The sequence below is a fragment of the Gluconacetobacter azotocaptans genome (assembly GCF_014174355.1).
Taxonomy (GTDB): Bacteria; Pseudomonadota; Alphaproteobacteria; order Acetobacterales; family Acetobacteraceae; genus Gluconacetobacter; species Gluconacetobacter azotocaptans.
The window spans coordinates 1-93,305 of record NZ_JABEQF010000012.1 but is presented as its reverse complement, the minus strand read 5'-3'; the positions used below and the strand labels follow the sequence as shown (position 1 = coordinate 93,305).

Genomic DNA, 93,305 nt, shown 5'->3' with positions numbered 1-93,305 from the left:
CCCCGCCCCGCCGGCACGGCCGGACGGGCGCGAGGGCCTGCGCCCGGCCCCGGTGGCGCGGCCGCAGGGCTATCGCGGCGTGCGCCGGCCCGGCGCGCCGATGGTCCGGCCCGACACGATGGAGGAACCGGGGGTGACCACCGTCCTGCTGGTGTCGGTGGCGTTGCACCTGATCCTGCTGGCGGTGATGCTGCAAAGCGCACGGCACCATGCCGGCACGCCGTCGTCGCCCGAAAACCCGTCGGTCGAGATGATGTTCGCCCCGCCGGCCTCGAGCGGCCTGCAAGGCCGCAATTCGCCCGACCAGGCGGGCGGCTCCAGCGCGCGGCCCAGCAAGCCTACGCCGGATGTCCCGCAGCCCGACCAGCCCCAGCCCAGCGATTCGGCACCCTCGCCGACGGTGCCGACGCCCCAGACGCCGGCCGCGCCGCCGCTGCCGCGCACGCCCTCGGACCAGACGCTGCCCGACCAGCCCTCGACCGCGCCGCCCAACGCGGCGCCGCAGAGCCCCGGCCAGGCGAGCCAGGCCTCGCCCCGCCCGACGCCCCACACCACGCACCCGGCGCGGCCGCACGCGCCCCGGCACCAGCCGTCGCCCTTCGATTCGCCGATGGACCTGTCCTTCGCCCCGTCTCCCGGCCCGCAGCGGCAGCGGCGCGGCCGGGCCGGCGGGTCCGGCAGCCCGATCGACCTGTCGGTCGGCCCGACGGTGCGCAACGGGCAGTTGAACGTCCCCTATTCGACCCAGACCCAGATCAAGGGCGTCAGCGAGGATTACGGCGAGGAGATCGACCGCTGGATCCGCAGCCACATGTACTACCCCGAGGAGGCCGCCCGCGCCGGCGAAGACGGTGCATCGTCCGTCCATGTCGTGCTGGACCGCAGCGGGCGGGTGAAAGCGGTGCGCCTGACCGGGCAGTCCGGATCGTACTATCTGGACGCCGCCACGACGGGCATGTTCCACGGGGCGGAGCTTCCGCCGGTTCCGCCGGACATGGTCGGCAACCATTTCGATATCGACCTGACGATCAACTACATCCTGCTCCATCGTTGAAGGATCGGGGCCGGAGGGAGAAGACAGGCATGGCCGAGGACATGACGGCGATCCGCGATCGCGTCGGCACGGATTTCACGGCCTTCACCGACGCCGGCGACGCCGTGCGCCGGATTGCGGAGATCTATGAGTCCGGGGTGCGCGAACTGCGCGCGGCCTTCGCCGACCGGCGGCATGCCGGTGCCGGCACCGCGCCGACCTATCCCTACCTGGCCTTCCCGGTGGACCGTTCCCCCCCGCCCGAGGAAGCCCGCCCGCCGTTCGACGTGGTGCTGGAACCCGGCTTCTACGGCACGACGCTGACCCGGCCCGAACTGTTCCACGATTACTGGCACGAACAGATCGACATCCTGCTGCGCCATTACCGCCAGCCCGTCCTGGTGGGCCGGTCGCGGCGGCCGATTCCGCTGCCCTACGTGATGGAGGAAGCCGTCACCGCGATCACCGAGGACGATCTGCGGACATTGCAGCAGCATTTCGCGCTGCCCGACCTGCGCGCCACCGACGATTCCATCGCCAACTGCGCCTTCGTGCCCCAGCCGGACGCGCCCCGGCCCCTGGCCCTGTTCACGGCGGAACGGACCGATTATTCGCTGGCCCGGCTGCATCACTACACCGGCACGTCCCCCCGCCATGTCCAGCGCTTCATCCTGCTGACCAACTACCAGCGCTATGTCGACGCCTTCCGCGAATACGGCCGGGCGCAGGTTGACCTGGGCGGCGAGTACGACCGGTTCGTCGAACCGGGGGACCAGGTGCACCGCCGGCACGACCCGCCGGCGCCCCCCCATGCCGGCAGCCTGCCGCAGATGCCGGCCTACCATCTGTGCCGGCCGGACGGCGACGGCATCACGCTGGTCAATATCGGCGTCGGCCCGGCCAACGCCAAGACGATCACCGACCATCTGGCGGTGCTGCGCCCGCATTGCTGGCTGATGGTCGGGCATTGCGCCGGGCTGCGCCGGACGCAGCGGCTGGGCGACTACGTGCTGGCCCACGGCTATGTCCGCGACGACCATGTGCTGGACGACGACCTGCCCCCCTGGGTGCCGGTGCCGCCCATCGCCGAGGTGCAGGTGGCGTTGCAGGAGGTGACGGCCCGCGTGACCGGCCTGCGCGATTCGGAACTGAAGACCCGCCTGCGCACCGGCACCGTCATGACGACGGACAACCGGAACTGGGAATTGCGGCTGAACGAACTGTTCACCCAGATCAACATGTCGCGATCCATTGCCGTGGACATGGAATCCGCGACGATCGCCGCCAACGGTTTCCGCTTCCGGGTGCCGTACGGCACGCTGCTGTGCGTGTCCGACAAACCCTTGCATGGCGAACTGAAACTGCGCGGCATGGCGAACGCCTTCTACCGCGAACGCATCGCGCAGCACCTGACCGTCGGGGTCGAGACCATGCGCCTGCTGCGCGCGCAGGGGGTGGACCGGCTGCATTCGCGCAAGCTACGCGGGTTTGACGAACCGGCTTTCCGCTGATCCACCGCATCGGCCCGCCCAGGCCTTTCCGCCCTGCAAGGAATTTTTCGCGTGACAGCCACCCCGACGGCCCTGGCCACCCCCCCGGAAACGCCCGCCGCGACCCGCCCGACGATCCCGCCCACGATCCGCGTGGTGGCGATGCCCGCCGACGCCAATGCGGCGGGGGACATCTTCGGCGGCTGGCTGATGTCGCAGATGGATCTGGCGGCCGGCACGGCGGCGGCGCTGCGCGCGCGCGGGCGCTGCGTGACGGTGGCCATCGACAAGGTGGTCCTGCACCAGCCGGTGCTGATCGGCGACGAGGTCAGCCTTTATACCACCATCGTCCGCACCGGCCGGACGTCGATGTCGATCCGTGTGGAGACCTGGCGCCGCGCCCGGCATTCGCACGACACCACCAAGGTGACCGAAGGCGTCTTCACCTTCGTCGCGATCGACGACGACCGCCGCCCCCGCGCCCTGCCGCCGGAATCCGACCCCGTCTGACGGCGCGCCTTCAGGGGTCCCCGGCCACCCCGGGGCGCGGGACCAGGCGTGACCGCTCGTTTTCGGTCATCATGTCCGCCAGCGTGTAACGGTCCAGCACGGTCATGAAAGACCCCAGCGCCTCGGCCAGTACGCCCCGCAGCCGGCAGGCGTCGGCCAGCACGCATGTCCGGCCGGCAGACGTCTCGTCCGCCTGCATGCAGGCGACCAGCCCCATGTCTTCTTCCGTATAGCGGACCACATCCCCGATACGGATTTCGGCCGCCGGACGCGCCAGCCGCAGCCCCCCGTTCCGCCCACGCAGCGTTTCGATAAAGCCGCCAAGGCCAAGGCGGTGAATGATCTTGACCAGATGGTTTTCCGAGATCCCGTAAACCTGCGCGATCTCGCGGATCGAAGCCAGGCGATCGGTGTGAAGGCCCAGGTAGATCAGTGTCCTCAGGGCATAGTCGGTATGCAAGGTCAGCCGCATGTCAAAAAGATATGTGGAATTGACATCTTTTTCCAGCGGGATAAAAGATGTGCATAATTTACACCTTATAGGTTAACGATGGCTTCTCCTCTGGACGACAAGACCCGCTCCATCCTCAAGGCCTGCGTGCCCGCGCTGGAAGCGCACGGATTGGCCATCACGGCCGAAATGTACCGGCGTCTTCTGGTCAACCCGGAGATCCGCGACCTGTTCAACATGTCGCACCAGGCCGACGGCGCACAGCCAAAGGCCCTGGCGCTGGCCGTACTGGCCTATGCGCGCAACATCGATAACCTCGGCGCGTTAGGCGGCATGGTCGAGCGGATTGCCGAAAAGCATGTCGGCCTGAATATTCTGCCGGAACATTATCCGCATGTGGCGGACGCCCTGCTGGGGGCCATCGCACATGTCCTTGGAGAGGCCGCCACGCCCGAGATCATGGACGCATGGGGAAAGGCCTACTGGTTTCTGGCCGACATCCTGATCGGGCGGGAAGGGCAGATTTATGCCGCCCACGCCACGGCACCCGGCGGTTGGACAGGATGGCGCGCCTTTACCGTGCGGGGACGCACGCGGGAAAGCGAAACCGTCACGTCCTTTGAACTGATCCCGGCCGACGGCAAGCCGATCATGCGCCACCAGCCGGGCCAGTATCTGAGCTTCCGGCTGGATATACCTGGCCACGGCCCCCAGCGCCGCAATTACAGCATTTCCTCGGCTCCGGGGGCGGACGCCTACCGCATCAGTGTCCGGCGCGTCCGCGGCGGAGTCGTATCGGAATGGCTGCATGACAGCATGCAGGACGGCACCAGCCTGCTGGTGTCCGCCCCGGCAGGCGATTTTACGCTGGCCGACCCCACGCCGACCTCCGTCGTGCTGCTGAGCGCGGGGGTTGGGCTGACGCCCATGATCTCCATGCTGGGCGCCCTGACCACGGCAGAGCAGCCGACCCCCATCCGCTATATCCATGGCACCCGCTCCGCGCGGACCGAAGCCTTTGGCGCCTATATCCGCACCCTGTCGGCGCCGGGGCGGGTTCGCGGCGATGTCTTTTACAGCCGGCAGGCGCCCGCCGAGGACGAGCCGGCGGCAGCCCTGACCTGCCATGCCGGACGGATTACGCCCGCATGGCTGAAAACCCAGATCGACGGGAATGCCACCTATTACATCTGCGGTCCGGACGATTTCATGCGCGACATGGTGGCCGTGCTGAAGGAGGCCGGTCTGGCGAAAGAGCAGGTCCGTTATGAATTCTTTGGTTCGGCGGACAAGGAGATTCTGGTGACATGACGCGGCCCCTCACCATACGGGTCAGGCGCATCTATGACCCGCCTGAGGCCGGCGACGGCGCGCGCGTCCTGGTCGACCGCCTGTGGCCGCGCGGCGTCGGCAAGGACCGTGCGCATCTGACGCTGTGGCTGAAAGATGTCGCGCCATCCGGCGAATTACGCAAATGGTTTGGTCACGACCCGGCAAAATGGAACGACTTCCAGCAACGCTACCGTGCCGAACTGGATGCCAATGCATCGGCGGTGGGCCAGGTCATGACGCTCGCCAGGCAGGGGCCTGTTACCCTGCTCTATGCGGCGCGGGACACACAGCATAACGAGGCCGTTGTTCTGGCGGCCTACCTGCGCGGGCTGTAGGGCGCGCATGGCATGAGCGGATCATGAAGCGTGTTCAGGGATGTTCGGGGCCATTCGGGTCGTGGAAGGCGTCACGCAGGCGCCAGTGCGCGGGCAGCGTCTCCAGCAGGGCGGCCACACCTGCCAGGCGGGTCACGTAATCGCAGAGCGCCGCGCAATCGCCCGGTTTCCCCCAGCCCATGACCAGGAACAGAAGGGTGAGCGCATGCCGCCCGGCGGAGAACAGAACGGTCCCGGCGGATGCTTCGAACTTGTACATTGTCCGATCTTCCAGCTTTGGTTGAATGGCCCGCCGGGCAGGGCACCCCGATCCGCCATGCCGGGGCATGTCGCGACGGATCGGGGTGCCTGCCGCCGCCGGTTCACGCGGCGGCGTCGACGAGGACGATTTCAGCGTCTTCCAGGGCGGTGACGCGCAGCGTTTCGGTGCCGGTGACGGCCGCGCCATCGCGGGTGTTCACCCGCACGCCTTCGATCTCGACCACGCCGGTGGACGGCACGAGGTAGGCGTGGCGTTCGGTGCCCAGTGCATATTCCGCCGTCTGCCCGGCCTTCAGCGTCGCCCCCAGGACGCGCGCGTCGGTGCGGATGGGCAGCGCGTCGGCGTCGCTTTCATAGCCGGACGCCAGCGTGACGAAATGTCCGGCCCGGTTTTCCTTGGGGAACGGACGCGCGCCCCAGCTTGGCCCGCGGCCACGCTCGGTCGGGATGATCCAGATCTGGAAGATCTCGGTCGCACCGGGTTCGCGGTTGTATTCGCTGTGCGTGATGCCGCTGCCCGCGGACATGACCTGCACGTCGCCCGCTTCCGTACGGCCCTTGTTGCCCAGGTTGTCCTGATGCGTGATCGCGCCCTTCCGGACATAGGTGATGATTTCCATGTCGCGGTGCGGATGCGGGGGAAAGCCGGTGTTCGGCGCGATGGTGTCGTCGTTCCACACCCGCAGGGCGCCCCAGTGGACCCGCTCGGGATCGTGATAATCCGCGAACGAGAAATGATGTTTCGCCTTCAGCCAGCCGTGATCGGCCCCGCCCAGGCTTGCAAAGGATCTGACGTCTATCATGTGATGCCTCCCGGCCACTCTTGGCCTTTTCCGAAACAAGAGATAGAACGCTGCTAAGCGTCTTAAAATGGAAATGACGGAAACACATCAGTTCTGGGAATGACATGGCGAGACTGCCTGACCTCGAAGCCTGGGCGATCTTCGCCAAGGTGGTGGAAGTACGCTCCTTCGCGGGGGCCGCGGAGGCGCTTCAGCTCTCCAAGCCCACGGTGTCCAAGGCCATCACGCGCCTGGAACAGCGGATGGGCACGTCGCTGCTCAGCCGCACTTCGCGCCAGCTTGGCCTGACGGAAGCGGGGCGGGCGGCGATCGACCGCGCGAACCGCATCCTCGCCGAAGGGGAGATGGTGGAGGCCGAAGCGCAGGACGGGACGGTGCGGCCGCGCGGGCTGGTGCGGATTGCGGCGCCGATGTCCTTCGGCGTCATGCATCTGGCGCCGGTCCTGCCGGAATTTCTGGCGCGTTATCCCGAAGTCGAGGTGGCGATCGATTTCAGCGACGAGGTGATCGACCTGGTGGGCGGGGGCTATGACGTGGCGCTGCGGATCGCGTCGCTGACCGATTCATCGCTGCGCGCGCGCAGGCTGTGCGCAGTACGGCGCCCGCTTGTGGCGGCCCCGTCCTATCTGGAGGCGCACGGGCGCCCCCTGCATCCGCGCGACCTGGAACATCATCCGGGCTTTATCTACACGAATGTCGCCGTGCCGGGGCAATTGCGCCTGCATCACGCGACGGACGGCACCTATGTGGTGACGCCGCCCGCGCGCCTGCGGGCCAACAATTCCGAGGCCTTCGTGCCCGCCCTGCTGGCCGGGCTGGGCCTGTCGGTGTTTCCCGAATTCATGATCTGGCGCGAACTCGCGGCCGGGCGGCTGGAGGAAGTGCTGCCGGAGTGGAGCATTTCCCCGATCGCCCTGCATCTGGTGACGCCGCCCGGGCAATTGCGGCCCGCGCGCGTGTCCGTCCTGCTTGATTATCTGGCCGGATGTTTCGCGACGGCGCCCTGGGCCCGCGCCCAGCCAGGGGATGCCGCCGACGTCGGCATCCCGCAGGTGTGAAGGGGGCTGTTACGGCGCCGCATGCGCGGTGATGTCGATATCGACGCCCGCTTCAAGCGCCACCCACTGGCCGCTGGCCCATGGCCCCTGCCCTACGCCGAAACTGGAGCGGATCAGGTCGAGATGCCCCTTGGCATGGGCGACATTGCCCGTGATGTCGAGCGTGAAGGGCAGTGTTTCCGGATGACTGATGCCCCGGATCGTCAGCATCCCGTGGGCTTCGTAGGTGTTGCCGCCCCTGGGCTGGAACCCGTTGGCCTCGAAGGTCGCTTTCGGGAATTTTGCGGCATCGAACCAGTCGGCGCCGGGCATGGCCTCGTCGCGCTGCGCGTCGCCGGTGGCGGCGCTGGCGATGTCGATCGCAACCAGCGCGTGGCCGGCGTCCGGATGGGCGGGATCGAAGCGGATGGTGCCGCCGAAATTCTTGAAATGACCGGTGAATTTCGCACCGGTCTGCGTGCCGCTGAAGCCGAGCGTGCTGTGGGCCGGATCGATCGTCCAGTCGGCGGCCAGGGCCGGAACGCTGGGGCCGAGCAGGGCCGCGCCCAGCAGGGCGGCCTTCAGATATGTGGGAGTGGACATTGGAAAAACCCTGTCAGGCTATGGGGCGGCGGCCGGGCAGCATCTGGCGCAGCACGCCGTCCTTCAGGATGAAATGATGGCGCAGGGCTGCGGCGACATGCAGCGCGATGACCGCCGTCAGCACCCATGCGCTCCAGTGATGCAGCGTTTTCAGGATAGCTTCGACCGGCGCCTTGTCGTGCAGGGTGGCCAGGACCGGCAGATGCGGCCACGGCAGGATGCCGTAGAGAACGGTCGGGATATTGAACACCGACGCCGAAACCAGCGCCCAGCCGCTGAGCGGCAACAGGATCTGCAAGCCGTACAGCAGCCCATGCGTGCCGTGCGCGGCCTGGCGTTCGATTTCGGGCATCGCGGCAGGCAGGGCGGGCGCCTTGTGGAACAGCCGCCAGCCGATGCGCAGCACGACGGCCAGCATCACGGTGATGCCGATCGATTTATGCAGCTGGTAAAGCTGGAACAGCCGCATCGGCGGCAGGGACAGATGGTCCATGACCAGGCCCATGCCGATCAGGGTCAGGATTCCGGCGGCGATCACCCAATGCAGGGTGATCGCGACCGGATCGTAGCGGCCGGTCGTGCCGGCCTTGTCGGGATTGGCCGGCATGACGCACTCAGTCCTGACGCTCGAAGGCGCCCGCGATGCGCAGCTCGACCGCGTCGCCGACATACGGGACATACATCTTCACGCCGAAATCGCTGCGTTTGATGGTGCCGGTCGCCTCGAAGCCCACGGTGTATTTCTTGTCCAGCGGGTTCACGCCCGCGCCGATGAAGCGCACCTGCAGCGTCTCGGGCCGGGTGACGCCGTGCAGCGACAGGGTGCCGGACACGGTGGCGCGGCCCTTGCCGGTGACCGTCACCTTGGTCGAGGTGAAGGTCGCATTGGCGAACTGCGCGGCATCGAACCACTGCGCGCCCTTGAGTTCCTCATCCAGCTTCGCGCTGGTGGTCTGCACCGAGGCGATGGGGATGATGACGTTCAGCGTCGACGCCGAGGGGGTCTTCGGGTCCAGCGTCAGCGTGCCGGACACGTTGGAGAACACGCCCGAATAGTTGGTGAAGCCGAAATGCAGCAGCGAGAAGCCGACCTGCGTGTGGCCAGGTTCGACCTGATAGGTGCCGCCCTGCACGTCGGCGGGCGCGGCGGTGGTCTGCGCCGACGCCGGCTGGCCGGCGATGGCGACGAGAATGGCGGCCACGGTGGCGGTGGTCGCAAGGGTGCGTGTCATGTTCGGTAATCCTTGTGGAATATCTTGAGGAATTCAGTCGGACAGCTTGGACGCGATCTGCGCCACGTGCTGGCCGAGAAAGCGCGCGCCATCCAGTTCGTTGGTGCTGACTGCGCGCGATCCGTCGCCGGCCGCGATCGTCGTGGCGCCGTAGGGCGCGCCGCCGGTGATTTCGTCGAGGCGCATCTGGCCCTGGAAGCTGTAGGGCAGGCCGCTGATGACCAGGCCGTGATGCAGCAGGTTGGTGATGACCGAGAACAGGGTCGTTTCCTGCCCGCCATGCTGCACCGCCGTCGAGGTGAAGGCCGCCCCCACCTTGCCGACCAGCGCGCCCTTGAACCACAGCCCGCCCGTCTGGTCCCAGAAGCTGGCCATCTGCGACGCCATGCGGCCGAAGCGGGTCGGCGTACCGACGATGATCGCGTCATAGGCTTCGAGGTCGGCCGGGGTCGCGACCGGTGCGCTCTGGTCCAGCTTGAAATGATTCGCCCGGGCGACGTCTTCCGGCACCGTCTCGGGCACGCGCTTGACGTCGGCCTGCGCGCCGGCGGCGCGGGCGCCTTCCGCCACGGCTTCGGCCATCGTCTCGATATGGCCGTAGGTGGAGTAATAAAGAACCAGAACCTTGGTCATTTCTCTATCCTGTTCTGCAACAGCGGCGGGCGACGTGCGCCAGCTGCTGACAGAACAAGTGGTAGCCGAGCACCGAAGGCCCGAAAACGACAATGAAAGAAACAAACCGTTGCCAAATTTTTACCCCGAGCGGGCTCTGGCAATTTTGGGGGCATTCGGGACTTTGCCCCGACGACCGGGTTTCCAAAGGGCGATGCCCTTTGGGGCGGTTCAGGGCAGTGCCCTGAAACGGCGCTTCCCGTCCGGCCTCGCCGTCACGGGAAGCGCCGCGGATGACGCGCGTTACGACGCGTCGTCCTCATCTTCCTCGTCGTCTTCGAAAACCGGCTCGACCGTTATCGTGGCGGTGTCTCCGGCCCGAAGATCCCGGGCGGCCTGCTCCGCCTCGTCCTCGGTCTCATACAGCTTGCCTTCGTCCGGATCGTCGCTCCACTCGTTTTCCGGATCCCAGAACTCGACCTCATCGTCGCCGCATTCCCGCACCACGAGATAGCCGACGATCGCCTCGCCTTCGTCACACATAGCGTCCCCCTTGCTTATGGACCGTGGACGTATGGAGCATGGCCGCAAAAAAGAAAGAGGCCGCGACGAAAATAGTGGCCCCGGCGTTTCAGCCTGCGGCGTTCCGGGGCACCGCGAAGACGCACAGCCGTCCGAACCGGGCGGCCGATGCCGGGTGCGGATCGGGCTGGGCGCAGCCGTCGACGACATAGCCGATGCCCTGTCCGGCGGCATAGCGCAGGCGTTCAGGCAGCGTCTTCAGGGCCTTCACCTCGGTCAACCGGGTTCGCCACGTCGCGTAATACGCGGGGGCCCACATCACCGCCGCCCCATAAGGCGAGAACACCCATGCCTGCCGATGCGAAAAATAGGCGAAGACCGAGCCCCCTTCGGCAAGCGCGTTCTGCACGCCGTCGTTCGGGGCAAACAGCACCGTCCCCCGCGTCGTGCCGGCCGGGACGAGGAACACGCTCTGCACCGGGGTGTGGGTCCGGGCCCACGATCCCAGGGCCTGCCAGTCGCCTCGCCACTCGGCGACGGTCCGGCTCCATTTCGCGGCATGGTAGATGCGCGCCCCATTGAACAGAGCCACCATCAACAGAAGAGCCGGGCCTGCATAGGCCAGCCACGGCGCGGCATTGCACCATCGCGCGGTCGTGGCCGGCCACAGCCGCCGCGACAGCAGCAGCAACAGGGCCAGGGGCATCGCGATACTGAACGTGCAGGACAGCATGATCAGGGACGGCGCCCACACGGAACGATCGGACCCATTGCGGGAAAAACACCAGCGGGTCGCCAGGGCCGCGATCGCGATCGCGGCCAGCAGGTGGATCGTGCTGCCCGAACGCAGCAGGTGCAGGTCCAGCAGCACGCGGGCGTGCGTGATATAAGGCAGCACGACACCCGCGACCCAGACCACGGCCGCGCCGCCGAGCGCCGGCGCCAGAAACGCGTCGGGCGCCCGCAACATCTGCACGGCCAGCATCCCGCAGCAGAAAACGACCGCGAGCAGCCCGATTTCCCGCAAAGGGTCGCTCCATATCAGAAAATGATACGGAAAGAACGACTCTAGAAACGCGACATAATCGAATCCGGGCGCGACCTTGGTATACGGATCGGCTTCGACATCGCGCACCACAGGCTCGGCCAGAATCGCAAAAATGGCCAGGCCCGCGAGCGCCCGTACCAGCAACCCACGCCACGTCCACCTGCCCTGCCACCACTGCGCCAGGATGATCAGGCCCAGTGGGACCGCCGTCCAGACGGCGACGAAGGCGTTGAGGAAGAACGTCACGCCGTTCATGGCGAAGGCGGTGGTCACCCTGCCACGCGCGGCCCAGGCAAGCGCCAGCAGGGTGGTCCCGTTCGCGACCTCGGAATGCGTGAAGCTGGTGATCAGCAGGCCGCCGACGCCCGCGTTCGAAAATCCGTTGAGGGTGGACGACAGCGCGACAAGCGCGATGAACGCCAGTCGCTCCCTGTCGCTCTCGATCCCCAGCAGGCTGGCCCATGACAGCATGCCGGCAAACAGGATCATCCGCGACAGAAGCTGGAACACGAACAGGAGCACGTAGATTTCGGGACCATCCATCCGGCCGGACAGAAGCTGCCAGAAGCCGGACGCATAGAACCGCAGGCTCTGGATGAACGGATCGTTGGAAAATTGCGGCTCGTGATAAAGACCGCCGAGGATCGGCAACTGATAGAAATTATTCTCCTCGCCGGCGGAATAGCCGGACAGGATCAGGGAAAACAGCGCACCGAACGAGACAAGCGCGAAACCCGTGCGCCAGTTCGCAACATGGTGCGTACGCGCCATGCCCATACGCGGCATCCGCAGGGACTCGGTCATGTCAGTTTCGCGATCCAAAGAGTGGATTCGGGACTCGGGGGACAGGCTTTCACAACGCTCGTTTCCCTGCGCATGGCTGCCCTCGTCTGGATGACCGGGGAACGAACATGTCGCGATGAAAAAAGTTTCATGTGCGCCGACAAAACGCCTGCGGGGCGCCCCGCAGGAGGATGAAACGAGTCGTTTCGCCGTAATATCTTGCGCGATTGGAAACCGGTGGGGCTTATCGGCATTGACACCCATTATATGTCCGATAGCGGCCTGATGCGCCGCGCGAGGGTGCATTCTGCTGATCGGATCATGGCGTGGTATGACCCCCCTGCCCTGTGATGCGGCAGGATAGGAATGCCACGGACGGGGATGGACCGTTTCACGGGAAACATCCGACCCCGATGAACGTGGTTTCAGGAGGCCAGTCGAGGCAATCGTGGACGCAGGATATCGCGATCCGTCAGAAATATTCCACGGCACTGTAAATATTAACGTTTCATATTTCATATCTACATACGAAAAATTATCGAACGCGGCGCAAAAAAAAGATCACAAACAAAATACATGTATCCTTTCCAAAAGGAGGTGTGACATGCAAATAATTATTGCGCTTTCATTTTTGGCAATTTTATCCATATTTATTAATATATGGGTTCCGCTGTATACAGTAAAACCCATTCTGTTTTTGGCCGATTTCCGCGATTGTTACTACGCTGCGGTCGATGCCGTGCTGCACCGGGGGAAAGACGCGTTAATTCCGTTCATGATGAACAGGAAGTTCGTCAATCTTCCAATAGATGTCTATCTGTTTGCGCCTTTTCCATATCTTGGCCCCGTGGGGGCCGAAATTGCGTTTTGCACGCTGGGCATGCTGGCGATCGTCGCATCCTTTCTGATCCTGTCGAAGGGCTGCGACGCAAGGACCAGGACAATTCTGGCCCTGGCCTTCGTATGCAACGGGCCGTTGTGGTACAGCCTGCTCGACATGGGCAATACGACGCATTTCATACTTCTGCTGCTTATTGTCAGCCTTGGCCTGCTGCAACGGAAGAAGATGTATTCCACCGGTCTTCTGATCGGGTTTTGCGCCACCATCAAGCCGATGATTTCGATATTCCTCGTCTATTTCCTCTGGAGACGGAACTGGCGCGCAGCCGCCTCGTGCGCCGCGGTCGCCGCGGTCACGGTCGTATCGTCCCTGGCCGTGTTCGGTTGGCATATGACATACGGGTGGTACGAATGGTGCATTGTCCAATACTCGCGGCAGACGATCGGCGCGTTCAATAACCAGTCCATCAATGCGTTCCTGCTGCGGATGGCGACGGGGTCGAAATATATCTATGACTGGTACCTGCACGACCAGCCCTTCCCCACGGCCATCGTATCCAAGATCATGTCGATATCCCTGCTGGCGCTCGTCGTGTTCTCAAGCTTCAGGTGGCGGGCCAGAAACGCCGGATACGCGGACGGCAGGTCCGATATGTCGGATGCATTCGATTTTTCCCTGCTGATCGCGTTCTGTATCCTCACCAGCCCGGTCTCGTGGACGCATTACTACCTGCTTCTGCTGCTGCCCTGGAGCCTCTACATCACCGGGCGGCTGCCGCTTCCAGGCGGCCCGCTTACGGACAGGATGGTGGTGTGCGGCATGGTCCTCTGTTCGCTGCCCGCCGCTTATCCCACCGTCCTGGCCGGTCGCGTCGGCTTCATCTGCACGCGTACCCTTGCCTCGGCGTGGCTGATCGGTGCGTTCGTGTTCCTGCTGGCGCTGTTTCGCAGCAGCCTGCTTGTGCCGTCCAAATGGCGCGTGCCCAACGGCATCGGCACCAGGAAGACCGAAGATGCGCTGGGTGCCACGGCCCGGATGTGAAAGGCCCGTCGCGGCACAGGCGATGTGCCGCGATCGTGACAGCGGGGGGCGCTGCGCCGGGCGGATGCCGGCACCACATCTGTTCGCGGAACAAGGAGGGTGCCATGTCATCCAAAGGCCATACCCACAAGCACACGCCAGGCCGGCACAAACCCCCACATTATGGCGCGGCCCATTACGCCAAGGCGTCGGGCCGGTCCGGTACCGAGCGGATGCTGGATCTGCACGAGCCGCCGGCGACGGGCCAGACCGTGAAGCCGGGCACCACGAAGGCCAAATAGGCAGGGGGCAAGGCCGGCCCGCGTGGCCGGTCGGCCCCGATCCGGCCGATGGGCCGGGACAGGGTTGGATCGCACTCCGCCCGGGTCCCGATGCCGAATGCGCACGCGAATTTCGGGGACAGGCTGGCCGTCAGCCTGGTCCGGGCGACTTTGTTCTGGTCCTCAGGGTGCGTAGCGTGCCCGACAGGCCCTGGATGATCTGCACCACAAGGTGCAGGCGTCTGTGCGCCTCTTCGGGCGGATGCCTGTCCAGGCGGGCGCAGAGGCCCTCGACCCGTCTTTCCAATGCTGAAAGACGCGCGTCCATGCCGGCCGAGTCGCTTCGATCATGTTGCACCGGTCCCCTCCATGATTTTCCATGATCCGGCCCGGCCAGGGGACGGGATCGAAAAGCAACGACGGGCATCCGGTCGGTTTTGGCAACCGCTGCCGTTCTACCTACAGTAGAATCGGTCAAGCTTGCAATATTATTACGCGATCTGGCGGGCGGTTGCCCGCCGGGCAGCTTTGTCAGGTTCCGGCGCAATCGCCACCCCCGGGAACGGCCAGGTTTGCCGCATTCCCGATCTCATGCCGCCGCCCCCCGGCGTGTCGTCACACCCCGAAAGCGGCGGGCGGTCATCACGGTCGTTCAGCTGTTGCTGCCGAAGGTCGTCCGGGTGGATTCGAACAGGAACCAGGTGCGGCGTTCGGTTTCGTCGATCCAGTTCTCGATCAGGCTGGCGGTGGCGACGTCGCCGCCCTCGTCGCATACCCCGTGCAGCTGGCGCAGCCGCGCGGTCAGCGCCAGATTGTCTTCCCGCAGTTCGGACAGCATGTCCTCCGGCGTCACATACAGCGCGTCATTGTCGGCCACCTTCGTCAGCCGGGCGATTTCGCCCACCGAGTGCAGGGTGGTGCCGCCGATCTTGCGCGCCCGCTCGGCCAGCGGATCGGTCATCGCGAAGATCTGGTCGCCATGCTCGTCCAGCAGCAGGTGGTAGTCGCGGAAATGCCGGCCGCTCATGTGCCAGTGGAAGTTCTTCGTCTTGATATACAGCGCGAAGACATCCGCCAGGACGGCGCGAATGCCGGCCGCAATGTCGTGCACCGCGGCCTGCTTCAGGTCCGTCGGCGTCCCCAGGTGCGACCGCACCTCCGCCTCGCCCGCCGTGGTGGTCTTTGCCTTGTTGGTCATGCTGCTCTCCTTGCCTGCAAGCGGGTAGCGGGCGACACCCTCTGCCCACATCGCGTGGACTGAGCCTCACAACGAACAGGCGAAAGCCGCGTTCCCGCATGGCACGATCCCGAGCGGCGCAACGCCTGCCGCGCCGGGGTCCCGCAAGGGGGCGAGAGCGGGATCGACGGACCAGCCGCGCAACCCCATCGGCACGCCTCCGCGCATTCGTGCTAGGCTGCCGCGCATGGAAACAAAGAAGCCTGTGCCGCGCGCAATCCTCGTCGGCATTCAACTCGATGGCGTTGACGACGTCGCACACGAAGCGAGCCTCAAGGAGCTTGGCCGACTGGTGGAGACCCTTGGCTACGAGGTCACGGGGTCGGTGTCGCAAAAGCGCGGCGGTATTGGCGGGCTGACGGTGCTGGGCAGTGGAAAGCTGGCCGAGCTGGCGGCGATCACCGGCGGGACCGGAGTCGTGGGCGGATGGACGGCGCCCCAGAAATCGAAGGCACGCCAGCGCTTCGAGAGTGCCGAGGCGACACTTCCGGAGGCGCCCGAACCGGAACCGGAGGGCGCACGCCGGCCGGAATTCGTCATCGTCGATCATGAGATCTCGCCCAGCCAGGCGCGCAATCTCGAGAACGCCACCGGCGCGCAGGTTCTGGACCGGACGGGCGTGATCGTGGAGATCTTCCATCGCCATGCCCGCAGCCGCGAGGCCAGGCTGCAGGTGGAGATGGCACGCCTGAAATACGTGGCGCCACGGCTGCGGGAGTCCGCGTCGGGCAGCGAACGCAAGCGCGGCGTGGGCGCGGGGGAAAGCGACCTCGACCTGGATCGCCGCAACATTCGCGATCGCCTGGCCGAGCTGAAGGAGCAGCTGGCCAACGTCCAGCGCGACAGCGAGCAGCGCCGGACCGCACGCCGCGACCAGCTTCGCGTCGCACTGGTGGGGTACACGAACGCCGGAAAATCGTCGCTGATGCGGGCACTCACCGGCAGCGAAGTGCTGGTCGCGGACCAGCTCTTCGCCACGCTCGACACGACGGTGCGCGCGCTGAAGCCGGACGCGAAGCCGCGCGTGCTGATTTCGGACACGGTGGGGTTCATCAAGCAGTTGCCGCATGACCTCGTCGCCTCGTTCAAATCCACGCTGGACGAGGCGCTGGAGGCGTCGCTGCTGCTGTTCGTGGTCGATGCGTCCGACCCGACCTATGAAGCGCAGCTCGAGGTCAGCCGCGCGGTGCTGCACGAGATCGGCGCCGATGTCGTCCCTTCGCGCCTGATCCTCAACAAGATCGACCGGGTGGATGCCGAGGGGCGTGCCGCCCTGCTGGCCAGGCACCCGGACGCCATCATGCTGTCCTCGAAATCGCCGGCCGATGTGGCGGCGCTGCGCGAGACCATCATCGCATTCTTCGAGGCGTCCATGGTGGAGGGCGAGTTGGTGCTGCCTTACGCCCGGCAAGGGCTGCTGGGCGACATCTACGAAAGCACCCGGGTCCTGTCCGAGGATTTCGACGCCACGGGCCGGATCCTGAAGGTACGCGGCCTGCCCGGTGCAATCGCGCGCCTGCAACGCGCCGTTGCCGGGGGGTGACGACAGGGGTACCCGGTGACATGGAAAAGGAAGGTCGGGCGCTGCCCGAGCCCGGCAAGGGCCAAGTCTAGGGGTCCCAAAGGGCTACGCCCTTGCCTTCGTCCGGCGCGGCCTGCCACCCGCCGCCGGCCGCCTTGTACAACGCCACGATGTCCAACAGCACCTGAAGGCGTCCGCGCAGCGCGTCCTGCCGTGCGGCGGCCAGCGTCGCCTGGTCGTCCAGGACCGCGCGCCGGTCGCCCAGCCCGTCGCGCCAGCGTACGTGGGCCAGGGCAAGCCGGTCGTCCGCCGTGGCCACGGCCGCGTCATCGTTTTGCCGGCGCGTCCGGTCGGCGTGCAGGGCGGACAGGCCGTCGTCCATGTCGCGCAGCGCGTTCAGCACGGCCTGGCGATAGGCCAGCGCGGCTTCGGCCGCCTGCGCGCGGGCCAGCCTGAGATTGGCCCGCAGCCGCCCGCCCTGGAACAACGGCAGCGAGATGGCGGGACCAAGCTGATAGAAGCTGTTGCCCCACTCGGCCAGATCGCTCAGCGCCAGGCTCCGCTGGCCGAACTGGCCGGTCAGGGTCAGGTCGGGATAGAATTGCGCCACCGCCACGCCGATGCCGGCGGTGGCCGCGTGCAGACCGGCTTCGGCGGCGCGGATGTCCGGCCGCCGCCGGGCCAGCGCGGCGGGCAGGCCGATCGCGAGGGGGACGGGGTCGTCCGGCAGCGGCCGGGCGGTCGTCAGTCGGGCATCCAGCGCGCCCGGCGGTTGCCCCGTCAGGACGGCGAGGTCGTTCATCGCCTGCTCGGCCTGCTGCACCAGCGGAGGCAGCGCCGCCCGGGCGCGGGTCAGGCCGTCCCGGGCCTGATCGACATCCGTCCGGTCGGCCAGCCCCAGCCGGTGCCGCAACTGCGTCAGGGCAAGGAGATCGGCCCGCGCTGCCGTCTCGCCCTGTGCGACCGCCAGCAGCGCCTGGGCGGCGCGCAATTCCAGATAGGTCCGCGCCACATCTCCCTGCAGCGTGACCAGCGCGTCGCGGCGATTTTCGATCCGTGCCTGCGCCTGCGCGCCCGCCTGTTCGACACCGCGCCGCACCTGGCCGAACAAATCGAGTTCCCACGAGGCGTCGAAGCCGACCTGATAGAGGTCGGTGCCCTGCGTCAGCCCGCCGATACCGGACTCCGGGAAGGCCTGGCCATTGGCCCCCGTCCCGCCGCCAAACACCGAGAACAGACCGGCCTCGCCCAGCTTCGCACGGGTATAACCCGCCGACGCGTCAAGGCCGGGCAGGCCGGCGGCGCGCTGGGCCTGTTCCTGCGCCCGAGCCTGGGCGATGCGCGCCAGCGCCTGCCCCACGTCCAGATTGTCCGCCATGGCGCGGGCCATCAGGCCGGTCAGCACCGGGTCGCCGAACAGGCGCCACCAGGCGGGGTCGGGGTCCGACAGGACGACGGCAGCGGCGGTGCCGGCCGACCGGTCGTGCCAGGCGGCCGGCAGGGCGGCGGGCGGCGGCCGGAAATCGGGTCCCAGCGTGCAGCCGGGGCCGGCCATCGCCAGGACGACCAGCCCCGCGACCCGCGCGGATCGCCACGGCGCGGAGCCATGGCGCGTCAATCGAGGGTTTCCCGATAGAACCGCACCGCGATCACGACCGTGCAGCCGGTAAACAGCGCGATGGGCCACAGTTCGGGCAGGATCTCGGCCAGGCCGTTGCCCTTCAGCAGTACCCCGCGCACGATCCGCATGGCGTGGGTCGTCGGCATGATTTCGCCGACCACGCGGGCCCAGCGCGGCATGCCCTGGAACGGAAAGACGAAGCCCGACAGCAGCATGAACGGCAGCATGGTGAACTGCGCCATCTGCTGGGCCTGCATCTGGTTGGCGGCCAGGGTGGAATAGGTGATGCCCAGCGCCAGGTTGCTGGCGATGAACAACCCCAGCACCGCGAACAGCAGCACGATCGACCCGTGGATGGGCAGATGCAGCAGCCCGACCGCCACCAGCAGGATGATGAGCACCTGCAGATAGCCGATCCCGACATAGGGGGCGATCTTGGCCAGCATGACCTCGATCGGGCGGACCGGCATTGCCAGCAGGTTTTCCATCGTCCCGCGCTCGCGCTCGCGGGTGATGGCCAGGGTCGTGAGCATCAGCGTCGACATCATCAGCACGACGCAGATCAGGCCCGGAACGACGTTGAGCACCGTCAACTGCTCGGGGTTGTAGCGAGTATGCACCACGAAGCGGAACGGGGCCGTCGTCGCTGTCGCCGCCCGGCGGACCGGCGGCAGGTCGCGCGCCAGCACGTCCGTCAGGCCGCCCAGCGCGGCGGTGGCATAGCCGATGGCCGTCGGGTCGGTGCCGTCGGTGTCGATCAGGATCGCCGGGCTCTCGCCCCGGTCCACACGGCGGTCGAACCCCGGCGGGACGTTGACGACGAACAGCAGCTTGCCCTGGGCGATGCCTTCCTCGGCCTCGCGTTCCGAGGACAGGGTGCGGACGCGATAATAGCCCGAATTGCGCAGCGCCGCGACGACGGTGCGTTCGTAGGTCGAGGGCTGCGCCATCAGTACGCCCGTCGGCAGGTCGTGCGGGTTGGAATTGATGGCGTAGCCGAAGATCAGCAATTGCATGACCGGCAGGGCCACGATCAGGCGCAGGGTCATCGGGTCGCGCTTCACCTGCAGCCATTCCTTGCGCAGCAGGGCCCGCAGGCGCCGGAGGGAGAAAGCCGTCATCGCGGCGGTTCCTCCTCGTCCAGCAGGTGGATGAACACATCCTCCAGCCGCGGATCGACCTCGCGCCAGGTCAGGCCGGCCCCGTATCCGGCCATCGCGGCGTCCAGCAGGGCGCGGTCCATGCCGGCGATGTGCAGCACGCGGCCCAGTACCGTCGCGGCCTCGACCCCCGGTGCCGCGCGGATCCGCCGCGCCGCGTCCTCGATGGGGACGCCGGTGCCCTCGAACGTGACCAGGCCGACGCGCCCCACCACCTCGGCCGCGCTGCCCTGGATGACGATGCGCCCGCCGGCCAGATAGACGATGCGGGCACAGCGCTCGGCCTCGTCCATGTAATGGGTGGACACCAGCACCGTCAGCCCGCCGCCGGCCAGGTCGTGGATCAGGTCCCAGAACGCGCGGCGCGCCTTCACGTCCACCCCGGCCGTGGGTTCGTCCAGCAGCAGCAGGTGCGGCCGATGCAGCACGCAGGCGGTCAGGGCCAGCCGCTGCTTCCAGCCGCCCGACAACTGGCCGGCCAACTGGCCGGCGCGGTCGCGCAGCCCCATGCGGTCCATGATGTCGGCGACGGCGGCCGGCGCGTCGGGAAGTTCGTAGAGCCCGGCGACCAGATCCAGGTTCTCGGACACCGTCAGATCCTCGTACAGGCTGAATCGCTGCGTCATGTATCCGACCTGCCGGCGGATCAGCGGCGCGTCGCGCAGGATATCCAGCCCCAGGCAGGTACCGCTGCCGCCATCGGGCGCCAGCAGGCCGCACAGCATGCGGATGGTCGTCGTCTTGCCGCTGCCGTTCGCGCCCAGGAAGCCGCAGACCTCGCCCTTGGGGACCCGCAGGGTCAGGCCGTCGACCACCCGGCGCGTGCCGAAATCCTTGCGCAGGTCGCGCACGTCGATGACGTAGTCGGGCGGGGTCATGGCGTGCCTGCCGCGAGGGGACGCACGGTGACGGGCTGGCCCGGATTGAGCCGCGCGGCCTGGTCGGGGCGCGGGCGCGCCTGGACCAGATAGACCAGCTTGGCCCGGCTTTCGTCGCTGTAGATCAGCGGCGGCGTGTATTCGGCCTGGGGCGAGATGAAGTCGATCCGCCCCTCCAGCCCCGGGGCGCAGCCGTCGCAGGCCAGCGCCACCGGGTCGCCCGGATGCACCCGCGACAGCATCGCCTGCGGCACGAACAGGCGGATGAAGATATTGCCCGGCGGCAGCAGCGAGACCACCGGCACGCCGGCATCGACCACCTCGCCGGGGCGGGCCAGCACATCGGCGATGATGCCGGCGGCGGGCGCGGTGGCGTGGCGCTGGGCCAGTTGCCAGTCCGCCATGGCCAGCGCGGCGCGCGACGCTCCGGCCGCCGCCATCTGGGCGCGGATCTGCTCGGCCCGGCCGGTGGGCGCGCGGGTCTGCGCCAATGCGGCGCGCAGGCCATCGACCCGGGCCTGGGCCGACCGGTATTCGGCTCGCGCCTGGTCCCGCGCCTGGAACGTCGCCGCCCCGGCGGGCGCCGCGCCTTCCAGCCGGCGCAGGTCAGCGCGGGCACGGTCGCGGGTCGCCTCGGCGTCGGCCAGGTTGGCCTCGGCCTGGCGGATTTCGGTGTCGCGGCCCGGCCCCTGCAGATTGGCAAGCTGGCGCGCGCTTTCTTCGGCCTGGCGTGCCGCCTGGTCACGCGCCGCGCGTTCGGCCACGTCGTCCTGGTCGAACAGCGGCGCGCCGGCCGCAACGGCGTCTCCGCGCGCGACCCTTACCCCGGTCAGCAGGCCCTGCCGGGTCGGGCCGATCTTGACGAAATCGGCGTCCACATAGCCCTGCCACACTACCGGGGCGGGACGGCGCGACAGCGCCCACCACAGGACCGCGCCGGCAAGGACGACCAGCGCCAGCCCGATGGCCAGCCTTCCGGGTGTCATGGCAGCGACGGCGCCTGGCCCAGCGCCGCAGCGTCATAGACATTCCGCGGATTCCACAGCATCCATCCGTTGGAGCCGAAATCGGTCGCGGCGCGGATCTGGGCGGCGATTTCGGCCGGGCCGAACACCCGGCGGTCGAACGCGTAATCCCGGAAGGCCTGCAGCCAGGGGCGGAACCGCAGGGGCGAGATCCCCAGCCGGCGGCGCGCCATGTCCAGCGAGCGGTAGACGATGTCGTACGGGTGGCCGACCGGGTCGTGATAGCCGGGGATGCCGAACAGGAACCCCGAGGGGTAGAGCATCGGCGACAGGTAATCGACCTGCGGCGCCAGTTCCGCCAGCCGCTGGCCGATGCCGGTATCATCAAGGTTCCAGCACACATATCCGAAAATATCGGCCGCCAGATAGACGTTGTAGGGCAGCAGCCGTCCCCTGGCCTCGGCCAGGAAGCCCGAGATCGCGGCCAGGCGCGACGCCTGCGTGGCCGGGGCCAGGAAGCGCAGCCGCTCCGGCCCGTCGGGGAAACGCACGTAGTCGAACTGGATTTCGTCGAACCCGGCGCGCGCGGCCTCGACCGCGATGTCGATGTTGTAGGCGCGCACCGCCGGCTGGAACGGGTCCGCCCAGGCCATCCCCTGGCGGTCGCGAAAGGGTGCGCCGTCGGCCTGGCGCACCGCCAGGTCCGGTCGGCCGGCCGCCAGCGGCAGGTCGCGGAACACCACGATGCGGGCGATGGCGTAGAGCCCGCGCGCGTGCAGCATCACGACCAGGGCCGCGAGGTCGGGGATGGTCGTCATGGTGCGCGCGCCGATCGTGCCGGCCAGGGCGACGGCGCTGGGGTACGGGATCAGCCCGCGATCGCCCTTGATGTCGACGACCACCGCGTTCAGCCCGGCATCGCGGATCAGCGCCAGCACCGCCCCGCGCAGCGTCGCGGACCCGACGCCGTAGCTGGACAGGTACAGCGCCCGGGGCGTGAAGGGCACCAGCGGCAGCGCCTCGCCCGGTGGCAGTTGCCCGGCCGCGAAGGCCCCGGCGCGATAGCCCGGCGCGCGGACGAACAGGCGGCCGGGCCGATCGCCCAGGTCGACGCGGCCCATGCCGTCCATGGCCAGCACGCTGCCGCCCAGCACCACCGTTGCGTCCGCGATGCCCCTGCCCGTCGCCGCGTCCACCACCCGCACCGCCACCGCCCGGGCCGGGCCGGCGGCGAGGACAAGCCCGAGGGCGACAAGGATGCCGAGCGCGCCCCGGGGCGTCACGGCGCGGAACGTCCCCGGACGACCGGCCCAAGCCTGAGCCGTGCGGCGAGGACCGCCCCCTGGTCGGCATCGGACATCGGCAGGCGGGGAATGGCGAAGGGATCGACGCCCGGGCGGGCCGGCCCGCCGCCGTAGCCGAATGCCGCGCGATAGCCGGCCCGGACGGCCGCCGCCCGCAGATCGGCATCGACGATGCCGAAGGGCCAGGCCAGCATCTCCACCGGCACGCCCAGCCGGCGTTCCAGCACCCGTTTCGACCGGACCAGCTGGTCGTCCACGAAGGCGCGATAATCCGCCGCCGTCCGATGCGCGCGCTCGGCATGGAAATTCGGATGCCAGTAGGTATGGGACTGCACCGTCACCAGCCCGGACAGCGTCATGTCGGCCAGTTGCCCCCAGGTCAGGGCGTAGGTGGCATGGGAAATCGCCGACGGGTAGATGAACAGCGTCACCGGCACATGCCGGCGCCGCACGATCGGATACAGCTGCGTGTAGACCGAGACATGGCCGTCATCCACGGTGATGGCCACGGCATGCCCGCCCGCGACGACATCGCCCAGGACCGAGCCGGTGCCCCGCAGGCCCTCCACCGCCGCCCCCAGCGCCACCACGCGATAGCCATGGGCGTCGAGCCAGTCGAGCTGCCGTTCGAACGCCAGCGTGGTGACCGTGGTCGGTCCGCCATGCAGCGGGTCGAAGCGATGATAGGCCAGCACGGCGACGCCCCGGTCCGCCTCGCCCGCCGTCGCCGCCACCGGCGACAGCGACAGCAGCACCATGAGCAGGGGATTGGGGCCTGTGCGCACGGCGGTCGCGCCTTCCGGAGGGTTCGATGCCGGAACGTCAGACCGTCGCGCGCGTCGCCTTGCCTCCGCTTTTCGTGATCGGGGCCCCGCGCCGCGTCAGCCGAACCGCGCCGCCGCGTAGGGCGCCGGATCGGTGAAGGGCGCCTCGCCATTCATCAGTTCGGCCAGCAACCGGCCGGTCGCCGGCCCCAGGGTGAAGCCCTGATGCGCGTGGCCGAAATGAAACCACAGCCCGGCATGGCGCGGCGCCGCCCCGATCACCGGCAGCATGTCGGGCGTGCAGGGCCGGTTGCCCAGCCAGGGGGTGGGTTCGACCGGCGCGCCCAGGTCCACAAGCTGGCGCGCCCGTGCCTCGACCCGCGCCAGTTGCACCGGGGTGGGGCGGGCGCCCAGGCGGGCGAATTCCGCCCCGGTGGTCAGGCGCAGGCCGCGCGCCATGGGGGCCAGCACGGTACCGGCCTGGGGGTCGAGCACAGGCGCCCGCAGGCCGGACCCGCCCTGGTGATGGCGGTGGTAGCCGCGCTTGATGAACAGCGGATAGCGGTAGCCGAAACGCCGCAGCAGCCGGTCGGACCACGGGCCCAGCGCCACCACGGCCGAGGCCGCGTCGATGCGGCCGCCTTCGGTATCGACCGACCAGGCGGCGCCGGCGCGGCGCAGGGTGGCGGCGTCGCCGGTGGCGATGTGGCCGCCCAGGCGCTGGAACAGCCGCGCATAGCGCGCGACCAGTTCGCCCGGATCGCGGACGAACCAGGGGTCGGTCCAGTGGATGGCGCCCGCGACCGGGCGGCGGATGGCCGGTTCGGCGGCGGCGAAGCCGGCCGCGTCCAGGACGGTGGAATTGACGCCGAATGCGCGCGACAGGCGTCGGGCGGTTTCGGCCTCGGCATCCAACGCTTCGGCCGAATGGACCATCAGCGTCCAGCCGGTGCGCGCGATCAAATCCTCGGCCCCGGCCGCCGCGATCATCGGCGCATGGGCGGTAAGGCTGTGACGGATCAGCGCCTCGTATCCCCGCACGATCGGGCGATAGGCGGCGGGCCGGCTGTTCCACCAGTAGCGCGCCAGCGGCGAAACCAGGCCGGGAAGGGCCGCGACGTGATAACGCGCCTCGTTTCCCCGGCCGAGGGCGATGTTCAGCAGGGTGCGGATATCGCGGGGGAAGGCATGGGGTTCCACGCATTCGCGCTGGATCAGCCCGGCATTGCCGTACGAGGTTTCTCCGCCCGGCGCCCCGCGATCGACCAGCGTGACGTCGAACCCGCGCGCCAGCAGATGATAGGCGGCCCCCACGCCGCACATGCCGGCCCCCAGGACGATGACGCTTCTGCCTGTCATGGCGCTTCTTCTACTCCCTCCTGCCTTCCGGCGGCAGGATGCGCCCGGCATGGTTGCGGTCAGTGTCCTGCCGCCTTCCCTGCCCGTCAATGTCCGCGGGCGGATAGGGGCCGGGACTCAGCCATGGTCCATCCACCCTCCGCCCATGGCGCGCACGAGGTCGATCCCGGTCACCAGGCGACGCGTGTTCACCGTGATCAGATCCTCGCGGGCCTGCAACTCGGCGGTCTGGGCGATGACCACCTGAAGGTAGTCGACCGCACCCTCGCGATACTGGATGGTTGCCAGCCGGTTGGTGCGCGCGGCCGCCGTCACGGCTTCCCCCTGCCGGGCAGACGCCTCGGCCAGATGATTCAGCAGGGCCAGCCGATCCTCGACGTCCCGAAACGCATCGAGCGCGACCAGCCGGTACTGCGCGGCGACCTCGGCATATTCGGCATGCACCTGCGCCAGATCGGCGAACCGTCGTCCGCCGTCGAAAATGGCCAGCGTGGCCAGGGCCGGCCCCAGCGCCCAGACACCCGTGCCGGCCGAGAACAGGGTGCTGGTCATGGTCTGCGACCCCGCGGTCGCACCCAGTGTGATATTCGGGAAAAAGGCCGCCCGCGCAACGCCGATCCGGGCGTTTGCCGCCGCCATATGCCGTTCGGCCGCCGCGACATCCGGCCTGCGTTCCAGCAGGCGGGAGGGCGTGGTGACGGGAATGACCGGCGGCGCGGCAAGAACCTGGGCGGGTGCGATCGAGAATGTGGAGGGCTGCGCGCCGATCAGTACGGCAATCGCATGCTCGATGACCGCACGATCCCCCACCTGCTGGTCCAGTTCGGACTGGGCCGAGGCCAGTTGGGTCTGCGCGCGCCCCACATCCAGTTCACTCGCCGCGCCACCGGCAAAGCGCTTCGTGGTCAGGTCCAGGGCCGCCGCATAGGCCGTGACGGTCTGTCTCAGCAGGCTGATCCGCGCATCGAGCCCCCGCAACTGGAAATAATCGTCGCCCAGTTCCGCTTCCAGGCTGAGCCGCACCGCGGCGAGGTCGGCCGCGCTGGCCTGCGCGTCGGCCCGTGCCGCCGCGACCAGGTTGCGGATGCGTCCCCAGACATCGGGCTCCCACGAAATGGCGCCACCGGCCGCATATTCCCGATAGTCGAAATAGGTGCCCCCCCGGGTGAACAGGGTCCGTTCCCGCTGCACGCTGGCCGTGGCGTCGATCTGGGGGAAGAATTCGGCCCGCGCGCGCCGGACAAGGGCGCGGGCCTGGTCGTATCGCGCGACGGCGGCCGCCAGTTGCGGGCTGCCCTGTTCGATCCGCTCCTCCAGCCGGTTCAGGCCGGTATCGTCCATCACCGACCACCAGGCCCCGCGCGGGCCCGCATCCATCGGCCGGGCCGGCGTCCACGGCCCGATTTCCTTGAACGTGGCGGGCACGGCAGGCGGCGGCGGCTTCCTGTAGTCGGGCGCCAGATTGCAGCCGGAAAGCAGGAGTACCAGAAGCACGGCAAGGCAGCCTCTAGGAGGCATGCTTGTTCTCCTGGGGGTTGACCTCGTCCCCGTCCCGGATGTCGTCCATCGGCGTGTCGATGACCACGCTTTGCGGCGTCAGGCCGGTGACTTCCAGTTCCGTGCCGAAATCGGTCACGATCGAAATCGGCTTGATCCTGACATGCCCGTTGCCGTCCACCAGCGCCACGGTGGTGCCGTCCTTGCGGAACAGCAGGCTGCTGGCCGGAATGCGCACGGTCGGCGAGGCCGCAGCACCCTGACCGTCGAACGTAAAGGCGATCTGCGCATAGGCGCCGGGTTTCAGAAGACCGTCCGCGTTGTCATGGACCAGTTGCACCAGCATGGAGCCCGACGGGGAATCGACGGCATCCGCCGAGCGGAACAAACGCGCCTCGAACGTGCGCCCCTGATAGTCGGGGACCGTGAAATGCACGCGCAGACCATCCCGCATCCGCGCCGCATACGCCTGCGGCACCCGGACATAGAGGCGCAGGCGCGTCACGTCCGACACGGTGAACAGCGGCTGGGTCGTCGACGTGCCGGCGATGATCAGCGCGCCGATATCCGTCGCGCGGCTGGTCACGACCCCGGAAAAGGGGGCCACGATGCGCTTGAAGCCCGAGAGCGTCTCCAGCCGCTCGACCTCGGCCGCCGCTTCGTGGCGCGTCGCCTCGCTGGCCGCGAAATTGCCCCGGCGTTCGTCCGTCTCCTGCTGTGACACGGCATTTTGCGCGTTGAGGCGATTCCAGCGCCGGGAGGTAATCCCCGCCAGATCGCGTTGCGCGGTCCGCGTTCCCAGCGCCGCCCGCGCCGCGGCAAGCTGCAGGTCGACATCCGGTGTGTCGATTTCCGCGAGAACCTGGCCTTCCTGCACCTTCTGCCCGATATCGACGTACCAGCGCCGCAGGTAACCGCTGGTGCGCGCATAGACGGGCGCGCTGTACCATGCCTGAAGCACGCCCGGCAGAACCAGCGTATCGATCGCGTTGCCGCCCGGATGCACGACGGTCACCGTGGGAACCGCGGCCGCGACGTTTTCGGCGTGAAGCTGGTGGCGGGAGTGAATGCGCGCGAGTGTTCCCGCCACGAGAATGATCCCGAACACGACGGCACCGGCAATGACGATGCGCCCCGGCCTTGGCTTGCGTCCGGCGGGCGGCGATGGATCGGGATCAGGCATGGAGGGGGGTTCCGCGCGCGGTGCGCCGCGCGCGCCGGTCGTAGATGATGGCAAACAGGGTCGGCACGAAGAACAGCGAGGCGCAGGTGGCGAACATCAGGCCGCCGATGACGGCGCGCCCCAGCGGCGCGTTCTGTTCGCCGCCCTCGCCGAACCCCAGCGCCATGGGCAGCATGCCGATGATCATCGCCAGGGCCGTCATGATGACCGGCCGCAATCGGGTCCTGCCTCCGGCCAGGGCCGCCTGAATCGCGTCGCCATGCTCGGCGAGCTGTTCGCGGCAGAAGCTGATGACCAGGATGGAGTTGGCCGTGGCGACGCCCATGCACATGATCGCCCCCGTCAGGACGGGAACCGACAACGGCGTCCCGGTCGCGAACAGCATCCAGCAGATGCCGGCCAGCGCCGCCGGCAGGGCCAGGACGACGATGCAGGGATCGGTCCAGCTTTGAAAATTGACGACGATCAGAAGATAGATCAGCACGATCGCGCCCAGCAGGCCGAACCCCATGCCGGTGAAGGCCGTCGCCATGGCCTGGTACTGGCCGCGCAGCGTGACGGTGACCGTCTCGGGGCGCTCGTGCTCCAGCCCGTGCAGGACGTCCTGCACGTCCGCCGCGACCGCCCCGAGATCGCGCCCGTCGGCCCCCGCGAAGACGTCGATCAGCGGGCGGATATTGTACTGCGCTTCGACCGGCGAGGTCGTGCCGCGTGTGATGGTGCCCAGCGCGCCCAGCACCTGAAGCTGTGTCGCCGACGCGCCCGTCACCGGCAGGCCGATGATATCCGACAGCGCGTCGATCCGATATTCGGGCATCTGCACGGCAATCGGATAGGTGACCATGCTTTCCGAATTCAGCCAGTACAGGGGCGCGGTCTGCGACGTGCCGGCGATTGCGGTCGCGATGCTGTTGGTGACGTCGCCTTCCGTCAGGCCGAACTGATTGATCCGGGTCCTGTCCGCGTCGAAGCGGAGTTCGGGATAATGACCCGGCTGCTGGACGCGGGCATCGACAAGGCCGTCGATCCCGCGGATTTCGCGCACGATCCGTTCGGCAAACTGCCGGGTTTCGTCCGGGCGCGGTCCGCTGACCTGGATGTCGATCGGGGCCGGCGCACCGAAATTGAGGATCTGGCTGGTGATATCCGACGGAAGAAAGGCAAAGGTCGCTTCCGGGAAGAGCCTGGGCAACGTGGCGCGGAGGCTCCGGATGTAGCGCGCGGTGGGGTGGTGGTTTTCCTTGAGTGACACCAGGATGTCGCCATCCTGCGGTCCGATGGTGCCCGAGGCATTGTAGGCCGTGTTGATGGCGCTGGTCGGCAGGCCGATGTTATCGGCGATCGAGGCCAGTTCGCCGGCCGGAATGCGCTGGCGGATCTGCTTTTCGATCCGCTGGAACAGGGCGGATGTTTCCTCGATCCGCATGCCGACCGGCCCGCGCACATGCAGCGTCATCGCCCCGGCATCCACCTGCGGGAAGAAGTTCCGCCCGAGGAAAGGCAGCAGGCCCAGGCTGAGGCAGGCGAAGCCCAGAAAGCCGAATACGAAGCGGGCGCGATGGTCCAAAATGACTTCCAGCAGCGCACCGTAACGCCCCCGCAGCGCGTCGAAGCGCCGTTCGAACCCTTGCAGGAAGCCCGTAACCACGCCCCCCGGCCGCGCGCCGCCCTGGTCATGCCGCCGCAGCAGGAACATCGCCATGGTGGGCACGAGCGTGCGCGACAGAAGGAAGGACATCACCATCGCAAAGATCACGGCCAGCGCCATCGGCACGAACAAAAAACCCGACACGCCGGGCAGATAGAACATCGGGATGAACACGATGCAGATGCACAGCAGCGAGAGGAAGGCCGGAACGATGATCTCGCCCGATCCGTCCACGATGGCGGCCTGAACGTCCTTGCCCTGTTCCAGATGGCGCTCGATATTCTCGATCGTGACCGTCGCCTCGTCCACCAGGATGCCCACGGCCAGCGCAAGCCCGCCCAGCGTCATGACGTTCAGCGTCTCGCCCAGCGCCGACAAGGCGGCGATGGCGCCCATGACCGACAGCGGAATGGACGTCGCCACGATCAGCGTGGACCGCCACGACCCCAGAAACAGCAGGATCATGAGACTGGTCAGGCCCGCCGCGATGGCCCCTTCCCGCAGCACGCCGTCCACGGCCGCCTTCACGAACAGCGACTGATCGTTGACCGGCGTGAGGTGAAGCTGCTTCGGCAGTCCCCGCGTCGCGTCGGGCACCATCGCCTTGATCCCCGCGACGATCGCGATGGTGGAGGTCGCACCGGATTTCAGGACCGTCAGCAGGGCCGAACGCTGGCCATCGACATGGACGACGTTCTGCTGCGGCGTCGCGCCGTCGCGCACGTGGGCCACGTCGCGAACGCGGACCACGGCGCCGTTCACCGTGCGGACGGGCAGCATGTTGAGCTGTTCGACCGAAACCGGCGCGTTGTTCAGCCGGAAATTATACTGATACATGCCGATCTTCACGAAGCCGGCCGGGGTGATCTGGGTCTGGCTGGCCAGGGCGTTGCCGACATCCCGCGCCGAGACCCCGCGCGATTGAAGCTGGCGGGGGTCGAGGTCCATCTGGATCTGCCGCACCCGCCCGCCATAAGGGAACGGGATCGCCGCTCCCGGAACCGTCACCAGCCGGTTGCGGATGAAATTGAAGCCGTAATCGTAAAGCTGCTGCTCGGTCAGCCCGTTCCCCGACAGCGCCAGTTGCACGATGGGCACCGTCGAGGCGCTGTAGTTCAGGATCAGCGGGGGCGTCGTTCCGACCGGAAGCTGGCGCAGGATGGTCTGGGCGATGGCCGTGACCTGCGCGTTGGCCAGCCGGACGTCGACACCCGGCTGGAAGAAGATCTTGGTCACGCCGATGCCCGTCAGCGACTGGCTTTCGATATGCTCGATGTCGTTCACGGTCGTGGTGAGCGCCCGCTGGAACGGCAGCACGATGCGGCCGGACATCTCGGCCGGCGACAGGCTGGTATAGGTCCAGGCCACGGCGACCACGGGAATGCGAATGTCGGGAAAGATATCGGTCGGCGTCCGGATCGCCGACAATACCCCGGCCATGGCGATCAGGATCGCCATCACGACGAACGTGTAGGGACGCGCGAGCGCGAGGCGAACGATCGCGTTCATGGATGCGCGGCCATCCCAACTCTCGCCATGGATAACACCTCCATTCCGACCACGCGAACACGGGCGCGCCATCTCACCCGGCGTCATCCGACACGCCGGCCAGTGGACGGCATTCGGCACGGCGTCGGTGATCTGCCCCCACGGGGCCGTCAGTGCAGGAGTAACCTGAATCGCCTGGGGGAAACGTGACGGGGTCGGAGTGAGTTGCAGGGCACGATCGTCGTGCCGGGGAAGGCTGGGGCGGAGTCCGAGCTTCGCCCGGCGGAAAGAACGCGGCCCTATTCGTGGGGATGCGGATGCCGGTGATGCAGGTCCGGGTAATGCGGATGACGGTGGACCAGGCGGTCATGCCGGTGACGGTGCGTATGAGGTTCGCCCGGCGGATCGTCGGCGCTGTGGGCATGCTGGTGATGCGCGTCGTGGATGTGCCGATGTTCGTGTTCCATCGGTTCGTGCACATGCACATGGTCATGGCGTTCGGACAGGTGCAGCCACAGGCCGACCCCCATCAGCCCGCCTGCGACCAGCAGCCGGAGCGTCAGCGGGTCATGCAGCAGGACAAGCGAAAGGACCGCCCCCACGAAGGGCGCCAGCGCGAAATAGGCGCCGGTCCGCGCCGCGCCCAGATGCCGCAGCCCCAGCACGAACAGGGTCAGGCTGACGCCATATCCCGCGAAACCGACCCCGGCGGCCGAGAGGATGCCGGCAATGGATGGCACGGCCGCCCCGTGAAGGCCGGCGAGCCCCAGCGTGATGCCGCCGGCGCACAGGCCCTTGATCATGGCGATCTGCACCGGATCGGCCGCCGAGAGCCGGCCCGTCAGATTGTTGTCGATCCCCCAGCACAGGCAGGCGCCGGCGATGTACAGCGCGCCCACGCCCAGCGCGGCATGCCCCTGCCATGACAGCAGCAGGGCGCCGGCCAGGATGGCGCACGCCCCGGCCAGCAGCCGCCGGTCCACATTTTCATGGAACACTACCCAGGCGATGCCCATCGTCGCCAGCCCTTCGAGGTTCAGCAGCAGGGACGCGCTGGCGGCGTCCGTGCGCGCCAGGCCGAGCATCAGCAGCACCGGCCCGCCGACGCCCCCCGACAGGACGACCAGCCCAAGCCGGGGCAGGTCCGCCCGGCGGAGCGGAGCCTCGGCCGCCGGAATACGCAGCGCGGACCGGCAGAACGTGACGGCCGCCAGCCCGACGCCCGACCCCAGGTACAGCAGCCCCGCCATCATCAGCGGGTCGATGGACCCCAGCAGCAGCTTGGCGAACGGCGTGCTGGCGCCGAACAGCACCGCCGAGAGCAGCGCCAGCGGAATGCCTGCCCCCCTCATGCCGCCGGCACGGGCTGGCAGCCCTGCGGAGTGAATGTCCGCAGCAGGCCGGCGAATGCGCGATAGGCGTCGGCGCGTGGATCGGACGCGCGCCAGACCAGGCCGATCGTCCGCGCGGCCTGGTCGTCCTGCACGGGTACGATCTCGATCAGGCCGTTCACGTCGGCCCGGTTCTGCAAGGCCAGAAGCGGGATCAGCGAATAGCCCTCGCCCGCGCCGATCATGTGCCACAGCATCTCCAGGCTGGTGGCCAGCCGTCCGTCATGCGCCGCCCCCGCAGCACTGCTGCACAGCGACAATGCCTGGTCGCGCAGGCAATGCCCCTCTTCCAGCAGCAGCAGGTCCGGCCCGGCCAGATCCGGCTGGGTGATCGCCGGGCGGCAGCCATGGGCGTGGCCGGACGGGAAGACCGCCATGAAGGGTTCACGGAATACCGCCTCGGTGGCCAGGCCGGCCTCGTCCAGCGGCAGGGCGACGATCGCCACGTCCAGTTCGTTCGCCCGCAGCATGCGCAGCATCGCCGCCGTCCGGCTTTCCTCCAGCCGCAGTTTCAAGTCCGGATAGGCGTCGCGGATCTGCTGCAGCAGGGCCGGCATATAATAGGGGCCGAGCGTCGCGATGATGCCCAGCCGCAGGATGCCGGACAGCGGGCCGGTATGCTGCCGCGCCATTTCCAGCATCGTCCGCGCGGCGGCCAGGATGTCACGCCCCTGGGCCAGCAGCCGTTCGCCTTCCGGCGTCACCGACACCTGCCGGCGCGTCCGCTCGAACAGTGCTACGCCCAGCAGGTCTTCCAGCTTGCGGACCTGTTCCGACAGGCCGGCCTGGCTGACGCCGCACCGGTCCGCCGCGCGGCCGAAATGCTGCAGGTCGGCGACCGCGACCGCATATTCGATATCGCGCAGGGACAGGCCGGCGAGCGGAAGATAGGACATGGATTGATAGATAGGACCGTTCGGTTACCCTTTCAATATAGGCACAACCTGTCTGTTTCGTCCGGCGCATGATCGGCAATACCGATCACAGACACAGATACAAACGATTTCACCTGTCATGGGGGATATGGGACATCGGTCCGGCGCCATTCAACAGGAGAGCGATATGCCCCGCATCAACGCGACCATCAAGCCATTCGACACCCATGCCTATCGCGACGGAAAATTCATCCGCGTGACGAACGCCGACGTGGCGGGCAAATGGGCGGTCTTCTTCTTCTATCCGGCCGACTTCACCTTCGTCTGCCCGACCGAACTGGAAGATCTGGCCGAGCATTACGACATTTTCCAGAAACTGGGCGTGGAGGTCTACAGCGTATCGACCGACACCCATTTCGCGCACAAGGCGTGGCATGACACGTCGCCGGCGATCGGCAAGATCCGCTATACGATGCTGGGCGACCCGACGGGCACCATCGCCCGTAATTTCGACGTCATGGTGGAAGAGGAAGGCCTGGCCGACCGCGGCACCTTCGTCGTCGATCCCGAGGGACGCATCCAGATCGTCGAGATCACGTCCGGCGGCGTCGGCCGCGACGCGCAGGAATTGCTGCGCAAGATCAAGGCCGCACAGTACGTCGCCAGCCACCCGGGCGAGGTCTGCCCGGCCAAGTGGAAAGAGGGCGAGACCACCCTGTCGCCGTCGCTGGACCTGATCGGGAAGATCTAACATCAGGGCGCTGCCCTGAACCCGCCAAAGGCAGTCGCCTTTGGAAACCAATTATTATTCATGATCGGGGTCCGGGCAACGCCCGATCTGTGCAATCCCGACAGGAAAAGGACTTTTCCATGCTGGACGATTCGATCCGCTCCCAGTTGCGGACCCATTTTTCCACCCTGTCCCATCCGGTCGAACTGGTGCCGTCCCTGGGGGACGATGCGCAATCGGCAGCGCTGGCCGAGCTGTTGCAGGAGCTGGCCGGCCTGTCGGACCGCGTCAACGTCAGGCAAGGGGGGGAGGATCCACGCCGGCCGTCGTTCCTGATCCGCAGGCCCGGCACCGACATCGAACTGTGCTTTGCCGGCGTGCCCATGGGGCATGAATTCACCTCGCTGGTGCTGGCGGTTTTGCAGGTCGGCGGCCATCCGCCGAAGATCGCGCCCGAGATGGTCGCGCAAATCCGCGCGCTGGACGGCGATTATCGGTTCGAGACCTATTTTTCGTTGTCCTGCCAGAACTGCCCGGATGTCGTGCAGGCACTGAACGCCATCAGCGTCATCAACCCGCGCATCCGCCATGTGGCGATCGACGGCGCCGTGTTTCAGAGCGAGGTCGAACAGCGCCAGATCCTGTCGGTACCGTCAATGTTCCTGAACGGCGCGCCGTTCGCCCAGGGCCGCATGGATGTCGGCGAGATCCTGTCGCGGATCGACAGCGGCGCGGCCACCCGGTCGGCGGCGCACATCGCCGGGCAGGACCCGTTCGATGTCCTGGTGGTCGGCGGCGGCCCCGCCGGCGCGGCGGCTGCGGTCTATACCGCGCGCAAGGGGGTGCGGACCGGCCTGATCGCCGAGCGGTTCGGCGGGCAGGTGCGCGACACGATGGCGATCGAGAATTTCATTTCCGTCGCCGAAACCGAAGGGCCGAAACTGGCGGCGGCGCTGGAACATCACGTCCGTTCCTACGATGTCGAGATTATGACGCAGCAGCGGGTGGCACATCTGGTCCCCGCCGCGCCGGGCGGGCTGCACGAGGTCACGCTGGAAAGCGGCGTCACGGTCCAGGCGAAATCGGTCGTGCTGGCGCCCGGGGCGCGCTGGCGGCAGATGGACGTGCCGGGCGAGGCCGAATACCGCAACAGGGGCGTCGCCTACTGCCCGCATTGCGACGGGCCGCTGTTCAAAGGCAAGCGCGTGGCGGTCGTCGGCGGCGGCAACAGCGGCGTCGAGGCGGCGATCGACCTGGCGGGGCTGGTGACGCACGTCACCCTGCTGGAATATGGCGAGACGCTGCGGGCCGATGCCGTGCTGCAACGCAAGCTGCGCAGCCTGGCGAACGTGACGATCGTGACAATGGCCCAGACCGTCGCGGTCCACGGCAACGAACGCCATGTGACCGGCCTGAGTTATCGCGACCGGCGCGACGATGCCGTGCATCAGGTCGAACTGGCGGGGATTTTCGTGCAGATCGGGCTGATGCCCAACACGGAATGGCTGGACGGCGTGCTGCCGCTGACCCCGCGCGGCGAAATCGAGATCGACCACCGCGGCGCCACCCCGGTCGCGGGCCTCTTCGCGGCGGGCGACGCGACGATTTCGCCATACAAGCAGATCGTCATCGCCGCCGGCGACGGGGCGAAGGCCGCCCTGTCCGCCTTCGATTTCCTGATCCGCCTGCCGGCGGAAGACGTGGCGACGGAACGCAGCGCCGCCTGACCACGACCAGGAGCCAGGACGGCCCCACGCCCGCGAACTCTGACGCCGCCCCCGAGGGTGACGTCGGAGCCGCCATCGATGCTCGATCCAGGCGACCGCTCAAGGTACCCGGGGGTTATCGAGGCATCGTTACATGACATACCAAACCTTCAGGAAACTTCCCGGCTGCGGTCCGCGCTGTAGCAGGATTGTCTCAGGCCTATCGCAACAGCGGATGGTGCGCCGCCGTCCGCCGTTTTGCTGACGGAGATGGCCAGAAGCGTCACGCCGGCACGAGGTTGAGAATGGTCATAGGACAGCATTCCGGCGGCGGCGTGCATGCATTACAGTCACGTCGAAGCCTTTTCGGTCTTGCCGGCGGAGGCGCGGCCGCTGCCCTGTTGGCAGGGTGCAGCTTTCCGATGCGTGGGACCGCGGTGCCGCTGGCGCGGACCCTCCAGGCCAGCGTACTCGGATTACCGAACGAACGCTTCTTTCCTTTTTACGGAACGGGGCCGCTGGAAATTGAGGTCATGGCCGCCCTGGAGCGCATGCGGGTGGCACAAAATCTCGCCTCGACCGCGTCGCTGCCGGAACTGCAACTCCTGGCAGTGTCCGGTGGCGGAGAAAATGGCGCCTTCGGCGCAGGCCTGCTGTGCGGCTGGTCCGAGCGGGGTACACGACCGACGTTCGAACTTGTCACAGGCGTGAGCACCGGTGCGCTGACCGCGCCCTTCGCCTATCTGGGCTCCAGCTACGACGGGCCATTGCGCGCCGTCTACACTGAACTCACCCCGGCCCACGTGCTGTTGAGACGCTTTTTCACCGCGGCGTTCTTTAACGATGCGATGAGCGACAATGCCCCACTGTTCAAGACCATCTCCACTTACCTGGACGAAAACATGCTGAACGCGTTGGCAAAGGCCTATGCCGGCGGACGACTGCTATTCGTCGGGACAACCAACCTCGACGCCCAACAGCCGGTGATCTGGAATATCGGCGCGATTGCCGGAAGCGGACATCCACGGGCCCTGGATACCATCCGTCGCATCCTGCTGGCCTCGTCCGCCATTCCTGGCGCGTTTCCACCCACCATGTTCAACGTCGTTCTGGATGGAAAGCCATATCAGGAAATGCATGTGGACGGCGGCGCCTTCGCACAGGCGTTCCTGTACCCGTCGGCCTTGACGCGACAGCGGCGTCTGCGCATGGCATCCGGCCAACATGTCCTTTCCGCGAACGCCTATATTATCCGTAACGGCCGCCTCGACCCCGAATGGGCCACCACGGAACGACGCACACTGGGAATCGCCGGACGCGCGATCGCCACGATGATTACGGCAAGCGGCATCAATGACGTGATCCGCCTCTATAACACGACCCGGCACGACGATATCGGCTACAATCTCGCTTATATCGGTTCCGATTTCGACCTGAAGCCGCCCAAGCCGTTCGACCAGAAGTACATGCGGGCGCTGTTCGATTACGGCTACCGGCGGGGTCGCGCCGGGTACCCGTGGGCAAAGGCCCCACCGATTTAATGACTCATCTTCACCAAACCACCCAGGCATGAAACCATGCTCCCGCCGAGCGTTATCCGATCAACGCACCTGCGGCTTTGCGCCGAATCCCCGGATGGTCCATATGAGCGGCGCGGCGTCTGCCCGGATGCTTCCCATACGGGGCTGATTCAAGTCCGCGATCAGGAGCATGCCACTTGACCACATCATCAATAAAAGCGTGGTCAGCACGACCTGACGATTGCCGGCAAGACCCAGTTGGTACCCCAGGGCGCCGATCGTCACGATCGCCCCACCATAGAGCATGAGCAGGAGATTCGGCGGCACCCGGCTCTCATACGCAAACTGCTGAGACGCTGAAACGTCGAACATGTCATTCAGTGCGGTAATCAATGCTGTCGTGATCGGGTTCGGCGAACGGTGCGCCATGGCCTGCGCCGATTGCCATATCTCCGCCTGCAGCGCATTCGTTCGCCCGATCAGGCCCGGGACATCGGCATCCGACTCGGTGATCGTGAAGGCCAGCCTGACATGGGCATAGTCTTCGATCCTGTCGCCCAGCGTGAGCGCTGTCGCATCATCCATCAACTTCGTCCGCAGCCATGCCGTTCCAATGGCATTTGCCTCCGCCAGCACCAGGTCGCGACGGGCCTCGAAGCGATTTTGTGCAAAATTGATGGACAAGCCCAGGGTGAACGCAAGCAAACCGACCATTCCGGACGTCAGCGTGGAACTTATCGTGATATCCGCTTCATTCTCCGGCTTCGACGCAGCGACATGCCGCCCGAGGCGGTAACCGATTTCCGCAGAAAGCGTGAACGACAGAAATAAAAAAAAACCTGCCACAATGAACCCCTGTGCGAACAGGTGCCGAAAGAACAGCAGGATCATCCGATCTCTCCAGTTACGGGGGCGTTGTGCGGCACGGCTTGTCAGAACAGGATCAGAACCTCTTACCTTTCCAGGGCTGGATATTTCAAATGATTCATGGACGTTCCCGCAAAAAATACCGATGGAAAAATTGCCACCACTTACAAATTCCGATGAAGCACATATTTGTCATGACGGGTCCGCACGCGACTTGACGACGTACCGCCTCATTTATCCTCATCTCACTTGAAGCAGATATTAGAGCCTGTTTGAAAATGTGGGCTGGCGAGCGAAAGCGGAACGCAGTGAAGCGCCCGGCGTGTGTTTTTGAGCACCGAAGCGGAGCGGCCTTATCGGCCGTGAGCATCGAAGCGCAGAAAACGCGCGTCGGATCGCCGCCAGCGCGCATTTTCAAACAGGCTCTTACGACATCTCGTATCAAGGACGACATTCCATGACTACGTCTGCGGTATTTTCGTTCATATTCAGAGAATTCAAGAAAATCCTGCCTCCCACGATATTCTTTGGCATAGGATTCAATCTAATATTGTTTACCACCAATCTACTTCTGGGCGATTATCAGATCCATTTATCCAGCTATTTGATCGCGACGACAGCAGCCCTGGTCGTCGGGAAGGCGGTGTTGGTGGCGAACGCCTTGCCATTTTTCCATCATCTCAACTCCGCGCCTTTGATTCAGTCGGTGCTCTTCAAAAGCGGAATCTACTTCACGGTCGTCGCCATAGCGCGCTTCCTGGAAAAGTTGATAGAATTTCTGCTCCATGGTGGTCGGCCAGACGGACTGCTGGCATATATCGCGACCCATTTTACGTGGAACCGTTTTTTCGCGATCCAGATCTGGATCGCGGTTCTGTTTCTAATCTACACGTATATTTCCGAACTCTCCACGCTGTTCGGTGACGGAGAACTTTTCAGAATTCTGTTCATCAGACGACCGACCGCATTGAAGGAGGCGCACCGGATGCGGTTCAAAACCCTGGTAAAGCTCGGACGATTGATCGACACACATACGGCCGATGAACTGCTCGACCCGAAGACGGCCGTACACAGCGAGATGAATGCCCTGATTCGCAGTCTCTCGGCGGCGGCTCCCGGACAGTCCTCTACCGAAACGAGAGGAGCATGATCGCGGTGAGGGTCATATGTGTGTGAACACTTCAACCATCGAGGACCTGAACGCGTTTACCCGCAGCGTTTTGACCGGGTGGCGTCAAGCGTGTCCAGTTCGACCACGGACATGAACGCTGTAAGGATCGTGTTGTGTCAATGCGCGTCAGAAAATGGTTCGTAATCGTAGCACTCCTCACCACGCCGGCCATTTCGCTCGGTGGGTGCGCGGGCGATTCGAAGGAACAGCACACCAGCCAGTCCGGGCGCACCCCGGATGCTTACGTCAGGTTGCGGGAGTTTCAGGTCGCGTTCGTCGGCAGTGGTGGTGGTGGAAATGGCACCATTACCTTCCGGGGGAAAACCTATCCCCTGAAATTCGGCGGTCTTGGTATTGGTGGGTTCGGTGTTTCGTCCGTCGACGCCACCGGAGAGGTTTTCAACCTTCAAGATATTCGGAAATTTCCAGGAACTTATGGCCGTGCGCGTTATGGCTTTGCCGTTGGGACGGCAAGTGCCGGCGAAATGTGGCTACAGAACGAGGCCGGCGTCATCATGCACCTGCGTGCCAAGCGCGCGGGCCTCATGCTCAGTATGGGCGGCGACGCCCTGGTGGTGTCCATGAAGTAATGTTTCTCCATAAATTTCATCTATCGGACCATACCGCAAATGGCGGCATCCATGATCTGGTCCGGCACCGCGAGCGCCCTGGCACGGGCGCGTCGGGTCGCGCCAGACCGGATTTCCAGACAGGCTGCTAGCGCGTTTCCGTCCTGTCACCGCCGACCTGCTCATTGATCGCTCTGGCGAGCAGGTTGTCACGTCCGCTCTCCAACAGGGCTTTGGCGTCGACGCGACCAAACAGATCCATCAGCGGGGCAACGAGGCCGCTCCATCCCGTCTGGTGACTGGCCCCCAGGCCCGCGCCATTATCGCCATGGAAATACTCGTAAAACAGGATCAGGTCGCGCCAATGTGGATCGTTCTGAAACCTGGCCGTGCTGCCGTATACCGGCCGTTGTCCAGTGGCGTCGCGCAGGAAGATACTCGTAAGCCGGCGGACGATCTCCTGAGCGACCTCAAACAATGTCATGTACTGGTCTGAACCCGTCGGACATTGGACTTTCAACGCATCGCCGTAAAATCCATAGAGATTGACCAGCGCACGGACAATCAGCGTATTGATCGGCATCCACACCGGGCCGCGCCAGTTGGAGTTGCCGCCGAACATGCCTGTATTGGATTCAGCCGGCAGATATTGCACCTTGTATTCCTGTCCGCCGGTCTGAAAGACAAACGGATGCTCCTGATAATGGCGGGACAGCGAGCGAATGCCGCACGGCCCCAGGAACTCATTTTCATCCAGCATGTACCCCAGCACACGCTCCAGTTTTTTCTTGTTGAGGATCGACAGCAGCTTTCGTCCCTTGTAGCCGCTGAAGCCCGCATCGGTCGGGGCCACTTGGGCAACCAGTTCGGGATGGCGCTTTCTGAACAGCGCGATCAATTCCATCAGTGCCGGATATCGCGCCACGGCATCCGCTTCGAACACCGTGGACGCGCACAGGGGCAGAAGCCCCACCAGCGATCTGACCTTCAACCGTATGGCCTGGCCATCGGGAAGCCGCAGCAGATCATAGAAAAATCCATCCGCCTCATCCCACATTTCGTCATGATGTTCGCCTATGCGATCCATCGCATATGAAATCCACATGAAATTCTGAAGGAACTTGAAGGCGGTTTCCTCGTAGATCGGGTCGGTCTCGCTCAGGATGAGGGCAATCTCCAGCATGTTCTGGCAGTAGAACGCCATCCATGCCGTCCCGTCCGCCTGATCCAGCGAACCGCCGGTCGGTAGCGGCGCGCTTCGGTCGAAGACACCGATATTGTCGAGCCCCAGAAAGCCCCCTGCAAAAATGCTGCGTCCTGCCGGGTCCTTGCGATTGACCCACCAGTTGAAGTTCAGCATCAACCCCTGGAACGAGCGCTCCAGGAATCGCAGATCGGCACGCCCCAGTTGCTTTTCATATTTGTAGAGCCACAGCGTGGCAAAGGCATGCACCGGCGGATTCACGTCGCTGAAATTCCACTCGTAGGCCGGAATCTGGCCGCCGGGGTGGAAGTACAGGCCACGCAACATCAGCATCAACTGGTCCTTGGCGAAATCGAAATCCACCATCGCCAGGGAAATCGTGTGGAATGCCAGATCCCAGGCCGCGTACCACGGGTACTCCCATTTGTCCGGCATGGAGATGACGTCGGCGTTCAGCATATGGAACCATTCGGCGTTCCTCACGCCGGGCCGCGGGGCGTCGGCCATCGGATGGCCCTTGTGTTCACGCAGCCAGCGGTCCACGTCGAAGTAATAATACTGTTTGCTCCACAGCATTCCCGCCAGCGCCTGGCGATGCACCCGGCGCTGATCCACGGTCAGCGCCCTGGGAGCAATGCGCTCGTAAAACGCGTCGGCGTCGGCGATGCGGCTGGTGAAGATTTTCTCGAAATCGCCGAAGGGATTCCTTGCCCTCGGGGCGGCCAGGCGCAGCCGTATCGTTTCCTGTCCACCGCCGGGCAGGTCAAGGACATAATGGGCGGCGGCCTTGGTTCCCGTCCGCGCCGGGTTGATCGCATCAACCTCACCCGCGATGACGTAGGCGTGGAATGCATCCTTGACATGGGCCGCGCTGTTTGCCTGCCCCCACAGACGCTGTGTATTGCTTTCATTTTCGGTAAACAGCAACTCCGGCTCGCCATCGCAGTCGAGCCAGTATTCACCCAGTTCGGGATGGGTGGCGCGAATGGCGCCCGGCTTCACTCCCTGCAGGGACGGCTTGCAACGATCGTCATCCCACGACCAGGTGTTGCGAAACCACAGGGTCGGCAACACCCGCAACCGGGCGGCTTCCCGCCCGCGATTGTGCACGGTGATCCGGATCAGTACGTCCTCCGGTCCTTCCTTGGCATATTCCACGAACACATCGAAGTACCGGTCATTGTCGAAAACCCCGGTATCGAGAAGCTCGTATTCCGGCTCATCCCGGGAGCGCCTTCTGTTCGTCTCGACAATGTCGCGGTATGGATATTCGCTTTGTGGGTACTTATAAAGATAATTCATGTATGAATGCGTCGGCGTGCTGTCGAGGTAAAAGTAATATTCCTTAACATCCTCACCGTGATTCGCTTCACTGTTGGTAAGCCCGAACATGCGCTCCTTCAGGATCGGGTCATGCTCGTTCCACAGGGCCAACGCAAAACACAGACGCTGCCTGTCGTCGCAAATCCCGCCGATCCCGTCTTCGCCCCACTTGTAAGCGCGAGATCGCGCCTGGTCGTGCGTGAAGTACCCCCAGGCATCGCCGTCCTCGCTGTAGTCCTCGCGGACCGTGCCCCATTGTCTTTCACTCAGATAAGGTCCCCATTTTTTCCATGGAATCTTGAACTCACGCGCATCGTTCAGCCGCTGTTGTTCCAACAGACTCCTGGTAGCGGAAACCATGTCCTGCCTCCATCATGAGCGCGCGAAGCAAGAGGCTGTCTTAAAAGTGGGCCTGCCGACGATCCGACGCATCTCCCTCGCCGAAGGCTGGAGATGCGCGCGCCCGACATACCTGCTTTTAAAACGGCCCCCCACGGTCGACCCGGCACGCGTGTACGCACCGCCGATAAGCATGTTGACCGCGTCAACCTGGATATTTTCTCCCGCGTCGTCTTGGGCGGACGTTAATCGGCGTGCGGGTCGCATGAACACGCCACGCCAAGGCAGGACATCGCGTTCCGCGCTGTCCTGCCTCGCCGATAGACCTTAGCACCGACATCCCTTGCCCCGCATCAAGGACGCGATCACAATGCGGCGTTCCGACGCCTCGGGGCAAAGTCCGACCTGTCCCGCCATCTGCGTCTTTGCTGTTGTCGATGGCATCACGTGCGCGGCGAGGCACGGCGGGGGCACGCGCCGCAGGACGCAACCGGCTGCGATCCCAATGCGTTAGGCATGGGAACGCACAGCAACACCGGCCGCTCTACGGCCCGGCCCGCCATCCTTCCGTCCCGCGCGATACAGGCGGTACAGGACGCATGACGGGCCCCGACGCAGAAGGAAGGCGGTTCCGCCATGGCCGATGCCCACCCCTCCCCCCGATTTCGCACAGGCAGGATCCTTGGCGTGGGCCTCGGCGCGCTGCTCCTGCTCGGCGTCCTCATCGTGCTGCTGTGGTCGTGGGACTGGTTCGTGCCGATGGTCAATTCCCGCGCCAGCGCCGCGCTGGGGCGCCCGACCACGATTTCCCATCTGCATGTCCGGCTGGGGCGCGTCGTCACGGCCACGGTCGACGACCTGACTATTGCCCAGCCCAAGGGGTTCGAGGACGAGAAGCAGCCCTTCGCCACCGCGCGCCATGCCAGCGTTTCGTTCGACGTCTGGCGCTATATCCGGCATCGCGCGGTCACGCTGCCCCTGGTGGCGTTCGACGCCCCCCGGCTGGACGTCGTCCGCCGCGCCGACGGCAGCACCAATGCCGTATTCGGCGCGTCGAAAGGCTCGGGCGGCAGCCCTGCCCTTCCCGATATCGGGGAATTGCGCATCACCGACGGACAGGCCCGCATCGCCGATGCCCGGCTGCGCGCGGACATGATGCTGGCGGTGCACACCACGCCGCCGCATGACGGCGAACGGGGCCAGATCGTCGCCGACGCGCGCGGCCGCTATGCCGCGCAGCCGATCGACGGGCATTTCGTCGGCGGCGCGCTGCTGACGCTGCTGGACACCGCGCACCCCTATCCCGTCGATCTTACCGTGCATAACGGCCCGACGCTGGCCACGCTGAAGGGCAGTATCGTCAATCCGCTGAAATTCGAAGGCGCGCAACTGTCCCTTCATTTTTCCGGCCCCGACATGTCCCTGCTCTACCCGCTGACCGGCATTCCCATCCCCCGGACGCCCGATTATTCGATTACCGGCACCCTCGATTACGATCGCAAGACGATCCGCTTCGGCAACCTGCGCGGAAAAATGGGGTCGAGCGACCTGGACGGCACCATCACCGTCGATCCGCAGCCCGCCGTGCCCTTCGTGCAGGCCAACCTGCATTCCCGCCGCGTCGACCTGGTGGATCTGGGCGGGTTCATCGGGGCCAACCCCGACAAGACACCCACGGCGGCGGAGAAGAAGGCGGCCGAGGCCGACCCGAACGTGCTGCCCGACACGCCGATCAACATCCCCAAGCTGCGCGCCATCAACGCGCATCTGCTCTATCGCGGCGACCATATCGAAAACCGCCGCACGCCGCTGGACAATATCGACGCCGACATCGCCATCCAGGACGGCGCGATCGACGTCCGCCGACTGAATTTCGCCGTCGGCAGCGGCACATTGGCCAGTGTCATCACCCTGACCCCGACCGACGGCGGTTTCGCCACCCGGATGCGCATGGATTTCGCGCATATCGACCTTTCGCGCATCATGCAGGCCGCCACAGGATCGGGCGCGAAGGGCATCATCGGCGGCCATGCCACCCTGCAGGCCACGGGCAATTCGGTGGCCAGCCTGCTGGCGCGCGGCAATGGCGGGCTGACGCTGGTGCTGGACCAGGGCGGCGACATCTCGGCCCTGGTGCCCGACGTGCTGGGCCTGCAGATCGGCAACGCGGTGCTGTCCGCGCTGGGCTTCCCCAAGCGGACGGACGTGCAGTGCTTCATCGCCGACCTGCCCCTGCGCGACGGGGTGGTGTCGACCAGGACGCTGCTGCTGGAAACCGGCGAGGGCCGCACCCTGGGCCGCGGCACCATCGACCTGCGCCGCAACACCATCGACTATGCGCTGACGACGCGCTCGGTCCATTTTTCGGTCGCGTCGCTGCCAGGGCCGTTCCATATCACCGGCCCGCTGAAAAGCCCGTCGGTCCTGCCCGGGGCCGAGATCGTGGGCCGCGCGGCGGCCGCCGCCGGGCTGGGCTTCCTGATGCCGCCCCTGGCGCTGCTGCCGACCATCCAGTTCGGAGTCGGCGACTCGTCGATCTGCGCCCGCGCCGTCCGCGCGGCGAACGAAAACCCCGCCGCCGGCATCGCGCCGGGCGCGCTCAGCCATCCGCGCGGCGGACGCCGGCCGGCCGCCCCGCGCGCCGCACCGGCTCCCGCTCCCAACCAGCCACGCGGCGCCCGGAAGATCGACCCCGATCACATCCGCGCCGTCTGGGAGGCCCGACAGCGGCAGGGCCGCTAGGGCGATATGCGCATGCCTCCGGGCGCCGCCCTGAAACCCGCCAAAGGGCAGCGCCCGACTTCGGGGGCAGGCGTCAGCCCAGCAGCGACCGCAGGTGCGAACGCACCGCCGGCCAGTCCGGCGCGGTGATGCTGTAGACGCAGGTATCGCGCACCGTGCCGTCCTGGGCCCGCATGTGACGGCGCAGAATGCCGTCCAGCCGGGCGCCGATGCGTTCGATGGCGCGGCGGCTGCGCTGGTTGAGGACATGGGTGCGCAGTTCGACGGCCAGGCAGTCCAGATGGTCGAACGCATGGCCCAGCAGCAGCAGCTTGGCCTCGGTGTTCAGGGCCGTGCGCTGTACCGCGCGGGCGTACCAGGTGGACCCGATTTCCACGCGCGGCCCCGCGAGATCGATATTCATGAAGGTGGTCATGCCCACGATGCGCCGGTCGGGCAGGCTGATCACGGTGAAGGGCAGCATCGTGCCCGCGTCCGCCAGACGCAGCCGCCGGGCGATTTCGGCCGCCATGCCGTCGGGGTCGGGCACGCTGGTGAACCACAGTTCCCACAACGACCCGTCCCGCGTGGCCTCGACCAGCCCGTCATGATGGGCGGGCGACAACGGAACAAGCTGGACATGTGTCCCGGTCAGGGTGACGGGGGACAGGCGGCGGGGCAGGCAGTCGGACACGGAAGCGCCTCCGGAAGATGAAATCCCCACGATCGTAGGGGCGTGCGGCCTGGCGGACAGGGCCAGTTGTGCGATTTCCACCAGACCACCCCGGCCCGGCCGGGTCAGGGCGCCGCGTCGCCGTAATCGACCGGGGTGGCGTGCCAGCCCTGCGCGCGCTTCGCCCAGAACAGGTCGCGCAGCCGCATCGAGACCGGCCCCGGCCGGTCGTCGCTCAGCACGATGTTGTCGATACGCGAGACCGGCATGATCCCGCCGGCGGTGGTGGACAGGAAGATTTCCTCCGCGCCGCGCAGTTCCTGCGCCGTCACCGGCCGCTCGCAGTACTCCAGGCCCAGATCGCCGCACAGTTCGGCGACCGACGCGCGCGTGATCCCTTCCAGCGCGCCCCGGTCGGGTGTAACGACCGCCCCGCCGATGACGGCGAAGACGTTGAACCCCGCGCCCTCGGTGACATGGCCGTCGGCATCCAGCAGCACGCAGGTATCGGCTCCCCGGTCCCCGGCCTCGAACAATCCCTGCGTCAGGTCGCCCCAATGGAAATTCTTGACGGTCGGGTCCACCGACCGGTCGGGGATTCGCAGGGGGGACGCAATAATCAGATGCGCGCCGCGCGCCTGGACCTCGGGCGAAATGACCCAGACCCACGGAATGGCGAAGGCCGCGATGTAGTTGCGGCAGGACGCCGGGTGGAAACGCTGGCCGGGCAGCGGCCGCCCCCGCAGGCAATCCATGGCGACATAGGCGTTCCGCAGTCCGCTGAGGCGGACGCATTCATTGAGGATGGCCCCGATCCGCGCGTCGTCCTCGGCAGGGTCCAGGCGCAGGGCCTGCATGGAGCGGCGAAACCGCGCGATGTGATCGTCCAGCCTGAAGAAACTGCCGTTCCAGACGCCGACCACATCATAGGTGACATCCGACCGCCGGTAGCCCCAGTCGGTGATCGGAATGCGCGCGTCGCGCACCGGCATGAACGCGCCGTCGATATAGGCCGCGCCGTCCGCGAAGGGCGTATCGCGTGTGTCTGTCATTGCTGATCCATCGCTCGGTTCCCGGGGGCTTCCGTCGTCGCACGATGTCACATTACGATTTCAGAATAAACGAAATCATGCCGGCGACAGTCGAGGGAAAGGAAAAACCCCGCCTCTTGACACGCTTCATTCCCACCCCAGCTTCCTGAAACCGGACCGCCATTGCGGCCCGGCGGACAGGGGGCGCGCTCTCTGATCGCTTCCTGCCCCGACAGGCCGACGGGCCTGGACGCCGGCGACCACCCTGGCGGCGGTCGCGGATCCCGGCCCTAACCGAGGGGAACAATCCAATGGCTATGCGCAATCTCATGCCCTGGGGACGGGACGAGTCCAGGGCCCCGGCCCCGATCCAGGAGCGGCAGGGCGGCCCGTTTCTCAGCCTCCACCGGGAAATTGACCGGCTGTTCGACGATTTCATGCAGACCTGGGACCCGCGCGGCCCACGCGGCGGCACCTGGCCGAGCGTCGAGGTCGCCGAGACCGACAACGAAATCCGCGTGACCGCCGAACTGCCCGGCCTGACCGAGAAGGACATCACGCTGAGCGTCGATAACGGCGTGCTGTGCCTGTGCGGCGAACGCCGGCAGGAAAGCGAGGACAAGGCCAGCGGCTACAGCGAGCGGCGCTATGGCCGGTTCGAGCGACGCTTCACCCTGCCCCACGACGTGAAGGAGGACGAGGCCACCGCCCGCTTCAATAACGGCGTGCTGACGGTGACGCTGCCCCGCAGCGCCGAGGCCGTCCACGGGCGGCAGATCCCGATCAATGCCGAGACCCAGCACTGAACCGACCCCGCGACAGGTCCGGTGCGATGCGCCCACCCGGGCGCATCGCACCCGGCCGGCGGGCCATCGGCGGCATGGCAGGGCGCGCGGATTGGGACTACAGTGACGGCATGACGGATTCCGACGCCCTTCATCATTCCCTCCTGACCGTCGATACGCATATCGACATTCCGTGGCCCGACCAGGGCGATATCGGGCAGGACACGGACACGCGGCATGTCGATCTGCCGAAGCTGCGGCGCGGCGGCATCTCGGCGGCCTGCCTGGTCGCCTATGTCGGGCAGGGCCCGACGGACGACGCCCGCCACGCGATGGTGGGGCGTCAGGCGCTGGAGATGCTGGACGCGATCGGGCGGGCCGCCGACACCGGCATGGCGCGGATCTGCCCCCTGGCCGACCAGATTGAAGCCGCGCGCCGCGACGGCGTGACGGCCATCGTCCCGGCGGTCGAGAACGGCTACGCGATGGGCGAGGACCTGTCGCTGCTGGCGCAGTTCCGCGCGAAGGGCGCACGCTACATGACGCTGACCCATAACGGACACAACGCGCTGGCCGATTCCGCCCGGCCGTCGGCGGCCCTGGGCGACAGCGCCGCGCGGCACGGCGGCCTGTCGGGCCTGGGGCGCGAGGCCATCGCCGAGATGAACCGGCTGGGGCTGATGGTCGACGTGTCGCACACCGCGCGCAGCACCATGATGCAGGCGCTGCGCCTGTCGCGCAGCCCGGTGCTGGCCACCCATTCCTGCGTCCGGGCGCTGTGCGACCACCCCCGCAACCTGGATGACGAACAGCTGGACGCGCTGCGCGATTGCGACGGGGTGGTCCACATCACCGCCGTAGACGCCTTTCTGCGCCCGCGCGACATCCGGCAGCAACGCCCCGTCACGGTTGCCGATTACGTGGACCATGTCGATTACGTGGCGCGGCGCATCGGCGTGCGGCATGTCGGCATTTCGTCGGATTTCGACGGCGGCGGCAGCATCGAGGGCTGGCGCAACGCGGCGCAATCGCCCGCACTGACGGCCGAACTGGTACGGCGCGGCTACGACCTGGCCCAGATCGCGGCGATCTGGGGCGGCAATTTCCTGCGCGTCCTGCGCCGTGCCGAAGTCGTCGCCGGCCAACCGGCCTAGCCCCCGGGCCGCCAACCGGCTATATCCGCGGGCCAGATTCATCGCAAACAGGACAGAACATGACCGCCAGCAGCACCGACTACAAGGTCAAGGACATCTCCCTCGCGGAATGGGGCCGCAAGGAAATCTCGATCGCCGAGGGCGAGATGCCCGGCCTGATGGCGCTGCGCGAGGAATTCGGTGCCAGCAAGCCGCTGGCGGGCGCGCGGATCGCCGGCTGCCTGCACATGACCATCCAGACCGCCGTGCTGATCGAGACGCTGACCGCGCTGGGCGCCACCGTCCGCTGGTCGTCGTGCAACATCTTCTCGACCCAGGACCACGCCGCCGCCGCCATCGCCGCGACGGGCGTGCCGGTCTTCGCCTGGAAGGGCCTGTCGGAAGAAGAGTTCTGGTGGTGCATCGAGGCGACCGTGAAGGGGCCGGACGGCTGGACGCCGAACATGATCCTCGATGACGGCGGCGACCTGACCGTGCTGATGCACGACAAGTACCCCGAGATGCTGGCCGACGTGCGCGGCCTGTCCGAGGAAACGACGACCGGCGTGCATCGCCTGTGGGAAATGGCGAAGAAGGGCACGCTGGCCGTCCCCGCGATCAACGTCAACGACAGCGTTACCAAATCGAAGTTCGATAACCTGTACGGCTGCCGCGAAAGCCTGGTGGACGCGATCCGTCGCGGCACCGACGTGATGATGGCCGGCAAGATCGCCGTCGTCGCGGGCTATGGCGATGTGGGCAAGGGCTCGGCGGCGTCGCTGCGCAATGCCGGCTGCCGCGTGCTGGTGACCGAGGCCGACCCGATCTGCGCCCTGCAGGCCGCGATGGAAGGCTACGAGGTCGTGACGATGGAAAGCGCCGCGCCGCGCGGCGACATCTTCGTCACCTGCACGGGCAATGTGGACATCATCACCGTCGACCACATGCGTGAGATGAAGCATCGCGCCATCGTCTGCAACATCGGCCATTTCGATTCCGAGATCCAGATCGAAGCCCTGCGCAACTTCCCTTGGGACAACATCAAGCCGCAAGTCGACGAGGTCGTCTTCCCCGACGGCAAGCGCCTGATCCTGCTGTCCGAAGGCCGCCTGGTGAACCTGGGCAACGCGACGGGCCACCCGTCCTTCGTGATGTCGGCCTCCTTCACCAACCAGACCCTGGCGCAGATCGAGCTGTGGACCGCGCCCGCCGGCAAGTACGAGCGCAAGGTCTACACCCTGCCGAAGCACCTGGACGAGAAGGTCGCCGCCCTGCACCTGGCCAAGGTCGGCGCCGAGCTGACGAGGATGTCGCAGAAACAGGCCGAGTATATCGGCGTTCCGGTTAACGGGCCGTTCAAGAACGACCTGTACCGCTACTAACCGACACCCCGTCCGGCGGCCCCGCGCCGCCGGACGGCCCAGAAGGGAGAGCCGACCATGAGCATTTTCGGCGCCATCATGTCCAAGATCTTCGGCCATGCCGAAGCCGCGGCCACCCCGGCCCCCGCCCCCGTCGCCCCCAGCCCGAACCCCAGCGCGCCGGCGCCCGTCGCCGCCCCCGCGCAGGCGGTGGACGTCGCGGCCATCCTGACCGAGATGGCGGCCAAGGCCGGCCAGCCCCTGAACTGGCGGCAGTCGATCGTCGATCTGCTGAAGCTGCTGGGCCTGGACAGTTCGCTGGCCGCGCGCAAGGAACTGGCGGGCGAGCTGCATTATACCGGCGACACCAACGATTCCGCCGCGATGAATGTCTGGCTGCACAAACAGGTCATGCAGAAGCTGGCGGAAAACGGCGGCAAGGTCCCCGACGACCTCAAATGAGCCGCCGGAGATGACCCAGCGGCCGGCGCGGCGCGACCCTACCCCCCAGCCTTCCGGCGTCGCGCCGGCCGACCCCGTGGAAGAACGCCTGCCGCCGTGGCAGATGCTGGTCTGCGGCCTGCAGCATGTGCTGGTCATCTATGCCGGGGTCATCAGCGTGCCGCTGATCTTCGGCGCGGCGCTGGGGCTGGACCCGGTGCGGCTGATCCTGCTGGTCAATGCCAGCATCCTGACCTCGGGCGTCGCCACGCTGATCCAGACGCTGGGCGTGGGGCCGTTCGGGGCGCGCCTGCCGCTGATCCAGGCGTCGTCGTTCATCGCCCTGCCGCCGATGATCATGATCGCCCGCGATTACGACCTGCCGACCGCCTATGGCGCGGTGATCGGGGCGGGCCTGGCCACCTGCGTGCTGGCGCCGTTCGCCAGCCGCCTGACCCGCTTCTTCCCGCCCGTCGTCATCGGCAGCGTCATCACCGTGGTGGGGCTGTCGCTGATGCCGGCGGCGGCCAACTGGCTGGGCGGCGGACGGCCGGGCGATCCGGGGTTCGGCGCGCCGGCGCACCTGCTGCTGGGCTTCACAACGCTGGCGCTGACCCTGCTGATCACCGCGCGGGCCTCGGGCACCGGCCGCACGCTGGCGATCCTGCTGGGGCTGGCCGGGGGCACCGCCATGGGCGTGCTGACCGGGCAGGCCGATTTCGGCGCGGTCCGTCACATCGCCTGGGTCGCCCTGCCGCCGGTCCTGCCGTTCGGCCGCCCGGCCTTCCATATCGCGCCGATCCTGATCATGACCATGGCGATGATGGTGATCCTGGTGGAAACGACCGGCAACTGCCTGGCCGTGTCCCTCCTGGCCGGCCGGGCCGCCGGCCGCGACGTCCTGACGCGCACCTATGCCGCCGACGGGCTGTCGACACTGCTGGGCGGGCTGTTCGGCGGCACGCCCTATAACGCCTTCGCCCAGAATACCGGCCTGATCGCCCTGACGGGTGTCCGCAGCCGCTTCGCCGTCGCGACGGCCGGCGGGCTGATGGTCGCCATGGGGCTGTTTCCCCGCCTGGGTGCGACGATCGCCTGCCTGCCCCGGCCGGTGCTGGGCGGGTCGGCCATCCTGATGTTCGGCATGACCGCGATGGCGGGCATCCAGGACCTGGCGCGCGTGCGCCTGGGCGGGGGTTCAGGAGGCGGGGCGGGCGCGCTGGTGCCGGCGGTGGCGATCGGCGCGGGCATACTGCCGATGGCCTGCCCCACCCTGTTCGCGCAGCTACCCGGCCCGCTGCGGATCATGACCGGCAGCGGCGTGTTCCTGGCGGCCTTCAGCGCCGTGACGCTGAACCTGCTGCTGTCGTCCGGCACGGCGGCGGAGGTGGAGGCCGAGGCCGAGGCCGCACCCGACGGCGGAGACGACCCCGCCGCCCTGCCCACCCCGCTGCCCTGAGGCCACCATGCCCCACGCCCCCTCCGCCGCCGATCTGGACCTGCTGCGGCAGGCCATCGCCCTGTCGGAAACATCCCGCGCCCAGGGGCGGCATCCCTTCGCCGCCCTGGTCGCCGACGCGCAGGGGCGGGTGGTGACCACCGCCCTGAACAATTCCCTGCCGCCCGAGGGCGACCCGACGCAGCACGCCGAACTGCGCGCGGTGGCGCAGGCGGCGCGGATGCTGGCACCCGACGAGCTGGCGGGCTGCACGCTGTACACCAGCGCCGAGCCGTGCTGCATGTGCGCCGGCGCGGTCTATTGGGGCAATATCCGGCGCGTGGTCTATGCGCTGTCGGAACACCGGCTGCTGGCGCTGACGGGCGCGCATCCGGAAAACCCGACCTTTTCCCTGCCCTGCCGCGAAATCTTCGCCCGGGGGCAGCACGCGACCGAAGTGCTGGGTCCGCTGATAGAAGACGAGGCCGCGCGCCCGCATGCCGGCTTCTGGTGCGACGGGCCGCCCGCGGACTGAGGCCGAGGCGGGATTGCAACGGGCAGGCGGGCATGGCAAGTGTGCCGTTGCGTCCCGCGCGGTCCCGGATGTCCCTATGCCCGACACGATTGCCCCGACCGATGTCCCCTATGCCGATGGCCCCTACGCCGACGCCACCGACGGCCTGGTGTGGGCGGTATCGTGCGCGCCCGGGCACCGGCCGGTCCAGCTGTCGCCCCGGCAGGCGGCCCAGCGGCTGGACGGCGAGGCCACGGAGGGGGACGAGGCCGCCGGAACGTGGATCTGGCTGCATTACGACGTGGTGCATACTGCCAGCCGCGCCCGCGTCGAATCCATCCCCCGCCTGTCCGACGAAGCCCGCGCCACCCTGACCGGAACCGATCGCGGCACCCGGCTGGAAGCCGAGGACGACCTGGTCTATGGCGCGCTGCCGGCCTTCGACGACAGCATGTCCGACGATGACACGAACGTGTCGGCCTGGCGGTTCGCCGTCCTGCCGGACCTGCTGGTCACCACCCGCCGGCACCCCGTCCCGGCGCTGGGCGCGGCCTATCGCTGGTTGCAGCGCGACGAGACCCCGCGCACCCCGGCCGAGATCGTGGACCGGACGCTGCTGGAATTCGCCGACAGCGTACGGCGGAACATCGCGATGCTGGACGATCAGCTTGACCGGGCGGAGGATCTTCTGCTCACACTGGACCAGCATACCGATTTCGGCCGCATCAGCGGCCTGATCGGCAAGGTGCGGCGCCGTTCGACGGAACTGCGCCGCGTCATTTCCCCGGTCGACCGGATTTTCCACAGCGAGGATCTCGAATTGCCGGAATGGGCCGAGGACGATATCCGCGACCGGTCGCAACGCCAGATCCACGCGGCCCTGGACGACCTGCTGGCGTTGCAGGACCGCGCGCGATCGCTGCAGGACGAACTGGCCTCGGGCCAGGCGGAGGAGACAAACCGGCGTTTGTATACCGTGTCGGTCGTGACCACGCTGATGCTGCCCGCCACATTCGTGACCGGTTTCTTCGGCATGAATACGGGGGGAATGTTCCTGGCCAGCGGGGCGATGGGCACGGTCGAGGCCGGGGGCGTGTGCTTCCTGTTCATGGTCATCACCTGGCTGCTGCTGAAATTCGCCAAGCTGCTGTAACCGCCGCGCCCCGATCGCCCCGACCCGGCATCCGGGCGGGGCATCCGGAACCCGTCCCCCAATCCAGAACAACCCGAACGACAGTCGGAAGCCGGGGCGCCCTGTCCCCGCAACCGTGAAGGGAAGACCAACATGGACAGCCAACCCGACACCGCGCACTACCCGCCGCCCGAGGAAACGGACGGCTTTCCCGTCGCCGCGAAATCGCTGCTGTCCGAACGGCGCCTGCATACCCTCAAGCAGGGCGACATGTTCGGCGTGTTCGACCAGACCGGCGACATCCTGTTCGGCGACGGCATCGCGGACGGGCTGTATTTCCACGACACGCGCTATCTGTCCTGCCTGTCGATGACCTTGCAGGGCGTGCGGCCGATCCTGCTGTCGTCCACGGTGCGCGAGAACAACGTGCTGCTGTCGGTGGATCTGACCAACACCGACATCGACGGCCCCGACGGACGGATGGACCACGACCTGCTGCATGTCCGGCGGTCGCGCTTCCTGTGGAACCACGTCTGCTACGAACGGGTCGAGATCCGCAATTTCGACGTCGAGCCCCGCACGGCGCTGCTGGATATCCGCTTCCTGGCCGATTTCGCCGACCTGTTCGAGGCCCGGGGCTCCATCCGGCCCCGGCGCGGCACCCAGCGCCCGCCCGAGGTCGCGGACAACCAGGTCACTCTGTCGTATGACGGGCTGGACGACCGGCGGCGGACGACGGTGCTGCGGTTCTGGCCGCCGCCGGCGTCGCTGGACGCCCGCCAGGCCGCCTACCGCTTCGACCTGGCGCCGGGCAAGCGGGTGCTGGTGCATTTCGAGGTCGCGTGCGACCCCGACGGCACACCGGCCCTGCAACCCAACCGGCGCTTCCTGACCGGCGCGGTCGAGGCCCGGCGGGCGCTGCGCCTGTCGTCGTCGCGCGCGGCGGCCATCGCGACCTCGAACGAGATCTTCAACGAGGCCATCCGGCGCTGCATCTGCGACATCTACATGCTGCTGACGGACAAGAAGACCGGGCCGTACCCCTATGCCGGGGTGCCGTGGTTCAGCACCGCCTTCGGGCGTGACGCGCTGATCACCGCCATGCTGACCCTGTGGCTGGACCCGGAGATCGCGCGGGGGGTCCTGAACTATCTGGCCCGGCACCAGGCGCGGACCGAAGACCCGACCGCCGACGCCGAACCGGGCAAGATCCTGCACGAGGTCCGGCACGGCGAGATGGCGGAACTGGGCGAGGTGCCGTTCCGCCATTATTACGGCTCTATCGATTCCACGCCCCTGTTCGTCATGCTGGCGGGCCAGTACCTGGACCGCACCGGCGACGTCGCGCTGCTGACCTCAATCTGGCCGAACATCGAGCGCGCGATCGACTGGATCGAGCGGTACGGCGACCGCGACGACGACGGCTTCGTCGAATATGGCCGCCGCAACAAGGACGGGCTGATCAACCAGGGCTGGAAAGACAGCTACGACAGCATCTTCCACGCCGACGGCACCCTGGCCGAAGGGCCGATCGCGTTGTGCGAGGTGCAGGCCTATGTCTATGCCGCGCGCCGTGCCGCCGCCGCCATCGGCCGCCGCCTGGGCAAGACCGCCTATGCCGAACGGCAGGACCATCTGGCCGAAAGCCTGCGCGTCGCCTTCAACGCGCGTTTCTGGATCGAGGATCTGGGCACCTTCGCCCTGGCACTGGACGGCCACAAGCAGCCCTGCTGCGTCCGCTCGTCCAATGCCGGGCATATCCTGCTGACCGATATCGCGACGCCGGACCGCGTCCCCCGGCTGGTGGCCGGGCTGATGAACCGGTCGTCCTTCACCGGATGGGGCATCCGCACCATCCCCGAGGGCGAGGCGCGCTATAACCCGATGGCCTATCACAACGGGTCGGTCTGGCCGCACGACAACGCGCTGATCGGACTGGGCCTGGCCCGCCACGGCTATCGCGACGAGGCCGCGCGCCTGTTTCGCGGCATGTTCGACGCCGCCTTCTATACCGACCTGCGCCGCCTGCCCGAACTGTTCTGCGGCTTCACCCGCAACCGGGCGGAAGGCCCCGTCCGCTATCCGGTCGCCTGCTCGCCGCAGGCCTGGGCGGCGGCGACCCTGCCGGCGCTGGTCCAGTCGACCCTGGGGCTGTCCTTCGACCCCGCCACGGTCGCGGTGCATTTCGAACACCCGCGCCTGCCCGATTTCCTGGACGAGATGACCCTGTACAATCTGGAGGTCGGGGGCGACCGGGTGACCGTGCGCCTGGTGCGCGTGGGCGACGAAGTCGCGATCAACGTCGTGGAGCGCAGCGAGACGATCCGGGTGCAGATCTCGACCTGACGGCCTGTTTCGGGGGCGTGGCGCCGACCCCGTCCCCGCGGCAGGATCGCCGCCAAGGCTTTACGAATGGCTTTCGTAGGCGTCCAGGACGGTGGCCGCCGGGCCGTCCATGCGGATGCGTCCGTGTTCCATCCACAGCACGCGCGTGCACCATTCCCGCATGATGGGTAGGGCGTGTGAGGTCAGGACCAGGATGTCCGCCCCGCGGATCACGCCGGTCAGCCGCGCCCGCGCCTTGTCGCGGAACAATGCGTCGCCGGCCAGGAACCATTCGTCCATCAGCAGCACCTGCGGCGCGATGGCGGTGGCCAGGCCGAAGCTGAGGCGCACCGACATGCCCGAGGAATAGAGACGGATCGGCAGGTCGAGGAACGGCCCCAGTTCGGCGAACCCCTCCACGTCCTGTTCCAGCCGGCGCAACGCGGCGTTGTCCAGCCCCATCTGGCGCGCGCGCAGGACGATGTTCTCGCGCCCCGTCAGTTCCGGGTTCATGCCGGCCGAAGGGTCCAGCAGCGCGCTGACCGACCCGGTGACCGACACCCAGCCGCCCCCGGCCTCGTAGATCCCGGCCAGGGCGCGCAGCAGGGTCGATTTCCCCGCGCCGTTATGCCCGATCAGGCCGATGCGCTCGCCGGGCTGGACGGTGAAGCTGACATCGCGCAGCGCATGGACCAGAATGCGCGAGGGGGTGTCGGCCTCGATCTCGCCCCCCGTGCGCAGGCCGGGCGACCTCAGGGCGGCCAGCGGCCGCCGGGCACGGGCGAACAGCGTCTTCTTCAGCGACCTGGCCCCGCCATGAAAGACCGGGAACGACAGCGACAGGTTCTGGGCCGTGATCGAGGCCGAGGGACGCGGATGCGCAGGGGTGTGGGACATGGCGTTACACCCAGAACGCCAGTTGCGACCGGCTGCGGGAAAACACGTACAGGGCGGCCAGGCACAGCAGCCCGCTGCCCAACCCGGCCTCGACCCAGATCCGCAGCGCCGGCACCTGGCCCAGCAGCGGGCCGCGCACGACCTCCAGCAACGGATAGAAGGGGTTCAGTTCGAACCACCAGTCGCGCCCCTTCAGTTGCGAGGCCGACCACATCACCGGGGTGACGTAGAACGCGACCTGCACCACGCTGCCGACGATGGGGGGAATGTCGCGGAAGCGCGCGCAGATGCTGCCCAGCAGCAGGGCCGACGCCAGCCCGTTCACCAGCCACAGCGCCACCCCCGGCAGCGCCATCAGCATCGCCGCGCCATGCCAGACCCCCAGCAGCAGGAACACGCCCAGCGGCACGACGATATTGTGGCCGAAGACGATGGCGGTGCGGACCATCATGCGCATCGCCTGCAGGAAAAACGGCAGGCGCACCGCGCGGATCATCCGTTCGGCGTCCGTGAAGCAGGTGCAGGCCTCGCCCAGGACGCCGCTCACCCCGACCTGCCACAGGATCATCGACAGGGCCAGGTAGGGCAGGTAGCCATGCAGGTCCATGTGGAACAGCCGGCCGTAGATCAACCCCATCGCCCCGATCATGATCGCCGAGGACAGGGTCAGCCAGAACGGCCCCAGCGCCGAGCCCCGATAGCGCAGGCGGATGTCCAGCCAGCCCAGCGACAGCGCCAGCCGCCACATCGTCAGACCTGCCCCGATATCGCGCAGGGCGGCGACGACCCGCCGGACCTGCCGGGGCGCCGGGGCGACGTGCTGACGGCCCATGCCATCCGGCGCGGGGATTTCTGGCAGGATGCTCATGCTCTTGGGCGTTAGCTGATCGGCCGCCCGCCCGCAACCGCCCTCTTGCGGGCCCGCCAGAGGGCCGATGCAGGAGCGTGACGTTGTTGCGCCAAACATGGTCTTTATGTAAAGGCTTAGGGAATATTCCTTTCCATCGGCCTGAACTTCCGGACGGAATCCCGAGGCGCAACCGCGATGCAGACCAGCTTCCCGCGCCAGATCCCGACTTTCGCCATAATCGGTCCCGAACGTCTGCCCTCTTCACGGCGTGGTTCCCGCGCCCGTTCCAGATGAGCATCCTGATGACCCGATCCGCACCCGGTTCCGTACCCCGCCCCGCCCGGCGCCCCAGGGAAACAGCGGTCGGAACGGCGGCCCGGGCCGGCGCGGCCATCGGGCTGGCCGGCCTGCTGGCGGCCTGCGCGACGTCGCCGGGCCCCGGCCTGCCGGTCACGCAGGAGGCCGCGAATTATCGCGCCCATGCGAAATCCTACTACGCCCCGCCGGGTCCGCCGGACGACCCGTGGGGCCCGTATATCGAGGAAGCGTCCAAGCGCTTCGACGTGCCGGAAACCTGGATCCGGTCGGTCATGCAGCGTGAATCCGGCGGTCAGCTGTTCCGCAACGGGCAGTTCGTGACCTCGGCCCCCGGCGCCATGGGGCTGATGCAGCTGATGCCCCCGACCTATGACGAGCTGAAGGGCGAGTACGGCCTGGGCGACGACCCGTTCAACCCGCACGACAACATCCTGGCGGGCACCGCGTACCTTCGGCAGATGTACGACATCTACGGCTCGCCCGGCTTCCTGGCGGCCTACAACACCGGGCCGGGGCGACTGGACGATTTCCTGGTCCACAACCGCACCCTGCCGCGCGAGACCCGCAATTACGTCGCGGCGATCGGCCCGCAGATCGCCGGCATCACGCCCAATGTGCGCTCGCAGGCCGACCTGATGGTCGAGGCTCACGACGCGGCGCGCGGCCACGTCTATCTGGCGGCGCAGACCAGCAGCCAGACGCGCTCGGTCCGCATGGCCTGGGCGCGGCGCAACGACCATGGGGCGGGCGACGACAGCCAGCCGATCCAGGTCGCCGAGGCCCCGCCCGAAACCGACCGCGTGCCCGCCCCCGCCTATACCGGGTGGAAGAGCGTGACGCCCGCCGGCGGCGGGTCGCCGGCCGACAGCGTGCGCGCAGCCTGGGCCGCGCGGACAAAGCAGGACGGCGGACCCGAAGGCCCCGCCGTCGCGCCCCCCACCGAGATCGCCGCTGCCCCGCCGCCCGAGCCCCCCGCGCCCGCCGACCGGGGGTTCCATCTGGTCAACCCGGCGATGGCCGAACCCGCGCCGCTGCTGCGCCACGGCAGCATGGCCCCGACGCCCAGCAACTGGGCGATCCAGGTCGGGGCCTTCGGCACCCCGGCCATGGCGTCGCAGGCCGCGGGCCATGCGCGCACGCGGGCGGCGTCGCTGCTGGGCGCGGCGCGCCCGCAGGTCGCCAGTGTACAGGTGACGCACGGGCACCTGTACCGTGCGCGGCTGACCGGCCTGTCGCACGACGCGGCGGTTGCGGCGTGCCGCCGCCTGGCGCAGGGCGCGGATAACTGCGTTGTCATTTCCCCCGATTCACGGTCCTGACCGCCGTGACGTCACCCCGCCCGGAGGGCGCCTGATGCTTCGTTCCCCTTTCCTGAGACGCTGGACCCGGCTGGGCATGATCCTGCCGGCCATGATGGGCCTAGCCTTCGTGGCGGCCACATCGTTCACGCCGGCGCGGGCCGCCCTGCCGACCGGCAGCACCGCCCCGCTGTTCGACACCCAGGCCAGCCTGGGCGGCAAGGAATTCCATTTCACGCTGGCCGACGCCCTGCATCACGGGCCGGTGGTGCTGTATTTCTACCCCGCGGCCTTCACCCGGGGCTGCACCATCGAAGCGCATGATTTCGCCGACGCCATGGACGAGTTCAAGGCGCTGGGCGCCACCGTCATCGGCGTGTCGATGGACAAGATCGAAACGCTGGACAAATTTTCGGTCAGCGAATGCCGCAGCCGTTTCGCCGTCGCCTCCGACGCCTCGGGCAAGATCGCGACGGCCTACGATTCCAAGATGCCGCTGGTCCGCTATGCCAGCCGGACGTCCTATGTCATCGCGCCCGACGGGCACATCCTGTTCGCCTACAGCGCCATGGCACCGGCGGGACATATCACCGGCACCCTGGCGGCGCTGCGGGACTGGAAGAAGACGGCCGGGGCAAACTGAGTCCCGGCGCGTGATGCCGGAAAATCGGGCTTTGCCCGAACCCACCAGGGCCTGAGGCCCTGGACCCCAATCATGGATAAAGTGAATGGGTTTCCAAAGGGCTAGGCCCTTTGGCGGGTTTCAGGGCAGCGCCCTGACCTAACGCCCCAGCACCGACAGGCAGCGATCACGCAGGCCCCTGAGGCCGGTATCGCGTACCCGCCGCAGGGCGGCGCGGGCGCGGCGGGCATACCCCTTGATATCCGGCACTTCATCGTGCCCGAACGGCCGGGCGCAGACCGATTGCGGGTCCAGCGCCGGATAGCGGGCATCCAGGGTGCGCAGCACCAGCCGCGCATCCTGCGGCAACGCCAGCGCCAGCGCCGTCGTCACCTGGGGGCCACTGTCGGAATCCAGGCCCGGCGCCATCTGGGGCACCAGCGCCATCCAGGCCGGATCGGCTGCGGCGATCCCGGCAGTGACGGTATCGAAATCATTGGAATCGTTCAGGTTGCCCACGGCCTGCGCCGCACCCTGGGTCCGGATCGCCGCCGCGACCCCGGCCGGGGTCGGGTCGCCGGCATCCGGCGTGGCCGCCCGCCCCTGCACAGGGGCGGCCAGCAGGGCCGGCAGGGTCAGGCAAAGGATCGGTCCAAACTTTCGCATCACATTATCATGAGCGATGCGGGCGGGCTTGGGAAGCGAAGGCTGGGATTGTTCCCGGAAACGAGAGGTCGGGCGTTGCCCGATCACCCGCTGCCCGCCTGGGATGCGGAATCGACCACCACCAGCTTGTCGCCGGTCAGCGGGGTCGGTGTGCGGCCCCGGGGCAGCAGCGCGCGGAAGCGGCCGTCATAGCTGGCCGCCTGCTCGTACAGCGCATCCAGCAGGCCGTGGCGATCCATGAAGACGTTCAGCGCCGCGGGAATCCGCACGCAGCCTTCGGACGCCGGGTGGCCGAGGCGGGATTCCAGGAAATCAGGGTCGGTGGCATGGATTTCCAGCCGGATCTGCCCCTTTTCCCGGCTGGGCAGCCAGCCTTTCTCGGCCCATTGCCAGCCCATGTCCCACACCCGCATGCCTTTGGCACCGATACCGCGAATGCCGTTTTCGTTGCGGGTGCCCTGCGCGCGATAGCCGAGGCGGTCGGGCGAATTCACGAATACGCCGGTGGGGGTCAGGTAATAATATTTACGCCCCGCCCGCCCGGTCGAGACCCGGGTGCCCCCCAGCACCTGCCACGCCCCGTCCCCCGGCAGCGCCAGGATGAAACAGACCGTCTGCACACGGGGGTTGCGGTCGACGACCATCAGCACCTGCGCCCGGTCGACGATCGCCTCCCCCTGCGCCAGCTGGGTCCGGGCCAGGCGGATCCACTCCGCCGCGCCGGCAGGCGACGGGGTCATGAAATGGGGAATGTCGCGCTGCATCGCCGCGGCCAGGCGGACGGCCTCGGCCCGGGCCGCGTCGTCATCCAGCGACGGCAACGGGGGGATGTCGATGGCCGGATTTTGCTCGATGGGCGAGGCGATGGCGACCGGACCGGCCCCGGGGACGCCCCCGGGCGGGGCCGGCGATCCGGCGTGGACGGGTGGCGCGCAGCCTGCCAGACCGGCGGCCATGATGGCCACCGCCACCGGATAGACAATCCGCATGCGCTCCCTCGCCCTGATCGACCCCTACGTCATGACGCAGAACGCGCGGCCGCGTTCCCGCCGACAGGTCGGGCGTGCCCCAACCCACCAGGGCCTGAGGCCCTGGACCCAATCATGGATACGAATGGGTTTCCAAAGGGCTAAGCCCTTTGGCGGGTTTCAGGGCAGCGCCCTGAGGCATGCCGTATCAGATGTGGATCGCGCGCTTTTCCACGTCCAGGGCGGCTTCCTTCACGGCCTCGCTCAGCGTCGGGTGGGCGTGGCAGGTCCGGGCGATGTCTTCGGACGAGGCGCCGAATTCCATCGCCAGGGTGGCCTCGGCGATCAGTTCGCCCGCGCCCGGCCCGATGATGTGCACGCCCAGAACGCGGTCGGTCGTGGCGTCGGCCAGAACCTTCACGAACCCGTCGGTCATGCCCATGGCGCGCGCGCGGCCGTTGGCCATGAAGGGGAACTTGCCGACCTTGTAGGTCACGCCGGCATCCTTCAGCCCTTCCTCGGTCTGGCCGACGGTCGCCACCTCGGGCCATGTGTAGATCACGCCGGGGATGGCGTCATAATTCACATGCCCGGCCTGGCCGGCCAGGATTTCCGCCACCGCCATGCCTTCGTCCTCGGCCTTGTGCGCCAGCATCGGGCCGGCGATCACGTCGCCGATGGCATAGATGCCGGGTACGCTGGTCGCGAAATGGGCGTCGGTGACGATCCGGCCGCGCTTGTCCAGCGCGATGCCGGCTTCTTCCAGGCCCATGCCGCCGCTGGCCGCCGTGCGGCCGATGGCCAGCAGGACGATATCGGCCTCCAGCGTCTCGGCCTTGCCGCCGGCGGCGGGTTCGACCGTCAGGATGACGCCCTTGCCGGTCTTCTCGGCCTTGGTGACCTTGTGGCCCAGCTTCATCTGCAGGCCCTGCTTGGTCAGGATGCGCTGGAACTGCTTGGCGATCTCGTTATCGGTCCCCGGTACCAGGCGATCGAAATATTCGATCACCGTGACCTCGGCGCCCAGGCGATACCAGACGCTGCCCAGTTCCAGCCCGATCACGCCGCCGCCGATCACCACCAGCTTCTTCGGCACGGACGACAATTCCAGCGCGCCGGTCGAGGTCACGATGGTCTGTTCGTCGACCTCGACCCCCGGCAGGCCGGCGCTGTCGCTGCCGCTGGCGATGACGATGTGCTTGGCCGTCACCGGCTTGCCGTCGACGGTGATCCGGCCGGTGCCTTCGATCTTGCCGGTGCCCTTCAGCCAGGTGACCTTGTTCTTCTTGAACAGGAATTCGACGCCCTTGACGTTGGCCTCGACCACCTCGCCCTTGCGGGCCATCATCCGGGCCAGGTCCAGCTTGACGCCATCGATCAGGATGCCGTGCCCGGCATAATCATGCGTCGCGGCATGATAGTTCTCGGACGACTGCAGCAGCGCCTTGGACGGAATGCAGCCGACATTCAGGCAGGTGCCGCCCAGGGTCGCGCGCTTTTCCACGCACGCCACCTTGAAACCCAGCTGCGCCGCGCGGATGGCGCAGACATAGCCGCCGGGACCGGCGCCGATGACGATGACGTCGTAATCGGTTTCGGCAGGCGGGGCCACGACAGGTGCGGTCGCCGGAGCGGCGGCCGGGGGGGCAGCGGGGGCTGCCGCCTTCGGCGCGGGCTTGGCCGGGGCGGCGCCGGCGCCGCCTTCGGTCAGCGTGGTCAGCACGGCGCCGACCTCGACCTCGGCCCCTTCGGCCACCGCGTGGGCGCCGAGCGTGCCGGACGCGGGGGCCGCGACCTCGACGCTGACCTTGTCGGTTTCCAGTTCCACGACCGGTTCATCGGCAGCAACGCTGTCGCCCGGCTGCTTCAGCCACTTGCCGATCGTCGCGGTGGTGACGCTTTCGCCAAGCGTCGGCACCTTGATTTCAATAGTCATATTCATGTCCTGCGTTCGATGCGTCGGATGGATCGACGGGCCGGGTAAGGACACCCGGCCCGGCGCGGCGCATCAGACCTCGAGCAGCAGACGACGCGGATCTTCCACGTTCTGCTTGACGCGCACCAGGAAGCTGACGGCTTCCTTGCCGTCGACGATACGGTGATCGTAGGTCAGGGCGATATACATCATGGGCCGGATCACGACCTGGCCGCCGACGGCGACCGGACGGTCCTGGATGGCATGCATGCCCAGGATGCCCGATTGCGGGGCGTTGACGATCGGCGTCGACATCAGCGACCCGTAGATGCCGCCGTTGGTGATCGAGAACGTGCCGCCCGACAACTCGTCCAGCTTCAGCGAGCCGTCGCGCGCGCGCTTGCCGAAACCGGCGATCGCGCTTTCGATGCCCGCGAAGCTGAGCGTGTCGGCGTCGCGGATGACGGGAACGACCAGGCCGTTCGGGCCGCCGACCGCGATGCCCAGATTGACGAATTCGCGATAGATGATGTCCTCGCCGTTGATTTCCGCGTTGATCGCCGGAAATTCCTTCAGCGCCGCGATCGCCGCCTTGGCGAAGATCGACATGAAACCCAGCTTCACGCCGTTATGCTTCTTCTCGAACGCCTCGCGGTATTCCGCGCGCAGGGCCTTGGCCGCGCTCATGTCCACCTCGTTGAAGGTGGTCAGCAGGGCGGCGGTGTTCTGCGCATCCTTCAGGCGGCGGGCGATGGTGCGGCGCAGGCGGGTCATCTTCACCCGTTCCTCGCGCGGGTCGTCGGTGCGCGGGGCGACCGGGGCCGCGGCGGGGGTGGCGGCGGGCGGCTGCGCCAGGAAGGAGAGGACATCGCCCTTGGTGATGCGGCCGTCCTTGCCGGTGCCCGTGCCGACCTGGGCCGGCGATAGGCCCTTTTCGGTCAGCATCTTCTGCGCCGACGGCATTGGCGCATGGGCGGCGCCCTGCGCCACGACGTCGGACGGCGGCGTCGCCGGGCGGGCGACCGGGCCGCTGGTCGTCGGCTGGGTCTGGACGCCGGCGGGCGCCTTGGGCGCCTCGGCCGCCTTCTTGGGCGCGGGGGCCGCGGCGGCGGGTTTGGCGGCGCCGCTGCCGGCCTCGACCGACGCCAGCACGGTGCCGACCTCGACCTCGTCGCCCTCGGCGACCAGCTGCTGGCCCATCACGCCGGCCTCGGGTGCTGCGACCTCGACGCTGACCTTGTCGGTTTCCAGTTCCACGACCGGTTCATCGGCCGTTACCGCCTCGCCGGGCTTCTTCAGCCACTTCGCAATGGTGGCGGTCGTCACGCTCTCGCCCAGTGTCGGCACCTTGATCTCGGCAGACATCTTCTTTTCCCAATCCCCCTGCCGGACAGATCCGCGTGCGGGGCATGGACCGCGTGTCCCTCGCCCGTCGTCTGCCGGCTTGTGCATTCTCAATACCAGACTGATGCCGGAACGGCACGAGGGCCGTCCCGGCGGACTTGCCTTACCCCGGACCTCCGGCCGGGGCGTCCGTTCACCCGACGCCCAGCGCCTGATTGACCAGCGCCGCCTGTTCGGCGGCATGGATGCGGGCCAGGCCGGTGGCCGGGCTGGCCGCGGCAATGCGCCCGACATAGACCGGGCGGCCGCCCTTGCGGCCCGCCTTGGCCATCACGCCTTCGATCCGGCGATCGACGAAACACCAGCCGCCCATGTTCTCGGGCTCTTCCTGGCACCAGATGATCTGGGCCTTGGGATAGAGCGCCAGTTGCTCGGCCAGCAGCTTTTCGGGGAACGGATAGAACTGTTCCAGCCGCAGGATGGCAACCTTGTCCAGCTTGCGCTCGCGCCGTTCGGCCAGCAGGTCGTAATAGACCTTGCCCGAGCAGATCACGACCCGTTCGACCGCGTCGCCATTGGCGATGGGATCGATTTCGCCGATGACCGGGCGGAAGCTGGTGCCCGAGGCGAAATCCTCGAGGTTCGAGACCGCCAGCTTGTGACGCAGCAGTGATTTCGGCGTCATGATGACCAGCGGCTTGCGGTAGTCCAGCTTCTGCTGGCGGCGCAGCGCGTGGAAATAGTTGGCCGGGGTGGTGATGTTGCACACCCGCATGTTGTTCTCGGCGCACAGCTGCAGGAAGCGTTCCAGGCGGGCCGAGGAATGTTCCGGACCCTGCCCTTCGTAGCCGTGCGGCAGCAGCAGCACCAGGCCGGACATGCGCAGCCATTTCGTTTCGCCCGACGCGATGAACTGGTCGATGATGACCTGCGCGCCGTTGGCGAAATCGCCGAACTGCCCTTCCCACAGCACCAGGGCGTTCGGATCGGCCAGCGAATAGCCATATTCGAAGCCCAGCACGCCGAATTCCGACAGCAGCGAGTTATAGACCTCGAAGATGCCCTGGCCGGCGTCGATGTTGTTCAGCGGCGCATAGGTGTTCTGGTTGATCTGGTCGATCAGGACGGCATGGCGCTGGCTGAACGTGCCACGCTGGCAATCCTCGCCGGACAGGCGCACCCGGAATTTTTCCAGCAGCAGCGAACCGAAGCCCAGCGCCTCGCCGGTCGCCCAGTCGATGCCTTCGCCCGACTTGAACATCGCGGCCTTCGCCTTGAGCTGACGGGCGATTTTCGGATTGATGTTGAAATCGGACGGCGCGGCGCTCAGCGCGTCGCCGATCTTGCGCAGGGTCTCGACCGCGACGCCCGTGGCGGGCTCGGCGTCGAGCTGGCCCACCGGCGGCGGCTTCAGCCCCTCCCACGACCCTTCCAGCCAGTCGGCCTTGTTGGGCTTGTAGGTCTGGGCAGCCTGGTAGGATTCCTCCAGCTTGTTGTGGAAGGCATCCCACATTTCCGACGCCTGGGCCTCGGTCACCACGCCTTCGCGGACCAGGCGGTCGGCATACAGGGTGCGGACCGTCGGGCGGGCGGCGATGGCCTTGTACATCGTCGGCTGGGTAAAGGCGGGCTCGTCCGATTCATTATGGCCGTGCCGGCGATAACCGACGACGTCCAGCACGATGTCGGTGGCGAACTTCTGCCGGAAATCGGCGATCAGCCGCGCGCAGTACACCACGGCCTCGGGCTCGTCGCCATTGACGTGCAGGATCGGGGCCTGCACCGCCTTGGCGATGTCCGTGCAATACAGGCCGGAAAAGGCGTGGGCGGAGACGGTGGTGAAGCCGATCTGGTTGTTCACCACGATATGGATGGTGCCGCCGGTGCGATAGCCGATCAGCTGCGACATCGCCATCGTTTCGTACACCAGGCCCTGGCCGGCGAACGCCGCGTCGCCGTGCAGCAGCAGCGCCATGTGACGGCCGCGGGCGTGCGGGTCGTCGCCGTCCTGGGCGGCGCGCACCTTGCCGACCACCACCGGATCGACCGCTTCCAGATGCGACGGGTTGGGCTGGAGCGAGATATGGACCGGATTGCCGTCGATATCGACGTCGGTCGAGGTGCCCAGATGATATTTCACGTCGCCCGAGCCCTGGACGTCGTCGGGCTTGAAGGACGCGCCGGCGAATTCGCTAAAGATCGCAGTGTAGGGCTTGCGGACCACGTTCACCAGCGTGTTCAGGCGGCCGCGATGCGGCATGCCGATCGCCACCGACTTCACGCCGTCCTTAGCCACCTGGTCGATCACAGCGTGCAGCGCGGGGATGGTGACGTCCTCGCCTTCCAGGCCGAAGCGCTTGGTGCCGACATAGCGCTTCTGGCAGAAGGCCTCGAAGCCCTCGGCCTCGGTCAGATGGTCGAGGATGACCTTCTTCTGTTCGGCCGAGGCGCCGGCGCGCCAGTTATCGCCCTCCAGGCGCGCCTGCAGCCAGTTGCGCTGCGCGGGGTCCTGAACATGCATGAATTCGGCGCCGATCGGGCCGCAATAGACCTGGCGCAGCGCGTCGAGCACCTGTGCGATGGTCGCGGTCTGGGTCCCGATCAGGTTGGCGACGATATGTCCCAGGTAGATCGGCCGGTCGAGGTCCTGCGGCCCGAACCCGTAAGTCGCGGGGTCGAGGTCGGCATGCGGCTTGGGGATCTGCAGGCCCAGCGGGTCCAGCCGGGCTTCCAGGTGGCCGCGCACGCGATAGGCGCGGATCAGCTGCGTGGCGCGCAGGCTGTCGTCGGCGGCCGCATGCAGGCTTTCGACCGAGGCCGGTGCGCCCACCGCCCCCTTCGCCGCGACGGGGGCCGCGTCGCCGCCGTCGATCATCGACAGGCGCGGCGACCACGAGGCCCCTTCGGCGTCGTGCAGCACCGCGGCGCCTTCTTCGTCCATCGCCGCGAACAGGGAGGCAAAGGAAGGATCGACGCTGCCGGGGTCGGACACCCAGCGGGCGTACAGTTCGGCCAGGTAGGCCGTGTTGGCTCCGCTGAACGCGGTCGACAGGATATCTACGCCCGCCATCTTGAAGACATCTCCTCACTGACGGCCTTGCTGGCCGCGTCATTGTCCGTTTCTGCCCCGTAGCCGCCGATCGTGACGGAATTCGGGACAGTAACCGGTTGTGCTCTCAACCCTAGCGTCACCTTTTGCGGTCCGCCGCCATCTTTCGCCACGGTCAGGATTGCTCCACGTGCATGCTCACCTTTACGTTTCCACCATGGCGCGTCCGGCGGACCGCAAAACGGGACCGCCCATACCCAAGCAAAGCGCGCACCACTTGCCTACCGCCCGGTCAGTCACAGCCACGCCATAAGCGTCACGATACCGTGACCGTCGGGAACGTTCGGCCATCTCCCGAACCGCGACCCGGGCAGGCCCGAAGGCAGATGATGAATATGCAGGCATATTCTGCATGTTTTTTGCCTTAATGCCTCGGCGGGACCGCCGGCGCGCCACCTCCGCTCAGGACAGGTGCGGGAGGTCGAGATAGGCCACGCTCTGCATTTCCTCGAGGCGCGAGGCCGTGCGTTCGAACGCCTGCGCGCCCTCGCCGCGCTGGTAGATCGCATCGGGCTGGTCCTCGGCCGAGGCGAACAGCTTCACCTTCTGCTCGTACAAGGTGTCCACCAGCACGATGAAGCGGCGGGCAACGTCGAAATTATCGGGACCCAGCCGGGGGATGTCGTCCAGGATCAGCGCCGGGAAGCGCGTGGCCAGCGCCAGGTAGTCGCCGGCCCCCAGCGGCCGGCCGCACAGCGACGGAAAGGTAAAGCGCGCAACGGGACCGGCAGCGACCGGAACCGCCAGCTTCCGGCCCATGATGTCCAGCGTCACCGGCTTCACCGGCGCGCCGTCCGCCAGGCGCATGAAAATCGAATCCAGCTCCTGCGTCGCGTCGGGGCCGGGAGGCACGATCCATGTCGTCATGCCGCGCATGCCGCCGCGCCGGTAATCGCGCGGGGAATCGAGCACCACCGTATCCACCTCGCGCTGGATTACCGCGATGAAGGGGCGGAAGGCGTCGGCGCCTGGCCGGTTCTGGAACAGATCCTGCGGCTGGGTGTTCGATGTCGCGACCACGACCACGCCCTCGGCGAACAGATATTCGAACAGCCGGCCCAGGATCATCGCATCGGCGATGTCGTTCACCTGGAATTCGTCGAAGCACAGCAGCCAGGCCTCGTCGGCGATGGCGTGGGCCAGCGGCGGAATCGGGTCGGTCAGTTCGGGATGCGCGCGCTTCATGTCGTGCAGGCGCTGGTGCACGTCCTGCATGAAGCGATGGAAATGCACCCGTTTCTTGTGTTCGACCGGCGCCAGTTCGAAGAACAGGTCCATCAGCATCGTCTTGCCGCGGCCGACCTGCCCGACCATGTAGACGCCGCGCGGCCGGGGCGCCGGGGCCGCAGGGCCCGGCAGGCCCAGCCGCGCCTTCAGCCCGCCCAGCAGGCCGCCCAGCCTGCCGTGGGCCGGGGCAGCCTGCCGCACCACGGGGTGATAGCCCGGAAGTTCGCGCCACAGCCGGTCCAGCCGCGCGGCGGCCTTGGCCTGTTCGGGATCCGGGGCCAGCAGGCCCGCATCCACCCGTGCCCGATACGCGCCGAGCGGTCCGGTTCCGGACGGCAGGTGCAGGTCGGAGGCGAAGGACGAAAGGACGGTTTCCATAACAACGCCGATAGCGCCAGCAACGGATGCCAGCAAGGGCATGCACTCGCCAAACCGTGTCGTGACAGGCCTGCTCTCCATCTGGTGAACTCAAGACACGTCCGATCGACCGAAAAGGGAGTATTTCGCAATGATCGACTGGTCCGCCTACCGCCGATACCTCGACCAGAGCGTGCCGGTGCTGGCCACCCTCAGTCCCGGCACGGTCGACGGCTTTACGACTCTGGACCAGGCGGGCGCGGCCACCGGGCATCTGGACGCCCGAACGCGCGAACTGATCGCGCTGGCGGTGGCGGTGACCACGCGGTGCGACGGATGCATCGCCGTCCATTCCAAGGCCGCGGTCGATGCCGGTGCGACGAAGGAACAGATCGCCGAGGCCCTGGGCGTCGCCGTGGCGCTGAACGCCGGGGCCGCCGTGGTCTATTCCACACGGGTGATGGATGCGGTCGCGAAGATCACCTGAGAGCCTGACCGGAAATGCGCGCGTCGGATCGCCGCCAGCGCGCATTTCCGGTCAGGCTCTGAGGGGCGCGCCCTTGGCGCGCGGGCAAACGGGGACTAGCATTCCGGCCCTGGCCCAACTGCCCGCGCAGGTTCCATGACCGTCCCCGCCCCGATCCGCCCCAACTATGCCGCGCTGGAGGCCGCCGCCGTCAGCACCGACCCGTTCGCGCATGTCGTGGTCCCGCATTTCGTCGGGCCGGACGATCTGGCGGCGCTGGTGGCGTCGATGCCCGACCTGTCGTCCGGCGGGTCGTTCCCGCCCGGATCGCTGACGCTGGCGCCGCTGGTGCGCGGCCTGGTGGCGGAAATGGAGGGGCCGCGCCTGCGCGGCGCCATCGCGCGCAAATTCGGCCTGGACCTGGACGGTGCGCCGACCATGCTGACGCTGCGCGGCCGCACGCGCGAAAAGGACGGCCGCATCCATTGCGATTCCGTGACCAAGCGGGTGACGGTGCTGCTGTACCTGAACCCCTCCAGCGAATCCTGGGCACGGCAGGAAGGGTGCCTGCGCCTGCTGCGCGGGCCGGACGATGTCGAGGATTACGCCGCCGAAATCCCGCCCATCGACGGCACGCTGCTGATCTTTCCCAACGGCCCGACGACGTGGCACGGCCACCGGCAATATGTCGGCCGGCGCTATACCATCCAGTTGAACTACATGGAAAACGACGCCAAGGCGCGCAGCGAGATGCGGCGCCACCGCCTGTCGGCGCTTGCCAAGCGGCTGTCTCACGCGGCCTGATCTCCACAGCTGCCCCGGAGTTGCCGCGATTCGGACATGATCGCGGCCGATAGGGCGGTGTCGAGACTGTTCTGGATAAAGGAGCCCCTCATGCGGGTTCGACCCCTTTCCTTCTTCCTGGCGACGCTGTGCCTGACCGGCACGATCGCGGCGACCAGCGTGCCTTCGCCCGCCATGGCCCGGCCCGACGACCATGGCTGGCACGGCGGCGGCGGTCGCGGCGGCTGGGACCACGGCCACCGGGAATATGACAACCGGCGCGGCCCCGGATGGGGCGGTGGCGGCGGTGGCTATTACCATCACGGTTCCGGTGTCGGCATGGCCGTCGGCGCCGGCGTGGCCGGCCTGGCGGTCGGCGCGCTGCTGGGCGGAGCACTGTCCTCGCAGGCCGCGCCGCCGCCCGGGGCCTATTATCCGCCGCAGCCGGAACCCCCGCCGCCCCCGCCGGCTTATTACCCCCAGGCGTCCTACGGCCCGCCGCCGTACTGATCCGGCCCCACCGTACACGCCCCTTTATTTGACCCGCATCACGGGAGTTACCCTGTTCATGACCGTTCGCCGGTTCCCGATCCTCGCCGCCCTTGCCCTGCTGTCGTCGCCCGCACTGGCGGCGGCGGCCGACGCCCCTGCCCCCGCTTCCGACCCCACGCCGACCACCCCCGTACCGGCCACCGCCACGCCAACGCCCGCCACGCCGGCCCCGACGCCCCCGTCATCGGTACCGGCGCATACGCCCCACGACCAGACACCCGATCAGGTGGAGACGCATATCACGACCCTGCACCAGCAACTGGGCATCACCCCCACGCAGGAGAAGCCCTGGGGGGCCTTCGCGCAGCTGATGCGGGACAATGCCGAACGTTTCCGCGACGCCATCGCCCAGCGCCGCGACCGGCTGGCCAGCATGAGTGCCGCGGACAACATGCAGTCCTACGCCGATCTGGTGACCCAGCGCGCACAGGATCTGCAGGCGCTGAACATGGCGTTCCGCACGCTGTATAACGGCTTCAGCGACATGCAGAAGAAACAGGCCGACACCCTGTTCCGCCAGTCGGACCAGCGCGCCGCGGCCGCCACCGCGCCGGCGAAATAATGCCGGCGCGGTGAAGGCAAGGGCCGAGGCCCTTGCCGGGGTCGGGCAGCGCCCGACCTTCCCCGGGGCCAGGCGTCAGACCTGGTCCAGCGGGTACCAGGCCCGCCCGTCCCGCGCCAGCAGCGCGTCGGCCCCCGCCGGCCCGGTCGCGCCGGCGGGGTAGAATTCCAGATCCTGCGCCGATTGCGCCCAGGCTTGCAGCACCGGATCGACCGCCGTCCAGGCAGCGTTGATATTGTCCGCGCGCTGGAACAGCGTCGCGTCTCCGGTCAGGCAATCGTACAGCAGTGTTTCGTATCCCACGTTGGGTTGCAGGTCGAACGCGTCCTCGTACCGGAAGCGCACCTGCACGTCGGCCAGGTCCATCGCGGGGCCAGGGCGCTTGGCCCCCATCTCGATGGTCAGGCCCTGGGCGGGCTGGATGTTCACGATCATCCGGTTCGGCGGCAGGGCGGCGGTTTCGGTGCCCCGGAAGATCGCGACCGGCGGTTTCTTGAACTGTACCACCACCTCGGTCCGGCGGCCGCCCAGCGCCTTGCCGGTGCGCAGGTAGAAGGGCACGCCCGACCAGCGCCAGTTATCGACATGCAGTTTCAGCGCGACATAGGTTTCCGTCACGCTGTCCTTCGCCACGCCGGGGCTGTCGCGATAGGCCGCGACGGGCCGGTCGGCGACGACGCCCGTACCATACTGGCCGCGTACCGCGTCGCGCGGATCTATGGGGCGGATGGATTCGAACAATTGTTCCTTGGCGGTGCGGACGGTTTCGGCGGAAAACGAGGCAGGCGGTTCCATCGCCACCATGGCGAACAACTGGAACAGATGGTTGGGCACCATGTCGCGCAGCGCGCCGGTGGGTTCGTAGAACGCGCCGCGCTGCTCCACCCCGATGGTCTCGGCGGCGGTGATCTGGACATGATCGACGTATTCGTTGCGCCACAGCGGCTCGAAGATCAAATTGCCGAAGCGCATGGCCAGGATGTTCTGGACCGTTTCCTTGCCCAGGAAATGGTCGATCCGATAGATCTGGCGTTCGTCCAGCACCGACAGGACCTGCCGGTTCAGCGCACGCGCGGTTTCCAGGTCCGACCCGAAGGGCTTTTCGATCACCACCCGGCGGAACATGTCGGCCTGTTCGGTCGTCAGGCCGGCCTGGCCCAGCATGGCCACCAGTGCGCCGAAGAAGCGCGAGGGCACGGCCAGGTAGAACACCGCGCTGCCCGGCAGCCGCGCGCCCAGGGCGCGGACCTGCTCCAGATCGTTGAAATCGGCCTGGACGTACTCCAGGCGTTCGGCGATCCACGACCAGGCGCCGGGGTCGATCTGCGGCGTGTAGAATTCGGCGTTCCGGTCGCGCGTGAACTCCTGCATCGTCGCGGCCAGCCCGTCGCGCCAGTCGGCGGTGTCGCCGGGCGTGCGATCGACCCCCAGGATGCGGAACTGGGCGTCCAGCAGGCCGCTGCCCGCCAGATTGTACAGGGCCGGGATCAGCAGCCGCTTGGTCAGGTCGCCGCGCGCGCCGAAAATAACCAGCGTGCAGGGCGGGGCGGGACGGCTGCCCGAGGGGGGAATGGCATGCCGGCTGCGGGCCGGCGACGATATGTCGCGAGAAAAGGACATGGCGGAAATTCTCCTGAACACCCTGCCCGACCCTAGGACACCGGGCGCGCAGGGACATTGCGCCAGATCACGTCCGGCCATGTGACACCCGCCACCCCCGCGCGGCAAGGCATAATGCCGGAATCCCGCCGGCCGGCCGGTTCGGCTTGCATAGCACCCAGGCAGGCACTACCTCTCTGCGTCTCTCTTACAGAGGCATTGGGACGCCCGGACGGGCCGGGCGCACAGATCGGGGATATGGATCGATGGGGTACCGCGTTGCGGTCGTGGGCGCTACGGGGGCAGTCGGGCGCGAAATGCTGAAGACGCTGGCCGAGCGCGATTTTCCGGTGGACGAGATCGCGGCCCTGGCCTCGGCCCGGTCAGTGGGGCAGGAGGTCTCGTTCGGCGACAAAAAGGTTCTGAAGGTGCAGAACCTGGAACATTTCGACTTCACCGGCTGGGACATCGCCCTGTTCTCGCCAGGGGCGTCTGTGTCGGCGGTGCATGGGCCGCGCGCGGCCAAGGCCGGCTGCATCGTCATCGACAACACGTCGCATTTCCGCATGGAGCCCGACGTGCCGCTGGTGGTGCCCGAGGTCAATCCGGACGCGCTGAAGAAAGCGCGGCGCGGCATCATCGCCAACCCCAACTGCTCCACCATCCAGATGGTGGTGGCGCTGAAGCCGCTGCACGACCTGTTTTCGATCCGCCGCGTGGTCGTGGCGACGTACCAGGCCGTCGCCGGCGCGGGCAAGGAAGGCATGGACGAACTGTTCGCCCAGTCGCGGGCCAGCTTCGTGGGCGACCCGCTGAAGGCCGAGCAGTTCACCAAGCAGATCGCCTTCAACTGCATTCCCCATATCGACCGTTTCATGGATGACGGCGCGACCAAGGAGGAATGGAAGATGGCGGTCGAGACCCGCAAAATCCTCGACCCTGACATCTCGGTTTTCGCTACCTGCGTGCGCGTGCCCGTCTTCATCGGACATGCCGAGGCGGTGACGGTGGAGTTCGAGGAACCGGTGGACCTGGAACGCGCGCGCGACGTGCTGCGCGAGGCGCCGGGCGTCATCCTGCACGACCAGCGCGAGGATGGCGGGTACGTGACACAGATAGATTGTGTTGGCGAGGACGCCACTTACGTCTCGCGCCTGCGCATCGACCCGACGGTTCCGAACGGGCTGGCCTTCTGGTGCGTGGCCGACAATCTGCGCAAGGGCGCGGCCCTGAATGCCGTGCAGATCGCCGAGGCGATGATTGCGCTCGACCTGATCGGCCGCAAGGCGGCCTGATCGCCGGACAAGGAACCGGAACGGTGCAAAACCGTTCCGGTTGCGGCCGCACTGCGCCGCTTCTGTACGTCTCGCGACCTCGTGTTCCCCCCTGCGTTGACCGCGCCCTTTCCCGGGCGTAGGACCGAACAGACACAAGGCAACGGAACAAACCGGAGCCATAATCAGGGAAATCGACGAGACGACCATGCAGGATGTCCGTGATGCGCTCTATATAGGGCACCGAAGCGACGGAACACTGACCCGGCGACCCATGTCCCCGCATCTCCAGGTCTATCGCTTCCGACTCTCCATGTTTCTTTCGATCGCGAACCGGGCGGCCGGCGTCGCCGCGGCGGCAGGCTCGGCGCTTGGCGTCTGCTGGCTGAACGCGGCGGCGAAAGGTCCCGAGTCCTTCAAGAAGGTTCAGAAGGTCACCCGACATCCGCTGGGCAAGCTGGCCCTGGTGGGCTGGACGCTGGCGCTGGTGTACCATTTCGTCGCCGGCCTGCGCCACCTGACCTGGGACGCGGGTTACCGGTTCGAGAAGAAGGAGATCAACGAGGACGGCCCCATCGCCGTGGGCGTGACCGTGGGCGCCACGGTCGTGCTGGTCGCGACGATCTTCGGCCTGGCCGCCTGCCGTTCCAGAAAGAAGGCATCCTGACATGAACGCGACCCATACGCCGCGCATGGATGTCATGCGCTCCCAACTGTCCCGCGCGCGCGGGCTGGGCTCGGCCAAGACCGGAGTGAACCATTGGTGGATGGAGCGGATGTCCGCCGTCGCCCTGGTGCCGCTGTCCGGCTGGTTCGTGCTGCAGGTCATGCGCCTGGCCGGGTCCAGCCAGGAAGACGTCGTGGAATGGGGCGGCAAGCCGGCCAATTCCTCGATGCTGCTGGCCCTGATGGTGCTGACCTTCTACCACATGCAGCTGGGCCTGCAGGTCATCATTGATGACTACGTGCATGGCAAGCCGCACCTGCCGGCCAGCCTGCTGATGAAGGGCGTGACGTTCCTGATCGGGCTGTTCGCCGTGATCGCCGTCCTGAAGCTGGCGCTTGCCCCTTCGCGAAAGGCCAGCGCCTGATCCGGCCCACCCGGCCGTCAGGCGCGTGACAGAGACAGTTCCGGCCCGGCGGCAGTAACAGGCCGCCCCTCGGACCGGACGAGAATCGGGACACGTCCAAGACATGAACGCGATCACCCTCCCTTCTTCAAATGCCTACAAGATCGTCGACCACGCCTATGACGTGGTCGTCGTCGGCGCCGGCGGATCGGGTCTGCGCGCCACGCTGGGCATGGGCGCCGCCGGCCTGAAGACCGCATGCGTCACCAAGGTTTTTCCCACACGCAGCCATACCGTCGCCGCCCAGGGCGGCATCGGCGCGTCCCTGGGTAACATGGCCGAGGATAACTGGCGCTGGCATATGTACGACACCGTCAAGGGGTCGGACTGGCTGGGCGACCAGGACGCCATCGAATATATGTGCCGCGAGGCGGTCCCCGCCGTGCAGGAACTGGAACATCTCGGCGTTCCGTTTTCGCGCACCGAAGACGGCCGCATCTACCAGCGTCCGTTCGGTGGCCACATGCGCAATTTCGGCGAGGCCCCAGTGCCCCGCGCCTGCGCCGCGGCCGACCGCACCGGCCATGCCATCCTGCATACGCTGTACCAGCAATGCCTGAAGCATAACGTCGAATTCTTCGTCGAATATTTCGCCATCGACCTTATCATGGACGACGAAGGCGCATGCCGCGGCGTGATGGCATGGTGCCTGGAAGACGGCACCATGCACCGCTTCCGCGCCCAGACCGTGGTGCTGGCGACCGGCGGCTACGGCCGCGCGTACCAGTCCTGCACCTCGGCCCATACCTGCACCGGCGACGGCGGCGGCATGGCGATGCGCGCAGGCGTGCCCACCCAGGACATGGAATTCGTGCAGTTCCATCCCACCGGCATCTATCCGGCCGGCTGCCTGCTGACCGAGGGCTGCCGCGGCGAGGGCGGATACCTGACCAATTCCGAGGGCGAGCGCTTCATGGAACGCTACGCGCCGACCGCCAAGGATCTGGCGTCGCGCGACGTGGTGTCGCGCTCCATGACCATCGAGATCAACGAAGGCCGGGGCTGTGGTCCGCACAAGGACTACATCATGATGCATCTGGAGCATCTGGGCGCCGAGCTGCTGCATGAACGCCTGCCCGGCATTTCCGAAACCGCGCGCATCTTCGCCGGCGTGGACGTGACCAAGGAACCGGTGCCCGTGCTGCCGACCGTGCATTACAACATGGGCGGCATTCCCACGAACTATCATGGCGAGGTCATCCGGCCGACGAAGGACGACGTCGACGCGGTGGTGCCCGGCCTGATGGCGGTCGGCGAGGCCGCGTGCGTGTCGGTCCATGGCGCCAACCGTCTGGGCACCAACTCGCTGCTGGATCTGGTGGTGTTCGGACGCGCCGCCGCCAAGCGCGCTGCCGAGATCATCAAGCCGGCCGAGACCATCGCGCCGCTGCCGCCCAAGGCCGGCGAGGCCGCGCTGGACCGGCTGGACAAGCTGCGCCACGCCAAGGGCGGCACCCACGTCGCGGCCATGCGCGAGACCCTGCAGCGCACGATGCAGAAGCACGCGGCCGTCTTCCGCAATACCAAGAGCCTTGCGGAAGGTGTCGAGAAGATCAAGGACATCTGGACCGGCGTGCCCGACCTGTCGATCGCGGACCGGTCGCTGATCTGGAACAGCGATCTGATGGAAGCGCTGGAGTTCGAGAACCTGCTGGCCAACGCCACCGTCACCATGGCGGGCGCCGACGCCCGGCACGAAAGCCGTGGCGCGCAGGCTCACGACGACTATCCCGATCGCGACGACAAGGAATGGATGAAGCACACGGTCGCCCATCTGGACGACAAGGGCGGCGTGGAACTGACCTATCGCCCCGTGCACATGAAGACCCTGACCGACGACGTTCAGGTCTTCCCCCCCAAGAAGCGCGTCTACTGAAACGAAACGGCGGAAAAGGGACGAGACGATGGTCGAATTCAGCCTGCCAAAGAACAGCACGGTCGGGAAGGGTCGGATCTTTCCGGCCGCCCCGGGTGCCAAGAACGTCAAGTCGTTCGGGATCTATCGCTGGAACCCGGACGATGGCGCCAACCCGGTCGTCGACACCTACGAGATCGATCTGGACAAGATCGGCCCGATGGTGCTGGACGCGCTGATCCACATCAAGAACGATGTCGATCCGACGCTGACCTTCCGGCGGTCCTGCCGCGAAGGCATCTGCGGGTCGTGCGCGATGAACATCGACGGCGAGAACACGCTGGCCTGCCTCAAGCCCATCAAGGACGTGAAGGCGGCGGTGGCGATCTACCCGCTGCCGCACATGCCGGTGGTGAAGGATCTGGTGCCCGACCTGAACGGCGCCTATGCCCAGCTGCGCTCGATCGAGCCGTGGATAAAGTCCGACACGGCCCCGCCGCCGGATTCCGAACGTCGCCAGAGCATCGAGGAACGGGCGAAGCTGGACGGCATGTGGGAATGCATCCTATGCTTCTGCTGCACGACCTCCTGCCCGTCGTACTGGTGGAACGGCGACCGCTATCTGGGGCCGGCCACCCTTCTGGCCGCCTATCGCTGGATCGCCGACAGCCGGGACGAGCACGCGGGCGAGCGCCTGGATGCGCTGGAGGATCCGCTGAAGCTGTATGCCTGCCGCACGATCATGAACTGCACCCAGACCTGCCCCAAGGGCCTGAACCCGGCGAAGGCCATCGCCCGGATCAAGGAACTGCAGCTGGAACGCAAGCTCTGATCGGCCAGTCCTGCGGCATAGATTGACGAACGGGGCGCCGGATGGGACACATCCGGCGCCCTTTTCGTTTTCCACCCCGTGCCCGAGGAACCAGAATCCGGTGTTCGACGGAACCGCAGCCTCGGCCGCCGATCGGCGGCGCGCCTGGATCGACAGCCTGTTTGTCGATCACGCGATCTTCCGTCTGCCATGGACCAATTTCGCCACCGTCGTCCCGGGCCGGGTCTATCGCTGCAATCACCCCACGCCGGCGCGGCTGGCGGCGGCCAAGCGGCGCTACGGGCTGCGGACGCTGGTCAATCTGCGCGGGCATCGCAAATGCGGGTCGGACGCCCTGTCGCGCGACGCGGCGGCGCGGATCGGCCTGACCCATCTGGACATGGCGTTCGAAAGCCGGGGCGCGCCCCATCGCGACCGCATCCTGCGGTTCGAGGCGATGTACCGCACGCTGGATTTTCCGATGCTGATGCATTGCAAGTCCGGCGCCGACCGCGCGGGCCTGGCCTCGGGCCTGGTCATCATGTTCGAAGGCGGGACGGCGGACCAGGCGCTGCGGCAATTGTCCTGGCGGTTCGGCCATTTCAACCGGTCGCGCACCGGCATTCTGGACGCCTTCTTCCTGCGCTATCGCGCCGAGGCCGAGGGACGCCTGCCCTTCATGGAGTGGGTGCGGACCGAATATGACGAAACCCGCCTGCGGGGCGATTTCGTGGCCGGACGCCTGGCGTCGTTCGTGACCGACCAGGTACTGCGGCGGGAATAGAAGGACCGGGCTCCGCCCGAACCCGGCAAGGGCCTAAGGCCCTGGCGGGTTCGGGCGGAGCCCGACCTTGTATCAGGCCTGCGGGGCCATGGTGCGTATCAGGTCGAGCACACGGCGGCGCACGGCCTGATCCTCGATGCGGTAATAGATCCGCACCAGTTCGATCGTCTCGCGCCGCGAAAACAGTGCCGCTTCGCTGGCTGGCAGGCCCGAGGTGGTGGCGCCGCCGAATGCTTCCTGCGCCTGGGCGAAGCCGGGCGTCGGCACGCCGCCTGCCGTCCGCCCGCCGGCGGGGCGCTCCAGCCCGTCGAAGAAGAAGCTGACCGGCACATCCAGCACGCCCGACAGTTCAAACAGGCGCGACGCGCTGACCCGGTTGACGCCGCGCTCGTATTTCTGGACCTGCTGGAACGTCAGCCCCACAGCATCGGCCAGCCGCTCCTGCGACAGGCCCATCAAAGTCCGGCGGAGGCGAATGCGACTACCGACATGGACGTCCACGGGGCTCGGACCCGCACTACTCTTTTCGGTCAAAAGCTCCGCCTGCCCTTCATACGCATCATGGCCGTTATAATGCTGAATTAACGATTGATTTACCATTGGGAGAGGGTCTCTGTAATTAACATTTTGGAAAGTTTTTCTTCGATAGGTACCGGCTCAGCGGATAAAAAATATTTTGAAACAATAGCTTGATGCATCGCCCGGCGCGCCCCGCAATTGCGAGGCGCTCTCACACATATCAGGATAGCAGGAAAATATGGCAGAATTCTGCGCGGACGATCGGATCGTCCGGCACGGCCGCGGTGGGGTCATACGATACAAGGGAAAATAGCCTCGGCCCCGGGCCGTGCCGCAGGCACGGCCTCGCTATCCTGTCGGACGGAAGCCGCTGGTCAGATGAAGATGCGCGTCAAAACGCTCTAGCGTGGACGGCGCGCGGCGCCCACGCGCCATGGCGCTGCGAGCAGGATGGCGCCCATCGCCAGCCCGAACGGAACCCAACGGCCGAACAGGCCGAAGATCGTTACGGGCAGTGTGCCTGTCAAAGGAACGACCAGCACCCCCTCGCGGTTCCATCCCAGACGCACGATTTCGTGACCATGGGCATCGAAGGCGGCGGAAATGCCGGTGTTGGCGGCGCGCGCGATGGGCATGCCTTCCTCGACCGCGCGGATACGGACGGCGGCCAGATGCTGGCGGGGACCGGCGGTGTTGCCGTACCAGCCGTCATTGGTGACGTTCACCAGCCAGTCCGGCCGATCGTGCCGGTCGACGACCTGACCGGAAAAAATAACTTCGTAGCAAATCAGCGGACCGACGGGGGCCACGCCGGGCAGATGCCAGGTCCGCAGTCCCACCCCCGGGGCCATGCCGTCGCCGGGCACCACGTGGAAGGGCAGGAAAGCGGGCTGGTATTCGCCGAACGGCACCAGATGCGCCTTGTCGTAGAGATCGGCCAGCCGGCCGTCGGGTTCGACCACCGCCATCACGCTGTTGCGCCAACGGTCGCTTTCGTCGCGGCGCATGCTGCCGATCACCCCGGCGCTCGCGCCGGCGCCGGCCCGCGCGATCATCTGCCGCGCCATATCGTCTTCCTGCAACAGGCCGGGAAAGGCGCTCTCGGGCCAGGCGAACACCACCGGCCGGCCCGATGCCGCCGGGCCCGCCAGCGCCTGGGCAACGCCCTGCCGTGTCAAGGCCAGGTAGCGCCGGAAGATGGCGATATCGTCTTCGCCCGAAATCTTCTGGGTTTCCGGCACGTTGCCCTGCACCAGCACCACCACCGGATTACGGCCCGCCGGAAGAGGCCGCAACACCAGCAACGCCCCGCCCAGAATCGCCCAGGCCAGCACCCCGCCGAGGGACAGCGCCACGCCCCGCCGCCCCGCCAGCGGCAGCAGCGCCAGCAGGACCGTGCCCAGGGTCAGGCCGTCCACCCCCACCCAGGCGGCGGGTTGGATCATCACGTCGCCGACCAGGCCGGGCAGTTCCCACCCGCTGCCCAGCGGATTCCACGGAAAGCCGCTGAAGATGAAGACCCGCGCCATGTCGAACAGGGTCCACAGCCCGGCGAGAGCCAGGCCGCGCCGCCAGCCGGCGGGCGCCAGACGGCACAGGGCGGCCGGGGCGGCGGCCATCGGCGCCAGGATCAGAGCGCAGCCCGGCGCCGCCAGCGGCACCAGCCACCAGAAGGTGTCCACCCGGACCAGGATCGCGTCGGTCAGCCAGTACAGCCCCGCCGTATGCAGGCCCAGCCCGAACATGAAGCCGCGCCGCGCGGCGTCCCGCCACGACCCGGCGCGGTCGATCGCCCGCATCAGCAGCGGGAAGCACAGGGCCAGGACGGGCAGCAGATCGACCGGCGGAAAGGCCAGCGCCGCCACCGCGCCCACCAGCAGCATCAGCAGGTCGGCCCGCCAGCCGTGACGGTCGGCCAGGCGTGCCGCCACCCCGCCCCAGGACAGGGGCGGACAGACGAACCCGCCGGCGGTGGTCCTAGTCGAGAGCGTCACGCAGCCGGCGTTCGTAATGGCGGTAATATTTGTCGGCCAGCAGTTCGCTTTTGACGATCACCGCAACGTCGGTGGTGTTGAACTGGTCGTCCACCACCGCGCCGTCCCCGACGAAGCCGCCCAGCCGCAGATAGCCCTTGATGAGGGGCGGCAGGCGCGCCAGGCAGCGCCGGTGATCGAGCCCGAGCGGATCGGTCCGCAGCATTTCCACCCGCCGGTCGGGCAGCGCACGCAGCCGCAGCGCCGGCGGCGCCAGGTGATTGTGATACAGGTAGGTCAGTTCGTCGCCCAGCGGTTCGGGGTCGGTCCCCGGCAGGCTGGCGCAGCCGAACAGCACGTCGATCCGGTGCAGGAAGATGTACGAGGCAATACCCCGCCACAGCAGCTGCATCGCCGCGCGCCCGCGATAGCGCGGATCGACGCAGGACCGCCCGACTTCCAGCAGCCGTCCGGGAAAGTCGGTCAGGGGCGAGATGTCGTACTCGCCCGACGTATAGAACCGACCGACCTTCTGAGCCATGTCGCCCTGCAGCAGGCGGTAGGTGCCCACCACACCCTTTGCCCCCGACGAGATCGCATGGTCGATCACCAGAAGATGGTCGGCGACCTCGTCGAACGCATCAACGTCGCGGCGCAGACGCAAGGTGCGTTCGTCGGGGCGGGCGCCCATTTCCTCGTAGAACACGCGATAGCGCAGGGCCTGGGCGGCGTCGCGCTCGGCCTCGGTGGCGGCGATACGCACGCCCAGGTTGCCCCCCCGCAGTTCGGGAAAGCCGTTTCGTTGGAGTTCCAGCGTCGACAGGGACTGGATCGATTTCTCGATGCTCACCGCCGTAGTCCATTCTTGCTGTCGGCCGCCTGCAGCCCGGCCCCGTCGTCGGCGGCGACCGGCGCCGGCTTCCGGCGCGCGAACAGTTCCAGCCGGTGGGACACCAGGTCGAAGCCCAGGCGCTCGGCGATGCGGTGCATCAGCGCGGCGTGCTCGGCATCCTCGAATTCGACGACCTTGCCGGTGTCGACGTCGATCAGATGGTAATGGTCGCCTTCCTCGGTCGCTTCGTAGCGCGCGCGGCCGCCGCCGAAATCCCGGCGTTCCAGGATTCCCTTTTCTTCCAGCAGGCGCACAGTGCGATAGACGGTCGCGACCGAGATCCGGGAATCCAGGGTGGCCGCGCGGCGGTACAGTTCCTCCACGTCGGGATGGTCCGCCGCCTCGGACAGGACGCGTGCGATCACGCGCCGCTGGCCCGTCATCTTGAGGCCCCGCTCGATGCACATGCGCCCGATGCGCGATTCCATTGCGTCGCCGGCCGCTACCATGTGAGCGGGCCTGGCCGAACATCAGTCGTATGGTGCAACGAAGCTATCGCCTCCCCTCGATAGGGCCTTGCCGTCATCGGGCCACTCTTCTTCATTCCTCGCGCTTCGTGCCCAGTCCGATTTTCCGCGCCAGGGATGACCGATGGCTGGCGTAGTTCGGCGCAACCATCGGATAGTCGTGCGGCAGGCCCCACCGCTCCCGATACTCGTCCGGGGTCAGGTTATAGGCTGTTTTCAGGTGCCGCTTCAACATTTTCAGCTTCTTGCCATCTTCCAGGCAAACGATGTAATCGGGGAACACCGATTTCTTGGCCGGCACCGCCGGCACGGGCCGTTCCGGCTCGGGCGCCACCCGCCCCACGCTGTCCAGCGTCGCGTAGGTTTTCTGGATCAGGCCCGGCACCGCCGATGCCTCCAGTACATTTCCCGAGACATAGGCCGCGACAATCTGCGCCGTCAGTTCCCGCAGACCGCCAATACCCGTTTCGTTGGCCATCACCACAATCCCGCCAGTAAAACAAACCCCGTCCGTATATAATTGAACCCGGTGCGCCCGCAACCGCATCCGGGCAGGAGACACCACAACATGATCGATACTGAACCGGGCGCCGTGGATATCGTTACGATAGACATCACCGGCGACGTCTGCCCCATGACCTTCGTACGGACCCGCCTGGCCCTGGACCGGCTGCCGTCCGAAGGGCGGCTGCGCGTGCGGCTGCGCGGGGCGGTGCCGCTGGACAACGTCACGCGCAGCGCCCGGCAACTGGGCCACAGCGTGACGCGGCTGCCGGATGCCGGCGACGACGTGCATGAGATCCTGATCGTCAAGGCGGCAAGGGACGTTGCCCCGCGCCCAGGCTAACGTTCCGGGTCGTCCAGCGCCGCCGCCAGGACAAAGGCATCCGACCCGTCGGCGTAATAGGCCCGGCGGCGTCCGGCCTCGGCGAAGCCGGCGGCCCGGTACAAGGCACGGGCGGCCGCATTCCCCGCCGAGACCTCCAGAAACAGGCGGCGGGCGCCATGCGACGCGGCCTCGGTGCGCAGCCAGGCCAGCAGGGCGTGGCCCAGCCCCTGGCGGCGCGCCCCTTCCCTTACCGCAAGGGTCAGGATTTCGGCCTCGTCCGCCGCGACCCGGCCTATGACGAAGCCGCCCGGCACCTCCGCCCCCGCTTCTTCCGCCCCGCACCGCGCCACGCCGGCGAAGGTGCCGGGCATGGCCAGCAACACCTCCATCGCCGCGGCGTCCCAGCGCTCGCCGGGCGGGAAGGCCTCGGCATGCAGCGCCGCCAGCAGGGCGCCGGCCTGCGGGCCGGCGAGGACGACCCGGGGCAGACTCAACCGGGGCGGGGTCATCAGCGGGGGGCCGGACGCAGGCCGGCGGCGGGCAACTTGGCCTCGGGCGGATCGACATACAGCGGCAGCGCCTCGCGCACCGGCGTGCCGCCCGCGCGCGCGGCCAGAGCCGCGCCGGCGATCATCGCGGCGTCCGGGACCGTCCAGTGCGACAGGGCGATATCGTCCCGCCCGGCACCCCGTGCGGCCCGGATATCGGATGCGGCGTCCCCGGCCAGCAGCAGCGGGCCGTCCGGCAGCAGCAGGCTATCTACCGCCGCGGCCCGGACCTGGCCGTCCTGTTCGATGAAAACACGTCCGCGACGTGCCGCCGACAGGCACAGCACCGCGCGGCCCTCCCCGGCCTCGGCGCGCAGGGTGGGGGCAAGGGCATCGCCCGTCGTCACGCCGACGACCGGGCACCCTGTCCCCAGCGCCAGCCCGTGCGCCAGCGCCAGCGTCGCCCGCAGGCCGGTGAAGGACCCCGGCCCGACCACCGCCGCGATCAGATCCAGCGCGTCGGGCCGCCAGCCGCATTCGGCCAGCAGGGCGGCGCAACGGGCGGGCATCGCCTCGGCCCCGCCCCGGCCGGGCAGGTCCAGCACCCGTACCGGCCGCGCCTCGCCATCGGCCACGGTGACGCAGGCCAGCAGGGCCGACCCGGCAGCCCCCGCCGGGGCGCCGTTGAGAACGAGGATCCGCATTCCAGGGGGCCTACAGCAGCAGGCAGGCTTCGTCGAAGGTCAGGCGCGGCGCGCGCGGCAACGCCGGCGGCCCGTCCGCATAGCCCAGGCTGACCAGGAAATTGGCCCGCCAGCCCTGGCCGGCCAGGAACGAATCTTCGACCGCATAGGCATCGAAGCCCGAGATCGGCAGCACGTCCAGGCCCAGCGCCCGCGCCGCCAGGATCAGGTAGCCGCCCTGCAGCGTGCCGTTGCGAAAGGCGGTTTCCTCGGCCAGGCCGACATCGGCAGCAAACCACGAGCGCAGGCCGGGTTCGGGATTCAGCACGCCCAGCCGGTCGAAGAACAGCGGGTCATGGGCGACGATGACCGTCACCGGCGCGGACAGCACCTTGTCCACATTGCCGTCGGACAGGGCGGCGCGCAGCCGTTCGCGATTATCCTCCGTCCGCAGGAACACGAACCGGGCGGGCGAGCAATTGCCCGACGTCGGGCCCAGCCGCACCAGATCGTACAATTGCCGCAGCGTGTCGTCCGACACCGGCGTATCACGCCACGCCTGGGGCGTGCGCGCCGTGCGGAACAGCAGGTCCAGCCCCGCCTCGTCCAGGCTCATCTTGTCTTCCTCTTCTGCCGTCAGGCGTCCACCTGCTCGACCGAGACCACTTCGGGCACATAATGGCGCAACATGTTCTCCACGCCATGCTTCAATGTCGCGCGCGAGGACGGGCAACCCGAGCACGCGCCCTGCATCGTCAGGCGCACGATCCCGTCACGATAGCCCCGGAACACGATGTCGCCGCCGTCACCCGCCACCGCCGGGCGAACCCGCGTGTCCAGCAGTTCCTTGATCTGGCGAACGATTTCCTCGTCCTCCGGCGCAATGACTTCCTCATCCACCGCGGCATCGGCCTCGACCGCCGGCAGGCCGGAGACGAAGAAATCGACCAAGATGGACAGGATCTGCGGCTTCAGCACCGCCCAGTCGGCCGCGTCATCCTTGGTCACGGCCACGAAATCGCCGCCCAGGAAGATGCGGGCGACGCCGGGCTGGTTGAAGACCGCGTCGGCCAGCTTCGACCGACCGGCCACCGAATCGGGGCTGATGAAGTCCGCCGTGGTGCGGCCGGGCATGACCTCGCGCCCCGGCAGGAACTTCAGGGTCGCGGGATTGGGGGTGTCTTCGGTTTCGATGAACATCGGGGGCCTCGTCCAGCCTGGTCAGGGGAAAGCGGACTGTACCAGTCCGGTTATTGTCCAGATGTGCCAAGAAGCCGGCCGAAACAAGCCCCTTCGTTGCATGGGAGGGACAAGCCAGCCGACCGCCCGCGTCCGGAAGGCGGGCGTGGACCATGCGAATATCCGGGCAAATGTTTGAGAAATGTCATGGCGAAATGTCGTGCACGCAGGTGATATACGTTGACATATCCTGCCCCGCTCTGGCCTTGCATGGACGGTCGTCCGACCGGCGCATGCGCGCCAGACCGGGGTGCCCACCCCATCGTTTCCGTGTTTCCGAGGCACTGTCCGCCGATGCGTTTCCCTCCACACCAAAGCCCGTCCCACCCCACCCGCCGGACCGGTTGGCCGATGGCGGCCTGTGCCGGCGTGGCCATCCTGGCCGCCGGCCCCGCCCACGCCGCGCGCCTGGCCTTCGTGCTGAATTCCGCAGACGCCACCATCGACGAGTACGACATCGACAGCCACCAGCAGGTGCGCCGGGTGTCGGTACTGCGCGAACCGCATCACACGGCGCCGACACCGGACGGCAAATACCTGCTGGTCGGCGACACGTCGGGCAACATGCTGTTCTTCCTCGACGCCGTGACGGGCGAGCGGGTGCGGCAGATCCCGATGGCCGACCCGTACCAGCTGCAATTCAGCCCGAACGGCAAATATTTCACCATCGCCGGCCTGGCCCGCAATCAGGTCGATATCTACGACGCGTCGGACTATCACCTGCTGTATCGCCTGCATGTCGACGCGATGCCCAGCCATATGAATTATGCGCCCGATTCCTCGGTCGTCTATGTCAGCCTGCAGGACAGCGGGAAGCTGACGGCGATCGAGACCGCGACCGGCAAGGTGCTCTGGACCTCCGACGTGGGGTCCACCCCCGCCGGCGTGCTGTGGCACAACGACCAGATCCTGGTGGGCGTGATGGGCACCAATTACGTCGCCGTCGTCGATCCGGCGGACGGGCACGTCGAACGCAAGATCGAGATGGCGCCCGGGCCGCACAATCTGTTCGTGTCACCCGACAACAAGCGCCTGTTCGTGACCTGCCGCGCTTCGGGCATCATCGAACGGCTGGATTGGGACAGCCTGAACGTCGTGCAGTCCTATCACGTGGCGGGCGGGCCGGACGATATCGTCTTCGCCCCGGACGGCAAGATGTGGGCCACCCTGCGGTGGCGGCAGCATGTCGCGATCATCGACCCGACCAGTGGCGAGGTGGTCGACACCATCCGCACCGGCCGGTCGCCGCACGGCATCTGGCTGAACACCAACGAGCCGACTCTTCATTTGTCGATGGCCGACCGCCCTGCCTTGCCCACGCCCTGATGACCCACGCCCTGGGCAGGCAGGCGCGGCAGGGCGATCTCGGCCCGCAACCCGCCTTCGGGCCGATTCTGCAAGACGAATTGCCCGCCTTCGCGTGCGACTTCGCGGCTGACGATGGCCAGCCCCAGCCCCAGCCCGCCCGTCGCGCGCGAGCGTGAGCCCTCGACCCGGTAGAACGGGGTCGTCACCCGCGACAATTCGGCCTCGGGCAGACCAGGGCCATCGTCCTCGACCCGGACGCGCAGCCAGTCGGCATCCATCGCAAGCCCGATCCGCGCCGCCCCGCCATAGTTGACGGCATTGTCGATCAGATTGCCGAAGACCCGCTTCATCGCCAGCGGCCGGACGCGCACCGACGCATGGCCCGGCCCGTCGTAGCGCACGTCGCGCCCCTGATCGGCCGCGTCGTCGGCCAGGGTCGCCAGGATCGACGCCACGTCGACCGGGCGCGCCGGTTCGGGATCGTTTTCGCCGGACAGGTAGGCCAGGACGCCGCCCACCATGGCTTCCATCTCGGCGACGTCGCCCTCGATCGCGGCCTGCAGTTCCGAATCCTCCAGAAAGCCCGCCCGCAGGCGCAGGCGCGCCAGCGGCGTCCGCAGATCGTGGGACACGGCGGCCAGGGCCTCGGTCCGGTCGGCGATCAGCCGGCGGATACGGTCCTGCATGGCGTTGATCGCCCGGGCCAGGTACCGGACCTCGCGCGGGCCCTTTTCCTCGACCGGAATCCACTGGCCCGAGCCGACGCCGTCCGCCACGTCGGCCAGGGCCCGCAGCGGCATGCTGAGGGTGCGGACCAGCATGCCCGTGGCCAGCAGCACCGCCCCGGCCAGCACCGCTGCCGAGGCGACGCCCCGTGTCATATGATGGGGTTGCAGAATATCGGGCGCGACGAAGCCGATGCGGCTGCCGTCCGGCAGGCGCAGGATGCCGCGAATATCGGCTGTACCGATACTGGTCGGCGACAGGTCCAGCACGTTGCCCTGCAGGATTTCGTGCGTGCCGGCCAGACGCCGATGCAGGTCGCGCAGGCTGGGCGGTGCAGGACGGGGCGACCGGTCCGCCTCGGGCGCGCGCCAGTCGATCGACAGGTCGCCGGTCGAAAGCATGACGGCCAGGATCGGCCGCTGCGACACCGGCGTCGCCGCCAGCACGCGCGCGTCGATGGCCAGACGTTCGCCGATCTGTTCCAACTGGGTGTCGTCGACGGTGTAGGTCTCGGCTTCCTCGAAAAAGACCGAGCTGCCGACGAAGACCAGGGCGATGGCGGCCAGCAGCACGAACATCACCCGCCCGACCAGCCCGCGCGGCCACAGCGTGATCCGCCGTGCCGGATGCTGCGCGCCGCCCCCCCATCCCAACGCGGCCATGCCGGTCAGAGGCGTTCCACCGGCGCCGTGAAGATATAGCCCAGGCCCCGGACAGTACGGATCAGCGTATCCGATTCTTCCCCCAGCTTGCGCCGCAGACGGCTGACCAGCACGTCCACGCTGCGATCGGACACCTCGCCCAGCCGGGTCCGCGACAGTTCCAGCAGCCGGTCGCGCCCGATCACCCGCTGCGGATTATCGAGGAAACTGGCCAGCAGATCATGCTCGGCCCCCGAAATTTCGACCACAGACCCCGAAGGATCGGTCAGTTCACGCCGACGCAGATCCAGCGTCCAGCCGGCGAATTTCAGGGTCTCGCGCCGGGGCGTGCCGGGGGTGCCGGTCGTCGTGCCCCCTACGCCGCGCCGCAAGACGGCGCGCACCCGCGCCAGCAGTTCCTTCTGGCCGAACGGCTTGGCGACGTAATCGTCGGCCCCCAGTTCCAGCCCCAGGACGCGATCCAGTTCCTCGCCCCGGGCCGAGACCATGATGACCGGCGTCTGGGTGTCGGGCGTCGGCACGCCGTTGGCGCCGAACCCGCCCCGCCGCAGCATGCGGCAGAGGTCCAGGCCGTTGGTGCCTGGCAACATCACATCAAGGACGATCAGGTCGGCCGGCGAGGCCTCCAGCGCCGACCACATCTCGCGCCCGTCCTGGACCCCACGCACGCGGTAGCCATCGCCCTGGAGCACACGGACCAGCAGCGTGCGCATGCCTGGATCGTCCTCGACGACCAGAATGCGGGCGGGAAGATCGGCATCGGAGGGCAGTTGGGTCATTGTCACGGGGGCGTCGACACTCTGCAAAACTGATGGGGCACCCACGATAGCGCAAAAATGCGGCGTGCGGAATGGATCACCCGTACACGACAAGGGCCGGGTGGATCGCTCCACCCGGCCCTTGCGCCGTGCCTGCCCGAAACGGGGAAGCCCCGTATCGGCGCCTGCGTATCAGTGCTTGGCGGCCGTCGTCAGCTTCAGGATCCAAAGCTGCGCGATATCCCGCGCGCCGTTGTCCCCATCCACCGTCTTCAGCGTCGCGATCGCGTCGGCATTGCGGCCGGCCGCCACCTGGGCCAGGCCCAGATGCAGTTTCGCGATATTCACGTCCAGCGGACCCTTGGCGATGCCCTGCTGCATCAGCGCCAGTCCCTTGTCGGCCTGGCCGAAGGTCACGTAATTGTAGCCCACGGTCAGCAGGTCGTTGCCGCTGGGTGCCTTGAGGGCCGCGGCCTCGTCGGCGGCGATGGAGGCCTTCTTGTCGGCCACCGTCTTCACCACCAGCGCCTTCAGCCGTGCCTGGCGCGCCGCGCCGGCATCCTTGCCCAGCACGCCGTTGGCGTATCCGGCATTCATCAGGTCCAGCGCCAGTTGCGGCAGGCCGGCCTGCATCGCCAGTTCCGTCATATCCATGAAATCGGCCGGCGCCGTCAGAACGCCCGCCCCCAGGCGGATGCGATAGACGTCGAGCTGCAGGCCGGGCGGAATGCGCGGATTGACGATCAGCCCATGGATGATCAGGGCCCAGTATTCCGGCTTGGGATAGGCGCTGACCAGTTGCACGTACGTGTGGTTCAGGCCCGACTGGTCCTTCAGCTGCGTCTGACAGGCCGCCAGAAGCTGGAACTGGGATTCCGCCGGCACCTTGCCCGCCTTGAGTTCGGCGTCGATCTGGGCCTGCTGGACCCGGGCCGCGTTCTTGAAATCCTGCTGCAGGTAATAGGACTGGATCAGCAGCGTTTCCATGGCGGGGTTGCTGCCGGCGGCCTTGAGGTAGCGTTCGATCCCCGTTACGGCGCGGGGATAATCCTTCGCCGTGTAGGCCATGGTGGCCTGGGCCATCATCATCTGCAGCTTCGCGTCGCGCGGCGTGCGGCTGGATGCGATCAGCTTGTCATAGGCCGCGCTGGCGGCCGCCACGTCGCCGGACTGCGCCGCGACGGCGGCGCGCATCTGGTTGATGGTATAATCCTCGTAGTCGCTCTTGCCGGGGACGGCGGCGGCGGCGTTCACCGCGCTCATGGCCTTGGCGTAATCGTGCGCCGCGAGGGCGGACTGGGCCTGCTGCAACGGCTTGCCGACCTTGACGGACAGCGTATCCGCGGCAAGCGCGGGCCGAACGGCGGAAACCGAGAGAGGGAGTGCAACCATCGCGCCGGCAAACAGACCGGCGCGGAACAGACGGGACGACATCAGCTCATTGTCCTTCCATGAACTGATCCTGACCTACGATACCCAGCTTGGTGATGCCAAGCCTCTGGGCGTCCGCAAGGACATGCGCCACGGTCTTGTAGTCGGCCAGGCGGTTCGGATGGATGTGCATTTCGGGCTGGTCGGGTTCGGCGGCCGCGGCGGTGAAATGCGCCTGCAGCGAGGCCTCGTCGCCCACCGGTTCGCCATTCCAGCTGATGCTGTTGTCGAAATCGATGGCGACCGTCACGACCTTCGGCACCTCGGTCGACGGCGGCGGATTGCCCTGCGGCAGATCCAGCGCGACCGAATGGGTCTGCAGCGGAATCGTGATGATCAGCATGATCAGCAACACCAGCATGACGTCGATCAACGGCGTCGTGTTGATGTCGACCATGCCTTCGTCTTCAGTGGTGCCTTCGGAGCCGACATTCATGCCCATGGCGGTGTACTCTCTAAAAAACGCGGGTCAGCGGACCGGCGCCGCCGTCCAACCGGATGGTCGGAACGCGGCGCCGGTGCTGGCGCCCAGATGTGATGCCCGGAATCCCCGGCTCCGGAAAGCGGAACCGGGCACCCTGTCGTTCAGTCGGAGTGGGGCTGCTCTGTAATGAAATCGACGTGGTAGATCCCGGCCTCCTGGCAGGTCGCAACCACCCGACCCACCGATTCGTAACGCGACTTGGCGTCACCACGGACCTGGATCTGGGGCTGCGGCTTGATCACGGCGACCTTCTCCAGCCGATCCAGAAGATCGGCATGGCCCTTGATCGGCACTTCGTTCCAGTAAACCTGTCCGTTCTCCGTCACTGCCAGGACCACGTTCCCGGGCTTGGTCTGGGTTGGCTGGTTCGCGTCCCGCGGCAGGTTCACCTTCACGGTATGCGTCGCGACTGGGATGGTGATCAGGAAGATGATCAGCAGCACCAGCATGACGTCGACAAGCGGAGTGGTGTTGATGGCGGACACCACCTCGTCTTCATCGCCGCCGCCTCCGACTTGCATCGCCATGTTCAGGCAACCCGGTTGGAGGTCGTCGTGGTGGTCGGCGAGCTATCGGGACGCACCACGATGTCCGGCGTCACGCCATGACGGAAGCCACCCAGCAGGATCGACTGCAGGTCGGCGGCGAAGTTGCGGACCTTGTCCATCGCGCCCTTGTTGCGGCGAACCAGCAGGTTGTAGCCCAGCACGGCCGGAACGGCGGTGCCCAGACCGATGGCGGTCATGATCAGCGATTCACCGACCGGGCCGGCAACCTTGTCGATCGACGCCTGGCCGGCGATGCCGATGGCGGTCAGGGCGTGATAGATGCCCCAGACGGTGCCGAACAGACCGACGAACGGCGAGGTGGAGCCGACGGTGCCCAGGAACGCCAGGCCGCCCTGCATGCGGTTCTGGATGGTGTCAACCGCGCGCTGGATCGACATGGACGTCCAGCTGTGCAGGTCGATCGATTCCTGCATCGTGCCTTCATGATGTTCGGCGGCGACGATGCCGGTATCGGCGATATAGCGGAACGGCGAGGACGGCTTCAGGGCGGCGGCGCCTTCCTGGATGGACGACTTCGTCCAGAACGTGTTGGCCGCTTCCTTGGCGGCGGAGAACATGCGCGCCTGCTCGAAGAACTTGGTGATCATGATGTACCAGGTGCCCAGCGACATCACGACCATGATCAGCAGAACGCCACGGGCGATGATGTCGCCGTTGCGCCACAGGGCGTCGAGGCCGTACGGGTTGCCGACCGGCTTGGCGGGGGCGGCGTCTTCGACCGGCGGGGCGGCCGGGGCCGGAGCGGCGGCATCGGGCGCCGGGGCCGGAGCGGACCCATCCGGCGCGGGCGCGGCCGGGGCGGCGGGGGCCGCGGCGTCGGG

The 93,305-nt window shown here is 67.3% G+C and carries 87 protein-coding genes; 37 read left to right on the top strand and 50 right to left on the bottom strand.

Going from position 1 to position 93,305, the window contains the following annotated elements:
* The 3 genes from HLH34_RS14425 to HLH34_RS14415 all read left to right on the top strand — a co-directional run.
* The coding region (locus HLH34_RS14425; protein ID WP_244959979.1) for an energy transducer TonB at positions 1-1,054 on the top strand (1,054 nt) is incomplete at its 5' end.
* 29 nt (positions 1,055-1,083) lie between these two features.
* Entirely contained in the window at positions 1,084-2,544 is a 1,461-nt protein-coding gene (locus tag HLH34_RS14420; protein ID WP_183120277.1) for an AMP nucleosidase, read from the top strand.
* 141 nt (positions 2,545-2,685) lie between these two features.
* Complete coding sequence (locus tag HLH34_RS14415) at positions 2,686-3,033, top strand: acyl-CoA thioesterase (RefSeq protein WP_183120286.1); 348 nt, start codon at positions 2,686-2,688, stop codon at positions 3,031-3,033.
* A gap of 10 nt (positions 3,034-3,043) precedes the next feature.
* Here the strand turns inward: HLH34_RS14415 and HLH34_RS14410 are convergent, their stop codons facing one another.
* Positions 3,044-3,505 carry an Rrf2 family transcriptional regulator gene (locus HLH34_RS14410; RefSeq protein ID WP_183120276.1) on the bottom strand — a complete coding sequence of 154 codons (462 nt, stop codon included), beginning with the start codon at positions 3,503-3,505 and terminating at the stop codon, positions 3,044-3,046.
* A gap of 78 nt (positions 3,506-3,583) precedes the next feature.
* Here HLH34_RS14410 and hmpA point away from each other — a divergent pair, with 78 nt between their 5' ends.
* Positions 3,584-4,795 carry an NO-inducible flavohemoprotein gene (gene hmpA, locus HLH34_RS14405; RefSeq protein ID WP_183120275.1) on the top strand — a complete coding sequence of 404 codons (1,212 nt, stop codon included), beginning with the start codon at positions 3,584-3,586 and terminating at the stop codon, positions 4,793-4,795.
* A complete protein-coding gene (locus HLH34_RS14400; RefSeq protein WP_183120274.1) occupies positions 4,792-5,151 on the top strand; it encodes a DUF488 domain-containing protein in 360 nt (119 codons plus the stop codon). Before hmpA ends, HLH34_RS14400 begins: the two co-directional genes overlap by 4 nt.
* Positions 5,152-5,185: 34 nt before the next feature.
* On the opposite strand, the gene HLH34_RS14395 is transcribed toward HLH34_RS14400, so the two are convergent.
* Positions 5,186-5,410 carry a hypothetical protein gene (locus tag HLH34_RS14395; protein WP_183120273.1) on the bottom strand — a complete coding sequence of 75 codons (225 nt, stop codon included), beginning with the start codon at positions 5,408-5,410 and terminating at the stop codon, positions 5,186-5,188.
* Positions 5,411-5,513: 103 nt separating this feature from the next.
* Positions 5,514-6,215, bottom strand: coding sequence for a pirin family protein (locus HLH34_RS14390; RefSeq protein ID WP_183120272.1), 702 nt, complete (start codon positions 6,213-6,215; stop codon positions 5,514-5,516).
* Positions 6,216-6,319: 104 nt separating this feature from the next.
* Between HLH34_RS14390 and HLH34_RS14385 the strand changes: the two genes are divergently transcribed.
* Positions 6,320-7,273 carry a LysR family transcriptional regulator gene (locus HLH34_RS14385; protein ID WP_183120271.1) on the top strand — a complete coding sequence of 318 codons (954 nt, stop codon included), beginning with the start codon at positions 6,320-6,322 and terminating at the stop codon, positions 7,271-7,273.
* 9 nt (positions 7,274-7,282) lie between these two features.
* On the opposite strand, the gene HLH34_RS14380 is transcribed toward HLH34_RS14385, so the two are convergent.
* From HLH34_RS14380 to HLH34_RS14355, 6 genes are all read right to left on the bottom strand, one after another.
* On the bottom strand, positions 7,283-7,855 hold the full coding sequence (locus HLH34_RS14380; RefSeq protein WP_183120270.1) for a YceI family protein: 573 nt from the start codon (positions 7,853-7,855) through the stop codon (positions 7,283-7,285).
* A gap of 13 nt (positions 7,856-7,868) precedes the next feature.
* Positions 7,869-8,462, bottom strand: a complete 594-nt coding sequence (locus HLH34_RS14375) for a cytochrome b (protein WP_183120269.1) — start codon at positions 8,460-8,462, stop codon at positions 7,869-7,871.
* A 7-nt stretch (positions 8,463-8,469) separates the two neighbouring features.
* Positions 8,470-9,087: a YceI family protein gene (locus tag HLH34_RS14370; protein WP_183120268.1), complete on the bottom strand. Its 618-nt coding sequence runs from the start codon at positions 9,085-9,087 to the stop codon at positions 8,470-8,472.
* Positions 9,088-9,120: 33 nt separating this feature from the next.
* Positions 9,121-9,720 carry an NAD(P)H:quinone oxidoreductase gene (gene wrbA / locus HLH34_RS14365; protein ID WP_183120267.1) on the bottom strand — a complete coding sequence of 200 codons (600 nt, stop codon included), beginning with the start codon at positions 9,718-9,720 and terminating at the stop codon, positions 9,121-9,123.
* A gap of 282 nt (positions 9,721-10,002) precedes the next feature.
* Positions 10,003-10,242: a hypothetical protein gene (locus tag HLH34_RS14360; protein ID WP_183120266.1), complete on the bottom strand. Its 240-nt coding sequence runs from the start codon at positions 10,240-10,242 to the stop codon at positions 10,003-10,005.
* Positions 10,243-10,330: 88 nt separating this feature from the next.
* Entirely contained in the window at positions 10,331-12,073 is a 1,743-nt protein-coding gene (locus HLH34_RS14355) for a hypothetical protein (RefSeq protein ID WP_183120265.1), read from the bottom strand.
* Between the two features lie 427 nt (positions 12,074-12,500).
* Between HLH34_RS14355 and HLH34_RS14350 the strand changes: the two genes are divergently transcribed.
* Both HLH34_RS14350 and HLH34_RS14345 read left to right on the top strand, forming a co-directional pair.
* The gene (locus tag HLH34_RS14350; RefSeq protein ID WP_264784572.1) at positions 12,501-13,934 is read left to right on the top strand and encodes a glycosyltransferase family 87 protein; all 1,434 of its coding nucleotides are present in this window, start codon (positions 12,501-12,503) and stop codon (positions 13,932-13,934) included.
* 104 nt (positions 13,935-14,038) lie between these two features.
* A complete protein-coding gene (locus HLH34_RS14345; protein WP_183120264.1) occupies positions 14,039-14,215 on the top strand; it encodes a hypothetical protein in 177 nt (58 codons plus the stop codon).
* Positions 14,216-14,846: 631 nt separating this feature from the next.
* Here HLH34_RS14345 and HLH34_RS14340 read toward each other — a convergent pair.
* Positions 14,847-15,392: a Dps family protein gene (locus HLH34_RS14340; protein WP_183120263.1), complete on the bottom strand. Its 546-nt coding sequence runs from the start codon at positions 15,390-15,392 to the stop codon at positions 14,847-14,849.
* 226 nt (positions 15,393-15,618) lie between these two features.
* Between HLH34_RS14340 and hflX the strand changes: the two genes are divergently transcribed.
* Positions 15,619-16,974 (top strand): GTPase HflX, encoded by a 1,356-nt coding sequence (gene hflX / locus HLH34_RS14335; RefSeq protein WP_183120262.1) that lies wholly within the window; start codon positions 15,619-15,621, stop codon positions 16,972-16,974.
* 67 nt (positions 16,975-17,041) lie between these two features.
* Here hflX and HLH34_RS14330 read toward each other — a convergent pair whose 3' ends face one another.
* The 12 genes from HLH34_RS14330 to HLH34_RS14275 all read right to left on the bottom strand — a co-directional run bounded on the left by HLH34_RS14330 (position 17,042) and on the right by HLH34_RS14275 (position 33,107).
* The gene (locus HLH34_RS14330; RefSeq protein WP_220792187.1) at positions 17,042-18,571 is read right to left on the bottom strand and encodes an efflux transporter outer membrane subunit; all 1,530 of its coding nucleotides are present in this window, start codon (positions 18,569-18,571) and stop codon (positions 17,042-17,044) included.
* Entirely contained in the window at positions 18,568-19,695 is a 1,128-nt protein-coding gene (locus HLH34_RS14325; RefSeq protein WP_183120261.1) for an ABC transporter permease, read from the bottom strand. The genes HLH34_RS14330 and HLH34_RS14325 overlap by 4 nt, the downstream gene beginning before the upstream one ends.
* Positions 19,692-20,612, bottom strand: coding sequence for an ABC transporter ATP-binding protein (locus HLH34_RS14320; RefSeq protein ID WP_183120260.1), 921 nt, complete (start codon positions 20,610-20,612; stop codon positions 19,692-19,694). Before HLH34_RS14320 ends, HLH34_RS14325 begins: the two co-directional genes overlap by 4 nt.
* The gene (locus HLH34_RS14315) at positions 20,609-21,598 is read right to left on the bottom strand and encodes an HlyD family secretion protein (RefSeq protein ID WP_183120259.1); all 990 of its coding nucleotides are present in this window, start codon (positions 21,596-21,598) and stop codon (positions 20,609-20,611) included. Before HLH34_RS14315 ends, HLH34_RS14320 begins: the two co-directional genes overlap by 4 nt.
* Positions 21,595-22,860 (bottom strand): putative glycoside hydrolase, encoded by a 1,266-nt coding sequence (locus HLH34_RS14310; protein WP_264784426.1) that lies wholly within the window; start codon positions 22,858-22,860, stop codon positions 21,595-21,597. Before HLH34_RS14310 ends, HLH34_RS14315 begins: the two co-directional genes overlap by 4 nt.
* On the bottom strand, positions 22,857-23,666 hold the full coding sequence (locus HLH34_RS14305) for a polysaccharide deacetylase family protein (protein ID WP_264784427.1): 810 nt from the start codon (positions 23,664-23,666) through the stop codon (positions 22,857-22,859). The genes HLH34_RS14310 and HLH34_RS14305 overlap by 4 nt, the downstream gene beginning before the upstream one ends.
* Positions 23,667-23,762: 96 nt before the next feature.
* The gene (locus HLH34_RS14300) at positions 23,763-25,004 is read right to left on the bottom strand and encodes an NAD(P)/FAD-dependent oxidoreductase (protein ID WP_183120258.1); all 1,242 of its coding nucleotides are present in this window, start codon (positions 25,002-25,004) and stop codon (positions 23,763-23,765) included.
* A 117-nt stretch (positions 25,005-25,121) separates the two neighbouring features.
* On the bottom strand, positions 25,122-26,522 hold the full coding sequence (locus HLH34_RS14295; protein WP_183120257.1) for an efflux transporter outer membrane subunit: 1,401 nt from the start codon (positions 26,520-26,522) through the stop codon (positions 25,122-25,124).
* Positions 26,512-27,684, bottom strand: coding sequence for an efflux RND transporter periplasmic adaptor subunit (locus HLH34_RS14290; protein WP_183120256.1), 1,173 nt, complete (start codon positions 27,682-27,684; stop codon positions 26,512-26,514). Before HLH34_RS14290 ends, HLH34_RS14295 begins: the two co-directional genes overlap by 11 nt.
* The gene (locus tag HLH34_RS14285) at positions 27,677-30,841 is read right to left on the bottom strand and encodes an efflux RND transporter permease subunit (protein WP_183120255.1); all 3,165 of its coding nucleotides are present in this window, start codon (positions 30,839-30,841) and stop codon (positions 27,677-27,679) included. Before HLH34_RS14285 ends, HLH34_RS14290 begins: the two co-directional genes overlap by 8 nt.
* A 278-nt stretch (positions 30,842-31,119) precedes the next feature.
* Positions 31,120-32,172 (bottom strand): DMT family transporter, encoded by a 1,053-nt coding sequence (locus tag HLH34_RS14280; RefSeq protein WP_183120254.1) that lies wholly within the window; start codon positions 32,170-32,172, stop codon positions 31,120-31,122.
* Complete coding sequence (locus HLH34_RS14275) at positions 32,169-33,107, bottom strand: hydrogen peroxide-inducible genes activator (RefSeq protein ID WP_183120253.1); 939 nt, start codon at positions 33,105-33,107, stop codon at positions 32,169-32,171. The genes HLH34_RS14280 and HLH34_RS14275 overlap by 4 nt, the downstream gene beginning before the upstream one ends.
* 166 nt (positions 33,108-33,273) lie before the next feature.
* Between HLH34_RS14275 and ahpC the strand changes: the two genes are divergently transcribed.
* The 3 genes from ahpC to HLH34_RS14260 all read left to right on the top strand — a co-directional run bounded on the left by ahpC (position 33,274) and on the right by HLH34_RS14260 (position 37,063).
* Complete coding sequence (ahpC, locus tag HLH34_RS14270) at positions 33,274-33,837, top strand: alkyl hydroperoxide reductase subunit C (protein WP_183120252.1); 564 nt, start codon at positions 33,274-33,276, stop codon at positions 33,835-33,837.
* 119 nt (positions 33,838-33,956) lie between these two features.
* On the top strand, positions 33,957-35,543 hold the full coding sequence (gene ahpF, locus HLH34_RS14265) for an alkyl hydroperoxide reductase subunit F (RefSeq protein ID WP_183120251.1): 1,587 nt from the start codon (positions 33,957-33,959) through the stop codon (positions 35,541-35,543).
* Between the two features lie 284 nt (positions 35,544-35,827).
* Positions 35,828-37,063 (top strand): patatin-like phospholipase family protein, encoded by a 1,236-nt coding sequence (locus HLH34_RS14260; RefSeq protein WP_183120250.1) that lies wholly within the window; start codon positions 35,828-35,830, stop codon positions 37,061-37,063.
* A 60-nt stretch (positions 37,064-37,123) separates the two neighbouring features.
* Here HLH34_RS14260 and HLH34_RS14255 read toward each other — a convergent pair whose 3' ends face one another.
* A complete protein-coding gene (locus HLH34_RS14255) occupies positions 37,124-37,933 on the bottom strand; it encodes a bestrophin-like domain (RefSeq protein ID WP_183120249.1) in 810 nt (269 codons plus the stop codon).
* 433 nt (positions 37,934-38,366) lie between these two features.
* Between HLH34_RS14255 and HLH34_RS14250 the strand changes: the two genes are divergently transcribed.
* Positions 38,367-39,059 carry a hypothetical protein gene (locus HLH34_RS14250; protein ID WP_183120248.1) on the top strand — a complete coding sequence of 231 codons (693 nt, stop codon included), beginning with the start codon at positions 38,367-38,369 and terminating at the stop codon, positions 39,057-39,059.
* Positions 39,060-39,199: 140 nt separating this feature from the next.
* On the top strand, positions 39,200-39,670 hold the full coding sequence (locus HLH34_RS14245) for a hypothetical protein (protein ID WP_183120247.1): 471 nt from the start codon (positions 39,200-39,202) through the stop codon (positions 39,668-39,670).
* Between the two features lie 127 nt (positions 39,671-39,797).
* Here HLH34_RS14245 and HLH34_RS14240 read toward each other — a convergent pair whose 3' ends face one another.
* On the bottom strand, positions 39,798-42,536 hold the full coding sequence (locus HLH34_RS14240; protein ID WP_183120246.1) for an MGH1-like glycoside hydrolase domain-containing protein: 2,739 nt from the start codon (positions 42,534-42,536) through the stop codon (positions 39,798-39,800).
* Between the two features lie 615 nt (positions 42,537-43,151).
* Between HLH34_RS14240 and HLH34_RS14235 the strand changes: the two genes are divergently transcribed.
* Entirely contained in the window at positions 43,152-45,257 is a 2,106-nt protein-coding gene (locus HLH34_RS14235) for an AsmA family protein (protein WP_183120245.1), read from the top strand.
* 73 nt (positions 45,258-45,330) lie between these two features.
* On the opposite strand, the gene HLH34_RS14230 is transcribed toward HLH34_RS14235, so the two are convergent.
* Together HLH34_RS14230 and HLH34_RS14225 are read right to left on the bottom strand one after the other, a co-directional pair.
* The gene (locus tag HLH34_RS14230) at positions 45,331-45,930 is read right to left on the bottom strand and encodes a GNAT family N-acetyltransferase (protein ID WP_183120244.1); all 600 of its coding nucleotides are present in this window, start codon (positions 45,928-45,930) and stop codon (positions 45,331-45,333) included.
* A gap of 104 nt (positions 45,931-46,034) precedes the next feature.
* Complete coding sequence (locus HLH34_RS14225) at positions 46,035-46,961, bottom strand: aminotransferase class IV (protein WP_183120243.1); 927 nt, start codon at positions 46,959-46,961, stop codon at positions 46,035-46,037.
* 290 nt (positions 46,962-47,251) lie between these two features.
* On the opposite strand from HLH34_RS14225, the gene HLH34_RS14220 reads away from it, so the two are divergent.
* The 8 genes from HLH34_RS14220 (at position 47,252) to HLH34_RS14185 (ending at position 56,090) form a co-directional block, all read left to right on the top strand.
* Complete coding sequence (locus HLH34_RS14220; protein ID WP_183120242.1) at positions 47,252-47,746, top strand: Hsp20/alpha crystallin family protein; 495 nt, start codon at positions 47,252-47,254, stop codon at positions 47,744-47,746.
* Positions 47,747-47,856: 110 nt separating this feature from the next.
* Entirely contained in the window at positions 47,857-48,879 is a 1,023-nt protein-coding gene (locus HLH34_RS14215; protein ID WP_183120281.1) for a dipeptidase, read from the top strand.
* A gap of 59 nt (positions 48,880-48,938) precedes the next feature.
* Positions 48,939-50,240, top strand: coding sequence for an adenosylhomocysteinase (gene ahcY, locus HLH34_RS14210; protein WP_183120241.1), 1,302 nt, complete (start codon positions 48,939-48,941; stop codon positions 50,238-50,240).
* Between the two features lie 57 nt (positions 50,241-50,297).
* A complete protein-coding gene (locus HLH34_RS14205) occupies positions 50,298-50,681 on the top strand; it encodes a DUF3597 domain-containing protein (RefSeq protein ID WP_183120240.1) in 384 nt (127 codons plus the stop codon).
* A gap of 10 nt (positions 50,682-50,691) precedes the next feature.
* Positions 50,692-52,119: a nucleobase:cation symporter-2 family protein gene (locus HLH34_RS14200; protein ID WP_183120239.1), complete on the top strand. Its 1,428-nt coding sequence runs from the start codon at positions 50,692-50,694 to the stop codon at positions 52,117-52,119.
* Positions 52,120-52,126: 7 nt separating this feature from the next.
* Positions 52,127-52,633: a nucleoside deaminase gene (locus HLH34_RS14195; RefSeq protein ID WP_183120238.1), complete on the top strand. Its 507-nt coding sequence runs from the start codon at positions 52,127-52,129 to the stop codon at positions 52,631-52,633.
* 76 nt (positions 52,634-52,709) lie between these two features.
* Positions 52,710-53,765 carry a transporter gene (locus HLH34_RS14190; protein WP_183120237.1) on the top strand — a complete coding sequence of 352 codons (1,056 nt, stop codon included), beginning with the start codon at positions 52,710-52,712 and terminating at the stop codon, positions 53,763-53,765.
* Between the two features lie 132 nt (positions 53,766-53,897).
* Complete coding sequence (locus HLH34_RS14185) at positions 53,898-56,090, top strand: amylo-alpha-1,6-glucosidase (protein WP_183120236.1); 2,193 nt, start codon at positions 53,898-53,900, stop codon at positions 56,088-56,090.
* A gap of 60 nt (positions 56,091-56,150) precedes the next feature.
* Here HLH34_RS14185 and HLH34_RS14180 read toward each other — a convergent pair whose 3' ends face one another.
* Both HLH34_RS14180 and HLH34_RS14175 read right to left on the bottom strand, forming a co-directional pair.
* Positions 56,151-56,966: an ABC transporter ATP-binding protein gene (locus HLH34_RS14180; protein ID WP_183120235.1), complete on the bottom strand. Its 816-nt coding sequence runs from the start codon at positions 56,964-56,966 to the stop codon at positions 56,151-56,153.
* A 4-nt stretch (positions 56,967-56,970) separates the two neighbouring features.
* A complete protein-coding gene (locus HLH34_RS14175) occupies positions 56,971-57,834 on the bottom strand; it encodes an ABC transporter permease (RefSeq protein WP_244959977.1) in 864 nt (287 codons plus the stop codon).
* A 284-nt stretch (positions 57,835-58,118) separates the two neighbouring features.
* Between HLH34_RS14175 and HLH34_RS14170 the strand changes: the two genes are divergently transcribed.
* The gene (locus HLH34_RS14170; protein ID WP_183120233.1) at positions 58,119-59,453 is read left to right on the top strand and encodes a lytic transglycosylase domain-containing protein; all 1,335 of its coding nucleotides are present in this window, start codon (positions 58,119-58,121) and stop codon (positions 59,451-59,453) included.
* 34 nt (positions 59,454-59,487) lie between these two features.
* The gene (locus HLH34_RS14165; protein WP_183120232.1) at positions 59,488-60,075 is read left to right on the top strand and encodes a peroxiredoxin; all 588 of its coding nucleotides are present in this window, start codon (positions 59,488-59,490) and stop codon (positions 60,073-60,075) included.
* Positions 60,076-60,213: 138 nt separating this feature from the next.
* On the opposite strand, the gene HLH34_RS14160 is transcribed toward HLH34_RS14165, so the two are convergent.
* The 6 genes from HLH34_RS14160 to zapE form a co-directional block, all read right to left on the bottom strand.
* Entirely contained in the window at positions 60,214-60,720 is a 507-nt protein-coding gene (locus HLH34_RS14160; protein ID WP_183120231.1) for a hypothetical protein, read from the bottom strand.
* Positions 60,721-60,803: 83 nt separating this feature from the next.
* Positions 60,804-61,676 carry a L,D-transpeptidase gene (locus HLH34_RS14155; RefSeq protein ID WP_373318555.1) on the bottom strand — a complete coding sequence of 291 codons (873 nt, stop codon included), beginning with the start codon at positions 61,674-61,676 and terminating at the stop codon, positions 60,804-60,806.
* Between the two features lie 220 nt (positions 61,677-61,896).
* Positions 61,897-63,624 carry a dihydrolipoyl dehydrogenase gene (lpdA, locus tag HLH34_RS14150; RefSeq protein WP_183120230.1) on the bottom strand — a complete coding sequence of 576 codons (1,728 nt, stop codon included), beginning with the start codon at positions 63,622-63,624 and terminating at the stop codon, positions 61,897-61,899.
* Between the two features lie 72 nt (positions 63,625-63,696).
* A complete protein-coding gene (gene odhB, locus HLH34_RS14145) occupies positions 63,697-64,968 on the bottom strand; it encodes a 2-oxoglutarate dehydrogenase complex dihydrolipoyllysine-residue succinyltransferase (protein WP_183120229.1) in 1,272 nt (423 codons plus the stop codon).
* 172 nt (positions 64,969-65,140) lie between these two features.
* Positions 65,141-68,017, bottom strand: coding sequence for a 2-oxoglutarate dehydrogenase E1 component (locus HLH34_RS14140; RefSeq protein WP_183120228.1), 2,877 nt, complete (start codon positions 68,015-68,017; stop codon positions 65,141-65,143).
* 441 nt (positions 68,018-68,458) lie between these two features.
* Positions 68,459-69,661 carry a cell division protein ZapE gene (zapE, locus tag HLH34_RS14135; protein WP_183120227.1) on the bottom strand — a complete coding sequence of 401 codons (1,203 nt, stop codon included), beginning with the start codon at positions 69,659-69,661 and terminating at the stop codon, positions 68,459-68,461.
* A 130-nt stretch (positions 69,662-69,791) separates the two neighbouring features.
* Between zapE and HLH34_RS14130 the strand changes: the two genes are divergently transcribed.
* The 4 genes from HLH34_RS14130 (at position 69,792) to HLH34_RS14115 (ending at position 72,003) form a co-directional block, all read left to right on the top strand.
* On the top strand, positions 69,792-70,127 hold the full coding sequence (locus HLH34_RS14130; RefSeq protein WP_183120226.1) for a carboxymuconolactone decarboxylase family protein: 336 nt from the start codon (positions 69,792-69,794) through the stop codon (positions 70,125-70,127).
* A gap of 135 nt (positions 70,128-70,262) precedes the next feature.
* On the top strand, positions 70,263-70,910 hold the full coding sequence (locus HLH34_RS14125; protein WP_183120225.1) for a 2OG-Fe(II) oxygenase family protein: 648 nt from the start codon (positions 70,263-70,265) through the stop codon (positions 70,908-70,910).
* A 90-nt stretch (positions 70,911-71,000) separates the two neighbouring features.
* On the top strand, positions 71,001-71,399 hold the full coding sequence (locus HLH34_RS14120) for a hypothetical protein (protein ID WP_183120224.1): 399 nt from the start codon (positions 71,001-71,003) through the stop codon (positions 71,397-71,399).
* 58 nt (positions 71,400-71,457) lie between these two features.
* The gene (locus HLH34_RS14115) at positions 71,458-72,003 is read left to right on the top strand and encodes a Spy/CpxP family protein refolding chaperone (protein ID WP_183120223.1); all 546 of its coding nucleotides are present in this window, start codon (positions 71,458-71,460) and stop codon (positions 72,001-72,003) included.
* Between the two features lie 75 nt (positions 72,004-72,078).
* Here HLH34_RS14115 and zwf read toward each other — a convergent pair whose 3' ends face one another.
* Positions 72,079-73,623, bottom strand: a complete 1,545-nt coding sequence (zwf, locus tag HLH34_RS14110; RefSeq protein ID WP_183120222.1) for a glucose-6-phosphate dehydrogenase — start codon at positions 73,621-73,623, stop codon at positions 72,079-72,081.
* Positions 73,624-73,868: 245 nt separating this feature from the next.
* Here zwf and HLH34_RS14105 point away from each other — a divergent pair, with 245 nt between their 5' ends.
* The 6 genes from HLH34_RS14105 (at position 73,869) to HLH34_RS14080 (ending at position 79,456) form a co-directional block, all read left to right on the top strand.
* Positions 73,869-74,897 (top strand): aspartate-semialdehyde dehydrogenase, encoded by a 1,029-nt coding sequence (locus tag HLH34_RS14105; protein ID WP_183120221.1) that lies wholly within the window; start codon positions 73,869-73,871, stop codon positions 74,895-74,897.
* Between the two features lie 187 nt (positions 74,898-75,084).
* Positions 75,085-75,543, top strand: coding sequence for a succinate dehydrogenase, cytochrome b556 subunit (gene sdhC / locus HLH34_RS14100; RefSeq protein WP_183120220.1), 459 nt, complete (start codon positions 75,085-75,087; stop codon positions 75,541-75,543).
* 1 nt (position 75,544) lies between these two features.
* The gene (gene sdhD / locus HLH34_RS14095; RefSeq protein WP_183120219.1) at positions 75,545-75,967 is read left to right on the top strand and encodes a succinate dehydrogenase, hydrophobic membrane anchor protein; all 423 of its coding nucleotides are present in this window, start codon (positions 75,545-75,547) and stop codon (positions 75,965-75,967) included.
* Between the two features lie 103 nt (positions 75,968-76,070).
* A complete protein-coding gene (sdhA, locus tag HLH34_RS14090) occupies positions 76,071-77,882 on the top strand; it encodes a succinate dehydrogenase flavoprotein subunit (RefSeq protein WP_183120218.1) in 1,812 nt (603 codons plus the stop codon).
* A gap of 28 nt (positions 77,883-77,910) precedes the next feature.
* Positions 77,911-78,693: a succinate dehydrogenase iron-sulfur subunit gene (locus tag HLH34_RS14085; protein ID WP_183120217.1), complete on the top strand. Its 783-nt coding sequence runs from the start codon at positions 77,911-77,913 to the stop codon at positions 78,691-78,693.
* A gap of 100 nt (positions 78,694-78,793) precedes the next feature.
* Entirely contained in the window at positions 78,794-79,456 is a 663-nt protein-coding gene (locus HLH34_RS14080; RefSeq protein ID WP_183120216.1) for a protein-tyrosine phosphatase family protein, read from the top strand.
* 72 nt (positions 79,457-79,528) lie between these two features.
* Here HLH34_RS14080 and HLH34_RS14075 read toward each other — a convergent pair whose 3' ends face one another.
* The 5 genes from HLH34_RS14075 to HLH34_RS14055 all read right to left on the bottom strand — a co-directional run bounded on the left by HLH34_RS14075 (position 79,529) and on the right by HLH34_RS14055 (position 83,785).
* A complete protein-coding gene (locus HLH34_RS14075) occupies positions 79,529-80,056 on the bottom strand; it encodes a helix-turn-helix domain-containing protein (protein WP_183120215.1) in 528 nt (175 codons plus the stop codon).
* A gap of 320 nt (positions 80,057-80,376) precedes the next feature.
* Positions 80,377-81,858, bottom strand: coding sequence for an apolipoprotein N-acyltransferase (lnt, locus tag HLH34_RS14070; protein ID WP_183120280.1), 1,482 nt, complete (start codon positions 81,856-81,858; stop codon positions 80,377-80,379).
* Between the two features lie 94 nt (positions 81,859-81,952).
* Positions 81,953-82,798, bottom strand: coding sequence for a GNAT family N-acetyltransferase (locus HLH34_RS14065; RefSeq protein WP_183120214.1), 846 nt, complete (start codon positions 82,796-82,798; stop codon positions 81,953-81,955).
* A complete protein-coding gene (locus HLH34_RS14060; RefSeq protein WP_183120279.1) occupies positions 82,795-83,268 on the bottom strand; it encodes a Fur family transcriptional regulator in 474 nt (157 codons plus the stop codon). Before HLH34_RS14060 ends, HLH34_RS14065 begins: the two co-directional genes overlap by 4 nt.
* 112 nt (positions 83,269-83,380) lie before the next feature.
* Positions 83,381-83,785, bottom strand: a complete 405-nt coding sequence (locus tag HLH34_RS14055; RefSeq protein ID WP_183120213.1) for a MucR family transcriptional regulator — start codon at positions 83,783-83,785, stop codon at positions 83,381-83,383.
* Between the two features lie 90 nt (positions 83,786-83,875).
* Here HLH34_RS14055 and HLH34_RS14050 point away from each other — a divergent pair, with 90 nt between their 5' ends.
* Positions 83,876-84,154, top strand: coding sequence for a sulfurtransferase TusA family protein (locus tag HLH34_RS14050; protein WP_183120212.1), 279 nt, complete (start codon positions 83,876-83,878; stop codon positions 84,152-84,154).
* Here HLH34_RS14050 and HLH34_RS14045 read toward each other — a convergent pair.
* The 4 genes from HLH34_RS14045 to HLH34_RS14030 are packed head-to-tail and all read right to left on the bottom strand — an operon-like array spanning position 84,151 to position 86,507.
* Complete coding sequence (locus HLH34_RS14045) at positions 84,151-84,630, bottom strand: GNAT family N-acetyltransferase (RefSeq protein WP_244959971.1); 480 nt, start codon at positions 84,628-84,630, stop codon at positions 84,151-84,153. The two genes, HLH34_RS14050 and HLH34_RS14045, sit on opposite strands and share 4 nt — an antisense overlap.
* A 14-nt stretch (positions 84,631-84,644) precedes the next feature.
* On the bottom strand, positions 84,645-85,328 hold the full coding sequence (gene tsaB / locus HLH34_RS14040; protein WP_183120210.1) for a tRNA (adenosine(37)-N6)-threonylcarbamoyltransferase complex dimerization subunit type 1 TsaB: 684 nt from the start codon (positions 85,326-85,328) through the stop codon (positions 84,645-84,647).
* Between the two features lie 10 nt (positions 85,329-85,338).
* Complete coding sequence (locus HLH34_RS14035) at positions 85,339-85,923, bottom strand: malonic semialdehyde reductase (RefSeq protein ID WP_183120209.1); 585 nt, start codon at positions 85,921-85,923, stop codon at positions 85,339-85,341.
* 20 nt (positions 85,924-85,943) lie between these two features.
* The gene (locus HLH34_RS14030; protein ID WP_183120208.1) at positions 85,944-86,507 is read right to left on the bottom strand and encodes a NifU family protein; all 564 of its coding nucleotides are present in this window, start codon (positions 86,505-86,507) and stop codon (positions 85,944-85,946) included.
* 390 nt (positions 86,508-86,897) lie between these two features.
* Between HLH34_RS14030 and HLH34_RS14025 the strand changes: the two genes are divergently transcribed.
* Complete coding sequence (locus HLH34_RS14025; protein ID WP_244959969.1) at positions 86,898-87,872, top strand: YncE family protein; 975 nt, start codon at positions 86,898-86,900, stop codon at positions 87,870-87,872.
* Here HLH34_RS14025 and HLH34_RS14020 read toward each other — a convergent pair.
* From HLH34_RS14020 to HLH34_RS13995, 6 genes are all read right to left on the bottom strand, one after another.
* Positions 87,830-89,242 (bottom strand): ATP-binding protein, encoded by a 1,413-nt coding sequence (locus tag HLH34_RS14020; protein ID WP_183120206.1) that lies wholly within the window; start codon positions 89,240-89,242, stop codon positions 87,830-87,832. The two genes, HLH34_RS14025 and HLH34_RS14020, sit on opposite strands and share 43 nt — an antisense overlap.
* 5 nt (positions 89,243-89,247) lie before the next feature.
* Positions 89,248-90,021: a response regulator gene (locus HLH34_RS14015; protein WP_183120205.1), complete on the bottom strand. Its 774-nt coding sequence runs from the start codon at positions 90,019-90,021 to the stop codon at positions 89,248-89,250.
* A 171-nt stretch (positions 90,022-90,192) separates the two neighbouring features.
* Positions 90,193-91,392, bottom strand: a complete 1,200-nt coding sequence (locus HLH34_RS14010) for a tetratricopeptide repeat protein (protein ID WP_183120278.1) — start codon at positions 91,390-91,392, stop codon at positions 90,193-90,195.
* A 46-nt stretch (positions 91,393-91,438) separates the two neighbouring features.
* Positions 91,439-91,873 carry an ExbD/TolR family protein gene (locus HLH34_RS14005; RefSeq protein ID WP_182940648.1) on the bottom strand — a complete coding sequence of 145 codons (435 nt, stop codon included), beginning with the start codon at positions 91,871-91,873 and terminating at the stop codon, positions 91,439-91,441.
* A gap of 143 nt (positions 91,874-92,016) precedes the next feature.
* Positions 92,017-92,442: an ExbD/TolR family protein gene (locus HLH34_RS14000; protein WP_183120204.1), complete on the bottom strand. Its 426-nt coding sequence runs from the start codon at positions 92,440-92,442 to the stop codon at positions 92,017-92,019.
* 2 nt (positions 92,443-92,444) lie between these two features.
* Positions 92,445-93,305 (bottom strand): MotA/TolQ/ExbB proton channel family protein (locus tag HLH34_RS13995; protein WP_183120203.1); only part of this gene is annotated, 861 nt, incomplete at its 5' end.

Coding starts and splice junctions, on each gene's coding strand:
- HLH34_RS14300 (WP_183120258.1), bottom strand. CDS start 25,004: ATGACAGGCAGAAGCGTCATCGTCCTGGGGGCCGGCATGTGCGGCGTG.
- HLH34_RS14280 (WP_183120254.1), bottom strand. CDS start 32,172: ATGAGGGGGGCAGGCATTCCGCTGGCGCTGCTCTCGGCGGTGCTGTTC.
- HLH34_RS14275 (WP_183120253.1), bottom strand. CDS start 33,107: ATGTCCTATCTTCCGCTCGCCGGCCTGTCCCTGCGCGATATCGAATAT.
- ahpF (WP_183120251.1), top strand. CDS start 33,957: ATGCTGGACGATTCGATCCGCTCCCAGTTGCGGACCCATTTTTCCACC.
- HLH34_RS14035 (WP_183120209.1), bottom strand. CDS start 85,923: ATGAGCCTGGACGAGGCGGGGCTGGACCTGCTGTTCCGCACGGCGCGC.
- HLH34_RS14195 (WP_183120238.1), top strand. CDS start 52,127: ATGCCCCACGCCCCCTCCGCCGCCGATCTGGACCTGCTGCGGCAGGCC.
- HLH34_RS14420 (WP_183120277.1), top strand. CDS start 1,084: ATGGCCGAGGACATGACGGCGATCCGCGATCGCGTCGGCACGGATTTC.
- HLH34_RS14055 (WP_183120213.1), bottom strand. CDS start 83,785: ATGGCCAACGAAACGGGTATTGGCGGTCTGCGGGAACTGACGGCGCAG.
- HLH34_RS14020 (WP_183120206.1), bottom strand. CDS start 89,242: ATGGCCGCGTTGGGATGGGGGGGCGGCGCGCAGCATCCGGCACGGCGG.
- HLH34_RS14155 (WP_373318555.1), bottom strand. CDS start 61,676: ATGGCCGCCGGTCTGGCAGGCTGCGCGCCACCCGTCCACGCCGGATCG.
- HLH34_RS14175 (WP_244959977.1), bottom strand. CDS start 57,834: ATGAGCATCCTGCCAGAAATCCCCGCGCCGGATGGCATGGGCCGTCAG.
- HLH34_RS14130 (WP_183120226.1), top strand. CDS start 69,792: ATGATCGACTGGTCCGCCTACCGCCGATACCTCGACCAGAGCGTGCCG.
- HLH34_RS14005 (WP_182940648.1), bottom strand. CDS start 91,873: ATGGGCATGAATGTCGGCTCCGAAGGCACCACTGAAGACGAAGGCATG.
- HLH34_RS14415 (WP_183120286.1), top strand. CDS start 2,686: ATGCCCGCCGACGCCAATGCGGCGGGGGACATCTTCGGCGGCTGGCTG.
- wrbA (WP_183120267.1), bottom strand. CDS start 9,720: ATGACCAAGGTTCTGGTTCTTTATTACTCCACCTACGGCCATATCGAG.
- HLH34_RS14340 (WP_183120263.1), bottom strand. CDS start 15,392: ATGACCAACAAGGCAAAGACCACCACGGCGGGCGAGGCGGAGGTGCGG.
- HLH34_RS14200 (WP_183120239.1), top strand. CDS start 50,692: ATGACCCAGCGGCCGGCGCGGCGCGACCCTACCCCCCAGCCTTCCGGC.
- HLH34_RS14180 (WP_183120235.1), bottom strand. CDS start 56,966: ATGTCCCACACCCCTGCGCATCCGCGTCCCTCGGCCTCGATCACGGCC.
- HLH34_RS14220 (WP_183120242.1), top strand. CDS start 47,252: ATGGCTATGCGCAATCTCATGCCCTGGGGACGGGACGAGTCCAGGGCC.
- HLH34_RS14115 (WP_183120223.1), top strand. CDS start 71,458: ATGACCGTTCGCCGGTTCCCGATCCTCGCCGCCCTTGCCCTGCTGTCG.
- HLH34_RS14160 (WP_183120231.1), bottom strand. CDS start 60,720: ATGCGAAAGTTTGGACCGATCCTTTGCCTGACCCTGCCGGCCCTGCTG.
- hflX (WP_183120262.1), top strand. CDS start 15,619: ATGGAAACAAAGAAGCCTGTGCCGCGCGCAATCCTCGTCGGCATTCAA.
- HLH34_RS14190 (WP_183120237.1), top strand. CDS start 52,710: ATGCCCGACACGATTGCCCCGACCGATGTCCCCTATGCCGATGGCCCC.
- HLH34_RS14085 (WP_183120217.1), top strand. CDS start 77,911: ATGGTCGAATTCAGCCTGCCAAAGAACAGCACGGTCGGGAAGGGTCGG.
- HLH34_RS14360 (WP_183120266.1), bottom strand. CDS start 10,242: ATGTGTGACGAAGGCGAGGCGATCGTCGGCTATCTCGTGGTGCGGGAA.
- HLH34_RS14205 (WP_183120240.1), top strand. CDS start 50,298: ATGAGCATTTTCGGCGCCATCATGTCCAAGATCTTCGGCCATGCCGAA.
- HLH34_RS14400 (WP_183120274.1), top strand. CDS start 4,792: ATGACGCGGCCCCTCACCATACGGGTCAGGCGCATCTATGACCCGCCT.
- HLH34_RS14030 (WP_183120208.1), bottom strand. CDS start 86,507: ATGTTCATCGAAACCGAAGACACCCCCAATCCCGCGACCCTGAAGTTC.
- HLH34_RS14105 (WP_183120221.1), top strand. CDS start 73,869: ATGGGGTACCGCGTTGCGGTCGTGGGCGCTACGGGGGCAGTCGGGCGC.
- HLH34_RS14375 (WP_183120269.1), bottom strand. CDS start 8,462: ATGCCGGCCAATCCCGACAAGGCCGGCACGACCGGCCGCTACGATCCG.
- HLH34_RS14245 (WP_183120247.1), top strand. CDS start 39,200: ATGCGCGTCAGAAAATGGTTCGTAATCGTAGCACTCCTCACCACGCCG.
- HLH34_RS14355 (WP_183120265.1), bottom strand. CDS start 12,073: ATGACCGAGTCCCTGCGGATGCCGCGTATGGGCATGGCGCGTACGCAC.
- HLH34_RS14060 (WP_183120279.1), bottom strand. CDS start 83,268: ATGGAATCGCGCATCGGGCGCATGTGCATCGAGCGGGGCCTCAAGATG.
- HLH34_RS14050 (WP_183120212.1), top strand. CDS start 83,876: ATGATCGATACTGAACCGGGCGCCGTGGATATCGTTACGATAGACATC.
- HLH34_RS14325 (WP_183120261.1), bottom strand. CDS start 19,695: ATGACGGCTTTCTCCCTCCGGCGCCTGCGGGCCCTGCTGCGCAAGGAA.
- HLH34_RS14165 (WP_183120232.1), top strand. CDS start 59,488: ATGCTTCGTTCCCCTTTCCTGAGACGCTGGACCCGGCTGGGCATGATC.
- HLH34_RS14370 (WP_183120268.1), bottom strand. CDS start 9,087: ATGACACGCACCCTTGCGACCACCGCCACCGTGGCCGCCATTCTCGTC.
- zapE (WP_183120227.1), bottom strand. CDS start 69,661: ATGGAAACCGTCCTTTCGTCCTTCGCCTCCGACCTGCACCTGCCGTCC.
- HLH34_RS14255 (WP_183120249.1), bottom strand. CDS start 37,933: ATGATCCTGCTGTTCTTTCGGCACCTGTTCGCACAGGGGTTCATTGTG.
- HLH34_RS14240 (WP_183120246.1), bottom strand. CDS start 42,536: ATGGTTTCCGCTACCAGGAGTCTGTTGGAACAACAGCGGCTGAACGAT.
- HLH34_RS14260 (WP_183120250.1), top strand. CDS start 35,828: ATGGTCATAGGACAGCATTCCGGCGGCGGCGTGCATGCATTACAGTCA.
- HLH34_RS14185 (WP_183120236.1), top strand. CDS start 53,898: ATGGACAGCCAACCCGACACCGCGCACTACCCGCCGCCCGAGGAAACG.
- sdhC (WP_183120220.1), top strand. CDS start 75,085: ATGCAGGATGTCCGTGATGCGCTCTATATAGGGCACCGAAGCGACGGA.
- HLH34_RS14000 (WP_183120204.1), bottom strand. CDS start 92,442: ATGGCGATGCAAGTCGGAGGCGGCGGCGATGAAGACGAGGTGGTGTCC.
- ahcY (WP_183120241.1), top strand. CDS start 48,939: ATGACCGCCAGCAGCACCGACTACAAGGTCAAGGACATCTCCCTCGCG.
- HLH34_RS14390 (WP_183120272.1), bottom strand. CDS start 6,215: ATGATAGACGTCAGATCCTTTGCAAGCCTGGGCGGGGCCGATCACGGC.
- HLH34_RS14395 (WP_183120273.1), bottom strand. CDS start 5,410: ATGTACAAGTTCGAAGCATCCGCCGGGACCGTTCTGTTCTCCGCCGGG.
- HLH34_RS14125 (WP_183120225.1), top strand. CDS start 70,263: ATGACCGTCCCCGCCCCGATCCGCCCCAACTATGCCGCGCTGGAGGCC.
- HLH34_RS14170 (WP_183120233.1), top strand. CDS start 58,119: ATGACCCGATCCGCACCCGGTTCCGTACCCCGCCCCGCCCGGCGCCCC.
- HLH34_RS14295 (WP_183120257.1), bottom strand. CDS start 26,522: ATGCCTCCTAGAGGCTGCCTTGCCGTGCTTCTGGTACTCCTGCTTTCC.
- HLH34_RS14075 (WP_183120215.1), bottom strand. CDS start 80,056: ATGGTAAATCAATCGTTAATTCAGCATTATAACGGCCATGATGCGTAT.
- HLH34_RS14320 (WP_183120260.1), bottom strand. CDS start 20,612: ATGACCCCGCCCGACTACGTCATCGACGTGCGCGACCTGCGCAAGGAT.
- HLH34_RS14215 (WP_183120281.1), top strand. CDS start 47,857: ATGACGGATTCCGACGCCCTTCATCATTCCCTCCTGACCGTCGATACG.
- HLH34_RS14285 (WP_183120255.1), bottom strand. CDS start 30,841: ATGAACGCGATCGTTCGCCTCGCGCTCGCGCGTCCCTACACGTTCGTC.
- HLH34_RS14225 (WP_183120243.1), bottom strand. CDS start 46,961: ATGACAGACACACGCGATACGCCCTTCGCGGACGGCGCGGCCTATATC.
- ahpC (WP_183120252.1), top strand. CDS start 33,274: ATGCCCCGCATCAACGCGACCATCAAGCCATTCGACACCCATGCCTAT.
- HLH34_RS14380 (WP_183120270.1), bottom strand. CDS start 7,855: ATGTCCACTCCCACATATCTGAAGGCCGCCCTGCTGGGCGCGGCCCTG.
- HLH34_RS14290 (WP_183120256.1), bottom strand. CDS start 27,684: ATGCCTGATCCCGATCCATCGCCGCCCGCCGGACGCAAGCCAAGGCCG.
- HLH34_RS14120 (WP_183120224.1), top strand. CDS start 71,001: ATGCGGGTTCGACCCCTTTCCTTCTTCCTGGCGACGCTGTGCCTGACC.
- HLH34_RS14140 (WP_183120228.1), bottom strand. CDS start 68,017: ATGGCGGGCGTAGATATCCTGTCGACCGCGTTCAGCGGAGCCAACACG.
- lpdA (WP_183120230.1), bottom strand. CDS start 63,624: ATGACTATTGAAATCAAGGTGCCGACGCTTGGCGAAAGCGTCACCACC.
- HLH34_RS14385 (WP_183120271.1), top strand. CDS start 6,320: ATGGCGAGACTGCCTGACCTCGAAGCCTGGGCGATCTTCGCCAAGGTG.
- HLH34_RS14315 (WP_183120259.1), bottom strand. CDS start 21,598: ATGACACCCGGAAGGCTGGCCATCGGGCTGGCGCTGGTCGTCCTTGCC.
- tsaB (WP_183120210.1), bottom strand. CDS start 85,328: ATGCGGATCCTCGTTCTCAACGGCGCCCCGGCGGGGGCTGCCGGGTCG.
- sdhA (WP_183120218.1), top strand. CDS start 76,071: ATGAACGCGATCACCCTCCCTTCTTCAAATGCCTACAAGATCGTCGAC.
- HLH34_RS14010 (WP_183120278.1), bottom strand. CDS start 91,392: ATGGTTGCACTCCCTCTCTCGGTTTCCGCCGTTCGGCCCGCGCTTGCC.
- HLH34_RS14250 (WP_183120248.1), top strand. CDS start 38,367: ATGACTACGTCTGCGGTATTTTCGTTCATATTCAGAGAATTCAAGAAA.
- zwf (WP_183120222.1), bottom strand. CDS start 73,623: ATGTCCTTTTCTCGCGACATATCGTCGCCGGCCCGCAGCCGGCATGCC.
- HLH34_RS14410 (WP_183120276.1), bottom strand. CDS start 3,505: ATGCGGCTGACCTTGCATACCGACTATGCCCTGAGGACACTGATCTAC.
- HLH34_RS14025 (WP_244959969.1), top strand. CDS start 86,898: ATGGCGGCCTGTGCCGGCGTGGCCATCCTGGCCGCCGGCCCCGCCCAC.
- lnt (WP_183120280.1), bottom strand. CDS start 81,858: ATGCTGCTGGTGGGCGCGGTGGCGGCGCTGGCCTTTCCGCCGGTCGAT.
- HLH34_RS14015 (WP_183120205.1), bottom strand. CDS start 90,021: ATGACCCAACTGCCCTCCGATGCCGATCTTCCCGCCCGCATTCTGGTC.
- HLH34_RS14345 (WP_183120264.1), top strand. CDS start 14,039: ATGTCATCCAAAGGCCATACCCACAAGCACACGCCAGGCCGGCACAAA.
- odhB (WP_183120229.1), bottom strand. CDS start 64,968: ATGTCTGCCGAGATCAAGGTGCCGACACTGGGCGAGAGCGTGACGACC.
- sdhD (WP_183120219.1), top strand. CDS start 75,545: ATGAACGCGACCCATACGCCGCGCATGGATGTCATGCGCTCCCAACTG.
- HLH34_RS14235 (WP_183120245.1), top strand. CDS start 43,152: ATGGCCGATGCCCACCCCTCCCCCCGATTTCGCACAGGCAGGATCCTT.
- hmpA (WP_183120275.1), top strand. CDS start 3,584: ATGGCTTCTCCTCTGGACGACAAGACCCGCTCCATCCTCAAGGCCTGC.